We start from the raw sequence: 115,343 nt of genomic DNA on the forward strand, positions 1-115,343 counted from the left end.
GCTTTATTTTATTAGTAAGCAGCGTGTTATCACAAATGCTACGCATAACCATATACTGAGCATAATGATGCATCATTTTTCCTTCCAATATTATATCCGCTATGCTCTCCAAGACACGAACACTGATAGTACCATCCGAAAACGCAAGTCCGAAAAATTTACCTTTTTGTTCTCTGAATGAATCTTCCTTTGCAAGTTGCTTTTCAAGTTCGGCTTGTGCATCTGCTTTGGCTCTCTTGATAACATATCTGTCGTGTTCCGCTTTTAGGTCTGTCGGGCAAACGTATTTTGCATTGTGCAGGTCTTTTCCGAAGAATCGAAGCATATCTATATAGTCGCACCAAAGAATAGCATCTTCAATTTTGTATTTGTTGCGGATGGCTATTTTGATAGATTGCCAATAGCTGTCGATATGTTTCCATCCCATATTCATAATACGTTCTAATAGCTTGGTGTAACCTGCTTTGATGAGTGTTTCAGCTCTACTATCACTCAATAGAGTACGGAATAAGTCTAATGGGTTCTGTCCGTACAATGCTTTTTTATAGCCGGTTCTTTTTAGTTCAGGTATCAATTTCTGACGTGGGTATATTTTGCCCATATTCCCAATTTTGTCATAGACATTTATGTAAAATTTGTTGTTACTATTCTCGTTTCTTAGCTCCAAAGGAGTATGAAATATCCAAGAATCAATACAGCATGTCCCCATCGTTTGACGAAGTCGGGCAAAAGTGTGATGCTTCCCATTGGTGGCAATCCAACGTTGCATTACTTCGGAATATGAAAGTTTTGTCGGTTCTCCTATTTTGGATTTATAACTTAACATGATGGTTCGTATCACTTGATAGCCTTTGTGAGCCATGATGATGTTCATATAATAGCTATCGTCAAATGTCCGTTTCTTGGTGGTCTTGGCTATTAGTTTGCTTTTACAATTCGGACACTCACATCCCAAAAGGGTATTGGCTAATTCTCCCATCCCTTGCCATGAGTGACCGCACTTGGTACAAGTAACGATTCCCTGTTCAGTTCTGCGTCCAACATATTGGATAACGTGGTTATATCCCCATTGGATTTGCATTTTGGTTAGCTTGGGCAATGTTTTACTTACTTCTACCACTTGTTTTTGGAGTTTATTCTTTGGTTTCATTGGTCGATATTTTAAAAGTCAAATAGACTTGGTTGGGGATTTAATGCTACTCTTTTAGCCTTCTTGGTTGGCTGTGTTATCTTTCGATAGGCTTCGTCTTGTGCCTTTTGCATGGCATCTTGTCGTGCTTGCTCTTTTTCCTCGGCTGACAATACTACGACATGATTAACTGCTACCTGTGCATTATGCATCGGTTGACCTATTTCGATGCTATCTTCGTCATAGAAATGTACCGCCATGCCGAATATCTCATCATCGTGAAAACCATTGCACCCGCTTTTCTGCACTTGGTTTAGGATATAAGTAACACAATCCTCTAACTTCTTTTCGGGTAGGGAGTAGCGGAAAGAAAAGAGTAAATCTATCTCGGCACGCTTGTCTAAATATGCCTTTATCGTATTTTGAAAATGGTTTGTTGCTTTCATATCTTGGGGTATTGTGGGGCAGGGTTACCGCCCCTTGTTATTATTTTACTTCGATTGTTTTATCAATTCTGCCATATATCATGGCTCGTAAACTTGTTTTATCTACTGCTTTGTACTCTTGGTATGAGCCGTATTGCTTCACGATATAGGTTCTCAGTATCTCGGAGAAGTCAAAACGGTAACCTCTTAATGGTATGGCATTTTTGAAATAGCTGTTGTGATTTACATTTTCAGTTATCCAGTTCTTTTCTTCTCTGCTCAACCTTTCTTCAGCATTTACTTTCTCTCTAAGTTGGTACACTTTAGAGCCTTTCAGAGCATCTAATTCGGGAACATCCCATTTCACAAATTTGGTTGCTATTATTGTTGTTATCATATTCTTGAGGATTTGTGGAGGATTGCTCCTTTAAATAGTTTCATCTTCTTGAGTGATTATATGTTCTTTAGGTATATTTATTCCATAGTTTTGAGCATCCATTTTTAATGATCGTGCTACTTGGGGGTAGTTGGTATCAATCCAATCAAATTCGTCTACAAAATTGTATCTGTCATCTACTCCTATTGCCGTCTCATTGGTCACTAAAACACCTTTAGGGATTGTTATTTTGCCATAATTTCTGAAATCGACGGTTACAGAATTGGCTGTTACTTTTCTATTCTTTTTCATTGTATCTTATATTTTGCATTTATACTTTTTACTTACAATGATTCAATCTAGTCCGAAATAGTATGCTAAGCGTTGCTCCTGCGATTTTGAAAATATCCATCCTGCCAACCTTTTTCCGTTAAAAGTCAGTCGGTTGTTAAATTTTCCTCCCATTGCTTTGAGTTCGTCTTTGATGGCTCTTGTTTCTCCGAATACGGCAACGGCTTTGGCTGAATACTCTACTACCGTGCAACCGTTCTTGCTTGTGCCGTTCTTATCGCTTGGGGGCGGTGGTGGTGTATCATCATTCTTCTTCTTAATGCGGATGTTATCTTCACACCCTGCGATGTAGGCAAATTCCTTTATCATACCCTCACGGCTGTACATGGACACTTTTTCAATTATCCATCCGCTATATTTGCTTTCGCCCAAATAGTACCCTGCACCCATAGAGTATTTCTCCCGATGTTCATAATCTGTGTTGTACTCCGCTAAATAGGCTGTTTCCGCAAAATTGGATGCGTGTTTCCGCATTTCAGAAAAGATGTCTCTTTTGTGCGTTGAAAAGCCTAGAATGACAGTCCGTGTTGTTCTTGATGCAAAGTAGTCGGTTTGGCTGTCGCTCTCATCTTGTTTCAGCCTTGCTACGATAACGCCCAAAGCATTTTCGGGAAGTATCTCGGCAAAACGTTTGCTCCCGATTGCTTTGACTTCCTCCACTCGTATGCGTTCTTTTTCTTTCTCGTCCGCCTCTACATTGGCTTTGGCTTGCGCTTCTTGCAGAAGTATTGCTACTTCAAAGCTGTCTATAAATTGAGGGTTGTCGCTGTCGTAATAGAACCCAATGCCAAACTTCTCTTTCAATGGTCGAATAATGTCTGCTGTATGAAAATATTTTGTGGCTAGGTTTATCAATTTGTAAGTGATACCCCATTGATTTTTTGTAATGTCGTACACTACATAGCTGTGATAACTGTACCCCTCCATTTGGATAACTTGGTTAATCTCTACCACTTGTTCGGCTCTGTCTATTTCCTTGTTTGCACCTAATAAAAATACTTTACTCATAATTTTAATTTTTAAAGGGTTATAAATAATTCAGCATGAGATAAATAAGAGTGATTACAGCACCCAACATCAGCAGGCACGAAAGAATACCCCGAATCACATCATAGAAGAGATACAAGCCCACCAAAGCCCAAATAAACCCTGCTCCCCATAAGGAGTAACCCACGATGATTAAGACTATTTTCAAAACCCAACCTATGCTAATTGGAAGGTAGGTGGTTCGCTGTTTCCTGTTTTTTTCTGCCGTTTGTTTCATAATTTCTGACCTTTTTTTTAACGCTATGCCGTATCGGAGCCGGTGAGGAGTATTCGAGTTTCAGAAGCTTAAAAAAGGGTAGTGTTTAGCTGTGCAAGGTTTTGACGAATAAATACGCTCGCCCGGATAGTAGAAGAAGGAAAAGAGGAAGATTTTTTGTCAAACTCTTTAGGGCTTGACCTTGCTGTCAGCGTGAAGAACACGGAATACCTTTGCGACTGAAATCGAATACTCATTAGGCTCTGATGTCATTTCGCTTAATGGGGATGAAATTATGAAACAGGTAGAAAAAATCCCATTTACTCTTTCCTGAAGCTATCGAAAGAGTATGAAAGTGGAGCTAAATATTTCTTACAAATCACCTCTGTTAATCTAATTCATTCCGTAACTTTGCGGTTTGAAAAATAATATGTATAATTCCATTGTTAGGAGTAGACATAAAATTAGATAATGCAAATAAATGGCAATTAAAAAATCTGAATTATATAGCTCCCTCTGGGCTAGTTGTGATGAGCTAAGAGGAGGTATGGATGCCTCTCAATATAAAGATTATGTGTTAACTTTGTTATTTGTCAAATATATATCTGATAAATACAAAGGGAAGAAATTCTCAGCGATTAAAGTTCCTGAGGGTGCTTCTTTTGACGACATGGTTGCCCTAGTAGGAACTTCAAATATTGGCGATGACGTCAATAAAAAAATACTCAAGCCAATTGAAGAAGCCAACAAATTAAATGAATTTCCGGATTTTAATGATGAAGGAAAATTAGGAAAAGGCAAAGATCTTGTTGATACAGTTTCAAATTTGATTCTAATCTTTGATTCTCCAGACCTTGATTTTTCTGAAAACAGTGCGGAGGGCGATGATATTCTAGGTGATGCTTATGAATATTTAATGCGTCATTTCGCTACTGAATCCGGCAAGTCAAAGGGGCAATTCTATACTCCGGCAGAAGTAAGTCGTGTGTTGGCAAAAGTAATTGGTATCAATACAGACAACTCTACAACGCAAACCACTGCCTATGACCCGACATGTGGCTCGGGTTCACTGCTATTAAAAGTGGCAGATGAATCGGAAAAGAATATAACACTCTACGGACAAGAAAAAGAAATTGCTACTGCCAATTTAGCAAAAATGAATATGATTTTACATGGCAATCCTACTGCCGAAATCATTGCCGATAATACACTCTCTCGCCCGTACTTCAAGAACGAACATGGAAATCTTAAAACTTTCGATTACGTGGTGTCAAATCCTCCATTCTCACTAAAAAACTGGAGCAATGGAGTTTCTATCGAGAGTGATGAGTATTCTCGTTTCGATATAGGAGTACCACCTGAGAAGAATGGCGATTATGCTTTTCTTTTGCATATTCTTAAATCTCTAAAATCTACAGGAAAAGGGGCTATTGTTTTGCCTCATGGTGTTTTGTTTCGAGGCAATGCTGAAGCCGAGATTAGGAAGAAAATTGCAAAATATATAAAAGGAATTATTGGACTGCCAGCCAACTTGTTTTATGGAACTGGAATACCCGCTTGCATCTTGGTATTGGACAAAGAAAATGCAGAACATCGCAAAGGTATTTTCATGATAGAGGCTAGCAAAGGCTTTATCAAAGATGGAAACAAAAACCGCCTGCAAGAAAAAGATATTCGAAAAATAGTGGATGTGTTCAATAATATGACCGAACTACCACAATACAGTAGAATGGTGCCATTGAGCGAAATAGCGAATGAGAAAAACGATTACAACCTCAATATTCCACGCTATATAGATACCCAAGAGACAGAAGATATACAAGATATTTATGCACATCTACATGGTGGAATACCAAAAAAAGATATAGATGGCTTGAATAAATATTGGAAAATATACCCCAAACTCAAAGATTCGCTCTTTGAAGCACAAGGCGACAACTATTATCAATTGCGTGTAGCAATAGAACAAATAAACGATACAATTTTTAGCCACCCGCAGTTTTTAGAATATTCTAAAAAATTGCAATCTATTTTTGATGAGTGGAAAATAGAACGACAAAACCATTTTCTAAAATTAGAAGAGGGAATATTACCCAAACAGGAGATAGCAGAGACTGCTGACTTATTGCTTGCAAGTTTTTCGGACAATACGTTGATAGATAAATATGATATGTATCAACATTTGATGGGTTATTGGGAGGAAACAATGCAAGATGATTTTTACTCCATAGCTATTGATGGCTGGAAATCGGGAAATGTGTGGGAGCGTTTAGTTATAAAAGGGAAGAAGGGTAAAGATGGCAAGACATCTAGAGACAAACCAATAGACGGACTAGATGGCGTACAAGGAAAATTACTCCCGCCACAACTATTGATAGATAACTATCTGGCTACACATTGGAAAACGATTGTAAGTTTTGAAGAAAAGATAGAAGATATAAAGAATCAGTTAGAGGAGTCGGAACAAGAAAATGACTTGGAAGCTACATTGTTCAGTGACTTAGATAAGGTTAATCTGACTTCGGTAAAAGGCTTACTCCGTGATCGTAAAAAAGAGAAAGCTCCTAAAGAAGAAATAGCTATAATAGAAAATTACATCAATCTACATGAGGCGATTGCAAGCATCGCCCGATTGATTAAAATAGAAAAAGCAACCACTGAAACCAAAGTAACAGAAATATACTCTACACTGACCGAAAAGGATATAAAAAACTTGGTGATCAACAAGAAGTGGATGCAACATTTGCAAAAATGTTTAGAATCTGAACAAGAAAATATTAGCCAAATGCTAACCCAACGCATAAAAGGGCTTGCCGAACGCTATGCCCAAACGTTACCTCAACTAGAAGAAAATCTTAACGAGTACGAAAGTAAGGTGAAACAACATCTACAAACAATGGGAATGCAATGGTGAAAACAAAGTTTAAAGAAACTGAAATAGGGTTGATTCCTAAGGATTGGGAGGTCGTAAAGATTGGTGACTCTTTTAAATTCAAGAATGGATTAAATAAAGAAAAACATTTTTTTGGATATGGCTCGCCAATTGTGAACTATATGGACGTGTACAAAAATACGTTCATTACTAATTTATTAGTAAAAGGTAAAGTTTTTGTAAATTATAATGAACAAAAGAGTTTTGATGTTTTAAAGGGTGATGTCTTATTTACTAGGACATCTGAAACTCCTGAAGAAATAGGAATTTCATCTGTAGTTCTTGATAATTTAGAAAATGCTGTCTTCAGTGGCTTTGTTTTGAGAGGACGCCCATTCAATAGTTCCTTTGATATTCAATTTTGTCGTTATTGTTTTTCGGGTACTAAAGTTCGTGAACAAATTATAGGTAACTGTACATATACAACTAGAGCATTGACAAATGGCAGAGTTCTTTCTAATATTCAAATTCCTCTTCCACCCATCCCCGAACAACAAGCCATAGCCAAGGCATTAAGCGACACAGATGCATGGATAGAAAGTCTCGAAAAACTAATTGATAAAAAACGACTTATCAAACAGGGAGCAATGCAAGAGTTGCTAACGCCTAAAGAAGATTGGGAAGAGGTAATATTGGGGAAGGTAGCCCAAATTAACATGGGCCAATCTCCTTTATCTCAATATTATAATAAAAGAGGTATGGGATTACCTCTTATTCAAGGAAACTCTGACATACAAAACAGAAGAACTATAATTCGAAATTTCACATCCTCCATTACCAAAAAAGGAGATTTAGGAGATATTATTATGTCAGTACGTGCTCCGGTCGGGGAGATTGCAATTGCAACATTTAATTGCTGCCTTGGACGTGGAGTTTGTTCTATGAAATACCCAAATCGTTTTTTATATCATTACTTAATATTTAGAGAACAAAGTTGGGGACAAGTTACAACTGGATCTACTTTTGATAGTGTAAACTCTACTCAAATTGAAAATTTTAAAATTCATCTCCCATCATCTCTTTCCGAACAAAACCGCATTGCGACTATTCTTTCTGATATGGATGCAGAAATAGAGGCCTTACAAAATAAATTGCATAAAGCCAAACAACTGAAACATGGGATGATGCAAGAGTTACTAACCGGAAGAATAAGATTGGTAGAGTCTTTGGAGGCTCCAAAAAGAGAAGTCGAACCCGCAAAAGGGCATAACGATCAGTTCAATGATGCGGTTCTTATTGGGACTATGGCTTCGGTCTTTGGTTCTGATAAATTTCCTCTTACTCGATTTAAATACACAAAAGTATCGTACCTTTTGAAACGTTACAAAGAAGAACAAGATGCAGGCTATTTAAAACATGCAGCAGGTCCATACAAACCTAAAACTCGATATGGAGGTGCAGAAAAAATTGCGATAAATAAAAAATACATTGATGTTGTAGCAACCAATTACAAAGGAAAAGAATATGAAGGCTTTGTAGCATCGAAAAACGTTGATGAAGCGATAAAATACTTTGAAGATTGGTATGGTGCTGATGCCTTAAAATGGATTGAGCAATTCAAATTTGAAAAGAATGATAATCTGGAACTATGGGCAACAGTAGATATGGCTATTGAAGATTTGAAAAAGAAAGACGAGGCGATAACTATTGGTAGTATAAAGCAAGTATTGAAAGACAATAAAGAGTGGAAAGATAAACTAAAACGTAGTATCTTTTCAGATATTAATATAAAGACAGCCATCACAAAGTTAGAGACATTGTTTACCTAAAAGATAAAAGCCATGATTAACCCTATCGAACGTATTACTCAAAATAGGATTATCCGCCTTTTTAAGAGCATGGGATATTCCTATTATGGCAATTGGGAAGAGCGTGAAAACAATAGCAATGTAGAAGAACAGTATCTGAAGCGGTATTTGATAGAGCAAGGCTACTCCGATATTCTAATAAATAAGGCTGTACAAGAAACTTTGCAGTTGGCAAATACCAATGCGGGCAATATCTACGAGCGAAACAAGAATTTTTATTCATTGTTGCGTTATGGGGTGAAAGTGAAAGAAAATATCGGCGAACAAAACCAAACTGTACACCTGATAAATTGGAAGAATTGGGGAAATAATCATTTTGCGATAGCTGAAGAGGTAACTTTGAAGGGTAATAAAACACGTCGCCCCGACATTGTACTTTATATAAATGGCATTGCCTTTGGAGTATTAGAATTGAAACGTGGAACTGTTGATATTTCGGAAAGTATTCGACAAAATATTTCAAATCAAAAAGAAAAATTTAACGAGAACTTTTTCACTACTATCCAGTTGGTTTTGGCTGGCAATAATACGCAAGGGTTACGTTATGGTACTATCGAGACTTCCGAAAAATATTATTTGGCATGGAAGGAAGACGAGCAAAATAATGAAGAATATAAACTCGACAAGTATCTGCGAAAACTTTGCGATAAGGAAAGAATAATAGATATAATATACAATGGTGTAGTATTTGATGCCGGCGTTAAAAAACTACCTCGTCCACATCAATACTTTGCACTTAAGGAGGCTCAAAAGTTTATCAAACAGCAAGAAGGAGGAATTATATGGCACACACAAGGCTCTGGGAAGAGTATATTGATGATATTGCTTGCTAAATGGATATTAGAAAACGTGAGCAACTCGAGAGTTGTTATCCTTACTGATAGAACGGAACTCGACAAACAGATAGCTGATACTTTTGAAGATATAGGAGAGAAAGACATTGCTCGCACCCAGTCGGGGAACGAATTGATGCAATATTTAGTTCAGCCTAAGCCTCGGTTAATAGCGTCATTGATCCACAAGTTTGGGAATAAAGGTGATACAGACTATAAAACCTTCATTGACGAGTTACGCAATAATCCGATAGCTACGCAAGGTAATATCTTTGTCTTTGTTGATGAATGTCATCGTACACAGAGTGGAAAATTGAATGAAACCATGAAAGCAATTTTATATAATGCAGTCTTTATTGGATTTACGGGTACGCCACTACTCCAAAAAGATAAGAAGACTACGATGGAAGTTTTTGGGAGATACATACATACTTATAAGTTTAATGAGGCTGTCGTCGATGAGGTGGTGAAAGATTTAGTGTATGAGGGTAGAGATATAGAGCAACGTTTATCATCGCAAGAAAAAGTAGATATATGGTTTGAGGCTAAAACAAAGGGGTTGAATGATTTTCAGAAACAAGAACTAAAAAAGAAATGGGGTACTATGCAAAAGGTTCTGAGTTCTCGCTCACGAATGGAAAAAATAGTTTCAGATATTCTTTTTGATTTTAGTGTTAAGCCTCGTTTGGCAAGCGAAAAAGGAAATGCTATTTTAGTTGCATCAAGTATTTATGAAGCTTGCAAATATTACGAATTGTTCAAATCCAGCCCTTTCAAGAATAAGTGTGCCATTATAACTTCTTACAATCCGCAAACGAAAGATATAACAACTGAAGATACTGGAGAGTATTCTGAAACTGATAAAGAATACATCTATAAAACATATGAGGAACTACTGAAAAATGTTTCGCCCAAAGGTAAGAAAAACAAAACCGAAACCTACGAAGATGACAGTAAGTTGCTATTTGTAAAACAACCTGCTCGGATGAAATTGTTGATTGTCGTATCTAAATTGCTTACAGGTTTTGATGCACCTGCTTGCTCATATATCTATATTGATAAAAAAATGCAAGACCACACTTTATTTCAAGCTATTTGTCGTGTAAATAGGTTGGATACAGAGGATAAGGATTTTGGATACATTGTAGATTATATGGAGTTGTTTGGAAAAGTCACTAATGCAATTGATGTATATACATCTGAATTAGACATTGAAAGCTTCACTAAAGAAGAAGTCGAGATCGTGCTGAAAGATAGATTGTTGATGTCCAGAGAACGAATCGAAAATGCTTTAGAAGAGTTGGAACAACTTTGTGAGGGTGTTGAAATCCCCAAATTAGATCTTCAATATATTCACTATTTTTGTGGAAACACCGAAGTTCAAACAGACCTAAAAGCTAACGAGTACAAGCGTGTTGCATTATATAAAGGAATAGTCGTCTATATTAGAGCCTATGCTAATATAAAAGGTGAATTGGAATTAGCTGGTTATACTCCAAAAGAAATATTGCATTTTGAAGAGCGACTAGATTTTTATCTAAAACTTAGAGAAACTGTTAGAATAGCTAGTGGGGAGACTTTGGACTTGAAAACTTATGAGGCTGATATGCGACATTTGATTGATAATTATATTCAAGCCGAAGAATCTAAAGTTGTAACTCCTTTTAGTGAGATTTCATTGTTAGAATTGATTGAATCCGATATATTCTCTGCAATAGAAAGTTTACCAGATAGTATAAAGGGAAATTTGGAGGCAGTTGCAGAAACAATAGAGAATAGTGTTCGTTCCAAAATAGTAAAAGAGCATCTACTAGACCCGATATACTTTGAAAAAATGTCTCTGTTACTTCATGAGCTTATTGAGCAACGAAAAAAAAATGTAATTGCTTATAAAGAATATCTTAAGAAAATGGCTAATCTAGTACAGAAGATTAATCAAGGAAAAGATGATAGTACTCCATTTTCTATCAACACAATAGGAATGAGAGCCATATACAACTATCTTGGTAAGGATGAAGCATTGACTATTGCTTGTGAAGAAGCTATTCAACAAACAAAGAAAGACGGCTTTAGAGAAAATATTCAAAAGCAAAATGAAATAAATGAGGCTATCTATAACATAGTAAAGGATGAAGAAAAGACTCTCTATATTTACAAAATAATAGAAAATAACAAATATGACTACTGAAGATAAAGATACTTTAGTATTCAATGATATTGAGATTGAACTGACATTCAAGTCTATCAAGAATATTCATCTAAGTGTTCATCCTCCATTCGGCAGAGTAACACTCTCAGCTCCTACTGAGATAGATAGAGAACAACTTCGAGTCTATTTGACAACCAAACTTAGTTGGATTCGCAAAGAACAAAAGAAGATTAGGTTGCAAGAACGTGAACCTCTACATTTGTTTATTTCAGGTGAAAGTCATTATCTATTTGGTAAACGTTACTTGCTGAAAATCACAGAAGCAACTTCTCGTCCAAAGGTTATTTTACATCATAGTAAAATAGAATTAGTGGTTCCCTTTAATAGCTCTCAAGTATATAGAGAAGAAAAACTTTATCAATGGTATCGTAAACAACTTCGAAAAGTATTACAAGACATCATTGATAAGCAAAGTACAATAATGAATGTATGCCCACAAAAGTATGGAATCAGAAAAGTTAAAACCAAATGGGGTAGTTGCAATGATTCAGCCCAAAGCTTGTGGTTCAATATTGAACTGGCGAAAAAGCCGATAGAATGTATTGAATATATTGTCATCCACGAATTAGTACATCTATTAGAAAGGCATCACAATAAAAACTTTGTGACTCTAATGAACAAATATTTGCCTAACTGGCAATTGAGGAAGAAGCTGTTAAATGAGTTGCCGATTTAGCCAACTTGTACAAAAAATCCCATTTACTCTTTCTTGAAGCTATGGAAAGAGTACAAAATATAACTTTAGGTATAGACAAGTACAGCCTAAAGCTACCAGCTAATAGATTGCTTATCTATGCTGTAATTTAATAACTTATATTTGCTACCCCGTAATCATAGTATGAACAAAAAAGTAAATTACTATGGAGATAATGTATATAGAAGCCCGAACATTCGAGGCAATGATGACGCAGTTTGAACTGTTCGCCCATAAAGTGAACAAGCTATGTGAACGTCATACAAGTAAAGGTCTTGAAGATTGGTTGGATAATCAAGATGTGTGCCAGATGCTTAATATATCTAAGTGTACTCTTCAGGGTTATCGTGACAACGGTATGTTGCCCTATACCAAGATTAGCCGGAAACTCTATTATAGAGTCAAAGATGTAAGAAAACTTATTCACGAATTAGAATTGCAACAAAATGGATAATGACATTTTAACAAAGCGAAACGAGCGGGTAAAGAAGTTTTTTGCTTTGCTTGACAAGATGTTGGATAGAATTGAAATTGTCCTGACTTCCAACAAACCATCGCTCTTCGGTGAACGATTTTTGACTGATATAGAGATGGCGAAGAAATTGAAAATAAGCAGGAGAACATTACAGCTCTATCGTACAGAGGGTAAAATCCCTTATTTTCAATTTGGAGGTAAAACCCTGTATCGGGAATCCGATATTCAGAAAATATTGGATAGGAACTATGTTCAAGAACTGAAATAATGTTCAGCATACAATTAGATGATATAGATCAAGCTTCGAATAAATCTTGAAGAAAATATTTTTTCATCGTTTTAAGAAGTTACTGACATACAGTTGTCATATCTATATAATATCTTTGTTTTACAGATAAATTATTTAAGACTAAAATGAGAAAACTATTTTTATCATCGTCATTTAAGGATGTGGCTGATATATTTATGAACTTTGTACAGGAAGACCTGGAAGGGAAGACTATAACTTTTATACCAACAGCCAGTATCCCTGAAAAAGTTAAATTCTATGTAGGCTCGGCTAAAAAGGCTTTTCAGAAAATGGGACTAATTGTCGATGAACTAGAGTTGACAGAGGCAACAACTGCGGAAATAGTCAGCAAGTTACAGCAGAATGATTATATTTATATATCAGGAGGAAATACTTTCTTTTTGTTAGAAGAACTAAGAAAGACTGGTGCAGATAAAATAATAATTGAACAAATAGATCTTGGGAAATTATATATTGGAGAGTCTGCCGGTTCTATGATCGTTTCTCCCAATATAGAGTATGTGAAAGAAATGGATGACCATAAAGTTGTTCCTAATTTGGGTACGTACTCAGCCTTAAATGTAATTGACTTCTATCCGATACCGCATCATACTAACTTCCCTTTTGCAAAGGCTGTTGAAAAAATGATATCAAAATACAGTTCTGAGCTAGACTTGTACCCGATAAGTAATTCTCAGGCAATATTAGTTAATGGAAATGATGTGAGAGTAGAAAGTAAATGATAAATAAACCAGGCTTCAGTATAAACTCGAAGCCTGGTTTTATTGCTTATGACATCCTGTTTCAGTTGAGCATTGCATTTTGAATCGACAATAGAGGCATTGTTGTTACTTCTGGCTTGGTAGATTTATTAATTATCCACTGACGAAAGATATTTGCTTTGACTGATTGCACCCGAAAAGCGATAGCGATTATCATACCCAAACCGTAATAATCGGAGACGATCTTTGCTCCTTCGACTGTTCCACTCATTGACTGATCTCCCATACAAATACCTAATTCCTCAATAGAACGAATATTCTTCTTTGCCGCTTGATAGAAGATTTCAAAGAGTTCGGCGATCTCTGTAATATTCATTCTAACATTTCTTGGAACATATACAGTTCCATTATCACTTATCTTGATTTTTATGTTTTTCATAGCTCTATCGGTTGAGATGTTTTATTACTAATTGCTTTTCGTCGTTCCATTAGCCTGTCCATATCCTCTGATATTTTATCATCAGTCACTTTCGAGTAAATCTGTGTACTCGAAATATTGGTATGTCCCATCATTTTGCTGATACTCTCGATGGGAATCCCAGCCGAGAGCATAAGAGTCCCGAACGAATGTCGGCTCATGTGATAGCTGAGATTCTCCTTGATCCCTAAAGCAAAGCCTATCTCATGGATTTCAAACCAAACCTGATCCCGGCTTGGTAATGGGAAAATAGGAGCAGTATTATCCGTTGTATTGTAAAGTATCAAGATTTGTTCTGCTATTGGATGCAGTGGGATAAATGCTTCAACTTTTGTTTTAGTTCTGCTACTTCGGATATATAATCTACCTTCCGCTGTTTTACCAATATTCTGAGGATAAAGGTTATGCACATCCACAAAAGCAAGTCCGGTAAAGGCTGAAAAGATAAACGCTCTGCGAGCCAGTTCTTGCCGCTGGTAGGGCATTGGAGTCTCCATAATTTTTTTCAGCTCATTTCGGGTAATATGCCGTAATTTAGGAGGATTTTTCTTCTCATACTCCACATCCTCAATCGGACTATTTCTTAACACTTCCTGATCAACTGCGATATAAACCAACCTGTTCAGCCAGCATAGACAGTGATTCACATGGGTTGTCGCATAGCCTAAATCCTTTTTCAAAAAACTTTTGAACGATTCTCCAAACTCTTCCGTAATATCTGAAAAGGCAATGTCATCCATTCCCCGTGAAAGAAGAAAGTCTCGTAGGTTGCTCTGGGTTGTTTTTGATTGTCTGTAGGTAGATGTTGAATTAATCTCCAGCGAGCGTTTTCTCAGTCGTTCACGCTCTACTTCCCCTGCTTGTAAAAGATACGTGGACACACTATTTACTCCTAAAATTATATTTTTGAGTAATTCTGCACTAATAACTCCTTGTTCTTTAAGTGTCTCTTCATAGGTCTGTTCGATGCGTTCCCGAAGTTTATCCAATTTATGATTGGTCGCCCCGTCTCGTACTTTTCCTTTTTTGCTGTTCCAATCGTTCGGTTCACAATAAATTCCAGTTGTGAGAACTGTCTGTTTATTATCAACCGTGATACGGCACAGAATAGGAGTAGTGCCGTCGGATTTTATTTTACTCCGGTTGATGTAGAATAATATTTTAAATGTACTTCGCATAATCGTTGATGTTATAGGGTTAATACTAAATCTTTTGTTGTCTCAATATACTTATCCATATCCTCAAAGAGTTTCTTGGGAGTCACACGGGCATAAATTTGTGTTGTTTTTATGTCGCTGTGGCCGAGCATCTTTGATACCGTTTCGATGGGTACACCCGCTTCGAGCGTAATTAGACTGGCAAACGAATGACGGCTCATGTGATAGTGGAGACGACCTTTGACATCTGCAAGAATCCGTATGCCTTGCATATTTCTTTTAATCGTTCCATTATGTATCATTGGAAAAAGTGTTTCCCTGCTATCGTCCCGATATTTATCAATCAGGGCAATGGCTTCCGGTAACAATTTAATTCGGGCAAGTTGCCCGTTTTTGCCCCGCTTGTATTTGAGCCACCATGCACCGTCATCATCCGTTGATAAATCATCTTTGGTGACGGATACCGTATCAATGTAGGCAGTGCCCGTGTAGCAGGAAAACAGAAACATATCACGTGTTATGACATGTGATCGGCGACGTTCAGGAATTTCTAAATCTCGAATTTTCTCAAAATCTTCCCGACTGAGGGTTTTAGGGGTACTTTCTTTTTGTTTGGGTAGCTTGTAATAAGCAAAATAGTTTTTATCCGAGTTACCTTCTTTGAAAGCGATCTTGCAAACTTTTTTTAGGATTGCCAGATAGTGTCGTAAGGTATCAAGTGCAAGTCCTTTATCCTCCAATACAAAAGATTGGAAGTCCCGGATAAACTGTTCGCTTAACTGACCGAAAGCCAGATCGGAAGCATTAAACTTTTCCTTGATAAATTCGGCCACAACTCGTTTGGTATAGAGATGATTGGGAAGTGTTCTTGGGGAACGATCAACGCCAATACGTTCTTTAACGCTTTCGATATGTTTATCAAATTGTTGTAGCAAGGTCGTTTGTGCGGACATTGCTCCTTGAAATAAGTTCTTGATGGCTTTGGCATCGAAAGGTTGTTTCCGGTCAATGAGTGTGTCGTAGGCTTCGTTGATGGAAAGCATCAACTTATCCAACTGAGTGTTGGTCGTTATGGCTTCTTTACTTTTTCCATTCAAACGACTTTCACGCGGATTCCATAGCGAAAATGTACAAGAAAGTTTACAACTGAATTGTACCATCGACTTGCCGACAGTGATACGTCCCATTATTGGGGTTTTACCCGATTTGTCGGGGCTACTCTTTTTGAGGTAGAGTAATACCTTGAATTTTTCTGTTTTCATACACTTATATTTTTATTGTCCTTTGCCGTTGTTTTGTAACGGCAAAGTTACTTGTTATATAAGTGCTCTTTAGTGCGTAATAATAAGCAAATCAATACATAAGAAGTCTGTTGGTTCGTATCTCGTTACCTGTTTTAATTTAGTAACTGAGCGGTTAACGACTTAGTAACTGAAGTCTCTCTAAGATTTGCTTAGATTCAAATTTTACGAACTTCCTAAATCTAAGAAAATATGCTAATTTCAAGACTGTTACCTATTGAAATGTTGCGATTTACGTATATACCTTTTCTTGTGTTTTTTTCATTCTTCTCGCCATAGCTTTGCCACTGTTTTAAAACGTTCTGGGGTAAATACTTCTATAATTTCTGAATCATTAGGGCATAGCTCTGAAAAAGTTACTCAAATATATCTTGATAGCTTTGAAAATAGTCAGATTGATGAAGCAATGAAAAATTTGTTATAACTTTGAGGAAGAGGATATTTACATTCCTCTTCCTTTTAATTATAAAGAAATATGAAGTCCAAAGAAATAAATAGAATCGTTTTTCATTCAAAGGAAGATATGGCCAGTTCATATCACTTACAGAGAGTTGAAGAACTATTACATAGTATTAAGTTTGAAGATTCCTTTGAAATAAATGATCTCTTAGAATTCTATCACATCAAGTTATATTTTGATAATGAACTATTTCTTCTTAGATGGGATGAAGAAATGAAACAAGAGTTTCAAATTAAGGCTAATCAATTATGGAATATTACTAAAAATTTTTGGCTAACAATTAATGATCAGAATATACTATCCCACGTTGGAAGTATAGAGTTCTCTTATCAAAAAGCATTTTGGGAGCTGATACAAAATTTAGATATCTACAAAAAGATAAGTAAAAATACATTTACTTTAATTTTAGATAAAAATAATAATCATATAATCTGTATATTATTATTCGAAAATATAGTCCGTTATTTTAGTACAGAAATAAGGCTTTTTCTTTTAACTTATAAGGGAGCAGCAGAGTTATTGTTATCTCAAATTGAAGATAAACGAATTTTCAAAACTCCGCAATACCATTTTCCTAAATGTTTAAGCCAAGAGGATAAAGAGAAAATTGTCTTAGAATATATTGATAGTGAATATGCTAATTTAAATTACATTAGATTAATTGAAAACTCTAGGGACTTAAAGTTATCTTCAAAGACAAAACTAAGGGCACAAAAAAGATCATTAGAATTAAATACTAAGATTTTTGAGGAAGGTTATAGCTGGAGTGTTGGAGTTGAAGTCTCAATATCTAAAGTTCAACACGAACCGTCTACACACTCTTATCGAAATAATATATTAGCTGTATCTTATAGTAAATCCTATTTAGATCAATTATCTAGAGATATAGATTTATTTCATACCTTTTCATACCTTTTCGAATTTGTTGATAATTCAGGACTTATTACTTTAGTAAGTAAAGAAAGTGAATTGTCAATATTTGAGAAAATAGGACTTATCTCTAAATATGCCTATCAGACAGGAGTTGTTTTTATCCGTAAGAATCAGTTATCCTATATGCAAACCATAATTTTTGATCATTATCTTAAGGAAAGGAATAATTCCGTTGAGAACTTATTAAAATCATTTATATCAATATTAAATCATTCATTAGGAGAAAACTTTAGATTGAAATTTGCTTCATCATCCTCGTCCTATTTAGAAAAGATACGAACAATTACTCCTGAGTTAGAGTTTCTTGTAAAACAATATAATTGTTATGTAAAAGAGAATAAGATAGATTTTGAATTATTAGAGTTTGATTCTATACCTGTTAGATTTGGTGAGATCTTAAGCTTAGTGGACAGGAAATACATTTATCCAAACGGAAACTCAATCAATGAATTAAGTCACTATTTTTTTTCTGATCAATGTATGCTATGTTATATTGATCCATATAAAAACAAGTATAAAGATTTCTATTCCTTGTTAAACAAAGAGGATGTTAGACTTGATTATTTCGAAAAATATAAACTAGACACAATTAATAAACTTATACTAGAAAATCATCTTTATATTGATAGTGATTCGTATCTAAGAATTAAAAATAATACTATGTTATTTTTGATTGGGGAACTTCACAATGAAGGAGTTCTAAGTTATTGGCATTATAGTGAAGATATAAGATCTGAAATAGATAGAATGATTATTGATGGTTTGATATATTCTGAAAATACTCTTTTCACACAGCAAGAAACTGATCTTTTTAACTACTTTTTAAACAAGAAAGAATTTACCAATGGTTTCGATCTTAGAAATAAATATCTTCATGGAACAAATTCTGCATCCGAAGAAAAACATAAGCAAGATTACTATCTGTTACTGCGGATGATGATTTTAGTCTTATTAAAAATACAAGATGATATGCGGATAAAAGCTATAAGTAAGATTGATAGATAGTTCAGAGAAGGCACGTAAATCTATTTAAATAAGTTCGGAAGTGGCTGAATTAATGAATCTATAAAAACTTATTGTAATTGTTAAAAATACTTCTCATAAAAGAGGAGAGGTATTTTGTTTTTGACTAAATTGCAGAACATAATGCAATCTATAAAATTTATAATCAATGATGTTAGAAATAGGCGGAATGAGTACACTTTGGATTATGCTTAAAAGTGGCCATTATACAATGAAAAAATCTTTAGATGAAATTGGATTTATTCCGAATGTGGATTATATAATACTAGAAAAAATTATTACTTCTCTTAGAAGTTACACTAAATATCAATATTTCATAATTGATAATCACGGGAATAAAATTAATTTTAAATTGGGTGGTTTTGAAATTGCTTATATTGATGAGGATCAAATATCAAATCAAAGGTTTACTTCAAGATTTGTTGAAATATATGATACATCCAAAGATAAATACTATCATTACATATCTAAAATAGGAGGAATTTCTTTTTTTAAAGAAGAACTTATTCCATTATTAGAGAAGTTAAATGAACTGGGAAGCTGGGAAGCATATCAAATATATATTGAATTAGAAGAAACAAAAAAGAAACTACAGAGTCTAAAAAAAGATTATGATGAGTTAAATGATAAATATTATGCTTTAGAAGAGACAATGAATAAAGAAAATTAATATTATATGGCATACTGGAATAAAGATCAGCTTGCAAAAATTGCAAGGTTAAAAGAATACGAATTTGTCGAATCAGAGAAAGAGGGGGATAAATACAAAGAAGTTAGGAAATACGGAATTGCGAAAGAAACTCCATTTTTAAAAGACGTAATCAATGAAGGTTATTTTCACGTAAATAATAAAATATCTAACCTACAAAGGGGATATTATTATTTCATTGATATAAAACCTAAAACAAGTGAATTTAAGTCACAGAATAAAACTATCAATATCGCTTATGCTCTATATAAAGAAAACAAAGCAGATACATACGGAAATACAGTTTTTCAAATAAATGTAAATAGCCTAATCAATGGTACTTCTAATCCATTGTTTGACAATGAATCATTTAAAAACATCTCTGATTTAATAGGTAAACTAATACATATTACCCAAGTCAAGGAAGGTGGAGAAGATACAAACTCTCGTCATACAGCATTTACAGGAGTAAATATACTTACCACTCCCGAAGAAATAGCAGAGTATAATGTACCTCTAACAGAAGAAGATATTGTAAACGACTACCTTTTAGCACAATGGGAATTTGAACAAAACACACAGCCTGATTATCAATCTCAATATGAAAGTTTCGAATATTGGGATGAATCAATGTATTTTGATTAATATTTTTATATAACAATAACTAAAGGACAATCTACATTTTTGTATTCAAAATAAAATATATTTTGTCCTTTTTCTATTATGGCTAAAAAAGAAACTATCTATCTAAACAAAGGAGAATATTTAGAAGGCTCTATTCCTGTAAATGCTGTTATTTATAAAAAGATAACAGGCATAGGTGCAACTACATTAGAAATAGATTCGAACCGTAATTCTATTATAATAGAACCTAACACACCTGTTATAGAAGGAAAAATTGAAAAACACAACAATCTATTTGGAGTATTTGAGGGCATACAGACAAACCAGATTATTGCCTATCTACAAAATGATGCAATCAAATATAAAAAATTAATGACTACTCCCGAATCATTCGGAAAGGTCAAAAGGGCTTTTTCATTGTTAAGTATAGATATGTACAATGATTATTTCTTACTATTTGATGAATGTCATAAGCTAACAAGTGAGATCGATTTTAGGGAAAGTATATCTTTACCAATGCAGGACTTTTGGAAGTTTAAAAACCGTTCCTTAATATCTGCAACTATTACAAACTTTAATTCATACCCGATTTTTAAAAGGCATAATATTAAGGAAGTAATTATAGAACCTAAATACTATCATGCTTTAAAAGTAAAGCTCTATTCAAGTAACAATATATTACAGGATATTCAGCACTGTATTAAAAATATTCCAGATAAAGAAGATAGCCGAATATGTTTCTTTATCAATTCGATAGATATAATAATTGCTATTATCAACGCATTGAATATTAAAGAACAATCAAATATATATTGTTCTAATCAGAGTATTGAGAAACTAACTAAAAAAGGATTCTCAAATATTTTCACTAAAATATCAGACCTCAATAAATACAATTTCTATACAAGCCGTTTTTACTCAGCTGTTGATATAATAACAGATTATACACCTCATGTCATTGTTATATCCGATGCTATAAAAGCACCTCAGACTATGATTGAACCTTTATTAGAATCCCGACAAATCACAGGAAGATTCAGAAATGGTATAACATCATTTACGCATATTGCAGGACTTGATAAAAGTATACAGGCTAAGAAATATAAAGAACTACAAGAATATCTCGAAGAACAACGTAAAGCCTATACTCAGCTAAAGACAATCTATAATTCAGCCACAGAGGACGGAGTTAAACAAGTTATGAAAGAAGCCTTAGAACGTGTTGAAATAAGCAAATACTTAGAAGAAGATAACTCTTTCAACTACTTTATGACTGAAAATCTTTTAGATGCAGAAGCGACCAAATCAAGATATAAAACATGGCAGGACTTTATTTTATCCTATTCTTTTGATGATGAGTTTTTTGAAATAGAAAACCAATATAATAATTCCTATGATTGGGAAACAGATAAATTAAAAATATCCTCTAAAAATGACAGGTTATTGCGTAAAGAGATAGTTGATATATTTTTCAGTCTGGAACTAAATAAAGGTATAGAAACCGAAGAACAAAAAGCTATATTTGAAGAACTGAAACGCAAAGACGAATTTATAGTTGAAATATGCCAAAACTTCGATAAGGAATTTATTATTGATAAAGAGTATAAAAAACAAGCTCTTACTCTTGCATTTATAAAGAAAAAGACCGATGAAAAACGGCTTAGTTTTCCTATAATAGAAGCAGTACTACAATCTTTTAAAATGGGTATTGCTTATACTGAAAAAGAAATAACAGATACTCTTAATAAAATCTATACTATTTTAGAAATCAATAAAAAGGTTAAAGCAACTGATATAAAAGACTATTTTGAAACTACACCCCGAAGAACTATAAAACGTAAAGACCAATTTGAAAAAGGATATAAGCTACTTAAAACAAAATACCGATTGAACAAGTCTAATCAAATTTAATATAGAGATTAAATATCTAAATCCGGATCTATAATAAGTTGAGCCTTTACTAATCTTTTTACAGTTTTTATAAAATAATCAGCATATTGCTTTGCTCTATAATATGTTAAAACCATTAGTATAGAATAAATAATACCTATGACTAAATTACCACTATAAAATGCAATAATCATAGAAATAAAGAAAATTAGATTTAAAGAGTTAAAGAATTCATTAAGTAAATTCCAATATTCAGCGGATGAGTATTTTTTTTCAATCTGAAGTAATGCACATATTGTCCAAAAATCTTCAATATCTTTTTTTTTACATTTATTTTTTTTAGACTTTACTTCTTGTGTTATAGCATAAACTATTCTCTGTTGATAGAGTGTAATTTGAAAAAACATTAAAGTATAATATTGATAACGAGGAAGATGTTCTCCTTTATTCTTTTTTCTATTTTCAAGAAAATTAGATATAAATATATATAGCTTTAAACATCTATAACTTAATGAACCAATGATATGACCAAATAAGTAAATAATGGGTAATATAAATAGTGTTATAATGAATGATATATCTTTTAAAGATGGATATTTTGTAAAAGTATTGGCTATTCCCTCCAATACATTATCATAAAAAATAAGACAAATAGCACCCACAAGTATTAACCCAGTTAGAAGGAATCCAAAAAAATCTCTCAAAGTGAAATTTGTAGTCATTTTTATTTAGTATTAGTACAATCAAAAGTAAATAATAATTCAAGAAATAATTTGTAATTAAATGATAAAATAGAATTAAATCTTATCTAAAACTTTTCATGGTTAAGGACAGAACAACATTCTTATTAACTAGAAAAATGCAAATTGTCCTAATATTTTAAGGTGCCGCTATTTCACTATGTTTTCCCCCTGAAATTCAGTAAATTTGTATATCAAATAAGAGGGAAATCTATATATCTCAAAGTATTTATAATCTTATCTTATCTACTTTTCCATTAATAATTTCCCCTAGATTCAGATTTTTAGACGCAGCATATTGATAACAGACAGGCTATAAAAAGTCTGTCTATTATTTTGCCTTTGTCTTCCTATTTTTCAGATGCTCTCAATGTGATATTGAGAAACACAGCCAGATTAAATTCTTTAATCTATTTATTTAATTAATATGCAAAGTCAAAAATCAAATGAAGAACCAATCACACTAAAACTAACAGATTACATAGATAAAGCTTTTAAAATATTGCCAAATAATTCTTTTATACACAAAGGACGCTGCGGAATTGGCGGAACACATTTAGAATTAAAAACAGATCGGAATTCTATTCTTATTGTGCCTATTAAAAGTATTATTACAGATAAAATCAACTCAACAAATGAATACGGAGAATTAGAATATCCAAACTTGTTTGCTATAAAAGGCGGAGTAAAAATAACAGATATAGAAGAATATTTACAAAAAGATATACCATTTAAAAAGATAATTGTCACCCCTGACAGCTTATATAAGATAATAGAAGCAGCCGAAAACATAGAAATAATAAATAAATTATATTCAGATTTTTACCTAATTCTTGACGAAGCACATTCTGTTATAACTGAATATTTTAGGGAAAGCATGGTTGATGCTTTTGAACTTCTATTCAATTTTAAAAACAAAATTATTATATCAGCTACCCCTTATTACTTTTCAGACCCTCGAATGGAAGAATTCAGCTATTACAGGATCAAGTTTGATGAACCTATAGATAAGATTACTATTATAAATACAAGAAGCATAAGAGCTTGTGTAAATGCATTTCTGACAGGGGAAATGAAAACAAAAGGAAATCTGCATATATTTTATAATTCAGTAACCGAAATTGCAGAAGCTATTGAACTAGCAGAACTTAAGGACTGTAATGTACACTGTGCCGATAAAGAAGAGAATCTGGAAAAAGTATATCAATTTTTCAAACCACAACCGATAAAAGGAGAATATAAAAAAGTGAATTTCTATACTACAAGTCATTTTGAGGGTTGGAATCTAGAAGATATTAACCCTACTATCATTTTAGTAACAGATGTAAATAAACCACATACAAAGGTTGGTATCTCTAATAAAGGAGTTCAAGCAGTTGGCAGACAAAGAATCAAGGAGAACCACCCTGAAACAAAGCCTTTTGCAATCTATCACATAACTAATCACAGAAACAGACTAACATTTAAAACATTGGAAGAATTTAAAGACGAATATCTATTTGATGCAAATTGGGATATGGAAGAATATAACCGCTATCTCGATGCTTGTAAAACGAATAACAGAGAACCCAACAAAGACAAAACCGAATTTGTAAAAAGATACACAACATTAGATAAAGAAATAGGATATGCGAAATTATGTTATCAGAAAACAGACCAGTTTATTAATGAATCTGCCTGTAATGAGGAATTTAATCATATTGACTACATACAGCAAGCTTGGGAAAACTCAGGATTTCAAACAGATGTATTGGAGCACAAACAAACATTGGAAAAGACAATACAACGTAAAACCAAGAAATCTGTTAAAGAAATATTATCCGATTTTGAAACCTTAGACCCCGAAAACCGCAAAAATCAATTTATTACTTTCGCAGACCAAGCTCTTGATAAACTGATAAATACACAGCCGACTTTATACAAAGCCTACCAGATGTTAACCAAAGAAGAAATAAATTCTACTGATTATAAAATGGATGAAATAAAGAAGCTACTAATCTTAAAAGATAATAAAGATGCTGAAATGAAAGTTTTAAAACTTTTACCTCTCACCTTTTCTGTTGGTAACCGCTATACTAAAGACTATATAAAAGCTAAATTACAAGATATATATAATAAAGCAGGCTACAAGAAAAATGCCACAGCAGAACAACTTAAAAATTCTGATTGGTATGATACCAAACCTTGCAAAGTCAAAGATAAAGAGGGAAAAGATAAAAACGGTTTTGAAATTCTACGAATGAATTTTAAACTGAGAGTATCGACAAGACAGGATTGATTCTTACTTAAAAATTAGGATTCTCAAATTTCTCAAAAATATTATTTATCTCTCTTATAGAGGGAATAGTCAATAAGAATAAAAAAGGAGAAGTCTATTTTTTGATATTAAGATGTGTGTTTCCAATGAAAATTCTATTTACTGAAACCGATTATTAAACAGAAGGGACAAATTTTTATTTTATGTATAATTGAAATTTATTCTTGTCCAAAGAAGCAAGAGCCACTGACATTGATTTGTTGGTGGCTTTATTATTCAGATAATAATGGATTCCATGCGAGTAAAATGATTCTTTTTTGAATCATTTACAAGCTTGCCACAATATTCCTCTATATATTTTTTATTCTCCAATTTGCTTGTACAATAAATTCTAAAATCGTTCAAATCATAAAGTTGATTAGTCTTCCATTTATTCATGTTCCTTAATTGTACCAGAATGTTCTGTCTGGAATTTTCGTCATAGGTAAAAATTCGAATTGTTTTTTTCTTCTTAGGTGTACCATTGTTCCCAGATTGTTCAGAAAAAAAATCAGAAAAATAATGATAATCTGTAATGCCTAAAGAATGTCCAAAAAACACTATTTCTTCTGCTTTATATAAAGACTGTCGTATATTGCTTGAACGATAGTATGGGCTATGGGACTTAATCATAAAGCAATATTCATCTATAACATCAACTTCATCTTCAAATCCTAGAATTATATCTGAATTTTCAATAGAGCCATGTACATGATTATACGTACAATTATTTATATTTAGGCTACTATTAATGTCATTTAAATCAGTATAGTTAAATGAAAATATTTCAAAATAATCATTTTCGATGACTGATTTGAGTAGTATATATGCTATTGATTCTTTATTTAGGTTTTTATAATCCAGACTTTTTAAATAGTCCATTAGTGCATCAGTCAGTTGGAAATAAGAATCTTTATTCGCTTTAAATACATTGTCAAAAGGAGGATTTTTCGCATTATCTCCTCTACTAAAAAAACCTTTTTTACTAGATATTATGTTTTTAATTTCAGTTTCAAGGTCAATCCATTTAGATATACTTTCTTTAAAAAGAATATGCTTCATCAAATCAGAAGATTTATCTAAATTCTTAAAAAAAGGACTTTGCATGAAATCATAATAACTAGTTTTTAGTCCTAAATCTAAATCAAATCCATTTCCAATAATTAATACTTTTTCCATTTACTATATAAATATAATATATTAGCTTAAACTAAAGGTTCACAATACATTTTATTAACAACTCTATCTCTCATTAATGCTTTATCTGTAAAATTTCGAGATATATTTCTCACGATATCACTATAATTATCTTCCATTTCATTTCTTTGATGATAAAACGGCTTTATAGATATACAATTTTTATGTTCAAATAAAGTATTTAATAGTGTCCTATCAGAGTTACCACAAGAATGCCCCATAATAAATATCTGGAATGGCGCTGATTCAATAAAATTCAAAAGCCTCCTATAGTTGTCAGTTTCAAGATAACGAATTGATTTTACATTCTTTAAATAGTCATTCTCATTTATATTCTCTATACTTTTATAACTATGTTCCAATTCATCTCCATATCCGAAGATTATGGGGTTTGTTTTATTGTTTAATTCTCCATGAATATTTATTGTCTTATAAAAGTCTTTGTTATCTATATATTTATCAATAGTATGGGTATAATTGAAGTTTAGAAAAAGTATATCTTCTGGTACTGTAAAAAAATGAGGAATACTATTATATTCAATTTCTTTCATTACGTTGTCATATTCCGAATCTTCAGCCCAAATTCTACCTGTAAAGTTGAGAATATCATTATAGTTAAAATCTAGAAACTTATATTTTTCTCTATATATATCAAAGAAAGAATCATTATGAGAGAAAGGTAACTTTATGAACTTAGATTTATCTATTATTTCTTCTATAAATAAATTTGCAGAAGAATAAGATATATCATTAAACTTAAGGGGAGCAATTATCTTTTTTAGAATAACATCATTAATAGAGAGCTTAGTTATCAAATTTTTCTCTATTTCCGTTAAATATTTTTCTAAAAGCTTTTCAATAATTAAAAACTCCTCATTTAGAGTTCTTATATTATAATCATTAATACTAATTCGAATATCAGAATTTAGTGCTATTAATTCACGATAATACTCATTTTCTATATCAACCCAATTTTTAGCGCTAGAGAGCCTTGATATCGTTTCTAAAAACTTATTTTTAAAGACGAGATTTACTTTAGCTCCTCTACCCATACTACTTCTAAAACGGTTTATTTGTTCTTCTAATTTACTAATTGAATATTCAGAACTAAGATAAGGCATCCCAGAGGTAATATGTGCCAAATTATACATATCTGTTTCAAAAGTAATGTACTCATTATCAAACTTATTACCACTAGACTTTTCAACTTTAACTAAAAAGTCTTCCCAGAAATTACATATAAATGATTTATAGCTCGTTGGTAAGTTATGAGCTAAATCAAATCCATTTCCGATAAGAATAATTCTATTCATATAATCATATGTTTTATACAAAAATAATGAAGTTTTTGAAACCATTTTAACAAATGAGTACACAATTATTAACTATCTCTTCCATAAATCCCCTCACCTCTAATAAAAAGTGACTTTATATACATAAGAGCCATTTTAGTACCCAAAAAGACCCCTGCGGTATGCGAGGAGAAAAAGAATGCTTTAAAAACGTACAACGCCACTGTAAAAAACAATCGGAGTCCCAAGAAAAAGTCTATTTGATTGAAAACCGATTTATTAAAAATCAATATGTAACTTCTTTGTTTGACTTTATATCAAATAATTTGATTCATAAAGCAGAATAAAAATAAAATACTTCTATTTCAAAAATTCTCAATTCAACTATTTGTAACTGAAATGCTTTTATCTAACTTTGTCACAACTCCTATTTATCGAAGTGTCGATATTGGAGGGACTTATTAGTGAAAGCATAAAAGCATTATTCTTGATTTGAAAATCTCGACAATTTTTAGCCATCAGGGAATAATAGCAACTCGCTTTCATGTCATTTGGAATGTATAAACCTATTTGGTATTATATAAGATAATGGCATGAGGCGGTTGTCTATTTATCTTGAATGGCAGGGAGTCGAGACCCTTCAAATCAGGTATTTGGCAATCGTTCTCATGCTTTTTTATTTAATCGTCTTTTGAGGAGAACGGAAAGACATAATTTATATAATACTATTATGAAAAAATTATTCATTGGTTTATTTATGCTGATTAGTGTTGGTGTATCAGCTCAATGGGCAACTTATACGCCACAAACAACACCTAGTATGACCTTACCTAGTCGAAATCAACAACGTTCTCCACAGACAACACAAGTGACAGGATATCAATATGATTCGTATGCAAAGAAATGGTATAGGATTGGTTTAAAAATCACTGTGAAAGAAGGTCTTGGAAGAGCTGATATTATATCAGTTGTTGGAATAAGAGAAGATAAATATTGGAAGGATATTCAACCCTTAATAGCGGGTTCAATTAATGATAAGGAAAGTGAGTTCTCGTATTACGTAAATCTTACAGGCGGTACAGTTTATTTTAATTATTAACTATTATGAAGAAAATATTGTTTACCTGTCTTTGTTTACTTTTTATTTCTAATCTTGAAGCGAAAGAATATGTTTATAAGACTAAATTATACGGAGATTTTATTTTAAATGATATAACAAATAGAATAGTATTTAGAGAGGTATCATACATTTATACAAAATCCGAAGAAATCGAAAATGGTTTTAATGTACATTGTACTCTGAATGGAAAAAAAAGGATGTTTGAGCTATATAGTACAGAAACAAGTTTATATTTAGTCGAATATGAGATAAATATAGAAAATAAAAAAACAAAAGGAGCAACATTGTATTATGAGGGTATAGGTGAGATTAGTGCAAACGAAATCTCATCAAATGTTGCAAGAAATAAAGATTTATATTTTCTAAATACAGGTGCTGATGATAAAGACCAAAATGAGATAATGAAAAGAGTCTCAGATATTATTCGTCTTATAAACAAAGGAGGTTTAAAAGTTAATGCAAATGGGGCTTATTCTTTTAATGACCCTGAATTTGCTCACCTGAAGTCTACAGGCGAGTTTAATAAGAGTACTTTTGGAAAATATAAGAAGGATGGTAATTATTACAATAATCTGGCTTTTAATATTATCGGTCAAGCAATTAAAGATGCTAGTCAGAATGACTCACTTTTTACAGAAGAAGAAAGGTTTATGCTAGAGCAAATGAAAGCAGGCTTACCTGTATGGAAGCAGGTGTTAAAGACAGAAATTGTATCTTATGAAATACAATGAAACGAATTAACGGTAAGTATGAAATATTGTTTACCGTTTTAGTTTAGAAATAATTAAAATTAGTACTAATCAAGTAATTTGTGTAAACCAGTGTGTAAACCGAGTATAATGAAAGATAGAATAATATTCGAAATAAGAGATTGAATAACACGCAAAACGGTGGTGCATAGCTCAGTTGGAGCATTGAAAGCGAAGGCTTGCCGAGCTTTTAATGCAGGATAGAGCAAAGGACTGAAAATCCTTGTGTCCCCGGTTCGATTCCTGGTGGCACCACGTTAAAAAGACAGTTACAATTATGTAGCTGTCTTTTTTTATTGTCAAAAGATCGTTTTAATGCTTCATGGTCTTTAGTATTTTATCTTTGTCTTAAATATATTAATTTCCTCTTGAATACAATTAATCATTGAATTTATAGTTTCATTTAATTTCGCCAAATTTGAACATGTTTCTTCAATCAATATTCTTAAAATTTAGGCGAGGGGTAAGAGTTTTCCATCCCAACCACCATTCCGAATTTTGATAATTGGCATCAATGTTTTTTACAATTCCAATATATTCTTTATATTCAGATTTATTATTAACTCGGTTTTCTCCATTTTCTCCTTCTCTAATAGTAAAGCCTCCATAGATGTGATGATCGATGCGTATACCATATCTAAAAGAGGTGGTATCTCTTGACATGAATTGAATCTCAATCCCATAATATTTGTTGTTTTGAGATTTCATATAATAGTCTTCAATATTTTGTTTGTTATAGATATTTTCAATTACATCAAACCCATTTGCTTTTAATTGATCTATTAGGTGAGACCAAAATTGGGTTTGCAACTCTACTTGGGTAAGTAACAAACACTCTTTGAGATTTGCTAGGTTGCTTATATTTTCTGGTCGGAGGAACTCTTTTATTATTTCTTGATTCATATTTTCATTTATACTTTGATTGGTTAGGTATTTTATCAGATTTATATAATGAGAAATACTCTCTCTCAAAAGGGGTTTGGTCGCAGACTTTTCTCTACATAATTCAAGCCAACGAATAATATCACTATTGTAAGATAACAAGTGATAATCCTTGCCTTCCGTCAGCGTTATAGAATGCTTTTTATTTTTACAACTAACATCTACATCCGGTATGTCTCCATTTAACGTTAGGTAGAATAGTCTGTGCATACGACACCTACTATTGCCATAGCGAGAATATCTTATGAGTTGATTATCTTGGTCTTTTGCATATATTTTGTTTTCAATAATAATGTGATATCCATTTTTATCAACTATATCAATATCTATTCTTCCCCCATCAATCTCGGTTTTATCTCCAATATATTTTTCAATTGTTACTTTTGCCGAATCACAATCAAAGTCTATAATATTAAATTCTTGAATGAAAAGATTCAAGAAAATATTTTTTTTGCCATGGTTAGCCTCAGGATTAAGAAGATTTGCTAAAAAAGCTGAATGAACTCTTACTTCATCTGAGGTTAGTCCTATAACTCGAAATAAGTTATAATTATCTCCTGCTGCTTCGGTTATTGCTCTATGCTTTTCGCATATAGCTGTTGTTTTTCTTACTAAAAATATTGTGTGCATGCGTTATTGATTATATACATCAAATACATATTAAACTTTTACTTTTAACTTTTTATCTCCCTATGTCAAAATACACCTTGACCTCTTTTTTATTTAATCTTTTCATTAGCCAATTCTTTATCTTTTCCTGTTCATTTTTCGAAAGGGTGTTCTTCGATGTAATCATAAATATACCTGTTTTTTCGCGAGATAAAGTATCGCTTTGTTGATAGATATATGCATCAGAATATGAACAACTCTGTATCTGGGGATATAGAGGAGCCAATTCAGATAATAATTGCTTTCCTATGAAATATTGACTTTGTACACTATCTATTTTCTGTCTATAACCTGTGACTTCCAAATTAAGAAGGGCTATTTGTTGTCTTAACCTTTCTTCTTCCGATTGTGCTTTCAAGCGATCTTTAGCCATGTCATTGTCTATAGCCAGTCCTTGCTCAATTGTTATTTTAGCATCAATTAAAGAGAATAAATTAGCCTGATCAATAATCGCTTTTTTATCATCTTCCGTCAATGATGATCCGCCATATACTAAATTAATTTCTTTTTTATTGGCACTAATCTCATTGTTGAGCAGGTAATTTCCTTTATATATTCCAACGTAACGTGTATATTTTTCTGCATTTGCCCTGAATTTCTCATTCTGAGACATGCGATAGCCTAAATAGATGCTAGGTAATATGATTATGATTAGAATGATAGATAATGCTTGATTGATACGCTTCTTTTTAGTTTCACTTATATTGATATCTCTGATTGGAAATTTCAGCATTTGAGAAATCAAAACCGAAGCATAAGCAATACAGACTGTATTGATGGTAAATAAATAAAACGCTCCGTAGAAGAAAGAGAACTGAAAAGTTGCCAAACCATATCCTGCTGTGCACAGAGGAGGCATTAAGGCTGTTGCAATAGCTACGCCGGGTATGACATTTCCTTTTTGCTTACTGCTGATTGCGATTATACCTGCAAATCCCCCAAATAGAGCAATCAGCACATCGTAAATAGTCGGGCTGGTACGAGCTAGCAATTCGGAGTGGGCTGTATGAACAGGTGTAATCGTAAAATATATAGTTGAAGCTATGATACTCGCTAATACTGCAAATCCAAAGTTTTTTAAAGATTGGCGAAGCAGGCCAAAGTCGTGAATAGCGATACTATAGCCCATTCCGTTAATCGGTCCCATCAATGGAGAAATAAGCATGGCACCTATTATTACTGCCGTTGAATTGGTGTTAAGCCCCACTGATGCTATAATAATAGCACAAACTAATATCCAGATGTTGGTTCCCTTAAAAGAAATTCCTTGTGTTATGGAATTGTGTATTTCTTCAAAATCTTCTGTCTGCTTTTGTAAGCTGACATAGGTAAGTATCTTTCTAATTGAATTGTACATAATGCATATTATTAGATTTTACTTCTTATCACCCTATTTTATTTTTACCGAAAAGATACTTCTTTTTTGATTAATTATATATTTTTTAACCCTAATTTTTTATGCCGGTTTTCTATTCTTTATTTATTACAAAGAATTAAATATCAGTCCCGATGACATTTTTCTTTTGAGAGAAATTGCCATCGGGACAATAGAACTTTAAGATCGAGGATATTATAAATCTATTTCTTTTTTCTCATTTAAGACATGCTTTCCATAACGATATTGGTACAATCCCACTTCTATTTTTGTTTTGTCAGATTTCACAGGAGCAATCACTATAAAGTTCATCTTTTTCGCATCTTGGTCAATCACTTCGTTTTTGTCTCGGGTCTTTTGGTCTTCCCATGTTCCCGAGTTTGCATATATACAAGGTTGCTTGTCGAGATTAGTATAGGATTTTATCATCGGGATATGAGTGTGTCCAAAGATGACAATACGAACGTTAGATAGAGCATTCCTAAAATACTGTACATCTGCCTGATTGTCGATAAATTCTGTTCTCAGACTACCTACTATTGCTTCGTTGATATCTGTCATAACAATAGCATTGTTGTATTTTAATCGACGATTCCAATTGCTTTGTGTAAACAAGTTATTGTATAACTTCATTTGGATACTTCCATCAGTTGTGCTGTTATATGGCAGAATGTCGTTTATCGAATAAGTCTTTGTGTAGTTCCCTACATTTGTTGTGATAATAGGGTCACTGAAATTGTCCTTCACATAAATAAGCCCTTCCATTACTTCCTTCCACAGGTTATAATAAATGAATTTACTTTCTTGTTCGGCATTACCTGGGTTATTTTGTACTACTGCAGGAACTTTGGTTGCTGCTTCCGGAGTAGTGGGATCGGTAAACGAGTTGGCTGCAATACGAGCAAAGAAATAACCCGGAGGTAAAGTTGCTCCCGGAGCTTCGCTCTCATTTGCATTTGGAGTTATCGCATTAAAGAAATCGTACCGATGGCTGTGCTCTATCGCTATCTGAGGATAACCTTCGGGATGATAAGTCCCGATTCCATATTTAGCACCTGCATCACGAGCTTGGTTCACTCCCGGCATTGCAATATCGATATTCTCTGCCGTGAATCCCATGTCGTGATTACCCGGAATATAGGTGAGTTTTATCTTACCATCTTTAATTATTCCGTTCAAAATATCAAAAACATTCTTATTTGCTGCTACAGACTTTCTTATAAAGTCGGCCTGCGAACCACCACCATAAGGATTTACACGTGTAGGAATATACCATTCGTCCAGTATATCGCCATTAAGAACAAGTTCTTTGATAGTCGTTGACGACCTTACTTCAGTTAAGAATTCTTCTAAACGTTTGAGGTGTTTCACATTTTCTGAGTAAGACAAATCATTTCCTAGATGCAAGTCGCTAATAACGACAATCTTGTTTCGTCCGTTGATATTCCCGTTGCTGATACTGTCAAATGGATTTGAGGTAATCTCTTCGTCAGTATTATTGCATGAAACCAAACTAAAGGGAAAGGTTGCAGCAATAAGTAAAAGTAAATAATAAATTTTTTTCATCGTATAATAAGTATTAGTGATAAATTTTTTTAAGCAGTTTAATTCATTCGGGTGTTTTCTAATATTGATTCTCTCTAATTTACGTATTGCTGTTATACTGAATATATGCTATTGACACGGAGTAGCAACACACAATTGGATATGCAAATCTATGCAATATCAAAACTTGCGATGTTTCATATTTACAAAACTGCTGTCTTATATTTACAAATTTTATAGTTTAGTTTTGCTGATTTGCAATATTAAAATTCCTTAATGAGCTCTGTCTTTAGATAATATTAAATCTATATTCCCTACAGGAAGCTATTTTGTGAAAATTACAGTTGAAGATATTCCTGATAACATATTTTGTGTTTTTAACGAAATTTCTCTTTCAATATCCTATAATTATTAGCTTTGTTGGCCTAAAAAGTTAAAATTAAAACTTACTTTTGCAGAAGAAAGGTCCAAAAAGTATTTTGAAGACGAGACTATTTAAATTACCAGACCTGTAATATTTCAAATTTGCTTACATTATTAAGATTTCTTTTTTACAATTAGAGTAAAAAGAAGATCTGGCTCAAAAGTGAAAAACAAGTTAAATGAATGCGACTTCATTCATATCCTTATCTTATTACATTTAATTATTACCCATAATGCAATATCTATATATAGCTACAGTCTTTGCTGGTGCGCTTGTATGTTTGCTTGCCTCACTATTATTAGTTCTTCGCCGTAAGACCGGAGAACGTTCTCGTGTAATTCTTGCGGTCATAGTCTTTTTCTCTGTTTTTAATTATATTCCACGTTTTATTGCGCTTTGCAACGGGGTAGTTCCCGATTTTGTGGTTTCTGCAAAATTATTGTTGGTGGCAAACTTTATGGTTGTATCTTATATTATGTATCCTATAGAGGTTATTGCTCCCGGCTGTTTAAATTTTTGGCGGATAATAAAGCTATATTCTCTTTGGCTGTTTTTGCTGGGTGTTTATCTTATTACCTCCCGCACAGGTATGCACTATACTCCATATAATATGCTTCTGGAGATGTTGCCCGATGCTCATCGATTTGAGGTTTGGTTTCGCCTTTTACTTGCGTTATTGATATTTCTCCCCGGGTTGTTTGTCTTTTTTGTTCATCGTACAAGACGCTACAATAACACCGATTATATTTGGTTGAAGAAGTATTCTATTACACTTTTTATAAATATTCTGGCATATGTTCTCATCTTGATATTTAATCACCCTATAATGAATATTTCGTACTATTATATTAGTGTCGGGTGTAGCCTCTATATTGTTTACATGGAGCTGTTCGATCGTCTCATCGGAAAATCAGTTCTTGAGAAAAATGCTGAAGAAAAAAATATACAGTCTGAAGACGCTACGGTAGAAGATGCGCAGTCATCCTCATGTCCTGAGCAAAAAAATACGATCTTGATTGATAGATTAGATGCATATATGAAGAAAAAATATGCATGGCGAGATCCTTATTTGTCTCTCAATATGTTAGCCTCAGAACTTTTTACTAACCGTACAACTCTGGCGCAAGTTATGCGCGAAAATGGCTATGAAAGCTATACACACTATATTAATAAGCTGCGCATTGAGGATTTCTTGCAACAAATAGAATCAGGACAATATGTTAATTATCAAGAAGCTTTCTTTTTTGTCGGATTTCGTTCGCGTAGCACCGCTTTACGTAATTTCAGACAACTAACAGGAATGATTCCTTCCGAGTATTTTCAAAAGAAAAATATTCAGATAAACGAAGGTAATGTGATTCATCATTACTGATTTACACGTGTTAAAAATATAAGGAAGTGTTATTCATTTAATTGAAAACACTTCCTTATATTTTTCTTATAATAAATTTATTCTATTACAAGCTCTCAAGCATTCTTTTTATAACGGTTTGTGCTGATATCTCACGGTTCGCCGCCTCTTGAATAACAATTGACTGAGGGCTTTCTATAACATCGTCACTTACAATCATATTGCGGCGTACAGGCAGACAATGCATAAAATAAGCATTGTTAGTAAGTGCCATTTTCTCACTGGTTACTGTCCACGACATATCTTTGCTTAGTATCTTTCCATAATTCGGATCGGTATACGCAGCCCAGTTTTTAGCATATACAAAGTCAGCTCCGGCCAGCGCCTTATCCTGATCGTATTCAACCTTAGCACCACGCACAAATTTAGAGTCCAACTCATAGCCTTCAGGGTGAGTGATAACAAAATCAACATCCGCCTCATTCATAAAATCGGCGAAAGAGTTAGGTACTGCCTGTGGCAATGCTTTTGGGTGTGGAGCCCATGTTAAAACGACCTTCGGACGAGCTGTTTTCTTATATTCCTCGATTGTAATTAGGTCGGCAAATGCTTGTAGTGGATGACCTGTAGCAGCTTCCATACTGAAGACAGGTTTTCCCGAATATTTTATAAACTGATTGAGAATCTTCTCTTGATAATCATCTTCTTTATTTTCGAACTGCGCAAAAGCACGCACACCAATGATATCACAATAGCTTCCCATAACAGGAATTGCCTCTAATATATGTTCAGACTTATCTCCATCCATAATCACTCCTCGTTCTGTTTCCAGTTTCCACGCTCCTTGGTTGATGTCAAGTACCATCGTGTTCATACCCAGATTCATTCCGGCTTTTTGTGTGCTTAGGCGGGTGCGTAAGCTTGAGTTGAAGAACACCATTAGCAAGGTCTTGTTTTCTCCAAGCTTCTTATAAGCAAAACGATTTTTCTTTATTTCCAGAGCTTCCTTTATTGCAACATTTAGGTCGCCCAAGTCTTTTACATTGGTATAAGTTTTCATTATATTGTTTGTTATTGTATTCAAATTAAAGGTACAAAGTTAAATCTTATTCTTTGGATATATCTCTTTTTTCTCTTTTTCTGTTGTATACCTTTTTGCTCTTATGCACATTTGTTGTACGTCGCCACCCCGGCGATTGAGATAATTCATCTTCCCGGTCTGCTTTTTTTACAGCCTTTATATAATCCTTTATAGATATTTTGCCTGCTGTTTTCTTCTTTTTCGTCATGACAAGAATTTAACTGTTATAGAAATATTTTTATCCGCTTGTTTATGTATATGATAAAAACGGATAAAATAATTGATAAAAATAAAATAACTCCGAAACGGATAATTGTATAAGGCATGCTTATATCCCATAGCTTAATAATGACAAAGTAATGAATAAAATATATTGCAGAGCCTAATGAACTTAAATAAGTAAGATATGTATTAGGCATTCTATAGCTCGAATGTTTAAATACAAATATTATTATAGCAGGACAACAAACAATGAGTGACAGGTAGGTATCTCGTACAAAGCACATATCTTTGGCATATGAAGATTCAATACATAATGTGATAAGGCTTAATGCAATGAGAGCCGCCAAGGTGATACTACCGGATTTTAGTATTAAGTTATGTTTATAAATGTAATATCCTAAAAAAATAAAAGGGAAACCTACAAAAAAGCCATTTCTTACGATGTGTATATTCCCATCTCTCAATGGTTCGCAGAAGACACCAATTGAGAAAATGAGAATCGCCAAGACTAGAAGAGCAGTATCATTCTTTATAAATCTCTTTGCGATATATAGCAAGAGAGTTCCATAGACCAGAGCGATTACATACCATAAATGTAAGATTCCCAAAACTATATATTCAAGGAAGAGCGAGACTGTAATGGGTGGCTGATCTATATTCAATAATATATAAAAAGCCGACCATACGGCATATATTATCAGTAGATGTCGGATATACTTTTTTAAGGCTTTCGGATTATCAATTTTTTTTGCAAGGTAATATCCGTTTATAACAAAGAAACAAGGTACTGCAATCCGCGCGATACCTTGCGATATTAGCCAATTGAGCAAAGGGTATGTAGCTGATAATGGGCCTATGTGTATTGTTATTACCAATATACTTAGAAATACCTTGAAATAATCGAGTGTAACGTTTCTTTCCATTATCGGTACTAAATCAAAGCCTAATCTCTCTTACGACCTGGTTTGTCCATTACCATTTATCAGCCATTTATAGGTGCATAGCTCCTCTAATGCCATAGGCCCTCGGGCATGCATCTTTTGGGTGCTGATACCTATTTCGGCTCCCAGTCCGAATTGCGCTCCATCGGTAAATGCCGTAGATGCATTGGAATAGACACAAGCTGCATCTACCATTTTTTCAAAAAGCTTGATCGCTTCAGCATCCTCACTGATGATAGCTTCGCTATGTTTCGAGCTATATTTGGATATATGACTTATTGCTTCTTCTATATCTGTCACTGTTTTGATAGACATCTTATAGTCGAGAAACTCTGTGCCGAAACTTTTTTCGTCAGCCTTCTTTAATTGGTCGTACGAGTAGTATGAGAACAGTGCTTCGTATGCATGTTTATCGGCATAGATAATAACGTCTTTCTTGTCAAGGTCTTCGCACAGATAGTGTAAGTCATCGAGTCTTTCTCTATCTATAACAAGGCAATCGAGGGAATTGCAGACACTCACTTTTCTGATTTTAGCATTGGTAATAATATCCTTCCCTTTCTTGATATCTCCATCTTTATGGAAATATGTATGACAAACACCTGCACCTGTTTCTATCACAGGAATTCGAGAATTCTCACGAACATAGTTTATCAGCTCTTGCCCACCACGAGGTATAATAAGGTCTACATAGTTGCGGGCATTCATTAATGCTTCTGTTGCAGTCCTGTCGTTAGGCAATAGTGTACAGACATTCGGATTGATTCCATTTGCGTCCAATACGTTTCTTATCAAATCAATTATGGCTTCATTCGAAAAACGAGCGTCAGAGCCGCCTTTTAGTATGCAGGCATTTCCAGATTTAAGACAAAGCGAGAATACGTCGAAACTGACATTCGGACGTGCCTCGTATATGATACCTATCACTCCGAAAGGCACAGTCACCTTTGATAGGTTCAGTCCGTTGGGCAGTGTTTTCTGCATTAGTGCTTTTCCTACAGGGGAGGGGAGTGATGCTACATTGCGGATATCTTTCACAATATCCATTATCCGTTGCTCATTGAGCAGCAAGCGGTCGTATTTTGGATTACTTGTATCCATTCTTTGCAAATCCTTCTGATTCTCTGCAAGAATGTAATACATTTTCGATTCGGTCTCTTTTGCAATAGCTTCCAGTATTGCGTTTATTTCTTTTTCTTCCAATAAGTTAAGGCTTTTACTAGCCTCTGCAACTAACTGGAACGTATTCTGGTGATAATCGTCCATTTTTATTTTTCAATATATAAATAGTCGTAATGAATTATTGCTTTTTTATTATTTTTCCCTATTACTTCTTTGGCTTTTTCGCTGCTATATGCCGTTTTTCCAATGCCAATCAATTTCCCTTTTTCATCCATGATGCGCACTACATCGTCAGCCTCGAAGTTACCAATAATTTTGGTTACACCAACAGGAAGTAAGCTGACAGCCTTGTCTCCCAAGAGTACCTCTTTAGCATTTTGGTTGACGTATATTTCTCCTTTGGTAAACCCTTCGGAGTGAGCAATCCATTTTTTTATACTTGTTGTTTTCTTTGTAGAGGGGATAAAGTGCGTGGAAATCACATCTTTCCCTTTTATAAGATCTACAAGTATATTGTCTCTACGCCCGTTGGCTATTATTACTTCAATTCCTTCTTCTGCAGCTTTGCGTGCAATATTATACTTGGTAGTCATCCCGCCACGTCCGGTAGATGACTTCGAAGACTGTATACAGTCTTCTATATTGTCTTTTGTAATATCTATCTTCTTAAATATCTCCGATTTAGGGTCAGACGGATTGCCATTATATATACCGTCGATATTGCTCAGTATAATTAGTTTTTCGCAGCCCATCATTGTAGCTACCAGCCCCGACATCTCATCATTGTCTGTAAACATAAGTCCGGTAACAGAAATGGCATCGTTCTCGTTGACTATCGGTATGACTTTATTTTCCAACATCACAGACATGCAATTTCGTTGATTAAGATAATGTCGTCTGGTTGAAAAATCTTCTTTCGTAGCCAATATCTGTCCGCAGGTAATATTTTGTTGATGAAACAAATCTGAGTACCGGTTTATCAACCTTACCTGTCCGATGGAGGAATATAGCTGACGCGCAGAAATTGTGTCTAACTTAGACTTGACTTTAATCTCCGATTTACCGGATGCTACAGCACCCGATGATACAAGAATAACCTCGACACCACTTTTGTGTAGCTCTGCAATCTGGTCTACCAGTGCAGACATACGTGTGACATCTAATGTCCCGTCTTTTCGGGTTAATATCTGACTTCCTATTTTTACAGTAATACGATCTTTCATTAGAAGAATATCAAAAAAACAAAGTTAAAATTTTATTTCAGGTAAAATGATAGATAAAATAGAAAATAGGCGTTAAATTGCTTGCTATCTTTTCTTTTTGTGCTTGTAGTGCCTTAAAATGATTTTGAGTGTTTTGTTAAATGGTTTATATATAGATGGTTATTTGTAAAAGGTGACAAAAGTAACATTTTTTACGTTGTTTCTGATGTCACTTTTCTACTACAGCTTTGTGTAGCAGACTTTATACTATATATGATAAAATTTATTGAAAAATTGTATGCCTATATCAACCCTTCGGGCAGATTTAGATATAATATTCTTTTTTTAGCATCAATTTTTTCGACAAAGTCCTCTGTTGCGGGTATTATCAGATCTTCATCGTCGTTCTTCACGAGGAATAGTGTGTTAATCGTTTTGTCGTCTATTTCTTCAATTGTACCTAAATTGCCGGCAACTTTGTCCACTACCGAAAATCCAATAAAGAAGTTCCACGAATAGTCTATATCATCATCCGATTCTTCTTCAAAGTATTTGCGGGGGAAAAACACTTCCAATCCCGACATTTGCATTGCTTTATCTTCGCTGTCGACACCCTCAAATGTAATTAAAGCCGTTTCACTTCCTTTGAACCTATATTCGTCCACAAAGAAAGGGACAAAGATGCCGTCTATGCGGCATATCAAGTATGGGCAATCGACCCGGTCGAATATATCGTTCTCAAAAGCAAAACTTATCTCACCTTTTATTCCATGAGGTTTGATAAGTTTCCCTATTTTAAATACTTCGCTATCTTTTATCATAGCTCAGGCATGTTTATTTTTTCTTTTGTTGGTTGCTTTTTTTCCCACCACCATTGTTGTTGGGTGTATTTCTCTGACCTAGATCCTTCATTTCAGGAAGTTTGATGTTTGAGTTCCTGATATCGATCTTATGACCCGATAAATCATAAAGGTCAAGGAATATTTTGTGATCTTCAACATCTTTGTTCCACTGTATATATGATTTTTTCATATGTGTGGCAACCAGCAAAATAAATTGTTCTTTTTCTTTGGGATCTTCTATCGATATAGCCATCTTTGCCATCTTTTCCAATGTTTTACCATAATGGCGGTATTGCATGTCGGGACGACTATATTCTATTTTTCCCGGCTTGGTGTTCAAGTCTTCTTTCTTAACTACTTCGTAAGGATAATCAATATCCAGCTTAAAGTCGGACATAATAGCCAAGTGATCCCATAAGATGTGCTTGAAATCGTTTACATCACGAAGGTGTGGAAACATATTTCCCATAATGTTTATTATAGTATCTGCACAGCGTTTGCGTTCGTTTCGGTCAGGTATTGCAAGACAATAGTCGACCATATTTTGTATATTCCTTCCATATTCAGGAAGAGTAAGTTTTTTTAACTGAGTGTTATACTCCATTTGTAAATGTAATATATGTATAAATAAAAAGGTAAGTAATTAGATATCCACAAAGATACGAAATAATTACTTACCTCTATAAATTAATTTTCTTACTTCGCAGTTTCTGCTATTTTTTCGGGAGCAGACAATGTCTTTTTGTACAATTCTGTATCCCCGAGAACTTCTATTGCTTTATCTACGTCAGCATCATGTTTAAGAGAATAAAGTTTCTCCCCACGCTGATAATAATAACGTTTAACGATGGCTGAGTTTATCTGTTTCATTATATCTTCTTTGAAGGTTTCCAAGTCCCGATCAAGGTTCGGGATAAGTTTTGCTTCCAAAGCCTTAAACTCGTCATTGGCATATTTCATATAGCCTTCAAACTCCATCACCTCTTTTAATGAAGCCATTGACTTTTCGCTCATACGATCGTATTGAAAATCTTTGGATTTAACGAACTTCTTAAAGTCCTCATAGTCTTCGTCAGATATAGAAAATTTTTCAGGCGATTCGATCGATTTATGTCTGACTACCCAATCTGTAACCCAATCGAAAACGATGTATTGATTTTCGAGGTAATAGGTGATATTTGGGGTTTTAGGTTCATTCATTACAATATCGGGAGTAACACCTCCGCCGTCTCTTACCTGACGTCCTGCCTGAGTGTAAAATACAGTAGTGAGGCTATCCGGTATACGTCCCACACTACCATCAGCATTTCTGTGGGAATAATCTATTGCTTGCACACATCTGCCACTGGGGATGTAGTACTTAGAAGAGGTTACTTTTATTCCACCTCCATAAGGTACTTCACGAGTTACTTGTACCAGTCCTTTTCCGAATGTGCGTTCGCCAAGGAGTACAGCTCTATCCATATCCTGTAATGATCCGGCTACGATTTCGGCAGCAGAAGCAGAGCCTCTATTCGTTAAAACAATGATTGGTATATCAGTATCTATTGGTTCCAGTGTGGTGCGGTATGTCCTATCGGTCTGTTTTAGTTTTCCTTTGGTAGACAACACAACTTTCCCTTTCGGCACAAACATATTTACAATCTGAACCGCTTCTTCCATGATTCCTCCACCATTTTGGCGTACATCGAATATAAGGGATTTAGCGCCTTGTTTCTTTAGCTCCAAGAAAGCGTTTTTTACTTCAGCAGCACTTTTGTCGGTAAAGGTGCTAAAACTTATATATCCTATAGTAGGAGTTACCATACCATAGTATGTAATAGGATCCATAACAACTTTCTCGCGTACAACCTTCAGTGTTAAAGGTTTTTTCTCGCCTTTGCGTTCTACCTTTACTTCTATTGTTGTTCCCGGTTGCCCTTTTAGATTATTGCTTACAAAACTGCTCAATGTGCGTCCAAATACTTCTCCGGGCACAGAGTCGCAGGTAGTCATATCTTTTCCGTCTATCTCCAAGATTACGTCTCCCGCTTTCAATCCGGCTTTTGCGGCGGGCTTATCACCGTATGGTTCTATAATAGTAACTCTTCCATCCTTGAAGGATACGATAGCTCCAACTCCGGCATATTCGCCTGTTATTTGGGTGCTAAACTCTTTCATGTCATCCTCATTGTAGTATTCTGTATAAGGATCAAGCGTGCCTAGCATATTGTCTATGCCTGTGCGTATTGTTTTATTGATGTCGAGGCTATCGACATAGAACATATCCATCTCGCGGACTACACTGTTGAATATTTCGATGTTCTTATTTATATCAAAATAGCGCTGTTGCTCTTGGTTCTTTCCCTGATTACTTTGTGCGTAGACAAAAGTAGTCCCCAAAAGTGCTGAGAATGTGAAAAATGCAATTAAACGGTTTCTCATTAGACTGTAATTATATAAAATGTTTTGTATTCCATTATTTTACGCAAAGGAAATACTTTTTTTATAAATAAATAAAATTACGATGGTTATATATCTCTTATTTTTAACAAAAAACGTAAAAGTGTAGAAATTTCGGGATAGTGAACTAAATAAACAAACAGAGCGTTATACTTCTTTTGATTTACTTGCTTATTAAAGTAAAATTCAGTGCCTGAGATTTTTCTTTCAATACTTTCACAAGCTCTAGAATGAAAAAGGAGGGACAAACATTGAAGACAAATACAAATGTGAATAGTTTATTACATCTCCGTATATCATCAGGCACTGAATTTAATCTTTATTTCTATTTAATGTGAGTATATTTTTTAGTATTACCAATAATTACTTAGCACAATCCTTCCGGGTAGAATGTTCGTTTTCGTTTTTTATAATTCATACGTGCAAAATAATGATTCTGGGCGACAGGACTATAGATCTCATTCGTTTGCATAACTCCTCATTCCGGGCTTTTCGGATGAATACAACTGAAATTTCATGTTTTGCGTGAATATATGACAATATGATACAAAATGCTATATTTCTTAATTCTATTAAAATCAATATGTTTTATAGCAATGTAATTGATTATTGCTGTAGTTTAAAAAGTTGTATCCGTTTGTTGGTACAAATATATTATTTATAATTCATATTGCAATTTTTTATTTTATTTTGCTCTGTTTTATTCCTTTTCTTGTTTGTTAAAGTGTTGCTGATTATTTGTTTATGTTGTTGTTAATCTTTATTAACGATAAAATCAGAGATGTTAAACAGTTGGTAAACTCATTCCTGTGATTTTTCTGTACAAGTCGAGGGCGTATACGTCTGTCATACCTGAAACAAAGTCTAAAACGGCAAGAATTCTTTGATATAATGTTGGTGCGTCTTTTTCATATTGTTCCGGTATACGGCTAAGAATCAATTTTGAATATTTTGCATTAGGCTCTTCCACAGCCGATATAAATGTGTCGAGAAGGAATCCGATAATCCGATGCCCGGCCAGTTCTATATCTACTACATCTTTTGTTTTATATATTTTTTTATAGCTAACATCTGTAGCTATTTGGTAAGCATTATTGGGCAATGGAGAAATACATTTTATTAATGGTTTTTCAAACCCACCATCCAGGATACTCTGTTCGTTTTCCAGAAATACATTAGAGCACTCATCTACAAGTAAACCGATAACGCTTGAGCGGAGATATGCAATTTGCTCATTAATATCGCTGACTACCTGGAGCGTTTTCTGCATTTTTCTCTGTTTTTCTTCCGGAAAGAAATTCAAGAAGAGCTCTATTGTTTGCTCAGTAGTTAATAGTCCTAACTTGTGAGCATCTTCTAAATCCATTATTTTATAACAAATATCATCGGCAGCCTCTACGAGATATACTAAGGGATGTCTGGCGTATTTTAACGGATCTTCTTGAATGCAGTGCATGCCCAATTCGTTTGCTATTCTTCTGAAATCTTTTTCCTCCGCTTCGAAAAAACCGAATTTGCCGGCTCCATTTGCAGCGATGGAAGAGTAGGGGTACTTAACTATTGAAGCTAGCATAGAGTAGGTCATAACAAAACCGCCTCTTCGTCTGCCATTAAACTGATGTATAAGCAGACGTATTGAGTTCGCATTGCCTTCAAAGTTTATAAAATCTTCCCAGCGTCCACCTTCTTTTATTATTTTCTCCTTTAGCCGCATGCCTTTGTCTTCAGAGAAATAGCTCGTGATGGCTGTTTCACCTGAATGACCGAAAGGGGGATTACCCAGATCGTGAGCAAGGCAACCGGCAGCAATGATAGAGTTTATTTCTTCGAAATCGGCCGACGAATTTGGATACTTTTTTCTTAGTTCTTTACCGACAATAACACCTAAAGAGCGCCCTACACAAGAAACCTCGATACTATGGGTGAGCCTGTTATGCACAAATATACTACCCGGAAGAGGAAAAACCTGTGTTTTGTTTTGCAAACGGCGGAAAGGTGCTGAAAAGATTAACCTGTCATAATCTCTTTGAAAATCAGTTCTATCATGATGTTTATCATCATGGTATTCTTCCATACCGAATCGTTTTGCCGAAAGCAGTTGTTGCCAGTTCATACCTTAATTAGTTTGAGAATCAAAGATAAAGTTTTTTCAGTTATTTTTATATACGAACATAAGTTATAATACTTCTTAAGTCTTAGGATTGTTTTGTTCTTGTTTTAGAAAAAAAAGGTATATTTGAACTTAAATTCAAACATTTCAGAGGGCTCTCTTGATTAGGCACTTTATCTTAGCTTTAATAATGAAAACAAATCCGGATAAAATAAAACAAAGAGTACAAACTCTTGTTGTTGCTTGTGGTATTATTCTGATGATAGGTAAATTTACAGCCTACGTTTTGACTAATTCTGTTGGGATTCTTACTGATGCAATGGAAAGTATTGTAAATATAGTTGCCGGTTTTATCAGCCTGTATGCCATACATAAAGCAGCCAAGCCCAAAGATCAGGATCATCCGTTCGGGCATGGTAAAATAGAACTAATATCTGCTTCGATAGAAGGAATATTAATCATTTTGGCAGGAGGGTTGATTATCTATGAAGGTATTGCAAGATTGTTTACCCCTTCTGTAATAGAAAAGCTGGATATTGGTATTGTTGTTATTGCCGCTGCGGGTATTGTAAATTATATTCTTGGTTATTATAGTATTCATCAGGGGAAGAAGTATGATTCTATAGCACTTGTTGCAGGTGGAAAGCATCTCCAATCGGATACATATTCTACTATTGGGCTTGTTGCAGGTTTATTGATACTTTATTTCACCGGTTTGGTATGGATTGATAGTGCTCTTGCAATTATTTTTGGTGGAATAATTGTTTTTACAGGAATAGGTATTTTGCGAAAAACGATACAAAATCTGATTGATACGGCAGATATTGCTGCATTGGAGAAAATAACCAAATCGATAAATGAAAATAGAAAGGATGATTGGATTGATATTCACAATCTGAAGGTGTTAAAATCAGGAAGCGACTTTTTTATAGATTGTGATCTCACTCTGCCATGGTATTATAATATAGATCAAGGACATTCTTCTTGTGAAGAATTAAGATTAAGTCTTATCAAGTTATTCCCTCAGCATACATTGATATCTATACACTCCGATTCATGCCTCGAGAAATATTGCTCGGTTTGTCGCGTTAAGGACTGCTCATATAGAAAAGAACCATTGAAAGAAAGAATACCTTTTACCAAAGAGACGCTAACTACTGCCGAGGAAAGTTAAGGGATCATAAATTTATTCTTGTTTGTCGCTTTTTAGTTATTGATTATTAGTGTCTTGTGTGTTTAGTGTTCTACTCTTTTTATTTACTCCTTAGCTGATAGTTACTAAAAAAACTAACTTTGCATTCGTTTTTACAGAGTAACTCTTCGCCGATGAAAATCGATAAGACCTATACCGTATCATTAGTTGTTGCCATTGCTTTTTTTATGCAAGGGCTTGATACCACTGCCGTAAATACAGCCATTCCCGCTATGGCTCGGTCTTTCAATACAGATGTTGTGCATCTGAGTGCGGGTATTACTTCCTATCTGATTGCATTAGCTATCTTTATTCCAGTAAGTGGTTGGATTGCCGATAGGTATGGCACACGTAGAGTTTTTTGTACATCCATCGTGTTGTTTATCACTGCATCAGCTTTATGTGGTATGTCTCAGACATTGACACAGTTTGTTATATTCAGAATATTTCAAGGTATGGCAGGTGCAATGATGACTCCCGTGGGAAGGCTTGCTGTATTAAAGTCGGTAACGAAAGACAAATTGGTGACGGCAATGGCATACATTGTATGGCCTGCGCTTGTCGCGCCTATTTTAGGGCCGGTAGTAGGAGGGTATCTTACGACTTATTGGACCTGGCATTGGATTTTTTACCTGAATATCCCTATTAGTATAATTTGTGTGATTCTCGCCTGGCGTTTTATTCCTGAAGAAGAGAAGAACAACTTACCTAAAAAGCGGTTTGATTTAGTCGGATTTGTGCTCAGTGGTTCAGCCTTAGTCGGGTTTATGTATGGGGTGGAACTACTTAGCCGCAGGGAGGTACCGTACTATGTATCTGTATTACTTATACTGGTTAGTATTTGTTTGCTTCTGTTTAATGTTCGCTATTCGAAACATATATCAAATCCTCTGATAGACTATTCTGTTATACGAATCCCTACCTATAAGGTAACTATATTTACAGGTTCTATTTCCCGTATGGTGATAGGGGTGGCACCATATCTTATACCATTGATGTTTCAGGAAGGATTTGGGCTAAATCCATTTGAATCAGGATCATTGTTTCTGGCTACCATGGCAGGCAATTTGGCAATGAAACCCGCGACTATATGGGTGATGCGTCATTATAATTTCCGAACAGTGCTAGTTGTGAATGGTTTTCTAGTCGCTTTATTTTCTTTTTTCACAGCATTGCTTTTACCAACTACTCCTGTCGTATTGATTGTTGTTGTAATGTTCCTCTCGGGTATGTTTCGTTCCATGCAGTTTAGTGCTATTACAACTTTGGCCTTTGCCGAAATACCACAGCAGCAGATGACTGCGGCTAACACATTATACAGTACCGTGCAACAAATGTCTACAGGAATGGGGATCGCAATGGGGGCAGTATTCCTGAGATTCTCTAATATGATAAACGGATATTCTGAACATTATACTGTTGCAGATTTTCGTTTGGCTTTCATCTTTGTGGCAATACTCGGTATTGTTTCTCTATACGGTTTCACAAAGTTAACTCCCGATGCCGGAGATGCTGTTCGTGTGAAAAAAAGAGACCGGAATGTAGGATAAAAATATTTTCATGCAGCTTTTACCTTTCTCTATTCATCTATAATAATATAGATACTAATCTGTTATAACTATGAAAAAGTTTATTTTGTTTTTATTCTTATCTTTTCTTTTCGTATCGTGTTCTGATAATAAAGCTGATGATAATATTGTTTACTGTACAGACGAGATGCGTATGATTGGTGTCGGAGTTAAGCATAAAGATGGGAGCCCTTATGTGCTGGATAGTGTAAAGTCTTTTATCGCAACAAAGGAAGGATTGAAGAACGTCAGTGTCTTCAAGGATTTTAATGATACATTTTTTCAGTATTGTCAGAAGCAGGGAACCTATCTTTTTGTAGGCGACGGATTCGATAGGCATTTTCCTGACTTTGTGAAGCCAACGAAGTGGAATGAAACCAAATTTATTGGGGAGGTTGACTTTGTCGGATATAAAAAAGATAAGGAGCTGTTTAGAAAGACTATTAAGGTTTATACAGATGCTTGTCATGTATTCTGTGATGAAAAAGATTTAGCGATAATTTATTTAGAATAAATATTGTGAATGTAACTGATGGCACAAAAGCATAAGTAGTGATACTTGTGCTTTTCTTTATGCTCTAAATATTTTATCTTTGTGCTTCAATTACAATAAATCATGCAAAAAGATATAGACTTACGCATTACGCCAGAGCAGGCGTCAGATATCGAGAAAGTCAGACGCATCTATTCATCCCAGACAAGTATTCCATTAAGAGATATAAATTCGGTTCGTATTCTTCGCCGTTCTATTGATGCCCGCCAACGAAATATTTTCGTGAACCTCAAAGTAAGAGGCTACATTAATGAAGAACAAAATGATCCGGATTTCCAGACTACTTATTACCCCAATGTAAAGCATTGCCCGCAGGCTATTGTCGTAGGAGCAGGGCCGGCAGGGCTGTTTGCGGCATTACGCCTTATAGAGCTGGGTATTCGCCCCATAGTAGTAGAGCGAGGTAAAAATGTTCGTGATCGTAAACGTGATACAGCACTGATGAATCGTGAGCATGTCGTGAATCCAGAGTCCAACTATTGTTTTGGTGAGGGGGGAGCAGGGGCTTATTCGGATGGAAAACTTTATACTCGAAGTAAGAAGCGTGGTAATGTAGAAAAAATTCTGAATGTTTTTTGCCAGCATGGTGCTGACGCATCTGTGCTTGTTGATGCACATCCGCATATCGGTACAGATAAACTACCGGGTATAATAGAAAAAATGCGTGTGCAAATCATATTGTCAGGCGGAGAAGTTCACTTCCAAACACGCATGGATAAGCTGATTATAGAAGACGGTAGAGTAAAAGGAATAGAAACTAATATAGGAAAAGTTTTTCATGGTCAGGTTATTTTAGCAACAGGACATTCAGCCCGAGATGTTTATTATATGCTGTACGACCAGAAAATAAAAATAGAAGCCAAGGGATTGGCTGTTGGATTTAGAGTAGAACATCCCTCTCATCTGATCGATCAAATACAATATCATTGTGAAGAAGGACGAGGAGAATATTTGCCTGCTGCAGAATATAGCTTTGTAGTTCAGGCAGGAGGGCGAGGTGTATACTCATTTTGTATGTGTCCGGGAGGAACAATCGTACCATCGGCAAGTGGACCTAAACAGGTTGTAGTGAATGGTATGTCTCCATCTAACCGTGGCTCTCGTTGGTCTAACTCAGGTGTAGTGGTTGAGATCCATCCTGAAGATTTTCCTGAATATGAAAAATATAATGAATTGGCTTTGCTCAAGTTTGTAGAAGATCTGGAAGAATCGGCATGGGTACACGGAGGAAAGACTCAGGTGGCTCCTGCACAACGATTGTATGATTTTGTAAACGGAAAGAAGAGCTCTACTTTGCCTGAAACATCATATGCTCCCGGAGTTGTATCTTCTTCGATGCACGAATGGATGCCGAGATTTGTTGCATCGCGCTTGCAAGAAGCCTTCAAAAAGGTGGGGCAGAGCTATAAAGGATATTTGACAAATGATGCAATACTTCTGGCGGTAGAAAGCCGTACATCTTCTCCTGTACGTATTATCCGAGATCGTGAAACGATGCAGCATATAGAAATAGATGGGCTTTACCCATGTGGGGAAGGAGCCGGGTATGCCGGAGGCATTGTCTCTGCTGCAATGGATGGTGAACGATGTGCTGAAGCATTGGCAGAGAAGATGAAAAAGGGAAAAATATAAGATAAGTAACTCAGAAAAAATAGAAATTTTAAATCTCAATATAGCATGAATAGAAAAATCATTACTCTTTTATTGTTGTCGATATTGATAACGTCAAATACATTTGCCCAAACTTTTGCTCATGGCAGGTCGGAGTCGTACACATGGCCTAAGGATGAAAAAGTATTGGATAAACTCGACAAGTGGCAAGACCAGAAGTTTGGAATGCTTATTCACTACGGATTATATTCTCAGTTGGGAATTGTAGAGTCATGGTCGATTTGTGGTGAAGAAGAAGATTGGATTCCTCGTGATTCTACAATTACTTATGATGCCTATAAACGAAATTATTGGAATACGATAAATAGCTTTAAACCTGAAAAACTAGATCCGGCTTCTTGGGCTAAGTATGGAAAAAAGGCAGGGATGAATTATGTTGTTTTCACAACAAAGCACCACGATGGCTTTAACCTGTTCGATACAAAGCAATCTGATTTTTCGGTAACGAAGGGTGCATTTAAGAATGACCCACGTAGTAATATTGCTAAAGAAGTGTTTAATGCATTTCGTAGCGAAGGTTATATGATCGGAGCTTACTATTCAAAACCCGACTGGCATTCTCAATATTATTGGTGGGATAGATACCCGACTCCCAACCGTAATAATAATTACGATATTGAAAAAAATAAGTGGAGATGGAACAAGTTCAAAGAGTTTACCTATAATCAGATAGAGGAACTTATGAACGGCGACTATGGTAATATTGATATATTGTGGCTCGATGGTGGCTGGGTACGTCCTGCACGTAGCGGAGATGCCGAGCGTGCCGGTAAAAATTATAGAGGAGCACAAGATATTGATATGCCTAAAATAGCAGCGATGGCACGTCGTTATCAGCCCGGTATATTGGTGGTAGACCGTACTGTTCCGGGAGAGAATGAAAATTATCAGACACCAGAAAGGGGTATCCCCGAAACACAACTCGATCATCCTTGGGAGAGCTGTATTACCCTTGGTTGGGACTGGGGATATGTTCCTACAGATCAGTATAAATCACCGGCAGCTGTAATACATACCCTCGTGGAGATTGTAGCTAAAGGAGGGAATCTATTATTGGGTATCGGTCCAAAACCTGACGGAACATTGCCGGATCAGGTACTTGAACGATTGGAGAAAATAGGTGATTGGACAATCAAGAATGGAGAAGCGATATATAACACACGCATTACTCCTGTTTATAATGATGGTAAAACGTGGTTCACCCAAAGTAAAGATGGCAAAACGATATATGCTATTGTGTGCTTGGAAGAAGGAAAGCCTCTGCCTACTACTGTTGTATGGAAAGGTAATGAACCCGCAAAAGGAAGTAAAATAAAATTCTTGCAGACAGGGAAAACTGTAAAATGGAAGAAAACAGCACAAGGAATTGAAGTCTCAATTCCGGCAGGACTTCCTAAAGATCAGGCTGCTTTAGCCTTTTCTTTTGTAAAATAAGGATCGAACGAATTATTGAGGATGGGAGCTGAAGGATTTAATGATCCTTCAGCTCTATTTCTTTTGTTATACCTATCTCTCTTACAAAGTATGCATCGTGTGATATCACCAGAAGAGTTCCTTTGTAATCTTTTATTGTATCGGTGACAATATCCAAACTTTGAATGTCTAGATTATTAGTCGGTTCATCCAGAATAAACATATCAGGAGCTTTGTTATCAACTTGCATACAGCAAAATACCAACCTCATTTTTTCACCACCACTCAAAATCTTGCATGGCTTGTTCCATGTATTATATGTAAACAAATATCTATGCAGTAAAATGCGTAATTCATCTTCACTCAAATGATATGAATTGAATTTTTGTAATTGTTCAAAAACCGTAAGTTCATTATCTATAATTGAATAATCCTGATCGATGTATAAGTACTGAAAATTCGATCGGATAATATGCCCTTGCTTAGGTTCTAAATCTCCAAATATAAGTTTAAGCAGGGTTGTTTTCCCCGTTCCATTTTCTCCTTTTATAACTATCCTTTCTCCACTTCTGATTTCGAAATCAAGAGGAATGCTCCATAACATCTGATCACTATAGCCAAAATTGATATTTTGGGCGGTTACCAATATTTTCCCGATATGGAGATTCGCATCGTCAAAATTTAATTTGAGGTCTCTTTTCTCGGGTAGCTGTTGGCGTAACTGTTTCATTTCATCCGCAATATTCTCCATTTTATTGGCATGAGTCTCTTGCAACTTTGCTGCACTCGATTCCGCCCTGTTGCGTATCGTATTCACCATGATACGTGGAATACCTTTATCTCCCAGATCTTTTTTACCTCGTACATCGCGTTTTTGTTTTTTTTCTGCTGTTTCTCTGGCTATATTTCGGGCTTTGCGAAGTTCTTTTTGCTTTTCTTCAAGTTGGGACTGTAATGCTTCCTGCTGTTCAGCTTTCTGTATTTTGTAAAACTCATAGTTCCCACCATAGACTTCAATCTGATTGTGAGTGAGTTCAAACGTCAGATCAATCAAATTGAGTAAAGTGCGATCGTGACTTACTACAATTACAGTAGCACTACTATTTTTTATAAGATCATACAATTGCGCCCGACCAGCTTTATCTAAATGGTTCGACGGTTCATCCAGTAAAATATTGGCTGGAGAATGGATGTAAGTTCCTGCTAAAAATACTTTTGTTTTTTCTCCTCCGCTAAGGTTTCTCATCATCTCTGATAGCTGAATATGAGGTAAACCCCATTTTGACAGGGCGCTATACGCACGTTCTTCTACATTCCAATCATCTGCGAGGAGTGTAAAGTTAGTCATATCTGTATTTCCTTCTAATATCGCATGAAGTGCTCTCAATTTCTCACTGATTTGTAAAGCTTCGGCAACCGTGTAATGATCGTATTGACCAAAATGTTGAGGTACATAATAGGGGCGTTCATCCTGATAGATAACTTTTCCTTCGGATGGTTGAACACTTCCTGAAATGATACCTAAGAGTGTCGACTTTCCAGACCCGTTACTGCCAATCAACGAAACCTTTTGTCCTTTAGGAACAGAAAAATTGATATTATGAAATAAGGGCTCTTTATCAGGATGTATATATGATAATCGTTTTACGATAATACTCATAAATCTATTTTTGTAATAAATAATTAGGTAATTGTGTTTTGTGGCATATGCCATGATAGTTGATGCCTTTGTTCAAAAGTCTGAACAAAATGCAACTGACATAAGAGTATCGATTGATACTTTTTATTCTTTAAAAATAGAGGATTACATGATATCTAAGTTTAGCAGACTGTGGATAGTCTGATATATTTGAATACTGATTTAACCAAAATGTACCGGATAATCCGGATTTGACAAAATGGTTGTTACAACCATCGTATTACTTAGATATTCTCATTGGAGTATTTATTCGTTAATAGTATTGCAAAGGTAACAATCTTTTAGAGAATTCGATAAAGCAATATTGTATAATCGTAAAACAAGATATTTCATATAAAGATTTAATTAACAAATAATGTAAGTATATACTAAAAGCACAAGGCCTCTGCAATATTGCAAAAGCCTTGATTGAAAAATACTTCTTATTGCTTTACAGCTATCTAGTTTTTATTTTTTTAGAACACTTAAGGCTGCCTCATAGTTCGGTTCATTTGTAGTTTCTTCTACTAATTCATTGTATAGCACCTTTCCATCAGCATCAAGTACTACCACCGAACGAGCCAAAAGACCTTTCAATGGGCCGTCAACAGTTAATACTCCATAATCTTTTGCAAATTCAGCATTTCTGAAAACAGAAGCTGGTTCTACATTATCTATACCTTCTGCTGTACAGAAACGTCCGGCAGCAAATGGAAGGTCCGCAGAGATAGCCAATACAACAGTGTTAGGAAGACTTGCAGCTTCTTTGTTAAATTTGCGAACTGATGAAGCACATACTCCTGTGTCGATACTTGGGAAAATATTTAGAATTACATTTTTACCTTTAAGATCTTTCAATGTAACGTCTGATAAATCTTTTTTCACAAGAGTGAAAGCCGGAGCTATTGAACCTACTGTAGGTAATTGTCCACTAGTATTAACCGGAGATCCTTTAAATGTTATTTTTGCCATAATTTTTTTGTTTTTAAGCGTTAGTTAATATTATTATTTTATTTCGATAAGAAAATCTTTTTTAGGATGACGTACTTTTTTTAGATTTACGAGCCAGTCATTATTTTCGTCACGATAACCTAATGGTAGTATTGTAACACTTTTGAGGCCACGTTCGTTCAAATTTAATAATTTATCTAATGCATCATTATCAAAACCCTCCATTGGAGTACTGTCTACTTTAAGCTCTGCAGCCATAGCCATTGCGAATGCAAATGCAATATATGACTGACGGGCTGCATGCTCGAAGTTCAGTTCGGCCGGACGCTGTAAATACGCATTTTTTAGTCTATCTGTGTAATCTTTATACTGGTTGGGGTCCTGCTTCCGGCCGTCTGTAGTGTGTTTGTATATTGTGTCTATGCGTTGTGCTGTATAATTGTCCCATGCGGCAAACACTAATAGGTGCGATGCATCGGCTATTTGTTGTTGGTTGAATGCAATCGGAACAATTTTTTCTTTTAATTCTTGATTTGTGATTTCTATTACCTCAAAAGGTTGTAATCCCGATGAAGTAGGTGCAAGCCAAGCTGCATCAATAATATCGTTGACTAATTTTTGATCTACTTTTTTTGAAGAGTCAAATTTTTTTGTTGCATATCTCCATTCCAAAGATTCTATTAAGCTCATATTGTTTTTTGTTGTTTTATTATAATTAGAAAATATTTATAGCAATTTGGCATTGCATTTACTCGTTATATTCAGTATTTTTTTTAGATGTTCCCGAAGTGTTACCAATTCCTCATCTCCAATCTCCAATGCTTTCTTCATTGCCGGAGGGATAGATTCTGCTTCTTTCTCCAAAGCTTCACCTTTCTCTGTGATAAGAATATCAACTACTCTTTCGTCTTCGGAAGAACGCTTGCGGATAAGGAATCCATTTGCTTCCATCCTTTTCAAGAGTGGGGTAAGAGTTCCGCTATCGAGCCAAAGTAATTCGCCTAGTTGCTTTACTGTTACCGTTTTATGTTCCCATAAAACCATGATGACGAGGTACTGTGGATAGGTGAGTCCTATCTTATCGAGATAAGGACGATATATTGCAGTAACTTGTCTCGATAAAGCATATATCGGAAAGCATAATTGATTATTTAATTTTAAACTATCATTCATTATTTTAGTTTCCCTAAATTTGATTGTGTAAAATTAAATATTATAAAATATAATTGAGTGCTTCTAATGTTAAATAAAATAGATATAGAATTAAAGTATGAGGTATAGAGGTTGTTGATGAAAAGGGGTTTATCCTTTGCCCGATTTAGCTCTGAATGTAATAACCACCTCTTCGAATCCCATCGCTTTTAGGATAGGTTTCAATAGGTTTACTGCATTGTCTCTGCTTTGGCTGAGCATATCCAGTTGTTTGGCCTTTTCGTTGAGCTGTTGTTCTGCAAAGGTGTATGCTTCATCAACTATATCCGTTGATTCCCATAGACCGAATTCCATGTCGTATACTCTCGATTTGGAATGATCAACTTTTACATGGCATATTTCGGGAGAGGGGAGTTGTAGATGTATTGTTTTTTCGGAAACAGTTATGTCTTCGGGTTTTATTTGGTCAGGTCTACACAGCATATAACTTCTCCATATATAATTAGTCCAGTTTTTGCGTTAGGCAGCCATCTTCGGATTTTTTTATACTCCATCATATCCTGAATACTATACTTTGTTACTTCAAGATTGCCTAGACTTTCTATTTCTTGAAGTACCATATTGTGGGATATCTGTACCGTAGCATTCTTTTTTGTATTAATGAGGTACATCACCATTATACCCAGAATGATTCCTGTACCGAGTATAAAGATCTGTGATCTTAATATCTGTGGTTTTATATTGATTGCCATAAGCGTATATTTTATAGGATTTTTCAGAAACCTCTTCCGGCGCCACCGCCTCCGAAGCTTCCGCCTCCTCCGCCACCAAAACCACCTCCGCTGCTCCAGCCACCTCCCGATCGTCCGCTACCCCAACCACCATAGCAGCCACCACCTCCACGGTTTCGTCCTCCCGAAGATGGACCTCCCTTATTGTTTCGGTACGAAATATACAAGATAAAGAGGATGAATAATATGATAAAGACTTGTCCGACAAGAGAACCTTTATCTCCGTTATCTTCATCAGCTTGGGACTCTCCCGATAGATATTTTATTATGGCTCCGATAGCTTCTTTGGTTGCATTATTTAGTGTTACTAATATTTTACTTCGATTATAAAACAAACAGATTATATATTTTGTTTCTTCCTGATTGAAAGTATTGAGTCTCTGGAAAGAAGCAAAACCTTATAATAAGAAGAGTCTGTTTTGTTTGCTATATTTCCATATGCAATTTGTATCTCATGTTCACCTTGTTTCATATATATAGTGTCTTTATTAAGAACATAATAAGGAATCGAAAACAAAGAATTGCGAATAATTATTGTGTCTGTCACCTTATGTCTTTTTGTACTGAAAATATCTTCTCCAAGAGCCCAAAGTTTATATGGCTCCCCTGCTTGACTATTTATTTCCATCTTCACTCTATAACTTGATAAACCAATGTTGTCTCTAAAACGGGCATTCAGGTAGAGTGTTTTGCCTATAATTAATGTGTCAATATGCGATGGACCTCTTTTAGTAGAATCATTCAAAACTATGACTTCTCCATCCTGAAGATGTAATGTATCATTGGCGTTGAATCTGACGTCTGAAACTGTCGGTTTTCCAGCTCCTTCATAGTTATCAACTTTAGCACATGAAGAAAACCATACGGCAGGAACTACAAGTACAATTATCAATGTTATACACAAATTTCTCATTCGTTCTATTATTAAGTTTTCAGATACAAATGTACATGATAAATATTAAATTATTCTATTTATAGATATCTCTCTGATCTTTTATTGGTAGAATATCAATATAATGCAGATCTTTTTACCAAATAAAAGTTAACTCTCTTATTTAAAAATAAAAGGACGAGTAATAGTTTGATTTATAATACTACTTTTGCTCGTCACAAGGAATCGAGTTAGATGATATCCCATCGGAAAATAGCAATTGTGTTTGTAAGTATTTTCGTCAGTATGATACTGATGAAGCCTTTTCACTTTATATTTACAGACCACAGCCACTATTGTGCAGAGTCCTCATGCTCATCGCAACAGGAATTATCCGACCAACATCATGATTGTAGTATCTGCCTTTTTTCTTTTTTCAATTTTACTCTTCAGAAGTTTGGAAATATCAGGCAGCTAATTACTGTTTATGTAACAACGCTTATTGTTTCAGATCGGGTTATATTTTTACCCCAACTCATCTCCGATATATCCACACGTGGACCTCCTGTCTATATTTCTTCATATACAAACTGATTCTTTATTTGAATGTTCTTTGCAAAAGAACATTATTCTCGTATTTGGTAAAGCCTGATACGAAGATCAATTTTATATTATATATTTATTAACTCTATATAACTGTTTATCTGTATTGTGTATACAAGATAAATAGTTCCTATTCGTATATAATTATGAGAACAATATATACATTCATTCTTTTCCTTTTTACTGTTACTTCTATATTCGCAAATGTCCCTATAGATAGTAGGACATTAGCAGGAAAGGTAACTGACGGTATCGATGGCGCTCCACTTATTGGAGTTAGCATCTACCTTCCCGAACTGAAAAAGGGAGCAATCAGTGATGAAAACGGAAATTATAGTATAGCTAATCTGCCGGCTATAAAAACAACTATACAGGTCAATTATGTCGGACATCAAACAATTGTTGAAACTGTTGACCTTAAAAATACTTCTACTCTTGATTTTGTAATGAAAGAATCGAATGCGGAGATTAACGAAGTGGTCATCACAGCTCTTACGGGTAACTCGCTAATAAAACGCACACCCTCACCGATATCGTATATCTCTAAAAAAGAGCTTATGCAACAATCCTCTTCGAATATTATAGATGCTATAGCGAAACAGCCCGGCATAGCTCAGATAACCACAGGAAATGGGATATCAAAGCCCGTTGTAAGAGGACTAGGGTACAACCGGGTTGTGGTTGTCAATGACGGTATTCGTCAAGAGGGGCAACAGTGGGGAGACGAACATGGTATAGAGATAGATGCACAAAGCGTGAACTCTGTTGAAATACTGAAAGGTCCTGCCAGTTTGATTTACGGTTCTGATGCTTTGGCGGGAGTTATTAATTTCTTACCCGAACCTATCCTGCCCGAGGGAACAATAAAAGCCAATCTGATGAGTGAGTATCAGACTAATAATGGACTGTTCAACTATTCGGTAAATGCAGCGGGCAATAATAGCGGGTTCGTATGGAACTGGCGTTATAGTGATAAAATGGCTCATTCATATAAAAATAAGTACGACGGCTATGTTTATAATTCAGGATTTAGAGAACGGGCTGTGTCCGGGCTACTTGGTATTAACCGAAGCTGGGGCTATTCGCATCTTAGCCTGGATTATTATCACTTGACCCCCGGAATAGTAGAAGGTGAGCGAGACGAAGCAACCGGAAGATTCCTGAAACCAGCTATTATAAACGGAGAAGAAACTGAAGTTGTGGCATCTGATAGTGATAGCAAATCATACGGAAAGCAGATGCCTTATCAGCAGATATATCACTACAAAGCAGTACTGAATAATAGTATTATAGTCGGAGAGGGGAATCTGAAAACAATTATTGGTTATCAACAAAACAGGAGGCAGGAGTTTGAAGAAATAGCAGAACCTGATACTTACGGGTTGTATTTCCAACTTCATACCGTAAACTATGACATTCGCTATACGCTGCCTGATATTGCGGGTTATAAATTTGTAGCAGGCATAAACGGTATGTATCAACGATCGTTAAACAAAGGATCGGAGTTTCTGATACCTGAGTATAATCTGTTTGATATAGGAGCTTTTGCACTGGTAAGTAAAAATATAGGAGCTCTTGATATTAGTGGCGGATTACGTATCGATCGCCGTTATAATAAGGCTAAAGCATTGTTTTTGAATGAACAAGAGGAGGTTGTTACTCCATCAACCCCCGATGCTGAAGAAAAGTTTCATGCCTTTTCCCGAAACTTTACCGGTGTTAGTGCCAGTTTAGGATTGACTTATCAGTTTTCGGACGAATGGAATACAAAGTTGAATGTGTCACATGGATTTCGTGCTCCAAATATGAGCGAGCTTGCATCTAATGGTGTTCACGAAGGTACAATTCGTTATGAAAAAGGAAACAGTGACCTAAAGGCAGAAAATAGCTGGCAGGCTGACTGGGGACTAGGTTACTCCTCTCCGCTTATTTCGGGCGAGTTGTCTTTGTTTGCCAATAGGATAAATAACTATATCTTTTCTCATAAACTGTTGGACACTAATGGAGAAGACTTGCTTACCGATGGATATAAAACATATCAGTTTGTTTCGGGTGATGCTCGTATTATGGGTGGTGAAATCAGCGTTGATATACATCCTGTGGAGCAGTTGCATTTTCAGAACTCATTTTCGTATGTAAGTTCTGTACAGCTAAACCAGCCTGATTCTACAAAGTATCTTCCGTTTACGCCAGCTCCGAAGCTTATATCTGATATCCGTTACGATCTGATACGCCACGGCAAAAAGTTATTGAACAATACCTATATCTCTTTTGGGGTAGAAAGCAACTTGAAGCAGAGCAAAGTTTATTCAGCTTTTAGAACCGAGACGCCGACACCTGCCTATACACTTTTCAACGCTTCAATAGGTACCGACTTTGTCCACAAGGGGAAAACGATAGCTTCACTCTTCTTCGCTGTGAATAATCTGACAGATAAAGCTTATCAAAACCATTTGAGCAGATTAAAGTATGCCGACGAAAATTCTGTGACAGGAAGGCAAGGGGTGTATAACATGGGGCGAAATTTCAGCTTGAAACTTCTGATTCCTTTGTCTTTCTGAACAGATAGGCTATAACTCCAATTTATAAAGAAGGCAGCACGAGTGATAGTGATTATCATCGGGCTGCTTTTATTATACACTTCACATAATTCTGATCTATATACCTTTTAATGAAAAAGGTGACAAAAGTAACAGTTATTTCACTTTTTTTATTTGTAACTTTTCTGTTCCTTTTTTCATCTATCGGTTTGTATATAGATAAATAATAAAATTAATTATAGTTGATTGTTATCTAGTGAGTCAACAAAAAGAGAGACTACTAAAACAGTAGTCTCTCTCCGTAATAAATATTAAATTTTATTTAGTTACACATTTGTATTATTGTCTTTTTACCGAACGTGTACCCAATTCTTCGAACTTACTTCTTATCGCTAGGCTTTACCTTACCTGCTTTTTGAAGAGTTGCAAATTCATCTTTCGCTTTTTTAAGTTGTCCCATAAATGAATCATTCGCATGTAAGCGTGCTACAACTGCACTCGATACTAATCTGGCAGCATCAACATCACTCTGGAAATGGTATCCACAGATAACTCTGCTTTGTCCCATTTCATATCCACGTTTCAAAATTTCATTTTGTCTATCAACATTTATCTCAGCCAAAACAAGTGCCGTTGCCCAACCGATTGCTGTATGACCTGATGGATATGAGCCATTGGTTGACAGTGCGTGTTGATGTTCGGGTAGGCAAGTTTGTTCATTGTAAAAACTGAAAGGACGAACCCTCATATAATGCACCTTAGCATGACGGGTAGCCAAGTCTCCGGCATCCTCACGCATATTGATAATTAGTTTGTATATTTCAGGGGTCTGTTCTTGGGTGATTTCAATTCCAAAAGCCTCAGAAAAAGCCAATGGTACACCATTGCCACCTATCTGTGCGTCACTCACAGCCTGTTCTCCTCTAGGGGTATTTCTTTGCAGCTTTCCCCAGTCATGTTGAGCTTTATCGTATAAGAAAAGAATGCTATTCGCTTCGGGTGGAGGTGGTAAGAGCTCCAGACTATTTGCAACCTCCGATTCTTCCAAGTAATATAAATCAGGATTTGTTCTCTTATCTCTTATCTTTTTGTCTTGCGCAAATATATTCAGTGAAATTAAAGAACAAACTAAAATGGCTAATGTAATTCTTGCTTTCATAACTTTATAATTTAAATAGTTAGAACTTATACTTTACTCCAAATTCGGCTGTAAAAGGACGGATGTATGTACCCGACATTACAGTACCTTCTTTACTCTTCACATCTGCATCGGTAACGATCAGGTCTGCATCAGGAATAGAGCCCGAAACACCACGTTGATTCAGCAAGTTTACGAAAGTAGCACTTACATCAAAGTTTTTAGAGATTTTATAATTTACACCTGCAAATGTCTCCCAACGTCCATCAAAGTATAGAGTGTTCGGTTTATTGAAATATTGTTTGCTAAAGTATCTTGCACTAGCCCAAACTCTTAAATCTTTCCAAGTATAACTAGGATCTATCTCTATCAATACCTTTGGAACTCCGGTCACTGTCTTATCTCCAAAATCGTAAGAAGAGACTGTTCCATCGGAGAATTTAAGGTCTCCGTTGAAATTTTTATATTTTGGTTGTTGCAATGTCAATAGAAAATGTAAATTGAAGCTTTTCGCAGGAGTAAATAATACATCCGTAGTCCATCCTAATGTCTGTACATCGTATTGTGTCATCGCTCTTTCAACATCGGAGCTATTATTCGGATTTGAGAAATTCACAGTGGTACGGTAATTATTTCTGTTGATGTATGTTGCCTTTGATACTAAGCTAACAAACTTGTGATTGTAAAATACTCCTATTGCCGCCTCAGGAACTTTTGAAATTTCTAACTGAGGGTCTTTACCCGATGAATATTTGTTCAAGTGGGCTCCATCTTCATTGTAAACAGCTTCTCCTAGCAAACCAAATTTGTCTGTCAACTTGATTACAGCATTTACCATTACAGCCTTTGTCAACCAATCGTGTTTAATATCTGATTTCGGTGCATCACCAATCAAACGTATGTTACCATTTTGATCTTTTCTGTCGCCGCTTTTTATATAATTACCTCTTAAGTTGAAGTATTGCAGGCGAGCACCAAAGTCTAAAGTAACGACATTCGATACATCCCATTTGTCTAAGAAGAACAGTGCGGTTTTGTTTTCGCTGCCATCATAGTACTCATAGTTTGCATTTAACCTCATATCTCCATTTGGATTTGTATTGGTGATTAGTTTTAGTTTCCTAGGATTAGGAGCTACTTCCTGATAATATTGAGATGATTCGGTCAGGAAATTATGAGTCTCAAAATACCACTGATCAATACCAACAGACCATTTGTGGTTGCCCGATTTTCTTCCTACTTCTACTGTACCCATTAATGTATTCATCGGAGTTCTTCTCGAAGCCAGGTTCATTACACTTTGTACATTTTCTCCGGCATAGGCACTTCCGTCATCTACATAGTTCAACTTGCCGGAAAGGTTGGCAACATTCTCAACTCCCGTCATTACAGCAGTATACATACCTGTTTTTGCATAACGATAACGCAGTATGTAGTCAATGTTTAGTCCATTTGAAAGTGTATTTTTACCGATAATATCTAAAGTATGTGAAGCTGTTCCATAATCTTTAACCGGATCTCTTTTTACAGCTTGCCCTGTGTAAGCATCTTTCAACGTAAGTACGCCGCTTTGTTCGATATAAGAGTCTCGACCTAACTTAAAATTATCAAGTTCTGAGACCTTTCCATTTCTATCGAAGCGGAATGGACTATACTTATTGTTAATGTTGTCGATATTAGCATACTTGTAGAATGCAGTTATAGACCCTTTTATATTTTCTCCCTTGTACTCCTGCGTCAAAGCTGCCTTATACAACTGAGCCTTGTCGTTATAATATCTTGTAATACCTTTAGGTTTGAATGTACCCGGGTCGAAACTCCCGTATGCACCGACAGAGAATTTAAGTCCTTTCTGGTTTATGGGCCCGCTAAGATTAATATCTCCACGCATTAATCCGAAGTGGTTTGAATTCAACGAGCCTTTGCCCTGAAATTTATCAGTACCCAGATTGTTGAAAGTACTCAACGATACGCCCACTTCTCCCACACGAACGGCTGTTTGCCCCAAGTCAAGCATTTTTCTTTTTGCAATTGACGCATCATTACGCCATGCTCGTGGTGGTAGTTCGGGCCAATAAAAGAATACAGTTGGTATACCATTCTCTAACACTGTTGTACCTCCTGTACTAGCCGGTAATCCGATATTAACATCGCGCGGCCCGGTATTGTTTGCTGCATTAAGCATCACATTGCGATCGCCTTCTTTGACCTCGCCGGCAGCTTCTTTTTTCGATTTATTTTTTTCCTGAGCATTCATTCCTACACCTGTAAAGGCAAGAAATAGAGCTAAGAAAAGATATTTATTTGTCTTCATTCTGTTTGTTTTAGTGTTTCGATTTTTTTTTTACTAATTGGAGGCAGCTTTGCCCTTTTCTACATAACTCATATCACCTACCGACTCTACAGTGAATTTACCATCTTTGTAGACTACCTTGCTTACAGATGCGTTTCCAAGGTGGGTAGGTTGGATAAATTTACCCGAGCTGTCTAAGTCTGATAGAAGTATCCCGATAAACATTCCATGAACGACAACTAATACATTTCCTCCGCCTAATTTTGCTTCTTTTTCTGCAATTGCTTTAAATGCAGCCTGCCCTCTCTTTTTTACGTCGTAATAGTTCTCTGCCATGCCCAATTCATCCAAATCTTTCAGTGCCTGCATGGCATTGATGTATACTTGGTTATCGGTCTTCATCGCTTCAAAAAACTCTTTCATGTTGCGTAGTCCGATTCTAAGGGCAGCGTCTCCCCACATTTTCTCATCTGGTTTGCCCTCGTAACTACCAAAACAAGCTTCGCGCAATCCTTCATCTTCTTGTAAAAGAAGGCCTTTCTGCCCCTTTTTTTCTAAAACGATACGGGCTGTTTGACGGGCTCTACCCAAGCCGCTGGAATAAGCCGCTTTCAGAGGAACGTCTTTCATTCCGATACCCAAATATTCGGCCACAGCTACTCCGGGTGGAGTCAGAGGGGTGTCTGCCCACCCTTGAGCCTGCACTAAGGTGTTCAGTATCGTTTTACCATGTCTTGTTACATAAAAAGTAACAGTGTTATCTTTACTTGCATCTTGAGCAAACACGTATGGTGTTATGCATAGCAAGATAGCGGCAAAGAGAATTTTCAATTTGCTCATAAAATTTTAAAGGTTAAATAGGTTAATTAATGTGTATATTGAGGTGACTAATAGTTTCTGTGTCTCTATTAATTCTTTATATATTTCTGGTTGCGTGCATCTTTTATTACGCCTTTCCAGTTGAGTCCAAATCCGAAATCATAAGTGTTGCCTTCTGTATCTGTGTGGCATTCCATATCGAAAGGAACATCTTCTTTCTGCTTTTCTACTGTAACCATGTTAGCCGGCATTTGCACAGGAAGTAGACCCGACGGTTCTGCTTTACCCGAAACAATATCCATTACCGCTTTGTCTGATACACCAAAACGAATGACTATACCTTCTACTTTGTTTTCGAATTCGTTAAATATCATCGGTCTGGTAGCATTTACAACAACTACAACAGGCTTGTCACCCATCTGTGTTTTTGTATCCAATATTGTATTCAAATCTTTTGTATTAACTACGGTTGTAGACTTTCCTTTGTATGATCTGTCTGTTATAGAAGAATCTACTACTGGGTCTCCTGCGGCGATACTGTGACTTCTGGCTTCTGTAGCTGTATAAGGCCCATATTGTAGAGAAATAGGAACATATCCATTTCCTCCGGCTTTTCTATCTTCTTTATCATAACCTCCACCATCGCTATTGCTATGCGGAGAGTTTACAAATACAAGAGCAAAATCTGCATTTTGAGGATTGTCTGTTACATTGTAATACTGTTTTACTAAGTCAAGATTTACGGGTATTGCCTCAGTTTCTGGAGTTATATTGCCCCACCAGTCTCTAACAGAAGGATTTATTTTCTTAGGAATATATACCGTTTTCTTGTTATCCTTCACAGGTAATACTGTCGATTTATTTTTTAGTAATACGATAGACTTCAGTTGAGCTTCATAACCCGCATTTATAAATGCTTCGCAACCAACTGTTGCTTCACTTTCTTTAGGATCGAGATACGGATTTTCGAAAAGCCCTACCCGAAATATATTCTTTAATAAACGAACTGCCGATTGTTCGAAGCGTTTGCGCATAAATTCTTCTCCATGCTCTTTTACACCCATGCGATAAGCTTCTAATACAGGTTCTTTATCATTGTTGCCTCCAAACTGATCAACTCCCGCCATGATGGTTAGGTAATGTCTTTCGGAAATAGACAGTTTTTCTGCTCCCCATGGCTTTCCAGCAAAATCTCCCGGAGATTTTCCTTCATCTCCTGTAATCAGCCAGTCGGTGCACACTACGCCATCATATCCATACTTGTCGCGCAGAAGGTCTGTTATGATATACTTACTAAATCCATTAGCATAGTTTGTTCCGTCTTTTGCCTGATTGTACGATATTGTATAGTATGGCATAACGGCTGATGCTTTATTCGTTTTGCCTTCCAACTTGAAAGCCCCTTCGAGAAATGGTGTCAGATGTGTTTCGAAATTATTTCCCGGATATACAGCAAATTTTCCGAATGCCCAATGCCCGTCACGGCCTCCTTCTTCGGGACCTCCACTAGGCCAGTGTTTTACCATTGCATTTACACTGTTGTAGCCCCATCCGTCTTTGATCTCTGCATCTCCTTCCGAAGTTTGGAAGCCATCAATATAAGCGCGAGCCATATCTGTTGCCAATTTCGGACTTTCACCAAATGTCATGTTGATACGGAACCAGCGAGGCTCGGTGCCTAAATCTATTTGAGGTGAAAGCGCAGTTGCTATGCCTAATGCTCTATATTCTTTAGCTGCCACCTCTCCGAACTGTTTCACTATAGAAGGATCAAATGTAGCTGCCATAGCTAACCCATCAGGCCAAATAGATATGCGGTCTCCTCCTGCGTTGAATTCAGGATTCGAAGATCCAACCAATTGTCCCGAATGTCGAGGGTCTGAACTTGTGTTTCCCGGAATACCTAATCCAAGACCTTCTATGTAAGCTTGCATTTGATTGTTCCAGCGAGCTGCTACTTCAGGACTTTGGATACCCATAACTAATACGTGTCGCAAATTATCTTCTTTTAAGAATTTCTTTTGTTGATCGGTCAGATTCCAAGCATTCGCTCCGCTTTCGGTGAAGGACTTTCCATCGTATGTCCCTGCTAAAAACCCACTTTCCTTAGCCGGTAACGATTGGTGTGCACTGTATAGCATCAGACCAGCTATCTGTTCTATAGACATCAGTGAAGCGAGGTTCTCTGCTCTTTCTTGTACAGGCAAACGCCAATCTTCATACTTATCCAGCTTTCCGTTTTTGTTGAGGTCTTTAAACTTTAGATCGTCAACCGTAATGATTTTTACACCTGATGCTGCTGAGTACCCCAGTGTGGGTCCACCTTTATTTTCTACAAGGATGTAATCATCGGTTTTAGTTGGCTGTGTACATTGCAAACTCAATATTCCGAGTAGGAATATTGGAATATACTTCTTTTTCATAATATTGATATTTATATTTAGGTGCGTTATGTAAACGCATGTATATTTTGCAAATATATTTATTGATTTTGAAGAAAAAAATTAATGTGCGTACAAAATACGCATATATGTTTTACAACACAATTTGACATTATTAATCATATTTTTATTCGAAATATATTCTCTAATTTTACAGACTCATTAATTTTGAGAGGATATAGATGCCTATTACTTAGATTATGAAAGATTTAACGACGTTGACATATGAAGATCATACCGCAGAGAACTCGCACCCAGGCTTTTCGGTAGATTGTGTTATAATAGCTTTTCACAAGGGGAAAATAAAAGTTCTGCTGAGAGATTTTGGCATAAACAATTATAAGGCTCTATTAGGAGGTTTTGTTTTTAATGACGAAAGTGCTGATCAAGCGGCACATAGGATACTGGAACTTTATACCGGGTTGAGCAATATTTTCCTAAAGCAATTTGCATTGTTTAGTGACCCTAACAGAACTATTATGAAACAAAATCTAGACTATGTAGCTCAATATAGCTCGGTAAGGAATGATGGAAAATGGCTGTTAAGGCGATTTATAACAATGGGCTACTTTGCTTTGGTGAAGTATGATGAGGTAAATGACTTTGTATCAGAAAAAAAGCAATTACATTGGTATGATATAAATAAATTGCCTGCTATGTATTCAGATCATGAGCTTATTATAAAAAAGGCACAAGAGTCTATCAAACTTTTAATGCCAATAATACCTATAGGATATGAGCTGCTTCCCGAGAAATTTATGATGACTGAATTGAGAAAGATTCATGAAATATTTTTAAATAAAAAGCTTGACAGGCGAAACTTTCAACGAAAAATACTTCAGGAAGGATTTGTTATTCAACTGGACGAACGAAAAAAAGGGAAAGAGTATAATGCCCCTATTTTATATAGTTTTATTTCTCCTGATATTAAAGATACGATGTGATAGTATCTTTCAGATATGAATATAAAAGCTTGCTGTTAGAAAAAGATCTCGAATTTTGTCCAACCATTTTCAGACTTCAAGTCAAATTTGCAATTATGATTAAGCAAGACTTCACGAACAAACATTAATCCGATTCCCTGACCTGTCTGTTTGGTAGTAAAGAAAGGAGTAAATAGTTTTTGTTTTGTTTCTTCCGGTATATCAGGTCCATTGTCTTCAATGGTGATGGAAAGAGGCTGAGAGGTAGTAATGATATTTATATCTCCATTTTTGTCTATTGCTTCGTAGGCATTTTTTACAATATTGACCAGTACTTGTTCAAATTGTATACTGTCGATGCATGCTAAATCTTTCCCGGTAGTCAGACTCAATTTAAGATTTATATTCCTTTTTAAGCATTCTGCTCGGGAGAGAGATTCGACAGACCGTGCCAACTCATTGATGCTTACATCGGATACCGACGGTTCGGGGATTTTTACAACTTCGGCAAAGTTACTGATAAAATGCCCCAAATGCTTACATCTGTCGAAAGATGCGTCTACAGCAGGCAATACATCGATCAATTCGCTGTTTTCATTCTGTTGTAATATATCCGAGATAACATTAAGAGTAGAACTTACTGCCCCCACCGAATTGTTTACTTCATGTGCCATCATACGGATAATGCCTTCGTATGATTTTTTCTCTATTTTTAGTAGTTCATGTGTCAACTCTTCGATGAGGATAAAAGGGTGTGCAAAGCCCCTATCTATAAACGAAGAGCGGGAGCAACGATACATTGTTATACCCGAACTACGTATCACTACATCTTCTCCTTGCTTTAGTTTGCTTAGTTGATCTCCTATATTTATTCCCGATTCACCGAGCTTTTTGTTTTTTACGTCATTGATATTGTTTATACTCAACAGGCGTAGTCCGGATGGGTTAACCTCTGTGATTTTATCGTCAAAATCTAAAATGATTACTCCCTGTGGGGATGCTTGTATAAGCAAATCAAGAAAATGATTTTTCTCTCTCACTTGCAGCCTTTCGTCTTTCAACTGATCCATCATCTTATTGAAAATCTCAATCAGCTTGTTGGCTTCGCTATCGGAAACGGGACGCAGACGCGTAGAAAAATCCTGCTCTTTTAGCAGTTCCATTCCATCGCTAATAATCTGGTATGGTTTTATAAGTCGGTAGTAAAGTGTGATAAAAAATATAATAGCAAGGATAGCTATTCCTTCTATAAGTAGAAACTTATATAAGTCTGTTCTAAAAAAAACAAACCCTACAGTTAACAAAGAACCAAAGACGAGAACTGCTAATATCCAGAATAAGATTTTTGATTTCATAGTCCCTAATCATTTGTGCTTATTCCATATTTCTCCAGCCTTCTGTATAATGCTTGTCTGCTTACGCCTAGTGCTGTTGCCACCTTCGAGAGATTACCACCATATAGTTCCATTGCTTTTTCTATCATCTTTTTCTCCAATTCGTCTAAAGGATAGATAGAGTCGGGGAGTGTAGACGATGAATTGGGGATTGCGGTATATTGATCTTTAAAATCGCTATCGGTAAGTATGTTTTTACCTGAGACGAGAATAACTCTGTCTATCAGATTTTTCAATTCTCTTATATTTCCGGGATATGGTAATCTTTTCAAGAAGCTAATCGCTTCAGATGTAAATTCAATATTTTCTAATCCGTTTATTTCGACTTGTTTTTTTGCGAAATGTTTTACGAGTAGTGGAATGTCATCTATCCGCTCACGCAAAGCCGGAACTCTTATTGTGATAAGGTTGATCCGATAGAACAGGTCTTCTCTGAATGTGCCTTTAGATACCATGTCGGCAAGATTGCGATTGGTTGCACTAATGACACGTACATCAACTTGCTTTTGCTTGCTGTCACCTAACGATTCAAACGTTTTATCCTGCAACACTCTTAATAATTTCACCTGACACGCCGCATCTAATTCTCCTATTTCATCGAGGAAGATGCTTCCTTTATTTGCTAATTCGAAGCGACCAATTCTGTCATAATGAGCATCGGTAAATGCTCCTTTTTTATGACCAAACATTTCACTTTCGAAAAGAGATTGTGAAATACCTCCTAGGTTTACCTTCACAAATGGATTCTTTTTTCTGTCACTGTTCTCGTGTATAGCTTCTGCTATAAGCTCTTTTCCTGTACCACTTTCGCCTGTAATAAGGATAGAGGCATTGGTTTTGGCTACCCGCGAAATTGTATTGAATACATTTTGTAAGAGGGGAGACTTGCCTATGATCTTATCATTTCGGAAAGTCTCGTCGCTACTGATATGTGAATTGTTTCCGGCTGCCTCTTTTTCACTTCCCTCCTTCAACTGTATAGCTGTCTGAATGGTGTTCAGTAACGCCATATTGTTCCAAGGCTTGGTGACAAAATCAAAAGCTCCGGCTTGTATTCCCCTTACTGCAAGGTTGATCGATCCCCACGCCGTAATAAGTATAACAGGTAAGTCAGGGCAATAAATTTTTACTTGCTTCAGTAAAGTAAGTCCTTCTTCTCCGCTTGTCCCTTTGGTATAATTCATATCCATCAGGATCAGGTCGGGAGATGTGGCTTTTACAAAAGCAATTGCCTCTTGAGGAGATGTTACATTCGCTGTTTCATATCCGGCCCTTTTTAATACTAAAGAAAGGGATGAACGTATAGCAGCATCGTCGTCACAGATCAGTATCATAAAAATCTTCGTTCTAGTGGATAAAAATAATGATTTTGAAGTTAATCAACAATCTTATTGTAATCAGCGCATATTTCTTTATTGCCTAAAAAATCGTACAGGGTCAGACTTCTTATCTGATAATAATATGACCATAGTAGATACATCTGTTCGATATAATTACGTCTGGCTTCATCTTTCGAAGATTGGGAATCGTTCAGGTTTAATACATCAATTTTACCTAATACAAACGCTTCGATAGAGGTATTGTAACGTTGCTGGGCAATTATATCTGTTTCTTTCGCCAACTCCAATTGCTTCGACTGACTATTAAAGTTCTGTACACGAAGATATACATTTTGATTGAAATCTATCTGCTCTTTTTCTATCTTAGAGTTTTCTACTTCACGATTAGCTTCAGCTATTTTTACTTTTCCTTTGCTTTTGCCCCAATCCAAGATCGGTATTTTGATACCAACATTAACGACTTGGTTGTTTCTCCAGTTGTTGCTGTTGAAGGCTTGCGCAAAACGATCTTCCTGTCCCGACATTCCAAATGAAACAAATAATGTCGCATTCCAACGGTCTGCTTTTGCCTGGCTTACATCGCGAGACGCTTCCAGCATTCTTTTCTGGATATTCTGGGTAAAGGGGTTGTTTTCTCGTGCCAATGTTACCACCTGCGGATAAGACAAAACCGGCATTCTACTTAGAAGACCTTCCGGTATAGCGGGCTTAATGATAATGTCTTCTCCATACCCAAGGAAGGAACGCAACTGAAACATTCTTGAACTTAAAGAGGCTTGTGCATCTGTGAGGTATGATTCGGCTTTTAGTAATGAAACTTTCAGTTGCAATAAATCATTTTCTGAAATTTGTCCTATTTTTCTTCTTGCTTCGGCTATTGTATATAGCTTCTCTGTGTTTTTTAAATTCTGCTGCGCTATTTCCATATTTATTTGTCCCAATAGCAAATTGAAGTAGTACTGGATTGCGGTATTAGATACATCTTCCATATCGGCTACCAATTGCTGTTTTGCTCCCTGATACTTTACCGGCTCTATTTTTTGTAACCATTTCACACGGTTGAATCCAAAAATAGGTTGTTGGAGTGTTATCGATCCCGGAATTGCCATGTATCTTGTAGAACCGTTGCCTCCGTATTGCTCTAATCTTTGAAAACTGCTTTCTACGGAGAGTGTAGCGCCTGTTAATGGGATATTTTGGGATATGGATATTCCTGCGTCTATTTTACTATAGTCGTTGCTTACAAATGTGTATGTTCCGTCCGAATTCTGAAATGCATTGTATGATTTAGAATAGTAGGGCAGGGTTGTATTTAAAGTTACTTCGGGCAACAGTTCGGCTTTATATGTTCTATATCCCCAATAACTTGATTTAAATTGGTTGCGGGCTACAACAGCATCTACCGAGATAGAGACACTTCGTTGAATAGCCTCAGGCAGATTTACTGTAATCGTATCTTGTGCTCGCAAACCTATAAATAAAGCCAGCAATAGAATAGAAGAAAAAATCTTTTTCATACTCTTTGTTTTGTTTCTGTTTTATTCGTCTCGTAGAGCTTCTGCCGGTTGTATCCTTGATGCCCTCCACGATGGATAAAGTACTGCCGATATTGATATTGTAATCAGGATCAAGGCAGTAAATAAATAATTGATAAAATATTGGCTTATCCTTATAGGCTCCTCCCCTCTATCTATGGATGGTACTCCAATATCTCTTAGTATATCCGCCAAAGCGATGTTTATGCATATCGGTGTGGCTATAAGACTGGCTAATAGCAATAAGAAGAGAGTTTCGAGAATGAATAAAGCTTTTATATTCATTCGGGTTGATCCTACAGCTACTCTTAAGCCAATTTCGTTACGTCGGGTCTGTATTCTAAACCAGAATGTGCCTACTACAGCGAGAAAGATATTTATGAAAAGGAACGATGATATAGAAAAAATACTTTTGAAGTTATTATCGTATTTGTTCCATTTCATAAAGTCTTTTCTAAGATCACTGATAGATGTCACAGACGATAAAAAATAAGGATCCATCGCAATTTGTTCTTGCATATCTTTTGTAAATCGCTCTATAAAATTTTTATCGGCTTCGGCTTTTACCCGTACACAAATTTCGATTCCGTCAAAATAGACTGTTTCCCTGTCGTTTGTCGATAATAATGTGTAAACTATCGGATTGTGTTCGTCAAACTCACTTCTCTTGGAAGATGCTGCAACTCCTATTACTTGTTTGTTTTCGTTATCTCCGGTTACGAGTGATTTTATTTGTTTGGCATCGTGCTTCAAAAATTGATTATCTTTATTCCCACTGATAACTATATTATCCGTTTTATTCCAGTTCTCTACTTGTCCTCGTTGCACGTTGATTTTGAAAACATTGAAATAGTCAGGACTAACCGATTTAAACTGAATGTAATCAACCATCGTATCCAAAGAGGCTTTATTGCTCATAAATGAACCCGAATAGGGAACAGCGGCCGAAGAGAGACTTATATATTCTATATCAGGATATTTCTTTATACGATCTACGATAGTCCATACGATGTTGACTAATGAATCTTTTTGAGCATCCGTTCCATTATTTATAAGTACATGGCCTTCTTCTTTTATACCCATATTGATGTTGTAAACGTGTTCTACATTATAGCCTGTCGGCTCTAAGTAACGTTTTGTGAAAAAATAGATGTAATCTACACAAAACCAAAGGATACAAAAGACCAATACGAGCTCGAACAATATCCAAATGTTGATTTTTCGCTCACTCCATATTATTTTAAAAATTTGCTTTATCATATTGTTACATGTTTTTTTTGTTCAAAGAATCAACTATGGCTGCTTTTGACGCTCTGTATGCCGGTATCCCTGCCGAAAGAAGGTTGAGCACAAAGCAAGCTAAGAATACACCTACTAATACAGGGTATGATATTAAAGCATGAATTGGTATAGCACTCTCTGCCCCCACATCGAGTAGCCAGCTTTTGAGCCACATTACAATGAAGTATGACAATATCAATCCTATAATACCTCCTATGAAAGTTGTAATTAGATTTTCGAACAAAATCTGAATCAGTATTATATATTTTTTTGCTCCGAAAGCTTTTCTTACTCCTATTTCTTCGATTCGTCTTTTTATTTGAGACATGCTAAAGCTGGATAAGTTAACTGCCGGAATGAGAAGCAAAACGGTAAAAATGAATATCATTTTTCTATTGGCTGTTTTTTCATCCGGTTTCATATCCCTGGTTTCTTCCATCGAGAGCTGTCTCTGATTGTAAGGACCATGAAACGTTATATTGTTTTCGGGGTCGCCACTATCAAATTTTCGTTGAGCTTTCTGTATTTCCTCCGTTAATGCCGTTGCGTCTTTTTTATCCTTCAATAGGTATAAAATATGATAGCTCCTGTTGTTATACCCATTCTTCGAGGTATATGGTATATACGCTTCTCCGTATCCGTATGTAAAGGTCTGGGGCACATCTTTTATAATACCGATCACTTTGTATAGCTTAAAGTCTATTTCTATATTTTTGCCCAAAGCTTCATTATTTCCAAAAACTTTTTTTGCAAGATTTTCTGAAATAACAGCGTTGCGTATGCCTGATTTGAAATCTTCTTCCGTAAATGGTTTTCCATCCAGAAAAGTAAAGGATAGTACTTTCCAGTAACTAGCGTCTACCATTTTGATCTCCGATAAGAAACGTTCGTTCGCATTCTCCTTTTTTACCATAAACTGGTTGCCATTCCATGCTTTGTCAACAGCAGTAGTATATTCGGGCGTTTTAAATTCCGAGAGGTAATTTTTATACAATTCGTAGCTGATTGTACTTTGCCATATCCTGTTTTTAGTTTGATCTTTGCTCTTTTTCGTATAGCGTTTCACATAGAAGGTCTTGCTTCTGTTTACTTCAGGTGCTATATCTACATGCTTAATGGAGTCGGTCACTATGATGACCATAACCATCATTATAGCCAATGCTGTACCTGTAATAGTGATTATACTGATAAACTTGTTTTGTTTCAGCATTCCCAAAGCCTGTTTGAAATATATTTTATACATATATTATTCTGTTTTATTCAAGATTTTTATTCGTTTCGCAATACTTCTGTCGGATTTATTTTTGTAGCCCTGTATGCCGGATACCATACACCAACAAGAATAATTAGAGCCATAATAGCATAGGTGATCGATATGCCGATTATAAAGCGTAAAAAAGTGAATGCTACCCAATCGAGATGTACTAGTTCAAATAGTCCGAAATTGAGCGCTATGATTATAGTAGGTATCATGACTATTGACAATAATAGGAATCCCTCTGTAATCACTAACATTTGTATTTTTATTTTGGGAGAGCCTACAGCAATCCGCAGTCCTAATTCGTTTTGACGTTGCTGTGTACGAAGACCGAATACACCCGATATACCTAAAAAAATATTGATAAGAAGAAATCCTAAAAGAAAAGTTCTGACGAAGATTGTACTCTCTTCAGGACCTACTGCGGCTTTTCTGATATAGGAGCTTGGGCGTACATCCATCAGATAAATATTACCAACCATAATCTTAGATGCCATATCTTTTATAAATTTTTCGATGAAATCATCTTTTATGTCCGGTTTCACACGTATACACAGCTCCATTTGAGATAGGTTGTCAGAGTTTACATTATTTATGATTTCCTCCTCAGACAGAAGTGTATAGAATGAGGGGTTAGCTTTAAAGTATTCAGTCCATCTTACAGGTACATACTCCCCTGTAATCTGTTTTTCTTCGCCATTCTCTCCTACAATGATATTCTTGCCGATAGCTTCTTCTCCCTTTAATAACTCAGTTGCAGCATTTGCAGATATTATCACAGAATGCTTATTCAACGCTTGTTTTAAATCTTTTTGAGTGATAGATTGTGTTTTAAAAACATCAAAAAAAGAAGGGGTAACTTTATATTCCTGAGCTGATACACCGATTTTATTATAAGACAGTTTTTTATAATATGCCTGACTATAAGGTGTAGCCGCATAAGGCTGTGACGCTATAGACAGCGATACTGATTCTATCGGTGGATACTGACGTATCAGCTCCATTATGCTTAATAGATCTTCTCCGCTAGTCGTTGTTTTTTCTTCGGGAGAAATATAATTTTCACTGTCTTCAAGGCGTTCATTTAAATCGATGCGATAAGTGTTTTCTATATTATAACCGAAGGGTATATTTCTAACTGATCTCAGCACCTCCATATAGTCAACTATATACCAAAGACATATCGAAACAAAGAGTAATTCGGCTACTATCCAATAATTACTTTTGCGCTGATTAATTATTATCTTGAAAATTTGTTTCAACATAGCTTTAGTCTTCTCTTAAAGATTTAACAATCGATGCAGATGACACTCTCCATGCGGGTATTCCTGCACTTAAAAGGTTTATGATTACACAGAAGATAAACGTCAGAAGAAACGTACCCGGAGTTATAAAAACAGAAGGGTTAAAATGAGGCTCAATATCCAAACCGAAGTAATTATTATAATTAAAACCATAGTCGCTTATAAAATGAACTGTAATGAATGATAGTAATAAACCTAAACCACCGCCAATAAGAGAATATACCATTTGTTCGCTCAATACTTGCCAGATGAGGGTTTTTCTAGTAGCACCGTATGCTTTTCGAACTCCCAATTCGACGATTCTTCTTCTCATGCGAAACAGTGTAAGACCAGATAAATTAATGGCGGGTACAATTAGAAGGATCAATATAAATCCGATATCCGATAAATATGACCTTTGCATATCCGGATATCCCGGTCCAAACCGATGATCCTCTACATATCGAGTGTCGGGTTGGCCGTAAAATTCTACATTATAGTTGGCTAATGTTGTATTATAGCGGCTCACCTGTTGATTTGTTTCTGCACGTATGGCATCAAAATCTTTCGAAGAATGCGCTATAATCTGGCACTTATACATCCCTGTTATTCCTTCAGCATCTAAGTTTTGCTCTTTATTTATCGATGTATAAGGTATCCAAGCATGGGCATATGTGGCAACAGTTATCGGCGAAAGATCTTCGACTACTCCTGATACTGTATATGTTATAAAGCTCAATTGCATTTGTTTGCCAATGATATTTTCTGTTGTTCCAAATATCGTACGTGCTAATTGCTTACTGATGACTATTTTTTTGATACCCGATTCTAACTCCTGTTTGTTATATCCGTTTCCTTCTATAAACTTAAAGTCAAAAACTTTCCAGAAAGTATCATCAGTATACAGTACATAACATCTTTTCTGATTTCCTCCTCCCGGTAGGGTAGCCAGATGCGAATGAATAAAGGAAGAAATAGTAACCGCTTCAGGTGTTTTTAGTGACAAGAAACATTCTCTGATTGTTTTTATTGACATAAAGCCATCGACAACGAAATTTCCTGTGTTCTTTTCCTTTACTCCAACCCATTTTACATATAACGACCTTGATCGGTTAGTTTCAGGCTCCAGATCCATAACCTTAGCTTGGATGGCAACTAATAAGGATATGATCATACAAATAGACAATGCGACACCTATAATGGATATAAGCGCAGTGTAAGGATTGTCCTTTATCGATCTTATAGCTTGTTTCAAATAACTTATATTCATCTAACTTTAATGCTTAGGGCGTATACCGCCTATTTTTTTGAGAATAAAAAGAGTCGGAGGCTTATTCTACACGTCTTCCGTCGAAGAAACGAACGATGCGTTTAGTCGTTTTTGCTATCAGCTCATCGTGCGTCACCATTACTATTGTTGTACCTTCGTTATTCAACTCAAACAGTAGATCCATAATTTCTGTACCCATCTTGCTGTCAAGGTTTCCGGTAGGCTCATCGGCCAAAATGATTTGAGGATTGCCGATAATGGCACGAGCTATGGCTACACGCTGGCACTGTCCTCCGGATAATTGAGACGGAAAGTGTTTCATACGATGCGAAAGACCTACTTTCTCCAACACATGCTTTGCCAATTCGCGGCGGCTGGTGTCTCCAGACTTGCGATAAAGAAGTGGAAGTTCCACATTATCGAGTACGTTTAGTGAATTTATAAGATGGAAACTTTGAAAAACAAACCCAAGTGTTTTGTTACGAAACTCTGCCATTTCTTTGTCTTTCATCTTGTTTGTTTCTGTACCATTGATGAGTACTTTGCCATTGGTTGCAACATCGAGTAGCCCCATGATATTTAGCATGGTACTTTTACCACAACCTGATGGCCCCATAACGGACAGAAAATCCCCTTTTTCGACTTCCAGATTTACATTTTCCAATGCTACTGTTTCTACTTCTTTCGTCCTATAAATTTTTGTAATCCCTTGTAAATTGATTATTGACATAGTGCTGATATTTTATGTATGATTATTTTTTATTTACTTTTATACTCTTCCTAATCGAAGGAAGAGTATAAAAGATCTCCCTAAAGTTATATTACCTATTATAGAATTAATTTATTTTTAATTTTTGCTTGTTCTTGTACTGATTCATATCCGATATAATTACTTGTTCGCCTTTCTCGAGACCACTTATCACTTCTACATATTCGAAGCTGCTTTCGCCTAGTTTTATTTTTTTCTTTTCCGCTTCTCCGTTTTTCACTACCCACAGTTCATATTCTCCGGCTCCTATATAATACGTCGAATTAGGAATTCGTAATACATCATCCTGTATCCCATGAGTAACATATACATCTGTTTTCAGACCACTTCTGAGACGTGAATTACCCGAGTCTTTTAGCATGACGGTGAAATTAATTACGCCATTCTTTACCGAAGGGGTTATATTTACGACCGTTCCTTCCAGCTGCAATTGTCCGATTTTTATTATGGCTTTAGCTCCCGAACTGAGTTTCTCGGCATAGCTGTCTGCTATTTCTGCCAATACCTTGAAGTGACTCAGGTCTGAGACAATAGCTATTTGTGCTCCGGCAGAAACTTGCGAACCGATTTGATTATTTACATAGGTAAGCGTTGCTCTCTGAGGCGATAATATACGAGCATCCTTTAAGAGACGGGCACTTTCTGCCAGCGATTTTTCGAATATACTCAGGTCGAGTTGTTGGACTTTGACCTCGGCCGATGCATTTTTCTTTTCATTCACTATTTGTTCTTTTAGTTGCTGGAGCTCAAGCTTTGCTACTTCATAGTTCAATGCTGCTTGGCGTACCTTGTCTGAGGTACTTGCCCCGATGCTATCCAGATATCTTTCGTTTTTAAGCTCAGTTTGTAGTTGTTTGAGCTTCATATCCTTTACCTGTAGTTGCATTTGAAGATCCGAAATAGTATTGTCGAGACTCACTTGAGACTGGATAAGTTTGCTTTTCTTCATTTCTTTTTCGTCCAGTTTCTGTTTGTAGTCTGTTTCTATCGAGGCCAGTTCGAGCTTTAAGATCGGTTCATCTTTGTTTACCGAATCTCCCGCTTCTTTATATACTTCCAGTATCCGGCTATTGATAGGCGATACAATAATTTCTTCGGTCAGAGGAATCACTTTGCCCGATGCATTTACCGTTACTTCGATCGTTCCTCTGTCAACAGTTCCTATAATTACATTTTTCGAAGAAATCGAACCTTGCAGAAAATTTACTACGATAATAACTACTATTGCCAAACCTACTATAATAGCACCATATCGTATGATCTGTTTACGTCTTTCTTTGCGTTGCTCACTTAATGGTATCTCTCTGTCCATTTCTAATGTTTTATTATTCTACCTATTTATATCAAGTCGTATGCCGAAAATGTAAATTGTATATAATCAGTTGTTTATCGTTTTTGTAAATGTCCGATATCGGACGACTTGTTCGGAAGTAGTCATTCTTAAATGTTTGCCTATAAAGAATCAGCTGGTGAATCTGTAATTGAATTCTCCATCGAAGATTATTTACAGAGAGAAAAAAGTGTATATTTGAGGAGGTAAATTTTATACTCTTTGTAAAATATAGACCCAAATGATAATTCGTGCATTAAAATATATTCGTTATGCGGGCGAACCTCGCGAATGGAGTATCGTAGGCAGTAATGATGATTATGCTTACTTTGATAATCTAAATCTTTTGGTGGGCAAAAATGCATCCGGAAAAAGCCGGACATTAAATCTGATAAGACAAATTGCAAATTTATTTTCGGGACAGATTAGTTTGAAACAAACTGTTAGTCCTAGCGAAAACTTTGAAATCATTTTTACTGAAGGTGAAAACACATATAAGTATATACTTGCCTTCAAAAACAGGACTATCATCACAGAGGTTCTGATGTTTGATGACAAAGTCTTATTGGATAGGGAAAAGAAGATATTCATCGATCTTGAAAATAATAGAGTTGAAGCAGATGTGTCAGATAATCAACTGGCCATTACTTTGCAAAACAACGAAGGGAAATCCTATTACGAAAGTTTTGTAGAGTGGGGGAGGTCTCTTCGAAATTATATGTTTGCAAACCAGTTGGAGAAAAAGAAATTGGTGAAGGACTACGTCGGGGAGGAAAACAATAAAGATATTGATGACCCGGAGACTTTGATTCACGCTTTCTACAAGGGCAGAGAGCTGTTCGGTGAAGCCTTCATATCAGAGATTCTGTCGAGCATGCAGGATTTGGGCTATGATATTTCTAAAATCGATATAGAAGAGGTTGATGGACTTTACGGACTATGCGTTGAAGAAGATTGTAAATATACTGTTTCTCAACGTGAAATGTCTCAGGGCATGTATCGGGCTCTGTCTTTATTGATACTGCTGCATTATGCGAAATTGAAGAATATTTCATTTTGTATGTTGATTGATGATATTGGAGAGGGGCTTGATTTTGAAAGCTCTAAAAAAATAACAGACATTGTTATTAAGAAGGTGAACAAATCCAATATGCAATTCTTTATGACCACCAACGATCGCTACATTATGAACCAAATACCGCTTCGCTATTGGTCTGTAATAGGTCGGGATCATAGTAAATCGATATTCTACGATTATACAAATTCGAAAGATACTTTTGAAGACTTTAAATATACGGGACTTAATAACTTCGATTTTTTGGCCACAGACTTTTACCAGAAAGGTTTTGGCATTATGGATGAGGATAACAACGTTTGATGAGACGCATTGCTTTTTTCGTTGAAGGACAGACTGAGCAGATTTTTATAAATCGCTTGATAAAGGAAGTCTTTGGCTATAAACAGATTAACATTATTCAGAAACAATTTCGTGGAGGTTCTAATATACCCAAACAAGAGATTGTTCGGAACTCGTCATTTTCTCGAAATCCGAAGTACGAAGTGCTTATTTTTGATTGTGGATCAGACAATAGGGTAAAATCGGAGATATTAGATAACATTTCTAACCTTCGACAAAGAGGGTATGAAATGATCATCGGTGTCCGTGATCTTTATCCTATACCCATAGATGATTTGGAGAAGTTGGAAAAAGGTTTACGCTTCTTACCGAATAAGCTGAGAGCAGATGCTCCATATTTTGATATTGTAATTGCAATACACGAAATAGAAGCGTGGTTTATGGCAGAAACGAACCACTTCAAGAGAATAGACAAACGGCTGACAGGACGATTTATAAAAGATAGGCTTGGGTTTGATCCTTATGTCATAAACTCAGAATCGAGAGTCCATCCGGCTAAGGATCTGGATAATATCTACAGGCTTGTAGGTAAGTCGTATACAAAGAAATATAATGCTACGGTGAGAGTTGTAAATAAACTAGACTTTAATCGTCTCAGGCATCAGGTACGTTACGATGTGGGCTCTTTGAACAGGCTTTTAAGTGTGATCGATAACTTCAAAGGAAGTAAGAAATAGACAGTTTTTTACTCTTGTCTTATTTCTGCTCTAGCGTTATTTCTACAATTTCGGGTTGTGCAAAAAAACGGAATGGAAATCCGCCCATACCAACGCCCGAAGTAACATATAATTTTGTTTTACCCTTTTCTTTCCAACCATACCTGTATTTTTGTCCCGTTTGCATATATTCGGGATGATTGGTGGCCGGCATAATGGGAGCATACAATCCAAAAAGTGTTATTTGTCCCCCATGTGTGTGACCCGATAGCATAAGGTCTACAAGGTCTGTGTCTAGCAATTCCATGTAGTCGGGGTTATGAGACAGCAATATGCAGAAGTTGTTTTGCTTCACATCACTAATCGTATTGTCTATAATCTGCACATCTTCCCAAAGATCTCCTACACCTCCGATTTTTATACTGTCATTGCCTTCTTTTATCCAGTATGAGTCATTGTCGCAGATATGAAAGCCACAATTGCTAAAGCCTTGCTGTATTAGCTTGGCATCTTCCCAGTGATCATGGTTGCCCAATACCGTGTATACTCCGTATTTACTTTTTAGCTTTCTTATTTCGTCAAAGAAAGGATGCGAGTATGTTGTGCTCTTTAGTGTGTTATCCCCTCCGATAATCACTATGTCGGGGTTTCGTTCATTGATTCTCTCTACCAGACGTGCTACATCTTTGCTTGTAAAGTATTTCCCGGAGTGAATATCCGATACGAAGATTATCTTCTTTCCTACAAAAGCATTGGGGATATCTTTGCTTCGGAATGTCAGTTCTTTCAGTTTTATATTCCGTGCTTCCAGATAACCATATATAAGACAGATACTGGCAACCATTAAGGCTGCCAGCGAAAAATAAGCCAGATATTTCTTCCTCTTATTTGTCACTTCTGTATTTGTTATCGTAGTCTTTTATCGAGCGGCGTATAACCTCGTGTGCTGTTTTGACATCGTATGTGCCTGTAAGAATACACCGAGGAGACTTGTCTCCGGGTAAATCTTTATAGGTGGTAAAGTAGTGTTTCAGACGGTCTATTACCATTGGCGGTACGTCCGATATATCTTTGTACGCACCATAGATAGCATCATTTTCGAGTACAGCAATAAGCTTATCATCGGCTTTGTTATGATCTAGTAATCTGAAACCTCCTATAGGTCTGGCTTTCACTATTATATCGCCGTGGGTGATATCCTTTTCAGTCAGAACACAAATATCTACAGGGTCGTTATCTCCTTCTATATCAGTTCTTCCCAATTCATTGTTTGTAAGTTCTGCTACAAGGTCGGCACTATATGTTTGAGGGATAAATCCATAGAGGGCAGGAATGATATTTGAGTACTTCTGTGGTCTATCGATGCTAAGGTAACCGGTTTCTTTGTCCACCTCATATTTAACTGTATCGGTAGGTACTATTTCTATAAAGCATGTTACTACCTGAGGTGCATTGCTTCCGGCATTTATTCCATGCCATGGATGTGCTTTAAATTGATGGTCGTTCATAACAAATCTTAAAAACTTATAATGTATATCCTATTTTTTGCTGCAAATTTAAAGCAATATTTTTGTTTCACCTAAAATACTGACTTTTATAACTCAATACCTTTCGGTTACGAATTTCCAAATTCAAATCACTATCTATAAAAAGGTAACAATGTTTACAATATTCTGCTTTGCCGATTATTTGCTGTAACCAATTGATATATTACGTCTTGATAGCTTTTCTGTTTGCGAAAGGTGACAAAAGTAACACCTTTCGAACCTTATTTCACTGTCACTTTATATCTACCTTTACACTTGGATGGATATTCGGGTAGAATTAATTTAATGATTTTTTATAATAGCGATGTTTTAGCTCACAATCTATTTCAATTATTTCAAAGACCTCTATAAGAGATAATTCTGATAAGAAAAAGCAATGTTGTCGACCTTCTTTTATCTATCATTTATAAATAAAATTTAATATGCCTCTACAATGCCCAAAAAGGTAATTTGTGGATTATATAAAAATTAACTAAATACTTTAAATCGTGAACTTTTCATTATCTTTGTGTTCGAATTTTTAGAACGTAATTTCATGAGCGATGACAAACAAAGGTTGCTCGACGAGCGATACATGAGAATGGCGGCTATTTGGGCCGAAAATTCGTACTGTAAGCGCAGAAAAGTAGGTGCCCTTATTGTAAAAGACAAAATGATTATATCCGATGGGTATAATGGTACTCCTTCAGGATTTGAGAATATTTGCGAAGATGAAAACAACGAAACCAAAGCATATGTTCTGCATGCCGAAGCTAATGCAATCACGAAAGTAGCCTGTTCGCATAACAGTAGTCTTGGGGCTACGATGTATGTGACTACATCGCCTTGCATAGAATGTGCAAAACTTATAATTCAGGCGGGCATAACGCGGGTTGTGTATAATCAGAAATATCGGCGTACAGATGGAGCTTCTCTTCTCGAACGTGCGGGAGTAGAGGTCGTATTTATAGATATAGAAACTAACACAGAGGGATCGGAAGATTAAATGGAAAGCGATAAGAACTTGAACAACAATTGGGAAGGGACAAACAGCAAAATGGCAGAGAACAATAATAGTAGTAAAACTAAAAAAGGAGGAAGGGGTATTTATATCTGGCTTCCGTTGTGCATTGCTGTAAGTGTTGCTGTTGGTATCTTTATAGGAAATGCTTATTCTATATTTGGTTCGGGAAGCGGATTTTTAGGGCGAAAAGGCAATAAGCTCGACGTTGTACTCGACTATATCAATAAGTCTTATGTGGATACGGTAAATGTAGATGCGCTGATCGAAAATGCTATACCAACCGTATTGGCCGGATTAGATCCGCACTCAGATTATATTAGTGCAGATATTATGAACCGCAAAGATGACGAATTGGAAGGTCATTTTAGTGGTATTGGTGTTGAGTTTATTATATTGAACGATACGCTGACAATTGTAAAAGCCATACCGGGCGGACCTTCTGAAGCTGTCGGTATACAGGCCGGAGACAGAGTTGTAACTGTGAATGACTCTCTGTTTGTGGGCAAAGGAATAAATGAAAATAAAGTGTACAGCACACTCAAAGGACCTGAAAAGACCCAGATCAAAATAGGGGTGAAGAGACAAGGTCGTGATGAGTTGATTCCATTTGTAGTAACCAGAGCCTTTGTGCCGGTGAAGAGTGTGGATGCATCGTACATGCTTGATAATAAGATAGGATACATAAAGGTAAGTAAGTTTGGCAGCACAACATATAACGAATTTATTTCGGCAATAGCTAAATTGAAAAGTCAGGGTTGTGAATCTTTTGTTGTAGACCTCCAACAAAACACAGGAGGATACATGGAAGCTGCCATAATGATGGTGAATGAATTCCTTGCCAACGGAGAGCTTATTTTGTATACTGAAGGAAGAGCTTATCCTCGTGAAAATTATTATGCTGATAATTCGGGTACATGCAAGCAAAGCCAGATTGTGGTTCTTCTCGATGAAACAAGTGCATCAGCCAGTGAGATATTTGCCGGAGCTATACAGGATAACGACAGGGGATTGATCGTCGGTCGCCGTTCGTTTGGTAAAGGATTGGTACAGGCTCAATATAAGTTCAACGATGGTTCTGCTATGCGACTTACAATTGCCCGATATCATACACCGTCCGGTAGATGTGTACAGAAGGCATACGAAAAGGGAGACCGCCAGACATATAGCATGGATCTGTATAACAGATATAGCCGAGGAGAATTTGACAATAGAGATAGTATCAAGTTCGATAATCTACCTCTTTTCCATACTCTTTCGGGAAGACCTGTGTATGGTGACGATGGCGTTTTATCCGATGTTTTTGTTCCTCGCGATACGACAGGTATCAATTCGTACTACATGCGAGTAGCGAATAAAGGATTGCTCAGAGAGTTTAGCTATGTGTACACCGAAAAGAACAGAGATAAACTGAAGAGCTTTAAAACATGGACTGATGCTGCAAAATATTTATCTACACAGCCTATTGTCGATAATTTTGCAGACTATGCCTATACAAAGGGAATCCGTAAACAGCCATATTTGATAGATGAATCGCGTAAGCTTCTTCAAACACAGCTCGAAGCATTTATTATACGCAACTTCTTCAGCGAAGACAATTTCTATGAAATGTTCCAAAGAGATGAGCAGATGATAAAAGAAGCGGTAAGATTGCTTAAGGCTAATAAGGCTACGCCTGATGCCATAAAGAAAGGAGCATATAAATAATGTGGATTGGTTATGATATAATATAAAACAGAAGGATAAAAGTAGAACTCTACTTTTATCCTTTTTTCTTGTATTCGTTCTATTTAAGTAGAAATTAGAAAAAGAAATGTATTTTTGTTGAAGGAATTAATTATACAAACAAAATATCTCCAACGGAACAAAGAAAATAAAGAATGAATATAGCACAGCAAAAAGAAAAACTGAGAAAAGAAATATCCTTGTTAAAGAAACAATATTCAGCTGACGACTTATACAATCGTTCGGAAGAAGTATTATCGGTTTTGGAAATAACAGGAGCATTTCAGCAGGCAAAAACTATATTTATTTATAATAGCATGGGGGATGAGGTACAGACTCTCGATTTTATCAACCGTTGGAGTGCTGAAAAGAATTTCTACTTGCCAGTTGTGGTTAAGGATGATATTGTTTTCAGAAAATATGTTCAGAATACCACATTGAAGCAATCTTCGTATGGTATAATGGAACCATTGGGTGATAATTTTACCGATTATAAAAAGGTGGATTTAATTATTGTTCCCGGTGTAGCCTTCGATCGAAAGATGGGACGTCTGGGCAGAGGTAGGGGGTATTACGATCGCTTCTTGTCTCTCGTTTCGGCTCCTAAAATGGGTATATGTTTCGAATTTCAGCTTCTGGATACTATCCCTGTTGATACGAATGATATAAAGATGGATTATATTGTCTCTGAAAATGAATTTATTTGGAAATAAAGAAATATTATTTCATTTAATTATGAGTTTAAGGGGATATATTAAATAAATAAAAAATCCATATATTTGCGTTCTGAAAATAAGTTTATTCTCCATATTATTTAATCTATGTCTATAATCATTAAGGAGGTTAAAGAAGATGATAAAGCTTTGAAAAAAGCATTTATTAAATTTCCTACCGATGTTCTTTATAAAAATTCTCCATATTATGTACCTTCTCTTGTTCTGGATGAACTGGGTACGTTGAATGAAAAAGAGAATCCCGCATTCGATTTTTGTGAAAAACAATTGTTCTTGGCATATAGAGATGGCGAGATCGTTGGCCGTATTGCCGGTATTATAAATCACACAGCGAATGAAATCTGGAATCAAAAAAATGCACGCTTCGGATTTGTTGATTTTATCGACGACAACGAGGTTGTCGATGCTTTATTCGATGCGGCAGGGAAGTGGGCGAAAGCCAAAGGTATGAATGTTATAGTAGGGCCTATGGGCTTTACCGACTTAGATCACGAAGGCTTGCTGATTGAAGGTTACGACCGAGAGTCAACAATGTCTACAACATATAGTTATCCGTATTACAGAGATCAGATAGAACGCCTCGGATTTGAGAAGGATGCCGACTGGAATGAATATCGGATACCTGTTCCTGATTCTGTTCCTGAAAGACATCAGCGTATCGCTAATATGGTGATGCAGCGATATGGCCTGAAGGTACTTAAATTTAAAAGTTTAAAGCAAATAACACCGTACGTAAGTAAAATATTTGAACTGTTGAATGTTGCTTATAAGCCTTTATATGGCTTTGCTCCATTGACACAACGTCAGATAGATTACTATGTGAAAATGTATGTGCCATTGCTTCGTTGGGATTTGGTATCGATAATAATTAAAGAAGATACCGATGAGGTGGTTGGATTTGGTATAGCTATGCCCAGCCTTTCTCGCGGACTTATTAAATCTCGTGGACGATTCCTCCCATTTGGTTGGATAAATCTCTTGAGGGATCTCAAAAGTAAGAAAAATCCTGTCGTAGACCTTCTGCTGATTGGTATCTCGCCCGAATATCAAGGAAAAGGTGTAAATGCTATCATCTTTAACGATTTTATACCATCAGCGCATAAGTGTGGCTTCAAATTTGCGGAATCAAATCCCGAGTTGGAGATGAACAACAAGGTTGCTTCTCTTTGGGACGGATTTAATGCCGAGAATCATAAGAAAAGAAGAGCATATAAGAAAAATATATAAATAGAAAAAGGATTGCCTACCGAGGCAATCCTTTTCTTTTTCTACTGTCTCTTTTCACATAACTACCCTCGAGTATGGAGCAGCATCCATAGAGCAAAAATCTTTGTCTAAAAACTTAAAATAACCGGTAATGGCTATCATTGCCGCATTATCTGTTGTATATCCAAAAGGAGGGATATGTATTTTCCAGCCATAACGTTTTGCATGATCTTCGAAAGCTGCACGAAGCCCCGAGTTTGCAGATACTCCTCCGGCTACGGCAACCTCATTTATATTGTAATCTTTGGCTACTCGTCTGAGTTGTTCCATCAGTACATCTATAATTGTCTTTTGTAATGACGCACAAAGATCTTCTTTATTCTTATCAATAAAGTCAGGGTCTTTTTTCAGTTCATCCCTCAAGAGGTATAGGAAAGAAGTTTTCAATCCGCTAAAGCTGTAATTATAACCCGGTATATGCGGTTTGTTCAATTTAAATTTGGTAGGATCACCTTCTTTTGCCAATCTGTCAACAACAGGTCCTCCGGGATAACCCAGTCCCATCACTTTCGCACACTTGTCAAAAGCTTCGCCGGCGGCATCGTCGATTGTTTGTCCTACGATCTCCATTTCTTTGTATGACTTCACAAGAATTATTTGTGAATTTCCCCCCGAAACCAGTAGGCACAAAAACGGATACTGTGGTTGGTTGTCATCATCTTTATTCTCTTTGATAAAGTGAGCCAACACATGTCCGTGCAGGTGGTTAACATCAACCATCGGGATATTTAGTGCCGACGATAGCCCTTTAGCAAAAGATGTACCCACAAGCAACGAACCCATAAGTCCCGGACCTCGGGTAAATGCAATTGCGGACAGATCTTCTTTATTGACTCCGGCCTTTTTTAAAGCCTGATCTACCACCGGTATAATGTTTTGCTGGTGTGCTCGTGAAGCCAATTCGGGAACAACACCCCCGTAACTTTCATGAACCTTCTGGCTGGATATTACATTTGACAAAAGCACCCCGTCTTGTATAACGGCTGCTGCAGTATCGTCACAGGAAGATTCTATTCCTAATATAGTTATCATTCGTTGGATTTATTTTTTTCTATAATAGACTATGCTTATTACTTGCGCCAAAATATATAATATATTGTTACATTCTTAGTTATAACATTATACATATATGTTTGTTTATAAAGCGGAACAAAATTAAAAAATATAAATTATCTTCGCAAAGAAGAAATCTTAAAAGGGAATAAATGAAAAATATAACTTACTTATTAGGTTTTATTATAATATCTTTCATCGGCTGTTCGGGCACGGTGAAGAGCGACAACAGTCATTCGGCGCAAGAGAGAATAACCATTATACGCTTCGATAAAGATATATACAACTATATACAACATCCTGATGCCGCAACAGAAAAATCTCTGACCGAAAAATATCCCTTGTTGCTTCCTGCTTTTGGGCAAATCGCCATGAAGACTAGCGATCAAGCGACGTTTTTTCCTCAACTTAGAGATTACTTTGCGAATGAAGACCTACTCAAAATATATCAGGATGTATCTACTAAATATGCAGACGTATCTGTATACGAAGATAAGTTGACTGCGGTAAACGCTTTGGTAGAAGAAAATTTTCCCGGTAAAAAACTACCTCGGTTAGCGATGCATGTCTCAGGTTTCAGGGCAAATGTAATTATCGTAAACAATCTTATCTCTCTCTCGATTGACAAGTATTTGGGTAGTGACTATCCGGCTTATCAAAGTTTCTTTCAACCATACGAACGCCTTCAAATGCAACCGGAGGATATTGTAAAGGATTATATCAAAGCTTGGCTGATAAGTGATATTATAAAACCTGCCGATCACGAAACCCTTCTGTCTGCGATGATAGATGAAGGTAAAATTTTGTATGCACTATCCATTCTGCTTCCAAGCGAGGATACCGATAATCTGATAGGATATACATCCCAACAATCAGCTTGGTGCAAGAATAACGAAAAAGATATTTGGCAAAAAATAGTAAAAGAAAACTATCTTTATTCTACTGATCACATGCTTATCACCCGTCTCACCAATGATGCTGCTTCTACAACAGTAGTATCACCTCAATCTCCGGGGCGTGTAGGTGCATGGATAGGCTGGCAGATCGTAAATCAGTATGCCAATAAGAAGGGATTCTTACTGGAAGATATATTATCTATGGATGCGCAAACAATTTTGAAAGGTGCAAAATATAACCCGTAAAAAAAAGTTATTAACAGCTCCTTGTTCAAAACTTAAGTCTCCATTCAATATTATTTATTTTATCTTTGAATAAAATTTATGGAAAGGGGAGTTCAGATAAATGGCAGAGTCAAATTTTAGGAATCAGGGAAAACGCAAACCAAAGGAAACAACTTTAGTTCCGGATATAGGAAAAATACAACCACAGGCCAGAGAGTTGGAAGAGGCCATACTCGGAGCCCTAATGCTAGAGAAAGATGCTTATTCGGTTGTTAGTGATATTCTTAAACCAGAAAGTTTTTACGATTCCATTCATCAGATTATATACAGAGCAATAGTAGATCTGGCTGTACGTCAGGCTCCTATTGATATGCTTACTGTTGTCGAACAATTACGCAAAGACGGAGAATTGGAGACAGTGGGAGGGCCTGTATATATAGCACAGTTGACTGAAAAAGTGGCATCTGCTGCCCATATTGAATTCCATGCTCGTATTATAGCTCAAAAATATCTTGCGCGCGAACTTATCTCTTTTTCCTCAAATGTAACAAGCAAAGCATTTGATGAAACAGTCGATGTTGACGATCTCATGCAGGAAGCTGAGAGCAAACTGTTCGAGATATCACAGGGCAATGTGAAGAAGGATGTGACACAGATCAATCCGGTCATCAAAGAAGCCTTACATTTACTTGAAATAGCGGCAAACCGTCCTGAAGGGTTAAGCGGTCTGGAAACAGGGTTTACTCCATTAGACAAAATAACTTCGGGTTGGCAAAACTCCGACTTGGTTATTATAGCTGCTCGTCCGGCGATGGGTAAAACCGCATTCGTGCTGTCAATGGCCAAAAATATGGCTGTGTCTTATAAATATCCGGTAGCATTATTCTCTCTCGAGATGTCGAACGTACAGCTCGTAAACCGTTTGATCGTAAACACATGCGAAATACCGGGCGAAAAGATAAAGAATGGGCAGTTACTACCTTACGAGTGGGAACAGCTCGATTTCAAAATAAAAGAGCTTTACGACGCACCGTTATTTATAGATGATACCCCGAGTTTGTCAGTTTTCGAACTGAGAACAAAAGCACGCCGTCTGGTCCGTGAGCATGGCGTTAGGATTATCATAATTGACTACCTCCAGCTAATGAATGCCAGCGGTATGAATTATGGTAGCCGTGAACAGGAGGTGAGTATGATATCCCGTTCATTGAAAGGATTAGCAAAAGAATTGAACATCCCAATTATTGCCCTTTCGCAGCTTAATCGTGGGGTTGAGGGGCGTACAGGGGCAGAGGGTAAGCGTCCGCAATTGTCTGATCTCCGAGAATCGGGAGCTATCGAGCAGGATGCCGATATGGTATGTTTTATCCACCGTCCTGAGTATTATAAAATATTAGAAGATGAAAAAGGTAACTCCTTGATAGGGCTTGCCGAAATTATTATTGCAAAGCATCGTAATGGTGCTACAGGCGATGTGTTGCTACGGTTCAAGAGTGAGTTTGCCCGTTTTCAGAATATTGATGACGATTATAATTTTGGAGCAGGTCAGCAGTTCTCATCTAAGATCAACAATCACCCTGTGGCAGATCAGCCACCACATCCTATGCAAGGTGGAGGGAATGACTTTGTTCCTTTCTAATACGAGCAAAATACATATTCACATTACATATTAGGTATATAAGAAAAATCCTTTCATATTCACTATGAAAGGATTTTTTTGTCGATAATCTCATTGAAGACCTAAAGATATATTCTTTAAGTTTCTACAAAAAAATAGAGGCTGATTACATTGTTTAATCAGCCTCTATATCGAAAAGACAATTTATTTAGTTTTATTTCGCTTCAATTGCATTATCCTTATTCTTTTCTTCTTTCTTGAAGATAGCCCATGCTATTGGAGTAGCAACAAATACGGAAGAATATGTACCGATAATAATACCGATGAAGATCGCAAATGTGAAGCTTCTGATAGTATCACCACCTAATAAGAAGATACAGAATACAACCAACATAGAACTCAATGATGTATTCATCGTACGTCCTAATGTTGAGTTCAATGCCTCATTAATAGTTTCGGTTATATTGCGTTTTGGATACATGTTTCTGATTTCGCGGATACGGTCGAAGATTACAACCTTGTCATTTATAGAGTAACCTACTACCGTCAATACCGCAGCAATAAACGACTGGTCGATTTCCATCGAGAATGGCATTATCTTATATAGTAAAGAGTATAAGAAAATAACCAATACAGCATCGTGTGCTACTGCGAAGAATGTACCTGCCGAGAACGCTATGTTGCGGAAACGGATAAGGATATAGACAGCCATACATATTACGGCAATTACAACTGCGATTGTGGCAGCGGTCTTCAAGTCGTCGGCAACACTTGGCCCTACACGTTGAGAACTTTGTATATAGCTGTCGATTGTTGTATTTGGTGCCAGATATTCTTTCAATGCGCTGGTCATTTTAGCTCTGATCTCTGTTTCTACAGCATCTGTAGCTTCTTCTACTTTGTAGTTTGTTGTAACACGCACCTGACTTGTTGTAGAAGATTGGCTTGCCGATCCACTGGTTAGTACAAGAACTGTAGAACCTTGGAATTCGGGAACTAATAGTTTTTCTATATCATCAGCATTTACATTCTTGTCGAAACGAATCAAATAGTTTCGTCCACCTGTAAAGTCAATACCTCCGTTCAATCCATTGATAAATAATGAAGCCAATCCTGACACCAAAATGATGGCAGAGAAGATAACAACCTTTTTGGTCATTCCTAAGAAATTGATATTTGTATTCAAGAACAGTTTCTTAGAAAGAGATGTAGAGAATGTAAGATTTCTGAATTTACCTTTTTCGAACATATATTCATAGAATATACGTGTAAGGAATACAGAAGTAAGGAACGAAGCAATGATACCAATTATCAACGTTGTAGCAAATCCTTGTATCGGACCTGTTCCGAAGTATGCTAGAATGATAGCCGTAATTACCTGAGATGCGTGACCGTCGAAGATAGCAGAAAATGCATGTCTGTAACCGTCTACTACGGCGACTTTCACGTTTTTACCCGCTCTTAATTCTTCCCTTGTACGCTCATAAATCAATACGTTAGCATCCACAGCAAGCGCAAGTGCCAATACAAGCCCTGTTATACCCGGTAGTGTCATCACCGCTCCAAAAGCAGCTAGAATACCTATGGTGAAGAACAAGTTGACAATTAGCGCCGAGTTTGCGATTAATCCCGGTATCAATCCGTAAATAACGCAGATATAGATCATCAATAATACCAAGGCTAATAAGAATGAGAATATACCGGCAGTAATAGCTTCCTGTCCGAGAGATGGCCCTACAATATCTTCTTGTACGATATGTACACCTGCTTTCATCTTACCAGACTTAAGAACGTTCTCTAAGTCTTTTGCATCATCTACAGTAAAACGACCTGTGATCTGAGAACGACCACCTTCAATTTTGTTTTGAACGTTTGGTGCTGAATATACAGACCCGTCAAGAACGATAGCGATGCTTCTTCCTTGTTCAGCTCCTGTGATAGTAGCCCAACGTTGCGCTCCTGTAGTATTCATCTGCATATCTACTTCCCATGCAGAACCGTGTTGAGACTGGTCAGCTTTAGCCGAGATTACAACATCTCCATCAAGAGCCGGACCTTTTTTGATACCATCACCACGAAGTGAATATAGTGCAAATTGTGTTTCTTTTAGATCTTCAGCTTTGAAGCCCCAAGCAAATGTTAGGTCGCCAGGGTATAAATCTTGATATCTGTGTAAAATTCTATTTACGGCAGCTGTATCTGTTTTATTTACAAAACCTACGATAGCTCCACCTGCAAAGGTTGTAAAGTATGAACGAAGAGGTTTTGTAAATCCTAGATTATCGGTGCTTTCTACTTTTACAGAGTCTGTGGTTGCAGCAGCTAAAGAATCTGTAGCTACAGGTGCAGTAGTACCATTTGCAGCTAACACTTCTTTCGAACGCTGATCCATCAACTCAATATAGTTTTGGATTTCCTGTAGGTTGTATGTTTTCCAGAACTCAAGATTTGCGCTACCTTGCAATAGTTTCTTCACACGTTCAGGTTCTTTCACTCCCGGCAATTCGATTAGTATACGTTCTGCACGGTCTAGTTTCTGAATGTTAGGAGCAACTACCCCAAAACGGTCGATACGTGTACGCAACACATTGAATGAGTTGTCAGCAACGCTTTGCAATTCTGTTCTTAAAACAGCTACTACTTTATTATCATCATCGGTAGGAGATACCTGATCTCTCAGTTTTGTACTGAATATTGATGCTAATTTGTTATTACCGTTACTAGCTTTGAATTTATCAACAAAAATAGAGATATAGTCTCGGTTACTTCCTTTTCTGTTTTCGTCCGAAGCCTGTCCTAAAGCTGTTTGAAACGCCTCATTGTCGGGATCTCCAAGTGAACGAAGTACTGCGGCAGCATCTACTTCCACAATAACACTCATACCACCTTTAAGGTCTAGTCCGAGGCCAATTTCTTTCTCACGGCATTCTTTCAGAGTATAGCCAATGCTATCTCCAATGCCAAGGATACCTTTAGGCCAAACTTTCTCTGTAGACATTGAGTCTATGTAGAAAGTATATTGCTTATTATACAACTCATCATAGAGTAGTTGATCGCCTTTTGCATGCTCCGTAGCGTATGCAGCTGCGTATTCTTCCGCTTTCTTATCGTAACTTCTTGTTACAAACGTAAAAGACAAGTAAAACAAACAAACTAATGTTAGGAGTATTGCAAAAGTAATTACAAAGCCTTTGTTTTGCATTTTGGATTTTACTTTTTGTTATTTAATTATATTATTTCTATTTTCTTCAAAATTAATAAAATACACATATATCCCAGACACCTCTTTTAAATAAAATGAGGCCTAATGGAGATATATGCACACTTTTAGGCGTGCAAATATAATCTTTTATTCTTTACAAATCATAATAAATATAAAGAAATTAGAGATTAAGCAAATATGCAAATCGGTAGATAATAGTTTTATACTCTATGCCGATAAACATGTTCTTGCATCGATGTATTATTAATTTTCTTCCTGTTTTCTTATTTCCGCTCGTTTGATCTTTCCACTAATTGTTTTAGGTAGTTCTTCAACAAACTCGATGATGCGAGGGTATTTGTACGGAGCTGTAACCTTTTTTACGTGGTCTTGTATCTCACGCTTCAGGTGATCATTGGCCTTGTTTTTATAGTCCATAGCTAATACAATAGTGGCTTTTACTACCTGTCCGCGTATTTCGTCCGGTACTCCGGTAATAGCACACTCTACAACAGCCGGATGTGTCATCAAAGCGCTTTCTACTTCAAAAGGTCCGATACGGTATCCCGAACTTTTGATAACATCGTCTATACGTCCTACAAACCAATAATAGCCATCTTCGTCGCGCCAAGCCATGTCTCCGGTATGGTATACATTATCATGGTATACCTGTTTTGTTAGCGCTTCGTCACGATAATAACCCATAAATAGACCTAGCGGTTTCCACTTGTCGGTCTTAATAACAACTTCACCTACTTCGCCATCTTCTACCGAGCGACCGTCTGCTGCTATCAAGTCCATATCATACGCCGGATTGGGTACACCCATTGCTCCGGGTTTTGGTTCCATCCATGGGAAAGTAACAATAGTCGGCGTGGTTTCAGTTTGCCCGAAAGCCTCCATCATCTTTATTCCTGTACCTTTATAGAATGCCTCGAAAACAGATGGATTGAGAGCTTCGCCTGCTGTAGTGGCGTACTCCAACGAAGATAAGTCGTAGTGAGACAGATCTTCGCGAATCATAAAGCGAAATACTGTCGGAGGTGCGCAAAAAGAAGTGATTTTATGTTTCTCTATAAGGTGTAATACCAATTGAGGTGTAAACTTTTCATGGTCAAATACCATTACAGCCGCACCAGCTATCCACTGTCCGTATAGTTTTCCCCACACGGCTTTTGCCCATCCCGTATCGGCAACTGTAAGATGCAGACTGTTTTCGTGCAGGTTGTGCCAATATTTAGCTGTTACAATATGCCCTAAAGGGTAAGCAAAATTATGAATTACCATTTTCGGTTCTCCTGTTGTACCTGAAGTAAAATACAGCAGAGAAATATCATCATTGGTATTTACATGATCGGGACGCACAAAAGGTTTCGCTTCTTTTATTCCTTTATGGAAATCGTTCCATCCCGAAGGTATATTTTCCCCGCATGCAATAAGGCACTTCACTGTTGGCGACTCCGCCATTGCTTCATTTATGTGACTTATCACTGTTTCGTCATTTACACTCAGAATTGCTTTTATACTTGCCGCGTTATTGCGATAAACAATGTCTTTTTTTGTTAATAGATGAGTCGCCGGAATCGCAACAGCACCTATCTTGTGCAGAGCTATAACAGCAAACCAGAATTCGTAGCGTCGTTTCATGATAAGCATTACCATATCTCCATGTCCTATGCCTAACGACTGGAAATAAGCAGCTGTACGGTCGCTCTGTTCTTTGATGTCTGCAAATGTGAAATCGATGTGTTCTCCCTGGTCATTTCCCCAACAAATAGCTCTTTTGGTAGGGTTTATTCGTGCCCATTCATCAACTACATCATATCCAAAATTAAAATTATCAGGAATCTCAACGTGATAATGCTTTGCAAAATCTTCAGTTGAAGTAAAATGAATTTGTTTTACAAATTTTTCCAACATTATATAATGGTGATTAATCTTTTAGTAAATGAAAATACCAGCTTACAGCACAACAGCAATAAACTTCACTCGTTTTCCGTCCAGAGCTTTCATTCCATGCGGCAGGCTTGAATCGAAGTAGATGCTATCACCTTCTTCCAATATCAAATCTTTCCCATTTATTTGTAAAAGCATCCGTCCTTCAAGGATAAGGTTAAACTCTTGCCCGGTATGTGTGCTATGATGTATCCTTACACTATCTTGCTTGGGTTCTACTGTAACTTCAAACACATCCGCCTTTCGATTGTTAAATCCACCGGCCAGCGTCTGATAGCTGTAATCTGAAACACGCTTCACCGCTAAACCTTTTCCCTTGCGCGTCAAAAAATAGCTGCTCATGCGAGGTTCGTCGGCAAACATCAGTACAGAAACATCTATATTATGTTTCGATGCAATGTTTTTCAGTGTACTGATAGTCAAATCTTTCTTCCCTTCTTCATATTCGAGGTATACCACAGGATCGATACCACATGATGAAGCGAACTCTTCGGTCGTCATATCCAAAGCCTCACGGAGACCTTTCAGACGCTGACCTATCTGCTTAATATCTTCATTCATACCTAAAATGTATTAAATTGATTCCTCTTTTTCGGGCTTATCCTTTCTTTCTTTCTTTTTGTGTTTCGGATATTAGTATTTGCATTGCTTTAGGGATGCCGGCTTTAAATTCAAGCAATTCCCCTGTTCTTGGATGTTTCAAAATTAGTCCCCCGGCATGAAGGGCAATTCTTTTGATCGGATTATTTGAAGCACCATATTTCTTATCGCCAACAATCGGGTGCCCGATCTCTTGCATGTGTACTCTTACTTGATTCTTGCGTCGTGTTTCGAGGTCAAAATCCAATAGTGAATAGCCGCCTTTCGATTTTTGTGTCTTGTAATGAGTAACAGATTTCAGTCCTCCGTTGTCGATAAGGGATGACATCATTACAAAGTTCTTGTTCTCGGTAAGCCACGATGTTACAGTTCCATTTTTAGGGTTCGGGCGTCCTTCTACAATTGCCATGTATGAATACTTAGGTACAAGGTTGTCCCAGTTTTTCTGGAAAATATCCTGTAGCTCCATATCTTTCGCAAAGATCATTAGTCCCGAAACTTCTCTGTCGAGGCGATGCAGAACATAAACACGTGCTTTTTTATCTTTTTTCTTTACGTATTCATTCAGAGAATTATATACAGTGCGTGACTTTTCCTTATCTGTAGCTACAGATAAAAATCCTGCTTCTTTTTCGATGACAATTAAGTCGTCGTCTTCAAATACAATCTTTAATCCCTTCAATCTTTTTTCTTTTCGAGACTGATCGTATTTCATAACAGAGACCTTATCTTTTGCCTTCAGTTCGAAATCGAATTGGGTGATAAGCTTTCCGTTTACTTTGATTTGTTTATGTGCAAGAAGCGATTTAACTGCGTTGCGACTTTTACGCACTTCTTTTTGGACAAGGAAATCTAGCAATTGAGCCGGTTGATCAACTTTTATTTCCTGCAATACTTTATCTCTGGTTGTATTCCTCATTTCATTTATATATGAATATGAAACAAAGGTAAGCGTTTTTCTTTTAAGATAAACACAACATTAGATGTCGATTTACAAATATTAATTTAAATCATGGCTGCTTAAGGTTGGAGAACTTTAATGCATAGAGTCATAAAACACAGGATAATATCTTTCGCATGAAGCATGCTAGCGGAATTAACATTTATATTTTGTCTTTCAATATAATTTATCCTTACCTTTGCAGCACTTTGTTTCGTTTGTTAACGAATTAAAAGGGAATCAGGTGAAAATCCTGAACAGACCCGCTGCTGTAAGCTCTGTAAAGCTTGTGCAACATAGCCACTGTTATTCAAAATGGGAAGGCTGTACAAGTTGGAGTAAGTCAGAAGACCTGCAAAGTAATAGTTCGGACAGCTTTCGAGGAATAGAGCTTAAGAAACAGTGTCAAGATTATATAGTCTTTTCTTTGTTCTTATCGAAAGCATTTTATTGAATAATTTGTGAAGATGAGGACTTTTTTATTCTCCCTTATATTTTTATTTGTAGTAGGCTGTATGCATATACAGGCTCAGATTAATGATAGTCTTAATGCAAAGAAACTGTCAGAGATAGAAATTTCTGCACAGATCAAACCATCTGTCTCACGATCTACAACTCCACTTCAAGTTATTGATAATACAGAGATTGAACGAATAGGAATACTGTCCGTATCAGATGCTGTGCGCCGTTTTTCGGGAGTTACAGTAAAAGATTATGGAGGTATTGGAGGTATGAAAACTGTTTCTATAAGGGGGATGGGGGCTCAACATACTGCAGTTAGTTATGACGGTGTTACGATGAGTAATGTTCAATCCGGACAGATCGATATCAGCCGTTTTTCATTGGATAATGTTTCTATGATAACTCTCTCTATTGGTCAGTCTGATGATATATTTCAGGCAGCACGATCATATGCATCAGCCGGCTTATTAGAGGTAATAACATCAAACCCTGCCTTTAAGAATAAATCATATAATGGAAATATACAAGTTAAAGCTGGTTCTTATGGGCTTTTCAATCCTACTGTCTATTATGCACACCGACTGAATAAGAAATTCTCTCTTTCGTTAAATACAGGATGGGAAAGAGCAGATGGAAGATATAAATTCACATTTAAAAATGCGGATCAAACTGAAGAGCGTAAGCGTAGGAATTCTGATGTTGATATCTGGCGTACAGAATTAAACCTCTATGGGAATATGGGCAAAGCCGGCGAGCTGAAATTTAAAGTAAATTATTATGATTCGGAAAGAGGTTTGCCGGGTTCTGTAATTTTCTACAGAGACGATAATGACGAAAGAGTATGGAACAAGGATTTGTTCTCCCAACTATATTACAAAAATAGAGTTAATGATAAAATGAGTATAAAAGGGCAATTAAAATTCAGTCGCAACCATTATAAATATTTGTCAATAACCAATAATACAGCAGAAAATAAACAAGAAGACCGCATCACTCAGTATGAATATTATGCATCGGTAGGTATGATGTACAAACCTCTAAAATATCTATCCATAAGTTTATTTGAAGATATATTTCAGAATAAGTTGAATAGTAATTTTGAAGATGTGGACAAGCCGAAGAGAATTTCATCACTCACAGCTTTGGCTGCTCAATTTACTAATAAATATCTAACCGTAACCGGAAGCCTTTTAGCTACATATGTTGACGAAAGCGTTCAGATGGGAGACTCCCCTAAAGATAAGAAAAAGGTAACGCCATCTATAAGTGTATCATACTTACCTTTCGAAGAAGCTAATTTAAGACTTCGTGTGTCTTATAAAAAGATATTTAGAGTGCCAACTTTTGATGATATGTATTACATACGTATGGGCAATATAAATCTGAAACCGGAATATGCAACACAATACAATGTGGGATTGACTTGGACAAAAAAAATATCTGAGACTATTGATTTTATGAGTGTGTCTTTAGATGGTTATAAAAATAAAGTAGATGACAAAATTGTTCCTTTTCCTACAATGAATATTTTTAAGATGCGTAATTATGGAAAGGTCGATATGACCGGAGTGGATATGAATCTGCGTCTTCATACATTGTTAACATCCCAAATATTATTAAATATCACAGGCAATTATAGTTATCAGAGAGTTATAGATGTAACAGATAAAAATAGTAAAAACTATAAAGATCAAATCCCTTACACACCGCGTCATTATGGTTCGGCATCGGTAAGTTTAGAAAACCCTTGGTTAAATTTTGCATATACTGTTATTATATCAGGCAAACGTTACGCTCTTGATCAGAATATACCTGAAAATGAGATAGGATCATATACAGATCATAGTATTTCACTAAATAAATCTTTTATATTAAACAATAATAGCTTACGCCTCCAACTCAATTTAATTAATCTGACAAACAAGAATTATCAAATTGTACAATATTATCCTATGCCGGGACGATCTTTTACAATATCAGCTAATTATAATTTTTAAATATTTATTCATATGAAAATAAATAAAATTTTTTACACATTTCTCTTTGTAGCATTAGTTTTAGGATTCGCATCATGTAGTGATGACGAAGGCTATCCTGTGGTTGAACCTCCTTTGGTAGGAACTGGATCATATATTTTAAATAGTGGAAAAAGTGGGAGTAACAACGCTAATATTGCTTATTACGACTATCAAACAGGAAAGGTTACTTATAATGTATTTGAATCAATAAATAGTAAAGGACTGGGAGATACAGGACAAGATATAATAACCTACGGAGATAGAACTTATATAGCAGTATCAGGATCTGCTGTTATTTATGTTTTGGACAAAACGGGTAAAATATTAAGTACTATAGAATCTACTAAAGATGGAAAAAAGCAACAGCCTAGAAATCTTACAGCTTATGATGGTAAAGTATATGTCACATATTTTGATGGGTATTTGGCCAAAATAAATCCGAATACTTTAAAAATTGAAGCTGAGGTAAAAGTTGGCCGTAACCCTGAATATGTACGAGCATCCAAAGGAAAATTATATGTCGCAAATTCAGGAGGGTTGGACTATAATACAGCTACTGGTTATGATAAAACAGTTTCGGTTGTAGATGTAGCGACTTTTACAGAGATTAAGATGCTAGATGTTGTTATAAACCCTGATAAAATGGTTGTAGATAGTCAAGGGGATATCTATGTAATATCAAATGGAAATTATAATGATGTTCCAAATACATTGCAACGAATAGATGCAGATACACAAGAAGTAACTCAGGTAGGAAATGCTACATGGATGACAATATGTAACGATAATATATACATTATATATTCTCAATACGATGCCAATTGGAATCAGATTATAACATATAGCGTATACGATGCTAAAGCAGAAAAGGTATTGACTAACAATTTTATTACTGATGGTACTGTATTGAACAAACCATATAGTATATCATCTGATCCTGTGAAGAAATATATCTTTATAGGTACATCAGACTATAAGACCGATGGAGATATGTATGTTTTCAATACAGATGGTAAATTAATTAAAACATTTGACACAAAAGGTTTGAATCCGATTGCAGTATATCCTACAGTCAAATAAGCGAAGTTCATACAAACTCATAGTTATATTTCTATGAGTTTGTATGATTAATAACTACAAATCAAATTAAAAATTTAGTAAATCAGAAGATCACTCAATTTGAACGGAATTATATTCTTATTAAAATAAAATATTGTATTTACTAAAAATTTTAAATTATGAAAAAGTATTTATTGTTAATCCTTAGTCTATCGTTTCTTATTTCTTGTGAACAAGAAAAAGAATTTGATACTACTATGGATTTAAGAGAAGAGGTCGCAAAAAAAGTACATATCTGTACAGCAGATTTTTATTCTGGTGTTTTTGATGATGAATTGCCTAATACTAAAGCCGGGATATTGAATTCTAAACAATGGGCAAACAATAGTGTAATACGTGTGAAATTTTTAAATGGATCAAGCTATCTACAACAAAAAGTAAAACAATATGCAGTGGAATGGTCTAAGTATTGTGATATTACATTTGAATTCGTTAATAGTAATGTTAGTGCAGATGTAAAAGTTGCATTCCAGTGGAAAGGTGATAATACATCCTGGTCGCATTATGGCACTAATCATAAAAAAATAGACCAAAATAAACCATCTACAAACTTTGGCTGGTTTGATGAAAATACACCTGAATACGAATTCAGTAGAACTATAGTACATGAATTTGGACATACATTAGGATTGATTCATGAGCATCAAAATTCCTACAGTAGTATACAATGGAATAAGCCTGTAGTTGACGCATATTATAAAGCACAAGGTTGGAGTGATAATCAGATCTACGAAAATGTTTATAAAAAATTCACTACAACAGAAAGTAATTCTGCGGGTTATGATAATAAATCAATAATGCATTACTCATTGCCTGCTTCGCATACATTAAATGGTTATACAGTGGGATGGAATAATTATTTATCAGAAATGGACAAGTATTTTATTTTTAATCAGTATGGAAAAAAGAATTTATATATCGAAGTTGGAAGAATAATAGGTCCTGGACAAGGCCCTTATATTGATATGGCAGCAATTCTACACACAAGAAATGGAGAAGAAATCATTCTGAAATATGATTTGATCCCTAGTGCTTATAGCTATAATTATCTGGCACAAGAAATTAATAGATACAGAACTATTTTCGGAATCTTTGTTGTACAAAATTGGGGTAATTTCATTAATATAGACGATTATCCATCCCAATCTGAAATTACAGGTATTGTCAGTAATGTTATATTTACAAAAAGCACATTAAAAAAATGTACTTACAATGGAATTTTATATCTAGTTCCAGATTATAATGGAGACATTCCAAAATCTAACAGTGCATTTGCAATACAAGAAGATAAAGTGCTTGATATCTATGGTATAAGGAGTTTTGTTAATGGTTTGTCGACTACAACAATAAGTAAAGAAACGCTTCTTAGTAAGTATACAATATCAACTTTATAATTAGTCAGAAACTAGTCTACGATTAGATAAAATCCAAAAATGAAATCATTCAATATCACACTACTTTTCACTATCATTCTTGTCTTGACCGGCTGCAACAAACAAAAGCCTGTCGGACAAGATGAGAGTGCTCTTCATAAACAGACGGACTCTGTTTATACAGTCCATTATGCCAAAGGGTTTCAAGTGAAAAAGTATAATGATTATACCCTTGTTACTGTACGTGACCCGTGGGACACTACTCGGTTGTTACATACCTATGTGCTTGTAGACCGAACAAAAGAATTGCCAGCCAATTTGCCGAAGGGTGTCGTTGTGAAAATTCCACTTCAGAATGTAGCTACCTATTCTACTATTCATTGTTCATCTTTGAATGAATTGGGGCAAATAGATATTATAAAAGGAGTTTGCGAGCCGCAGTATATAAAATTGGATGTAATTCAGCAGCGTGTAAAAAATGGCGAAATAGAAAATCTGGGGATGGCTAGCAAGCCGGATGTGGAGAAAATAATTATGTTGAATCCCGATGCTATTTTTGCGACACCAATACAGGGTTGGACATACGGCAATGTGGAGAAAACAAATATTCCGATACTCGAAACTGTAGACTATACAGAATCTCATCCACTGGGACGCGCTGAATGGATTCGTTTTTATTCTTTATTCACAGGAAAAGAACACTATGCCGACTCTCTGTTTGCTATTACAGAGAAAAATTATAAAGAAGTTAAAGACATCGTAGCCAATGTAACTAAGAGACCTTCGGTACTCCCGGATATACCTTATCAAGGGAAATGGAATATGCCGGGTGGCAGAAGCTTTATGTCCAATATGTTGTCTGATGCTGGAGCAATATATCCATGGAATGAAGACAAATCAACATCATATATGCCACTTAACTTCGAAATAGTTTTTGACAAGGCCGGAGAGGCTGATATCTGGATTATCAAATACAATACCCCGTCGGATATGACTTATACAAGTCTTGAGAAAGAATATAAGCCATATTCCTACTTTAAAGCATTCAAAAGTAAAAACATATATGGATGTAACACCGCTTATAGCAGTTATTACGAAGATTTGCCTATACATCCCGACTATATCTTAAAAGATATGGCCTATGTATTTCATCCGGATCTCTTCCCTGACTATAAGCCGAAATACTATAAACGGATTAGTGAATGATTATTTATATATAGGTAAGCAAAAGGCGTTGGAATCTTAATTGATCCGGCGCCTTTTCTATATTTACTCTCCTTATAATCTTATTTAATCGAACGCAACAACATGCTTATATAGTTGGGAATACTAATTATTTAGAATGCAAACGTTTGCATTCTTTTTTATGCAAGTAAATTTATTCAGGATAATAACAGTGGTATCAAAAGCCATAGATTTGTGATACAGAAGGCTATTGTGCCAAAATAACCTAATACACTTATTAGTATCATGAAATTATTAAGATTCTTTTTCCCTCTATTACTATGCATATTTTTATCATGCAGTGATAATGGTCCCAACAATCCTGATATACCCGAAGTACCTGTAACGCCAACAATAGGCAGTCTTAGAGATGGTATTAGTGTTATCAGCGACGATTCATTGGCTTTTGTCCTTTTTGCTCCTAAAAAACAAACGGTTCACCTTATCGGAGACTTCAATAATTGGACGGTTTCGGATAGCTATAAGATGAAAAAAGACGGGGATCGTTTCTGGATAAAAATAGGCAATCTCCAAAAAGGGAAAGAGTATATATGTCAATACCTCATAGATAATTCGATAAGGATAGCAGACCCCTATACATCTAAAGTTTCTGATCCGGATAATGATCGTTATATCTCTAATAATGTATACCCTAACTTGATACAGTACGCTACGGGAAAGACTTCCGAGATAGCCATGGTCGTAAATACTGCTCCGGCTTCTTATTCTTGGAAAGTAAATACTTTTAAGGTTGATAAGCCAGATAATATGGTTATCTATGAGATCCTTATTCGTGATTTTACAGAGCAGGGAACGATTAAGGCTGTTGAAGAAAAAATAAGCTACCTTAAAAATCTTGGTGTAAATGCTGTAGAGCTAATGCCATTCAATGAATTTGAGGGCAATAATAGTTGGGGATATAACCCGTCATTCTATTTTGCTACAGACAAAGCATACGGTACACCTAACGACTATAAAGCATTTATTGACGCATGCCACTCTAATGGAATTGCTGTGATAATGGATATGGTACTAAATCATAGCTATGGACAAAGCCCGATGGTGAGAATGTATCAGGGTAGCGATAAAAACCCTACAGCCGATAATCCTTGGTACAATAAAACATCGCCTAACTCCAGTTATTCTTGGGGATATGATTTTAATCACGAGAGTGAGTATACTAAGGCATTTGTAGACAGTGTTTGTGCATATTGGATGAAAGAATACAAAGTAGATGGATTTCGTTTCGACTTTACAAAAGGTTTTACCAATACAAAAGGTGATGGATGGAGTAAAGACGACAGTCGTATAACGATACTTAAAAGGATGGCTTCCGAAATTTGGAAACGGAAATCTGATGCAATTGTCATTTTTGAGCATCTTACAGCCAATGATGAAGAAAAAATATTGGCAGACTATGGAATTAAACTTTGGGGAAATATGAATTATAACTTCAATGAGGTAACGATGGGTTGGGGGGCTGAAGCCGGAGACAATGGTCTGAAAGGTGATGTTTCATGGGCTTCGTATAAGAAAAGAGAATGGTCTAAACCAAACTTGGTTGCTTACATGGAAAGTCATGATGAAGAAAGAATTATGTTCAAAAACAACTCATACGGAAAAAGCTATGGTGATTACAATGTGAAAAATTTAGCAACAGGATTAAAACGAACAGAAGCGGCAGCAGTTATCTTGATGTCATTACCCGGACCTAAAATGATCTGGCAGTTCGGAGAGCTGGGCTACGATGAGGAATTAAATAATGACCGTTTGGGGGAAAAACCTCCTCATTGGGAGTATTACGATGTACCTGCAAGAAAGAATCTTTACGATGTGTTTGCTAAAATAAATAAACTTCGTAATACGAATACTACCTTTTATACGAGTGACTATACTATTGATTTAGCAAATCAATATAAACAAATATTATTAAAATCATCAACAGAGTCTATCTGTGCCATAGCTAACTTCGATGTCACAGAATTAACTCAGAAAGTTAATTTCGGAAAAACAGGTAAATGGGAGGACTATTTTACGGGTAACCAGCTAAATGTATCTGATAATTCTATAGATATTACACTCCAACCGGGAGAATACCGGTTATACATAACCAAATAAAAAATACAAATAGGACTTTAAAAACTACGTATTACTTTAGGTGTTTTTACAATAACCTTTGGCCTTGGTCAAAGGTTATTTCTATTTAATGCGATATATCATTTACAACTCCCATCGAAAATTGATATATTTGTCAAAAATAAATGCTATTGATATGAAAAATGTTTTAGGATTGCTGCTTGCTTGTTTCTTCTTAATAACAGCAAGTGCGCAACGTTTAGACCTTATGGATATTAATTCTGGCAAATACTCTGCTCGAGGTGTTCAGCCGGTTGTGTCATCTGCCGATGGCGAATCTTATTTTCAGGCAGATAATAAAAATTCGATGATCATCAAGTATTCGTACAAAACAGGTTTGCCTACCGATACTCTGTTTAATGTGAATAAGGCACGTGAATGTACGTTTAGCTCATTTCAGGGATTTATAATCAGCCCCGATGAGAAACGCCTGGTAGTGTATAATGATTACGAACCGATCTATCGTCATTCATTCAAAGCAAATTACTATTATTACGATATTAGACGAAATTTAGTTCGAAAACTGACTGAAAATAAAGAAAAGCAATCAATCCCGACTTTTTCTAAAGATGGAAGAATGTTGGCTTATGTTATCAACAACAATATATGGTTAGTCAAGTTTGATTATGATACAGAATCTCAGATAACAAAAGACGGAGCATTGGGTAAAATAATCAATGGGGGAACAGATTGGGTATATGAAGAAGAGTTTGCAACGACCAGTATTATGGATTTTTCTGAAGACGGGCGTTTGTTGGCATTTGTAAGATTCGACGAAACAAATGTGCCTGAGTATTCGATGCAGATGTATGAAAACAAACTTTACCCAACTTCATTTTCGTTCAAGTATCCGAAGGCCGGAGAACAAAACTCGAAAGTAACATGTAACGTATTCGATATTGACTCGAAGACAATACGGAAAATGAATATACCTGATAATGTTGAGTATATCCCACGTATACAGTTTTTACCTACCGGGGACGATTTAGCAATAATGACATTGAACAGAGAGCAGAATAAATTTGATCTGTTTCTTGCAAATGCACGCTCATCGGTATGCCGCTCTATCCTTCATGAAGAGAACAGCAGATATATAGACTCAGAATTGTTAAACTATATATACTTCTTTGGAAATCAGTTTGTGTATGTTAGCGAAAAGGATGGATATTCTCATATATATCTTTATGATAAGAATGGTGCTCAGCAAAAGAAATTAACTTCAGGAAACTACGATGTAACAAGCCTATTGGCTATTGATCCGGTTTCTAAAACTGTTTTTTATGAAGCTGCAGAAGACAGCCCTCTCCAAAGAGCAATCTACAAAGTGGATATGGTGAAAGGAATCAAAACTAAATTATCTGCAAAGCAGGGAACTAATGCTGCAACATTTAGCAAGAATGGGAAATATTACATCAATAGTTATACCAATATCTCAATACCTCGGATTGTTACCGTACACGACGCTACAGGAAAGGAACTTCGAGTATTGGAAGATAATGCTAAATTGAAAAATACATTAGCCGGACTCAACTTACCTAAAAAGGAGTTTATTACTGTAAAAGCGGCTGACGGACAAGATCTGAATGCATATATAATGAAACCGGTGGACTTCAATCCATCACGCAAGTACCCGTTGGTAATGGTTCAGTATAGTGGGCCTAATTCGCAACAAGTAGCGGATAAGTACGGTGTTGACTGGACAGATTACCTGACTACCCAAGGATTTATTGTTGCTTGTGTTGACGGACGCGGAACTGCAGCTAGAGGGGAAGACTTTCGCAAGTGTACATATATGAATCTGGGTATTTACGAATCGGACGATCAAGCAGCTGCCGCAAGACATTTTGCTTCTTTACCTTATATTGATGGAAGTAAAATTGCTATTTGGGGATGGAGTTATGGTGGATACAATGTCCTAATGAGTATGAGCCGGGGGAATGGCGTATTCAAAGCCGGAGTTGCTATTGCTCCTGTTACCGATTGGAAGTTTTATGACTCTGTATATGCAGAACGCTTTATGCGTACTCCACAGCAAAATGAAGCCGGATATCAATCAGGCTCTCCGATTTTACTCGCTAACAAATTAGAGGGGAATTTATTATTAATACACGGTTCTGCTGACGATAATGTACATTTTCAAAATACGATGGATTATGCTGCTGCATTAGTCAAAGCCAACAAGCAATTCGATATGTTTGTGTTCACGGATAAAGATCACTCTATACGAGGTGCAGCTAACAGAACTTATTTATTCGAAAAGGTTATTAAGTTTCTAAAGACAAATATGTAAATAAAATATTTCATTTATATTAAAAAGGAATGCTGATATCAGCATTCCTTTTTGTTTTTTATCAACCAGTAATTCTGGAGTTAGCTCTTGGCTTTATTTAATTTGTCCAAAACTTTCTTTTCCACTTCATCAGCCAATTCGCTTAATTGTTCAGACTTGTAGGCTGCACGTTCCTTTAGATATTCCAGTTGGTTTTTTCCAACATCGATACCATCTTTTATTTTTTTCTTAGCCTGATCTGATAATTTATTTAAGTCATCACATACACAATCTAGCTTACCACTTTCTGCCAACTTATAAATAACGAGCGCAAGACCTATACCGGCTGCTGCTCCGATTAATAGTTTCTTCATAATGTTTCTATTTTTATTTAATATTAATGTGTAGTATACTCTTAATTTTAAACATAAGGAAGACATACTTTGTTCAAATAATAGTAATTTAGGATATTTAGGACACTTATACCGCTTTATAGGACTTTTGACGATCATATATATTTATCAACTTTACCTAAAAGTTAATCTTATGAAAATAGCATTATTTCTTAAAAACGATAAGATTGACGATTCCGATATAGATACAATACCTATAATCGTTTTGCATACCGACAGTAATACAGTCGTGGAGATCGAAAAAGATATTCTAGTAAAAAAGGACGTCAATTATTTGGCTCTTTGGTTGTTGACTAAGCGAATCAAAGAGGTGTATGTTATGGATATTGATCCGCTTATCCAACAACTATTCGAGAGGCTGGGTGTAGTAGTTCGCAAATATGATGATATGAAAAAGAACCCCTTACTAAGGAAGTTTATATCATGATATTTCGATTTTATCGCGAAACTCTTTCCCGTTTTTATGTTTTATTTTTCTCTTCCCCCTAATGCATTAAGTCTCTCTGTATTGTACGGGAGTTAGTCCTGTATGCTTCTTGAAAAATCGCCCGAAGAAAGAAGGATTGGGGAAATTTAATTCGTCTGAAATCTGTAAAATTGTGTTCGTTGTTGTTTTTAGCAGATGTTTTGCTGATGCAATCAAAGCTTCATTAATCCACATAAAGGCTGTCCTGCCTGTTCTGCTTTTTACAATAGTTGATAAGTATTTTGGTGTGAGACACATTTCACTCGCATAGAACTGTAACGATCGTTCTTTTTTGTGATATTGCAATAATAAATTAAAAAAGCGTGAGATTAATTCATCCTGATGCGAAGATGTATTCATGTTATCACACTCGTATTTACTTACATCTTTGATCCGATTATAATATATATTACCTATTTCGGTTAGCATTGCATATAAGAGGCTTTTTGCCATTTCATTCCTGAATGGATGATCTCTGCGCTTGTATTGTTTAACAATAAAAGAGTGGAACTCCAGATATTTGTTGGCTTCCGTTTCTGATATTTTTATACAAGAGTTTTGCATAATACTTCTCGATATGTCGAAGTTCGATATATTGGGCATTTCTGTGAGAAAATCTATAGAGAAAATTAAAAATTCAAGCATCAGATCTTCACTACGTGTGATAAATTCTGTGACAAACTGAGGCATGATTGTAATAATCATGTTTTTCTCTATATCATATTCTTTGAAATTTATTTTTATACGAGCATTCCCTTTAATACAAATGGCAAAAGCTACGCCATCGAGTATAAACGGAAAATTGGAGGACAGAGGAGGAAATAATACTGCTTTATCGGATATAATAAAATTTTTGATTGCAAAAGGATCTATATGTTCTGAAATATCCTCTAGTTGGATTTTTGCCAATTTCATATTTTGAATTCTTTTTGTGTAAAAAGTCGATTAAGATGAATGCAAACATAGTCTATTTTCATTGAAATATAGAAAAAGTCAAAAAGAACTTTTGAACATATAATAAGAACTTTAGACTGTTTTTGTTCTCAACAATTTTTCAAAGTTATGCCTAAAAAGAATTTTAGAACATCTTTAAGCCAAAATAGACCTTTTGTCGTTCTCTATTTTGTTAGACCTTTGTCTTCATCAATAAGAGAATATCTTAAAAGATTGAGTTAATTAAATAAAGGTAAATTAAAAACAAAAATTAAAAGTTATGAAAAAGTTATTTTTTACACTTGCAATTATGTTAGGTCTAACAGCAACAGTTTCAGCACAAGATGTTGGTCAGATATGGGTTGGAGGTAGCGTTGGTTTCAACAGCACTAAAATTGACGGTGGCGACAGAGTATCATCATACCGTATTCTTCCTGAAGTAGGTTATGCATTTACTAATAATATGGGAGTAGGTATCAGATTGGGTTATGCACACAATAAACCAGCATTAAACGGTTCTGTTAATTCCGATATTATTTTCAAAGATGCATTTACTGTAAATCCTTTCCTACGTATGTCATTTCTTAAAGGAACTATGGGTAGCCTGTTTGTTGATGGCGGTGCAGCATATACTTATGGAAAAACTGATTATATGGTATCTACAGGTCAGACTGCCGCTGAAAAGTATAAATTGAATGCTTGGGAAGTTGGTTTCCGTCCGGGTGTAGCAGTTAATGTTACAGATAAAATTACTTTAACAGGTAAATTCGGATTCTTAGGTTATCAACATGCAAAATATGCTGGAATCAAAGGTGATAATTTCGGATTCGATTTCGATCTTAGCCAAACAGAAATTGGTGTAAACCTTGTGTTCTAATAATTTAGACTTATTCTATAATAAAACAAAAGCCGTCCTTTAAAGGACGGCTTTTGTTTTATATAATATCTACTTAATGCGCGAATAGCTTATCTGTCTTGTTTAAGTCTGTCGGCCATAGCCTTTCCCAGAGAGACACAGTCTTCATAAGTATTTAGGTTCATAGCTTGCTTCATTTCTACCGGCGAGCCTATGACTTCAAATTTACTGTCGCTTGCAAATTGAGCCAAACGCTTAACTGCTGCTCCCGCCCAGGTAAATGATCCGAAATATCCAAAATAACGGTGCTTCATATCACGACCTTCAATTTTCGATATTAGATATTCTACCTCAGGAAAGAGTTTGTTGTTATATGTAGGAGATCCGATGATCAATCCTTTGTATTTGAATATATCACGTATAATGTATGAATGTGAACGCTTCGATACATTATGTAATATAACCTCTTTTATCCCTTGTTGAGCCAGTTCGTAAGCTACTGTTTCAGCCATTTGCTCAGTGTTGCCATACATACTGCCATAAGCAATCACAACGCCTTCATCGCCTTCATAACGGCTTAGCTTGTCGTATATGCTTATTACTTTTTTTATCTGTTCGTCAAGAGTCCATATTGGACCATGTGTAGAACAGATATATTTTATTTCGAGAGTATTAAGTTTTTCAAGAGCTTTTTGTACCGGAGAGCCAAACTTGCCTACAACGTTAGAATAATAACGCACCATCTCATCGTAGTAGCGTTCAGGATGTAGTTGTGCATCGGTAATACCACCATCAAGAGTTCCGAATGTACCAAATGCATCGCCCGAGAATATGATCTTATGATAAGTATCATATGTCATCATTGTTTCAGGCCAATGTACCATTGGTGTCAGATTGAAAATAAGCTTATGTTTGCTACCTAAAGACAGTTCCTCACCGTCTTCTATAATTTTTACTCCATCTGAGATTCCATAAAATCCTTGTACCATCTCAGCCGTACGTTTGTTACCTACGATCTGTACATTCGGGAATCTGTTTCTAAGCAATCCCAGAGAACCTGAATGATCGGGCTCCATGTGATTGATGATTACATAGTCAAGAGACTTTCCATTTAAGGCTATTTCCAGCTTATGGAAAAAGATATCAGAATAACATACGTCTACTGTATCAAAAAGAGCTGTCTTCTCATCTACAAGAAGGTATGAATTATAAGATACGCCTTTAGGGAGTGGCCATAAGTTTTCGAAAAGATTCTTAGTGCGGTCATTTACTCCGATATAGTAAAGGTCATCTTCTATTGGAATTGGTTTTAACATACGAAATTACTTCTACTTCTTTATTGTTTTGCTTTCTATTGTTTCTTTTTTTCTTGTTGCATTCCACACCAGCCAGATACCCCATAGTACGAATGGGATACTTAGCAATTGTCCCATATTAATACCGAAAGTAGCTATCATATTAACCTCAAATGGCTCCTGTACATTTTTTATATATTCGATAAAAAATCTGGAAAGGAAAATCCCTATAAGTGAGACCCCTAATATCAGGCCTTGTTTGTTTTTTGCATTTGTTCTATAGAATAGATATAGTCCTACACAGAATATAGCGAAGTAAATGAGAGCTTCATATATTTGTGTCGGATGACATGGCAGTTCGTTTGAGCCACCTTCAGCTATTGGAAAATGCCAGTGCGGATCGCGTACAAAATTGAAACCCCAAGGAAGAGTTGTCGTTCCTCCGTATATTTCAGAATTCATTAAATTACCAAGTCGTATACATGTTGCACCAATGGCAACACCTACTATCAAGCGATCGAGAGCCCATATCATACTTTTTTTGGTAACTCTGACCGAAAACAGCCATATACCAACAGTCATGCCTATTGCTCCTCCGTGGCTCGATAAACCACCTTCCCATACCATCAGCATCTTTAACGGGTTGCTTAGGTAATATACCGGGTCGTAAAACAAACAATGCCCCAATCGTGCTCCGATAATGAGGCCCGTGAGAACATAGATGAATAACGAATCGAACCATTTCTCAGGCAGCTTCTCCGCTTTGTACATTTTTTGCACAACAATAGTTGTTAGCAGTACTCCGGTAGCCCAAAGTATTCCATACCATCGTATTTCTCGTCCCAATATAGCAAAAGCATCAGGGTTTACATCCCAGGTAATAAATGAAAGCATATACTTGTTTTTATTTCAAAATTTTTACTTTACCTTTTTTCGGAGTACAAATATATAAAATACTTATCAATAGATATACTTTATTGAGATAAGTTAAAGTACTCTTTGTTAATATTTGCGTATAAAGTATTTATTGATAATTATTTGTGCGTTTTAGAAGGAAGAGTTTATTATATATAATTATTCTAAATAGAGAGGCGTCTATTCATTTGAATATTAGTGTATATAAGGGAATGTTAATAAAATATCCTAAAGCTTCGCTTTTTGTTTACATTTTTCATATCTTTAAGAACAAAAAAGCTTGTTGTATAAACGAGTTTGAATTTATATCGCTTGTTTGTTGACATATTAAATACCGAAAATCTATCAGTAACATTATGGATTACAATTATAAAAAGACCAATGCTTACCTCAAATTTGATAAATCGCGGATGGTTAACCTCGAATACTCGCTTTATCGTGAGATTTTGAGAACAAACCGGAGGGGAGCATATCACTGTACAACATTAGTAGAGTGTAACACACGAAAGCAACACGGACTACTCGTTCTTCCTGTACCCCGTTTGGGTGATACAAATCATGTATTGCTATCATCCTTAGATGAAACAGTAATACAGCATGGTGCGGATTTCAATCTGGGGATACACAAATATGATGGAAATAATTATAGCCCGATGGGGCATAAATATATACGAGAATTTGATTGCGACTCGTTGCCGCGAACGATATATAGAGTAGGGGGGGTGATTTTATCTAAAGAGAAGATGTTTTCTTTAGAGGATAACTCTATTTTTATCAGATATACACTGATAGATGCTCATTCGCCTACAACGATGCGTTTCAAGCCTTTCTTGGCATTTAGAGATGTCAACGAATTAACGGAAGAGAATCCGATAGCAGATCTTGGATATAAGGAAGTGGAAAATGGCATCAGTATGTGTATGTATACCGGCTATCCCGATTTGTTTATGCAGTTTAATAAGCCTGTAAATTTCGTCTTTGAGCCAAACTGGTATAAAGGTGTAGAATATATGCAGGATATGAATCACGGATTACCATACAAAGAAGATTTGTATGTACCCGGATATTTTGAATTACCCATACAGAAAGGTGAGTCGGTAATATTCTCAGCGAGTGATATTCACGTAGATACGAGTAAGCTGGTTTTCTCGTTTGAAAAAGGTATAAAAGAGCGTACCCCTCGTTCATCTTTCTATAACTGTTTGAAAAATTCAGCACATCAGTTTTATTATCGTCCCACTAAAGATGAACTATATTTACTGAATGGTTA

The 115,343-nt window shown here is 35.9% G+C and carries 95 protein-coding genes, 1 tRNA gene, 1 pseudogene and 1 riboswitch (1 of these 98 running past the window's edge); of the genes and pseudogenes, 41 read left to right on the forward strand and 56 right to left on the reverse strand.

Annotation, left to right across the window (positions count from 1 at the left end):
- The 6 genes from BGO84_RS02000 to BGO84_RS02025 form a co-directional block, all read right to left on the reverse strand.
- On the reverse strand, positions 1-1,150 hold a 1,150-nt coding region (locus BGO84_RS02000; RefSeq protein WP_291027203.1), incomplete at its 3' end, for a PcfJ domain-containing protein.
- A gap of 11 nt (positions 1,151-1,161) precedes the next feature.
- Entirely contained in the window at positions 1,162-1,575 is a 414-nt protein-coding gene (locus BGO84_RS02005; protein WP_291027205.1) for a PcfK-like family protein, read from the reverse strand.
- A 40-nt stretch (positions 1,576-1,615) separates the two neighbouring features.
- A complete protein-coding gene (locus tag BGO84_RS02010; protein ID WP_291027509.1) occupies positions 1,616-1,948 on the reverse strand; it encodes a molybdenum ABC transporter ATP-binding protein in 333 nt (110 codons plus the stop codon).
- Between the two features lie 33 nt (positions 1,949-1,981).
- Positions 1,982-2,242 carry a hypothetical protein gene (locus BGO84_RS02015; RefSeq protein ID WP_291027206.1) on the reverse strand — a complete coding sequence of 87 codons (261 nt, stop codon included), beginning with the start codon at positions 2,240-2,242 and terminating at the stop codon, positions 1,982-1,984.
- A gap of 42 nt (positions 2,243-2,284) precedes the next feature.
- On the reverse strand, positions 2,285-3,289 hold the full coding sequence (locus tag BGO84_RS02020) for a fusion protein (RefSeq protein WP_291027208.1): 1,005 nt from the start codon (positions 3,287-3,289) through the stop codon (positions 2,285-2,287).
- Between the two features lie 19 nt (positions 3,290-3,308).
- Positions 3,309-3,545, reverse strand: a complete 237-nt coding sequence (locus BGO84_RS02025) for a hypothetical protein (RefSeq protein WP_291027210.1) — start codon at positions 3,543-3,545, stop codon at positions 3,309-3,311.
- A 460-nt stretch (positions 3,546-4,005) separates the two neighbouring features.
- Between BGO84_RS02025 and BGO84_RS02030 the strand changes: the two genes are divergently transcribed.
- The 7 genes from BGO84_RS02030 (at position 4,006) to BGO84_RS02060 (ending at position 13,507) form a co-directional block, all read left to right on the forward strand.
- On the forward strand, positions 4,006-6,438 hold the full coding sequence (locus tag BGO84_RS02030; RefSeq protein ID WP_291027212.1) for a type I restriction-modification system subunit M: 2,433 nt from the start codon (positions 4,006-4,008) through the stop codon (positions 6,436-6,438).
- Entirely contained in the window at positions 6,432-8,225 is a 1,794-nt protein-coding gene (locus BGO84_RS02035) for a restriction endonuclease subunit S (RefSeq protein ID WP_291027214.1), read from the forward strand. The genes BGO84_RS02030 and BGO84_RS02035 overlap by 7 nt, the downstream gene beginning before the upstream one ends.
- Before the next feature lie 12 nt (positions 8,226-8,237).
- Positions 8,238-11,285 carry an HsdR family type I site-specific deoxyribonuclease gene (locus tag BGO84_RS02040; protein WP_291027216.1) on the forward strand — a complete coding sequence of 1,016 codons (3,048 nt, stop codon included), beginning with the start codon at positions 8,238-8,240 and terminating at the stop codon, positions 11,283-11,285.
- Positions 11,275-11,982, forward strand: coding sequence for a SprT family zinc-dependent metalloprotease (locus BGO84_RS02045; RefSeq protein ID WP_291027218.1), 708 nt, complete (start codon positions 11,275-11,277; stop codon positions 11,980-11,982). Before BGO84_RS02040 ends, BGO84_RS02045 begins: the two co-directional genes overlap by 11 nt.
- A gap of 184 nt (positions 11,983-12,166) precedes the next feature.
- Entirely contained in the window at positions 12,167-12,454 is a 288-nt protein-coding gene (locus BGO84_RS02050; RefSeq protein WP_291027220.1) for a helix-turn-helix domain-containing protein, read from the forward strand.
- Entirely contained in the window at positions 12,447-12,743 is a 297-nt protein-coding gene (locus BGO84_RS02055; protein ID WP_291027222.1) for a helix-turn-helix domain-containing protein, read from the forward strand. Before BGO84_RS02050 ends, BGO84_RS02055 begins: the two co-directional genes overlap by 8 nt.
- A gap of 146 nt (positions 12,744-12,889) precedes the next feature.
- Positions 12,890-13,507 (forward strand): Type 1 glutamine amidotransferase-like domain-containing protein, encoded by a 618-nt coding sequence (locus tag BGO84_RS02060; RefSeq protein ID WP_291027224.1) that lies wholly within the window; start codon positions 12,890-12,892, stop codon positions 13,505-13,507.
- Positions 13,508-13,568: 61 nt separating this feature from the next.
- Here BGO84_RS02060 and BGO84_RS02065 read toward each other — a convergent pair whose 3' ends face one another.
- Genes BGO84_RS02065 through BGO84_RS02075 form a run of 3 tightly spaced genes read right to left on the reverse strand, consistent with a single transcriptional unit; the run spans position 13,569 to position 16,383 of the window.
- Complete coding sequence (locus BGO84_RS02065; RefSeq protein ID WP_291027226.1) at positions 13,569-13,925, reverse strand: hypothetical protein; 357 nt, start codon at positions 13,923-13,925, stop codon at positions 13,569-13,571.
- Positions 13,922-15,142, reverse strand: a complete 1,221-nt coding sequence (locus BGO84_RS02070) for a site-specific integrase (protein ID WP_291027228.1) — start codon at positions 15,140-15,142, stop codon at positions 13,922-13,924. The genes BGO84_RS02065 and BGO84_RS02070 overlap by 4 nt, the downstream gene beginning before the upstream one ends.
- An 11-nt stretch (positions 15,143-15,153) precedes the next feature.
- Positions 15,154-16,383 carry a site-specific integrase gene (locus BGO84_RS02075; protein WP_291027230.1) on the reverse strand — a complete coding sequence of 410 codons (1,230 nt, stop codon included), beginning with the start codon at positions 16,381-16,383 and terminating at the stop codon, positions 15,154-15,156.
- Positions 16,384-16,690: 307 nt separating this feature from the next.
- Between BGO84_RS02075 and BGO84_RS02080 the strand changes: the two are divergent.
- The 5 genes and pseudogenes from BGO84_RS02080 to BGO84_RS02100 all read left to right on the forward strand — a co-directional run.
- Positions 16,691-16,846: pseudogene (locus BGO84_RS02080) on the forward strand (tyrosine-type recombinase/integrase); the annotation flags it as partial.
- A gap of 51 nt (positions 16,847-16,897) precedes the next feature.
- On the forward strand, positions 16,898-18,820 hold the full coding sequence (locus tag BGO84_RS02085; protein ID WP_291027232.1) for a hypothetical protein: 1,923 nt from the start codon (positions 16,898-16,900) through the stop codon (positions 18,818-18,820).
- Between the two features lie 166 nt (positions 18,821-18,986).
- Complete coding sequence (locus BGO84_RS02090; protein ID WP_291027234.1) at positions 18,987-19,508, forward strand: hypothetical protein; 522 nt, start codon at positions 18,987-18,989, stop codon at positions 19,506-19,508.
- Positions 19,509-19,514: 6 nt separating this feature from the next.
- Entirely contained in the window at positions 19,515-20,171 is a 657-nt protein-coding gene (locus BGO84_RS02095) for a hypothetical protein (protein ID WP_291027235.1), read from the forward strand.
- A gap of 78 nt (positions 20,172-20,249) precedes the next feature.
- Positions 20,250-22,061 carry a hypothetical protein gene (locus BGO84_RS02100; RefSeq protein WP_291027237.1) on the forward strand — a complete coding sequence of 604 codons (1,812 nt, stop codon included), beginning with the start codon at positions 20,250-20,252 and terminating at the stop codon, positions 22,059-22,061.
- Positions 22,062-22,069: 8 nt separating this feature from the next.
- Here BGO84_RS02100 and BGO84_RS02105 read toward each other — a convergent pair whose 3' ends face one another.
- A complete protein-coding gene (locus BGO84_RS02105; RefSeq protein ID WP_291027239.1) occupies positions 22,070-22,762 on the reverse strand; it encodes a hypothetical protein in 693 nt (230 codons plus the stop codon).
- A gap of 445 nt (positions 22,763-23,207) precedes the next feature.
- Between BGO84_RS02105 and BGO84_RS02110 the strand changes: the two genes are divergently transcribed.
- Positions 23,208-25,058, forward strand: a complete 1,851-nt coding sequence (locus tag BGO84_RS02110) for a DEAD/DEAH box helicase (protein ID WP_291027241.1) — start codon at positions 23,208-23,210, stop codon at positions 25,056-25,058.
- Positions 25,059-25,313: 255 nt separating this feature from the next.
- On the opposite strand, the gene BGO84_RS02115 is transcribed toward BGO84_RS02110, so the two are convergent.
- Together BGO84_RS02115 and BGO84_RS02120 are read right to left on the reverse strand one after the other, a co-directional pair.
- Positions 25,314-26,255 carry an AbiH family protein gene (locus BGO84_RS02115; protein ID WP_291027243.1) on the reverse strand — a complete coding sequence of 314 codons (942 nt, stop codon included), beginning with the start codon at positions 26,253-26,255 and terminating at the stop codon, positions 25,314-25,316.
- A 26-nt stretch (positions 26,256-26,281) separates the two neighbouring features.
- Positions 26,282-27,586 (reverse strand): AbiH family protein, encoded by a 1,305-nt coding sequence (locus tag BGO84_RS02120; RefSeq protein WP_291027245.1) that lies wholly within the window; start codon positions 27,584-27,586, stop codon positions 26,282-26,284.
- Positions 27,587-28,295: 709 nt separating this feature from the next.
- On the opposite strand from BGO84_RS02120, the gene BGO84_RS02125 reads away from it, so the two are divergent.
- The 3 genes from BGO84_RS02125 (at position 28,296) to BGO84_RS02135 (ending at position 29,689) form a co-directional block, all read left to right on the forward strand.
- Positions 28,296-28,664, forward strand: a complete 369-nt coding sequence (locus BGO84_RS02125) for a hypothetical protein (protein ID WP_291027247.1) — start codon at positions 28,296-28,298, stop codon at positions 28,662-28,664.
- Between the two features lie 5 nt (positions 28,665-28,669).
- Positions 28,670-29,416, forward strand: a complete 747-nt coding sequence (locus tag BGO84_RS02130; protein ID WP_291027249.1) for a hypothetical protein — start codon at positions 28,670-28,672, stop codon at positions 29,414-29,416.
- 161 nt (positions 29,417-29,577) lie between these two features.
- Positions 29,578-29,689, forward strand: a tRNA-Phe gene (locus BGO84_RS02135).
- A 177-nt stretch (positions 29,690-29,866) separates the two neighbouring features.
- Here the strand turns inward: BGO84_RS02135 and BGO84_RS02140 are convergent.
- The 3 genes from BGO84_RS02140 to BGO84_RS02150 form a co-directional block, all read right to left on the reverse strand.
- Complete coding sequence (locus BGO84_RS02140) at positions 29,867-31,006, reverse strand: PD-(D/E)XK nuclease family protein (protein ID WP_291027251.1); 1,140 nt, start codon at positions 31,004-31,006, stop codon at positions 29,867-29,869.
- Positions 31,007-31,058: 52 nt separating this feature from the next.
- Positions 31,059-32,402, reverse strand: a complete 1,344-nt coding sequence (locus BGO84_RS02145) for a TIGR00341 family protein (protein ID WP_291027252.1) — start codon at positions 32,400-32,402, stop codon at positions 31,059-31,061.
- Between the two features lie 213 nt (positions 32,403-32,615).
- The gene (locus tag BGO84_RS02150; RefSeq protein ID WP_291027253.1) at positions 32,616-33,986 is read right to left on the reverse strand and encodes a metallophosphoesterase; all 1,371 of its coding nucleotides are present in this window, start codon (positions 33,984-33,986) and stop codon (positions 32,616-32,618) included.
- Positions 33,987-34,621: 635 nt separating this feature from the next.
- On the opposite strand from BGO84_RS02150, the gene BGO84_RS02155 reads away from it, so the two are divergent.
- Positions 34,622-35,761 carry an AraC family transcriptional regulator gene (locus BGO84_RS02155; protein WP_291027254.1) on the forward strand — a complete coding sequence of 380 codons (1,140 nt, stop codon included), beginning with the start codon at positions 34,622-34,624 and terminating at the stop codon, positions 35,759-35,761.
- 85 nt (positions 35,762-35,846) lie between these two features.
- On the opposite strand, the gene BGO84_RS02160 is transcribed toward BGO84_RS02155, so the two are convergent.
- From BGO84_RS02160 to BGO84_RS02200, 9 genes are all read right to left on the reverse strand, one after another.
- On the reverse strand, positions 35,847-36,800 hold the full coding sequence (locus BGO84_RS02160) for an N-acetylornithine carbamoyltransferase (RefSeq protein WP_283687206.1): 954 nt from the start codon (positions 36,798-36,800) through the stop codon (positions 35,847-35,849).
- Positions 36,801-36,846: 46 nt separating this feature from the next.
- Positions 36,847-37,029, reverse strand: a complete 183-nt coding sequence (locus BGO84_RS02165) for a hypothetical protein (protein ID WP_291027256.1) — start codon at positions 37,027-37,029, stop codon at positions 36,847-36,849.
- Positions 37,030-37,045: 16 nt separating this feature from the next.
- Positions 37,046-37,966, reverse strand: coding sequence for an acyltransferase (locus BGO84_RS02170; RefSeq protein WP_291027258.1), 921 nt, complete (start codon positions 37,964-37,966; stop codon positions 37,046-37,048).
- Between the two features lie 30 nt (positions 37,967-37,996).
- The gene (locus tag BGO84_RS02175; protein WP_291027260.1) at positions 37,997-39,250 is read right to left on the reverse strand and encodes a glutamate-5-semialdehyde dehydrogenase; all 1,254 of its coding nucleotides are present in this window, start codon (positions 39,248-39,250) and stop codon (positions 37,997-37,999) included.
- 2 nt (positions 39,251-39,252) lie between these two features.
- The gene (gene proB, locus BGO84_RS02180) at positions 39,253-40,329 is read right to left on the reverse strand and encodes a glutamate 5-kinase (RefSeq protein WP_291027262.1); all 1,077 of its coding nucleotides are present in this window, start codon (positions 40,327-40,329) and stop codon (positions 39,253-39,255) included.
- A gap of 281 nt (positions 40,330-40,610) precedes the next feature.
- Entirely contained in the window at positions 40,611-41,129 is a 519-nt protein-coding gene (gene rimM, locus BGO84_RS02185; protein ID WP_291027264.1) for a ribosome maturation factor RimM, read from the reverse strand.
- A gap of 13 nt (positions 41,130-41,142) precedes the next feature.
- Positions 41,143-41,754, reverse strand: coding sequence for a DUF4290 domain-containing protein (locus tag BGO84_RS02190; protein WP_135105157.1), 612 nt, complete (start codon positions 41,752-41,754; stop codon positions 41,143-41,145).
- A 92-nt stretch (positions 41,755-41,846) separates the two neighbouring features.
- Positions 41,847-43,574, reverse strand: coding sequence for a S41 family peptidase (locus BGO84_RS02195; protein ID WP_291027266.1), 1,728 nt, complete (start codon positions 43,572-43,574; stop codon positions 41,847-41,849).
- An 802-nt stretch (positions 43,575-44,376) separates the two neighbouring features.
- Complete coding sequence (locus BGO84_RS02200) at positions 44,377-45,705, reverse strand: deoxyguanosinetriphosphate triphosphohydrolase (protein ID WP_291027268.1); 1,329 nt, start codon at positions 45,703-45,705, stop codon at positions 44,377-44,379.
- Between the two features lie 187 nt (positions 45,706-45,892).
- Between BGO84_RS02200 and BGO84_RS02205 the strand changes: the two genes are divergently transcribed.
- From BGO84_RS02205 to BGO84_RS02225, 5 genes are all read left to right on the forward strand, one after another.
- Positions 45,893-46,876 carry a cation diffusion facilitator family transporter gene (locus BGO84_RS02205; RefSeq protein ID WP_291027270.1) on the forward strand — a complete coding sequence of 328 codons (984 nt, stop codon included), beginning with the start codon at positions 45,893-45,895 and terminating at the stop codon, positions 46,874-46,876.
- Between the two features lie 152 nt (positions 46,877-47,028).
- Complete coding sequence (locus BGO84_RS02210; RefSeq protein ID WP_291027272.1) at positions 47,029-48,444, forward strand: DHA2 family efflux MFS transporter permease subunit; 1,416 nt, start codon at positions 47,029-47,031, stop codon at positions 48,442-48,444.
- Positions 48,445-48,514: 70 nt separating this feature from the next.
- Positions 48,515-48,976 (forward strand): hypothetical protein, encoded by a 462-nt coding sequence (locus tag BGO84_RS02215; protein WP_291027274.1) that lies wholly within the window; start codon positions 48,515-48,517, stop codon positions 48,974-48,976.
- A 102-nt stretch (positions 48,977-49,078) separates the two neighbouring features.
- Positions 49,079-50,647, forward strand: coding sequence for an FAD-dependent protein (locus BGO84_RS02220; RefSeq protein WP_291027276.1), 1,569 nt, complete (start codon positions 49,079-49,081; stop codon positions 50,645-50,647).
- Between the two features lie 45 nt (positions 50,648-50,692).
- Positions 50,693-52,120 carry an alpha-L-fucosidase gene (locus tag BGO84_RS02225; protein ID WP_291027278.1) on the forward strand — a complete coding sequence of 476 codons (1,428 nt, stop codon included), beginning with the start codon at positions 50,693-50,695 and terminating at the stop codon, positions 52,118-52,120.
- Between the two features lie 37 nt (positions 52,121-52,157).
- Here BGO84_RS02225 and BGO84_RS02230 read toward each other — a convergent pair whose 3' ends face one another.
- From BGO84_RS02230 to BGO84_RS02265, 8 genes are all read right to left on the reverse strand, one after another.
- The gene (locus tag BGO84_RS02230; RefSeq protein ID WP_291027280.1) at positions 52,158-53,759 is read right to left on the reverse strand and encodes an ABC-F family ATP-binding cassette domain-containing protein; all 1,602 of its coding nucleotides are present in this window, start codon (positions 53,757-53,759) and stop codon (positions 52,158-52,160) included.
- A gap of 486 nt (positions 53,760-54,245) precedes the next feature.
- Positions 54,246-54,749, reverse strand: coding sequence for a thiol peroxidase (gene tpx, locus BGO84_RS02235; RefSeq protein WP_291027282.1), 504 nt, complete (start codon positions 54,747-54,749; stop codon positions 54,246-54,248).
- Between the two features lie 33 nt (positions 54,750-54,782).
- Positions 54,783-55,418, reverse strand: coding sequence for a nitroreductase family protein (locus BGO84_RS02240; RefSeq protein WP_283687193.1), 636 nt, complete (start codon positions 55,416-55,418; stop codon positions 54,783-54,785).
- A gap of 36 nt (positions 55,419-55,454) precedes the next feature.
- Entirely contained in the window at positions 55,455-55,901 is a 447-nt protein-coding gene (locus BGO84_RS02245) for a MarR family transcriptional regulator (protein ID WP_291027284.1), read from the reverse strand.
- 129 nt (positions 55,902-56,030) lie between these two features.
- Positions 56,031-56,363 carry a DUF4230 domain-containing protein gene (locus tag BGO84_RS02250; RefSeq protein ID WP_291027286.1) on the reverse strand — a complete coding sequence of 111 codons (333 nt, stop codon included), beginning with the start codon at positions 56,361-56,363 and terminating at the stop codon, positions 56,031-56,033.
- Positions 56,339-56,632: a DUF4230 domain-containing protein gene (locus BGO84_RS02255; protein WP_291027287.1), complete on the reverse strand. Its 294-nt coding sequence runs from the start codon at positions 56,630-56,632 to the stop codon at positions 56,339-56,341. Before BGO84_RS02255 ends, BGO84_RS02250 begins: the two co-directional genes overlap by 25 nt.
- A gap of 23 nt (positions 56,633-56,655) precedes the next feature.
- Positions 56,656-57,006 (reverse strand): hypothetical protein, encoded by a 351-nt coding sequence (locus BGO84_RS02260; protein ID WP_291027289.1) that lies wholly within the window; start codon positions 57,004-57,006, stop codon positions 56,656-56,658.
- A gap of 5 nt (positions 57,007-57,011) precedes the next feature.
- Positions 57,012-57,584 carry a hypothetical protein gene (locus BGO84_RS02265; protein WP_135105173.1) on the reverse strand — a complete coding sequence of 191 codons (573 nt, stop codon included), beginning with the start codon at positions 57,582-57,584 and terminating at the stop codon, positions 57,012-57,014.
- A 707-nt stretch (positions 57,585-58,291) separates the two neighbouring features.
- Between BGO84_RS02265 and BGO84_RS02270 the strand changes: the two genes are divergently transcribed.
- Complete coding sequence (locus tag BGO84_RS02270) at positions 58,292-60,706, forward strand: TonB-dependent receptor (protein WP_291027291.1); 2,415 nt, start codon at positions 58,292-58,294, stop codon at positions 60,704-60,706.
- 358 nt (positions 60,707-61,064) lie between these two features.
- Here BGO84_RS02270 and BGO84_RS02275 read toward each other — a convergent pair whose 3' ends face one another.
- The 4 genes from BGO84_RS02275 to BGO84_RS02290 form a co-directional block, all read right to left on the reverse strand.
- The gene (locus tag BGO84_RS02275) at positions 61,065-61,844 is read right to left on the reverse strand and encodes a phosphatase PAP2 family protein (RefSeq protein ID WP_291027293.1); all 780 of its coding nucleotides are present in this window, start codon (positions 61,842-61,844) and stop codon (positions 61,065-61,067) included.
- Between the two features lie 19 nt (positions 61,845-61,863).
- Positions 61,864-64,137 (reverse strand): hypothetical protein, encoded by a 2,274-nt coding sequence (locus BGO84_RS02280; RefSeq protein WP_291027294.1) that lies wholly within the window; start codon positions 64,135-64,137, stop codon positions 61,864-61,866.
- A gap of 33 nt (positions 64,138-64,170) precedes the next feature.
- Positions 64,171-64,956 carry a histidine phosphatase family protein gene (locus BGO84_RS02285; protein ID WP_291027296.1) on the reverse strand — a complete coding sequence of 262 codons (786 nt, stop codon included), beginning with the start codon at positions 64,954-64,956 and terminating at the stop codon, positions 64,171-64,173.
- Positions 64,957-65,024: 68 nt separating this feature from the next.
- On the reverse strand, positions 65,025-67,358 hold the full coding sequence (locus BGO84_RS02290; RefSeq protein WP_291027298.1) for a glycoside hydrolase family 3 N-terminal domain-containing protein: 2,334 nt from the start codon (positions 67,356-67,358) through the stop codon (positions 65,025-65,027).
- A gap of 218 nt (positions 67,359-67,576) precedes the next feature.
- On the opposite strand from BGO84_RS02290, the gene BGO84_RS02295 reads away from it, so the two are divergent.
- The gene (locus BGO84_RS02295) at positions 67,577-68,320 is read left to right on the forward strand and encodes an NUDIX hydrolase (protein WP_135105180.1); all 744 of its coding nucleotides are present in this window, start codon (positions 67,577-67,579) and stop codon (positions 68,318-68,320) included.
- A 35-nt stretch (positions 68,321-68,355) separates the two neighbouring features.
- Here BGO84_RS02295 and BGO84_RS02300 read toward each other — a convergent pair whose 3' ends face one another.
- The 9 genes from BGO84_RS02300 to BGO84_RS02340 form a co-directional block, all read right to left on the reverse strand.
- Positions 68,356-69,654, reverse strand: coding sequence for an ATP-binding protein (locus tag BGO84_RS02300; protein WP_291027300.1), 1,299 nt, complete (start codon positions 69,652-69,654; stop codon positions 68,356-68,358).
- Positions 69,655-69,659: 5 nt separating this feature from the next.
- Positions 69,660-71,027, reverse strand: coding sequence for a sigma-54 dependent transcriptional regulator (locus tag BGO84_RS02305; RefSeq protein ID WP_291027302.1), 1,368 nt, complete (start codon positions 71,025-71,027; stop codon positions 69,660-69,662).
- Positions 71,028-71,068: 41 nt separating this feature from the next.
- Positions 71,069-72,550, reverse strand: coding sequence for a TolC family protein (locus tag BGO84_RS02310; protein ID WP_291027304.1), 1,482 nt, complete (start codon positions 72,548-72,550; stop codon positions 71,069-71,071).
- 21 nt (positions 72,551-72,571) lie between these two features.
- Positions 72,572-73,828, reverse strand: a complete 1,257-nt coding sequence (locus BGO84_RS02315; protein WP_291027306.1) for an FtsX-like permease family protein — start codon at positions 73,826-73,828, stop codon at positions 72,572-72,574.
- A 4-nt stretch (positions 73,829-73,832) separates the two neighbouring features.
- Complete coding sequence (locus tag BGO84_RS02320) at positions 73,833-75,092, reverse strand: ABC transporter permease (protein ID WP_291027308.1); 1,260 nt, start codon at positions 75,090-75,092, stop codon at positions 73,833-73,835.
- Between the two features lie 26 nt (positions 75,093-75,118).
- Positions 75,119-76,372 carry an ABC transporter permease gene (locus tag BGO84_RS02325; protein WP_291027310.1) on the reverse strand — a complete coding sequence of 418 codons (1,254 nt, stop codon included), beginning with the start codon at positions 76,370-76,372 and terminating at the stop codon, positions 75,119-75,121.
- A 4-nt stretch (positions 76,373-76,376) separates the two neighbouring features.
- Positions 76,377-77,660, reverse strand: a complete 1,284-nt coding sequence (locus BGO84_RS02330; protein WP_291027312.1) for an ABC transporter permease — start codon at positions 77,658-77,660, stop codon at positions 76,377-76,379.
- A gap of 61 nt (positions 77,661-77,721) precedes the next feature.
- Entirely contained in the window at positions 77,722-78,390 is a 669-nt protein-coding gene (locus BGO84_RS02335) for an ABC transporter ATP-binding protein (protein WP_006842871.1), read from the reverse strand.
- A 106-nt stretch (positions 78,391-78,496) separates the two neighbouring features.
- Positions 78,497-79,741, reverse strand: a complete 1,245-nt coding sequence (locus BGO84_RS02340; RefSeq protein ID WP_135105188.1) for an HlyD family efflux transporter periplasmic adaptor subunit — start codon at positions 79,739-79,741, stop codon at positions 78,497-78,499.
- Between the two features lie 259 nt (positions 79,742-80,000).
- Between BGO84_RS02340 and BGO84_RS02345 the strand changes: the two genes are divergently transcribed.
- A complete protein-coding gene (locus BGO84_RS02345; RefSeq protein WP_291027314.1) occupies positions 80,001-81,137 on the forward strand; it encodes an AAA family ATPase in 1,137 nt (378 codons plus the stop codon).
- Positions 81,137-81,853 carry a DUF4276 family protein gene (locus BGO84_RS02350; protein ID WP_252638134.1) on the forward strand — a complete coding sequence of 239 codons (717 nt, stop codon included), beginning with the start codon at positions 81,137-81,139 and terminating at the stop codon, positions 81,851-81,853. The genes BGO84_RS02345 and BGO84_RS02350 overlap by 1 nt, the downstream gene beginning before the upstream one ends.
- A 19-nt stretch (positions 81,854-81,872) precedes the next feature.
- On the opposite strand, the gene BGO84_RS02355 is transcribed toward BGO84_RS02350, so the two are convergent.
- Together BGO84_RS02355 and BGO84_RS02360 are read right to left on the reverse strand one after the other, a co-directional pair.
- Positions 81,873-82,727, reverse strand: coding sequence for a metallophosphoesterase (locus tag BGO84_RS02355; RefSeq protein ID WP_260393679.1), 855 nt, complete (start codon positions 82,725-82,727; stop codon positions 81,873-81,875).
- Positions 82,717-83,340, reverse strand: a complete 624-nt coding sequence (locus tag BGO84_RS02360) for an inorganic pyrophosphatase (protein WP_135105191.1) — start codon at positions 83,338-83,340, stop codon at positions 82,717-82,719. The genes BGO84_RS02355 and BGO84_RS02360 overlap by 11 nt, the downstream gene beginning before the upstream one ends.
- A 574-nt stretch (positions 83,341-83,914) precedes the next feature.
- On the opposite strand from BGO84_RS02360, the gene BGO84_RS02365 reads away from it, so the two are divergent.
- The 4 genes from BGO84_RS02365 (at position 83,915) to BGO84_RS02380 (ending at position 88,065) form a co-directional block, all read left to right on the forward strand.
- Positions 83,915-84,364 carry a dCMP deaminase family protein gene (locus BGO84_RS02365; protein ID WP_006842865.1) on the forward strand — a complete coding sequence of 150 codons (450 nt, stop codon included), beginning with the start codon at positions 83,915-83,917 and terminating at the stop codon, positions 84,362-84,364.
- Positions 84,365-86,086, forward strand: coding sequence for a S41 family peptidase (locus BGO84_RS02370; protein ID WP_283687170.1), 1,722 nt, complete (start codon positions 84,365-84,367; stop codon positions 86,084-86,086).
- A gap of 173 nt (positions 86,087-86,259) precedes the next feature.
- Complete coding sequence (locus BGO84_RS02375; protein WP_291027316.1) at positions 86,260-86,817, forward strand: 5-formyltetrahydrofolate cyclo-ligase; 558 nt, start codon at positions 86,260-86,262, stop codon at positions 86,815-86,817.
- A 108-nt stretch (positions 86,818-86,925) separates the two neighbouring features.
- Positions 86,926-88,065, forward strand: coding sequence for a hypothetical protein (locus tag BGO84_RS02380; protein WP_135105194.1), 1,140 nt, complete (start codon positions 86,926-86,928; stop codon positions 88,063-88,065).
- Between the two features lie 54 nt (positions 88,066-88,119).
- Here BGO84_RS02380 and tsaD read toward each other — a convergent pair whose 3' ends face one another.
- Complete coding sequence (tsaD, locus tag BGO84_RS02385; RefSeq protein ID WP_291027318.1) at positions 88,120-89,136, reverse strand: tRNA (adenosine(37)-N6)-threonylcarbamoyltransferase complex transferase subunit TsaD; 1,017 nt, start codon at positions 89,134-89,136, stop codon at positions 88,120-88,122.
- 173 nt (positions 89,137-89,309) lie between these two features.
- On the opposite strand from tsaD, the gene BGO84_RS02390 reads away from it, so the two are divergent.
- Both BGO84_RS02390 and dnaB read left to right on the forward strand, forming a co-directional pair.
- Complete coding sequence (locus tag BGO84_RS02390; protein WP_291027320.1) at positions 89,310-90,299, forward strand: hypothetical protein; 990 nt, start codon at positions 89,310-89,312, stop codon at positions 90,297-90,299.
- A 100-nt stretch (positions 90,300-90,399) separates the two neighbouring features.
- Positions 90,400-91,917 carry a replicative DNA helicase gene (gene dnaB / locus BGO84_RS02395; protein WP_291027322.1) on the forward strand — a complete coding sequence of 506 codons (1,518 nt, stop codon included), beginning with the start codon at positions 90,400-90,402 and terminating at the stop codon, positions 91,915-91,917.
- Positions 91,918-92,110: 193 nt separating this feature from the next.
- Here the strand turns inward: dnaB and secDF are convergent, their stop codons facing one another.
- From secDF to BGO84_RS02415, 4 genes are all read right to left on the reverse strand, one after another.
- Positions 92,111-95,098 (reverse strand): protein translocase subunit SecDF, encoded by a 2,988-nt coding sequence (secDF, locus tag BGO84_RS02400; RefSeq protein ID WP_291027324.1) that lies wholly within the window; start codon positions 95,096-95,098, stop codon positions 92,111-92,113.
- Positions 95,099-95,362: 264 nt separating this feature from the next.
- Complete coding sequence (locus BGO84_RS02405; RefSeq protein WP_252638123.1) at positions 95,363-97,018, reverse strand: AMP-binding protein; 1,656 nt, start codon at positions 97,016-97,018, stop codon at positions 95,363-95,365.
- A gap of 42 nt (positions 97,019-97,060) precedes the next feature.
- The gene (locus tag BGO84_RS02410; protein ID WP_291027326.1) at positions 97,061-97,615 is read right to left on the reverse strand and encodes a cupin domain-containing protein; all 555 of its coding nucleotides are present in this window, start codon (positions 97,613-97,615) and stop codon (positions 97,061-97,063) included.
- Positions 97,616-97,652: 37 nt separating this feature from the next.
- Positions 97,653-98,573: an RluA family pseudouridine synthase gene (locus BGO84_RS02415; RefSeq protein WP_291027328.1), complete on the reverse strand. Its 921-nt coding sequence runs from the start codon at positions 98,571-98,573 to the stop codon at positions 97,653-97,655.
- 213 nt (positions 98,574-98,786) lie between these two features.
- Positions 98,787-98,969, forward strand: a riboswitch (cobalamin riboswitch).
- Between the two features lie 92 nt (positions 98,970-99,061).
- Here BGO84_RS02415 and BGO84_RS02420 point away from each other — a divergent pair.
- From BGO84_RS02420 to BGO84_RS02445, 6 genes are all read left to right on the forward strand, one after another.
- Positions 99,062-101,053: a TonB-dependent receptor gene (locus tag BGO84_RS02420; protein WP_291027330.1), complete on the forward strand. Its 1,992-nt coding sequence runs from the start codon at positions 99,062-99,064 to the stop codon at positions 101,051-101,053.
- A 12-nt stretch (positions 101,054-101,065) separates the two neighbouring features.
- Positions 101,066-102,154 carry a DUF5074 domain-containing protein gene (locus BGO84_RS02425; RefSeq protein ID WP_291027332.1) on the forward strand — a complete coding sequence of 363 codons (1,089 nt, stop codon included), beginning with the start codon at positions 101,066-101,068 and terminating at the stop codon, positions 102,152-102,154.
- 158 nt (positions 102,155-102,312) lie between these two features.
- Positions 102,313-103,587 (forward strand): hypothetical protein, encoded by a 1,275-nt coding sequence (locus BGO84_RS02430; protein ID WP_291027334.1) that lies wholly within the window; start codon positions 102,313-102,315, stop codon positions 103,585-103,587.
- 39 nt (positions 103,588-103,626) lie between these two features.
- Positions 103,627-104,772: an ABC transporter substrate-binding protein gene (locus BGO84_RS02435; RefSeq protein ID WP_291027336.1), complete on the forward strand. Its 1,146-nt coding sequence runs from the start codon at positions 103,627-103,629 to the stop codon at positions 104,770-104,772.
- A gap of 264 nt (positions 104,773-105,036) precedes the next feature.
- Positions 105,037-106,908, forward strand: coding sequence for an alpha-amylase family glycosyl hydrolase (locus tag BGO84_RS02440; protein WP_291027338.1), 1,872 nt, complete (start codon positions 105,037-105,039; stop codon positions 106,906-106,908).
- A gap of 154 nt (positions 106,909-107,062) precedes the next feature.
- The gene (locus BGO84_RS02445; RefSeq protein WP_291027340.1) at positions 107,063-109,216 is read left to right on the forward strand and encodes a S9 family peptidase; all 2,154 of its coding nucleotides are present in this window, start codon (positions 107,063-107,065) and stop codon (positions 109,214-109,216) included.
- A gap of 80 nt (positions 109,217-109,296) precedes the next feature.
- On the opposite strand, the gene BGO84_RS02450 is transcribed toward BGO84_RS02445, so the two are convergent.
- Positions 109,297-109,569: a hypothetical protein gene (locus BGO84_RS02450; RefSeq protein WP_291027342.1), complete on the reverse strand. Its 273-nt coding sequence runs from the start codon at positions 109,567-109,569 to the stop codon at positions 109,297-109,299.
- 172 nt (positions 109,570-109,741) lie between these two features.
- Between BGO84_RS02450 and BGO84_RS02455 the strand changes: the two genes are divergently transcribed.
- The gene (locus BGO84_RS02455) at positions 109,742-110,035 is read left to right on the forward strand and encodes a hypothetical protein (RefSeq protein ID WP_291027344.1); all 294 of its coding nucleotides are present in this window, start codon (positions 109,742-109,744) and stop codon (positions 110,033-110,035) included.
- Positions 110,036-110,101: 66 nt separating this feature from the next.
- Here BGO84_RS02455 and BGO84_RS02460 read toward each other — a convergent pair whose 3' ends face one another.
- On the reverse strand, positions 110,102-110,989 hold the full coding sequence (locus tag BGO84_RS02460; protein WP_291027345.1) for a helix-turn-helix domain-containing protein: 888 nt from the start codon (positions 110,987-110,989) through the stop codon (positions 110,102-110,104).
- A gap of 298 nt (positions 110,990-111,287) precedes the next feature.
- On the opposite strand from BGO84_RS02460, the gene BGO84_RS02465 reads away from it, so the two are divergent.
- On the forward strand, positions 111,288-111,884 hold the full coding sequence (locus tag BGO84_RS02465; RefSeq protein ID WP_291027347.1) for an outer membrane beta-barrel protein: 597 nt from the start codon (positions 111,288-111,290) through the stop codon (positions 111,882-111,884).
- Positions 111,885-111,973: 89 nt separating this feature from the next.
- Here the strand turns inward: BGO84_RS02465 and BGO84_RS02470 are convergent, their stop codons facing one another.
- Both BGO84_RS02470 and lgt read right to left on the reverse strand, forming a co-directional pair.
- On the reverse strand, positions 111,974-113,179 hold the full coding sequence (locus tag BGO84_RS02470) for an FprA family A-type flavoprotein (protein ID WP_135105209.1): 1,206 nt from the start codon (positions 113,177-113,179) through the stop codon (positions 111,974-111,976).
- 12 nt (positions 113,180-113,191) lie between these two features.
- On the reverse strand, positions 113,192-114,052 hold the full coding sequence (gene lgt, locus BGO84_RS02475) for a prolipoprotein diacylglyceryl transferase (RefSeq protein ID WP_283687153.1): 861 nt from the start codon (positions 114,050-114,052) through the stop codon (positions 113,192-113,194).
- A 377-nt stretch (positions 114,053-114,429) separates the two neighbouring features.
- On the opposite strand from lgt, the gene BGO84_RS02480 reads away from it, so the two are divergent.
- Positions 114,430-115,343, forward strand: partial view of a glycogen debranching enzyme N-terminal domain-containing protein gene (locus BGO84_RS02480; protein ID WP_291027349.1) — the 5' end (the start) only. 1,060 nt of this gene lie beyond the right edge of the window; 914 of the gene's 1,974 nt are visible here — the first part of the coding sequence; its start codon is at positions 114,430-114,432; its stop codon lies beyond the right edge, outside the window.

It is taken from the genome of Dysgonomonas sp. 37-18 (assembly GCF_001899125.1).
Lineage (GTDB): Bacteria > Bacteroidota > Bacteroidia > Bacteroidales > Dysgonomonadaceae > Dysgonomonas.

Coding starts and splice junctions, on each gene's coding strand:
- BGO84_RS02110 (WP_291027241.1), top strand. CDS start 23,208: ATGCAAAGTCAAAAATCAAATGAAGAACCAATCACACTAAAACTAACA.
- BGO84_RS02040 (WP_291027216.1), top strand. CDS start 8,238: ATGATTAACCCTATCGAACGTATTACTCAAAATAGGATTATCCGCCTT.
- BGO84_RS02330 (WP_291027312.1), bottom strand. CDS start 77,660: ATGAATATAAGTTATTTGAAACAAGCTATAAGATCGATAAAGGACAAT.
- BGO84_RS02345 (WP_291027314.1), top strand. CDS start 80,001: ATGATAATTCGTGCATTAAAATATATTCGTTATGCGGGCGAACCTCGC.
- BGO84_RS02270 (WP_291027291.1), top strand. CDS start 58,292: ATGAGAACAATATATACATTCATTCTTTTCCTTTTTACTGTTACTTCT.
- BGO84_RS02005 (WP_291027205.1), bottom strand. CDS start 1,575: ATGAAAGCAACAAACCATTTTCAAAATACGATAAAGGCATATTTAGAC.
- BGO84_RS02285 (WP_291027296.1), bottom strand. CDS start 64,956: ATGAGCAAATTGAAAATTCTCTTTGCCGCTATCTTGCTATGCATAACA.
- BGO84_RS02025 (WP_291027210.1), bottom strand. CDS start 3,545: ATGAAACAAACGGCAGAAAAAAACAGGAAACAGCGAACCACCTACCTT.
- BGO84_RS02220 (WP_291027276.1), top strand. CDS start 49,079: ATGCAAAAAGATATAGACTTACGCATTACGCCAGAGCAGGCGTCAGAT.
- BGO84_RS02210 (WP_291027272.1), top strand. CDS start 47,029: ATGAAAATCGATAAGACCTATACCGTATCATTAGTTGTTGCCATTGCT.
- rimM (WP_291027264.1), bottom strand. CDS start 41,129: ATGATAAAAGATAGCGAAGTATTTAAAATAGGGAAACTTATCAAACCT.
- BGO84_RS02155 (WP_291027254.1), top strand. CDS start 34,622: ATGCAATATCTATATATAGCTACAGTCTTTGCTGGTGCGCTTGTATGT.
- BGO84_RS02120 (WP_291027245.1), bottom strand. CDS start 27,586: ATGAATAGAATTATTCTTATCGGAAATGGATTTGATTTAGCTCATAAC.
- BGO84_RS02055 (WP_291027222.1), top strand. CDS start 12,447: ATGGATAATGACATTTTAACAAAGCGAAACGAGCGGGTAAAGAAGTTT.
- BGO84_RS02140 (WP_291027251.1), bottom strand. CDS start 31,006: ATGCACACAATATTTTTAGTAAGAAAAACAACAGCTATATGCGAAAAG.
- BGO84_RS02425 (WP_291027332.1), top strand. CDS start 101,066: ATGAAAATAAATAAAATTTTTTACACATTTCTCTTTGTAGCATTAGTT.
- BGO84_RS02300 (WP_291027300.1), bottom strand. CDS start 69,654: ATGAAATCAAAAATCTTATTCTGGATATTAGCAGTTCTCGTCTTTGGT.
- BGO84_RS02350 (WP_252638134.1), top strand. CDS start 81,137: ATGAGACGCATTGCTTTTTTCGTTGAAGGACAGACTGAGCAGATTTTT.
- BGO84_RS02015 (WP_291027206.1), bottom strand. CDS start 2,242: ATGAAAAAGAATAGAAAAGTAACAGCCAATTCTGTAACCGTCGATTTC.
- BGO84_RS02310 (WP_291027304.1), bottom strand. CDS start 72,550: ATGAAAAAGATTTTTTCTTCTATTCTATTGCTGGCTTTATTTATAGGT.
- BGO84_RS02035 (WP_291027214.1), top strand. CDS start 6,432: ATGGTGAAAACAAAGTTTAAAGAAACTGAAATAGGGTTGATTCCTAAG.
- BGO84_RS02105 (WP_291027239.1), bottom strand. CDS start 22,762: ATGACTACAAATTTCACTTTGAGAGATTTTTTTGGATTCCTTCTAACT.
- BGO84_RS02340 (WP_135105188.1), bottom strand. CDS start 79,741: ATGGACAGAGAGATACCATTAAGTGAGCAACGCAAAGAAAGACGTAAA.
- BGO84_RS02020 (WP_291027208.1), bottom strand. CDS start 3,289: ATGAGTAAAGTATTTTTATTAGGTGCAAACAAGGAAATAGACAGAGCC.
- BGO84_RS02085 (WP_291027232.1), top strand. CDS start 16,898: ATGAAGTCCAAAGAAATAAATAGAATCGTTTTTCATTCAAAGGAAGAT.
- BGO84_RS02165 (WP_291027256.1), bottom strand. CDS start 37,029: ATGACGAAAAAGAAGAAAACAGCAGGCAAAATATCTATAAAGGATTAT.
- BGO84_RS02390 (WP_291027320.1), top strand. CDS start 89,310: ATGAAAAATATAACTTACTTATTAGGTTTTATTATAATATCTTTCATC.
- BGO84_RS02370 (WP_283687170.1), top strand. CDS start 84,365: ATGGAAAGCGATAAGAACTTGAACAACAATTGGGAAGGGACAAACAGC.
- BGO84_RS02200 (WP_291027268.1), bottom strand. CDS start 45,705: ATGAACTGGCAACAACTGCTTTCGGCAAAACGATTCGGTATGGAAGAA.
- BGO84_RS02225 (WP_291027278.1), top strand. CDS start 50,693: ATGAATAGAAAAATCATTACTCTTTTATTGTTGTCGATATTGATAACG.
- BGO84_RS02145 (WP_291027252.1), bottom strand. CDS start 32,402: ATGTACAATTCAATTAGAAAGATACTTACCTATGTCAGCTTACAAAAG.
- proB (WP_291027262.1), bottom strand. CDS start 40,329: ATGAAAGATCGTATTACTGTAAAAATAGGAAGTCAGATATTAACCCGA.
- BGO84_RS02160 (WP_283687206.1), bottom strand. CDS start 36,800: ATGAAAACTTATACCAATGTAAAAGACTTGGGCGACCTAAATGTTGCA.
- BGO84_RS02320 (WP_291027308.1), bottom strand. CDS start 75,092: ATGTATAAAATATATTTCAAACAGGCTTTGGGAATGCTGAAACAAAAC.
- BGO84_RS02440 (WP_291027338.1), top strand. CDS start 105,037: ATGAAATTATTAAGATTCTTTTTCCCTCTATTACTATGCATATTTTTA.
- BGO84_RS02325 (WP_291027310.1), bottom strand. CDS start 76,372: ATGTTGAAACAAATTTTCAAGATAATAATTAATCAGCGCAAAAGTAAT.
- BGO84_RS02255 (WP_291027287.1), bottom strand. CDS start 56,632: ATGGCAATCAATATAAAACCACAGATATTAAGATCACAGATCTTTATA.
- BGO84_RS02215 (WP_291027274.1), top strand. CDS start 48,515: ATGAAAAAGTTTATTTTGTTTTTATTCTTATCTTTTCTTTTCGTATCG.
- BGO84_RS02275 (WP_291027293.1), bottom strand. CDS start 61,844: ATGAAAGCAAGAATTACATTAGCCATTTTAGTTTGTTCTTTAATTTCA.
- BGO84_RS02430 (WP_291027334.1), top strand. CDS start 102,313: ATGAAAAAGTATTTATTGTTAATCCTTAGTCTATCGTTTCTTATTTCT.
- BGO84_RS02175 (WP_291027260.1), bottom strand. CDS start 39,250: ATGGACGATTATCACCAGAATACGTTCCAGTTAGTTGCAGAGGCTAGT.
- BGO84_RS02265 (WP_135105173.1), bottom strand. CDS start 57,584: ATGAGAAATTTGTGTATAACATTGATAATTGTACTTGTAGTTCCTGCC.
- BGO84_RS02295 (WP_135105180.1), top strand. CDS start 67,577: ATGAAAGATTTAACGACGTTGACATATGAAGATCATACCGCAGAGAAC.
- BGO84_RS02435 (WP_291027336.1), top strand. CDS start 103,627: ATGAAATCATTCAATATCACACTACTTTTCACTATCATTCTTGTCTTG.
- BGO84_RS02130 (WP_291027249.1), top strand. CDS start 28,670: ATGAAGAAAATATTGTTTACCTGTCTTTGTTTACTTTTTATTTCTAAT.
- BGO84_RS02450 (WP_291027342.1), bottom strand. CDS start 109,569: ATGAAGAAACTATTAATCGGAGCAGCAGCCGGTATAGGTCTTGCGCTC.
- lgt (WP_283687153.1), bottom strand. CDS start 114,052: ATGCTTTCATTTATTACCTGGGATGTAAACCCTGATGCTTTTGCTATA.
- BGO84_RS02250 (WP_291027286.1), bottom strand. CDS start 56,363: ATGCTGTGTAGACCTGACCAAATAAAACCCGAAGACATAACTGTTTCC.
- BGO84_RS02095 (WP_291027235.1), top strand. CDS start 19,515: ATGGCATACTGGAATAAAGATCAGCTTGCAAAAATTGCAAGGTTAAAA.
- BGO84_RS02060 (WP_291027224.1), top strand. CDS start 12,890: ATGAGAAAACTATTTTTATCATCGTCATTTAAGGATGTGGCTGATATA.
- BGO84_RS02190 (WP_135105157.1), bottom strand. CDS start 41,754: ATGGAGTATAACACTCAGTTAAAAAAACTTACTCTTCCTGAATATGGA.
- BGO84_RS02410 (WP_291027326.1), bottom strand. CDS start 97,615: ATGAATGAAGATATTAAGCAGATAGGTCAGCGTCTGAAAGGTCTCCGT.
- BGO84_RS02380 (WP_135105194.1), top strand. CDS start 86,926: ATGTCTATAATCATTAAGGAGGTTAAAGAAGATGATAAAGCTTTGAAA.
- BGO84_RS02075 (WP_291027230.1), bottom strand. CDS start 16,383: ATGAAAACAGAAAAATTCAAGGTATTACTCTACCTCAAAAAGAGTAGC.
- BGO84_RS02365 (WP_006842865.1), top strand. CDS start 83,915: ATGAGCGATGACAAACAAAGGTTGCTCGACGAGCGATACATGAGAATG.
- secDF (WP_291027324.1), bottom strand. CDS start 95,098: ATGCAAAACAAAGGCTTTGTAATTACTTTTGCAATACTCCTAACATTA.
- BGO84_RS02050 (WP_291027220.1), top strand. CDS start 12,167: ATGGAGATAATGTATATAGAAGCCCGAACATTCGAGGCAATGATGACG.
- BGO84_RS02195 (WP_291027266.1), bottom strand. CDS start 43,574: ATGAGAAACCGTTTAATTGCATTTTTCACATTCTCAGCACTTTTGGGG.
- BGO84_RS02360 (WP_135105191.1), bottom strand. CDS start 83,340: ATGAACGACCATCAATTTAAAGCACATCCATGGCATGGAATAAATGCC.
- BGO84_RS02090 (WP_291027234.1), top strand. CDS start 18,987: ATGATGTTAGAAATAGGCGGAATGAGTACACTTTGGATTATGCTTAAA.
- BGO84_RS02405 (WP_252638123.1), bottom strand. CDS start 97,018: ATGTTGGAAAAATTTGTAAAACAAATTCATTTTACTTCAACTGAAGAT.
- BGO84_RS02315 (WP_291027306.1), bottom strand. CDS start 73,828: ATGATAAAGCAAATTTTTAAAATAATATGGAGTGAGCGAAAAATCAAC.
- BGO84_RS02230 (WP_291027280.1), bottom strand. CDS start 53,759: ATGAGTATTATCGTAAAACGATTATCATATATACATCCTGATAAAGAG.
- BGO84_RS02335 (WP_006842871.1), bottom strand. CDS start 78,390: ATGTCAATAATCAATTTACAAGGGATTACAAAAATTTATAGGACGAAA.
- BGO84_RS02280 (WP_291027294.1), bottom strand. CDS start 64,137: ATGAAGACAAATAAATATCTTTTCTTAGCTCTATTTCTTGCCTTTACA.
- BGO84_RS02030 (WP_291027212.1), top strand. CDS start 4,006: ATGGCAATTAAAAAATCTGAATTATATAGCTCCCTCTGGGCTAGTTGT.
- BGO84_RS02470 (WP_135105209.1), bottom strand. CDS start 113,179: ATGTTAAAACCAATTCCAATAGAAGATGACCTTTACTATATCGGAGTA.
- BGO84_RS02125 (WP_291027247.1), top strand. CDS start 28,296: ATGAAAAAATTATTCATTGGTTTATTTATGCTGATTAGTGTTGGTGTA.
- BGO84_RS02100 (WP_291027237.1), top strand. CDS start 20,250: ATGGCTAAAAAAGAAACTATCTATCTAAACAAAGGAGAATATTTAGAA.
- BGO84_RS02205 (WP_291027270.1), top strand. CDS start 45,893: ATGAAAACAAATCCGGATAAAATAAAACAAAGAGTACAAACTCTTGTT.
- BGO84_RS02070 (WP_291027228.1), bottom strand. CDS start 15,142: ATGCGAAGTACATTTAAAATATTATTCTACATCAACCGGAGTAAAATA.
- BGO84_RS02465 (WP_291027347.1), top strand. CDS start 111,288: ATGAAAAAGTTATTTTTTACACTTGCAATTATGTTAGGTCTAACAGCA.
- BGO84_RS02305 (WP_291027302.1), bottom strand. CDS start 71,027: ATGATACTGATCTGTGACGACGATGCTGCTATACGTTCATCCCTTTCT.
- dnaB (WP_291027322.1), top strand. CDS start 90,400: ATGGCAGAGTCAAATTTTAGGAATCAGGGAAAACGCAAACCAAAGGAA.
- BGO84_RS02240 (WP_283687193.1), bottom strand. CDS start 55,418: ATGAGCTTAATAGAATCTTTGGAATGGAGATATGCAACAAAAAAATTT.
- BGO84_RS02065 (WP_291027226.1), bottom strand. CDS start 13,925: ATGAAAAACATAAAAATCAAGATAAGTGATAATGGAACTGTATATGTT.
- BGO84_RS02045 (WP_291027218.1), top strand. CDS start 11,275: ATGACTACTGAAGATAAAGATACTTTAGTATTCAATGATATTGAGATT.
- BGO84_RS02170 (WP_291027258.1), bottom strand. CDS start 37,966: ATGGAAAGAAACGTTACACTCGATTATTTCAAGGTATTTCTAAGTATA.
- BGO84_RS02420 (WP_291027330.1), top strand. CDS start 99,062: ATGAGGACTTTTTTATTCTCCCTTATATTTTTATTTGTAGTAGGCTGT.
- BGO84_RS02455 (WP_291027344.1), top strand. CDS start 109,742: ATGAAAATAGCATTATTTCTTAAAAACGATAAGATTGACGATTCCGAT.
- BGO84_RS02245 (WP_291027284.1), bottom strand. CDS start 55,901: ATGAATGATAGTTTAAAATTAAATAATCAATTATGCTTTCCGATATAT.
- BGO84_RS02290 (WP_291027298.1), bottom strand. CDS start 67,358: ATGAAAAAGAAGTATATTCCAATATTCCTACTCGGAATATTGAGTTTG.
- BGO84_RS02445 (WP_291027340.1), top strand. CDS start 107,063: ATGAAAAATGTTTTAGGATTGCTGCTTGCTTGTTTCTTCTTAATAACA.
- BGO84_RS02115 (WP_291027243.1), bottom strand. CDS start 26,255: ATGGAAAAAGTATTAATTATTGGAAATGGATTTGATTTAGATTTAGGA.
- BGO84_RS02375 (WP_291027316.1), top strand. CDS start 86,260: ATGAATATAGCACAGCAAAAAGAAAAACTGAGAAAAGAAATATCCTTG.
- tpx (WP_291027282.1), bottom strand. CDS start 54,749: ATGGCAAAAATAACATTTAAAGGATCTCCGGTTAATACTAGTGGACAA.
- tsaD (WP_291027318.1), bottom strand. CDS start 89,136: ATGATAACTATATTAGGAATAGAATCTTCCTGTGACGATACTGCAGCA.
- BGO84_RS02415 (WP_291027328.1), bottom strand. CDS start 98,573: ATGAGGAATACAACCAGAGATAAAGTATTGCAGGAAATAAAAGTTGAT.
- BGO84_RS02460 (WP_291027345.1), bottom strand. CDS start 110,989: ATGAAATTGGCAAAAATCCAACTAGAGGATATTTCAGAACATATAGAT.
- BGO84_RS02150 (WP_291027253.1), bottom strand. CDS start 33,986: ATGAAAAAAATTTATTATTTACTTTTACTTATTGCTGCAACCTTTCCC.